Source organism: Micromonospora sp. CA-269861, assembly GCF_050948505.1.
In the GTDB taxonomy this organism is placed as follows: Bacteria; Actinomycetota; Actinomycetes; order Mycobacteriales; family Micromonosporaceae; genus Micromonospora.
In genome coordinates this window covers 3,932,818-4,048,160 of sequence record NZ_CP192014.1, presented here as the reverse complement: position 1 = coordinate 4,048,160, position 115,343 = coordinate 3,932,818, and the positions used below count along the sequence as shown (strand labels likewise).

General features: G+C 71.3%; 91 protein-coding genes and 2 pseudogenes (2 of these 93 only partly in view). 57 read left to right on the top strand and 36 right to left on the bottom strand.

Translation table 11 applies throughout. The features are described from left to right. Positions 1 to 2,365, bottom strand: partial view of a pectate lyase family protein gene (locus tag ACQP0U_RS18640; protein ID WP_433308733.1) — the 5' portion only. 152 nt of this gene lie to the left of the window's left edge; 2,365 of the gene's 2,517 nt are visible here — the first part of the coding sequence; the start codon lies at positions 2,363 to 2,365; the stop codon falls past the left edge of the window. Between the two features lie 124 nt (positions 2,366 to 2,489). Then, a complete protein-coding gene (locus tag ACQP0U_RS18635) occupies positions 2,490 to 4,106 on the bottom strand; it encodes a family 16 glycoside hydrolase (RefSeq protein ID WP_433308731.1) in 1,617 nt (538 codons plus the stop codon). Between the two features lie 834 nt (positions 4,107 to 4,940). Between ACQP0U_RS18635 and ACQP0U_RS18630 the strand changes: the two genes are divergently transcribed. Then, the gene (locus ACQP0U_RS18630; RefSeq protein WP_433308729.1) at positions 4,941 to 6,923 is read left to right on the top strand and encodes a pectate lyase family protein; all 1,983 of its coding nucleotides are present in this window, start codon (positions 4,941 to 4,943) and stop codon (positions 6,921 to 6,923) included. A 72-nt stretch (positions 6,924 to 6,995) separates the two neighbouring features. Here the strand turns inward: ACQP0U_RS18630 and ACQP0U_RS18625 are convergent, their stop codons facing one another. Continuing rightward, a complete protein-coding gene (locus tag ACQP0U_RS18625) occupies positions 6,996 to 7,949 on the bottom strand; it encodes an AraC family transcriptional regulator (protein WP_433308727.1) in 954 nt (317 codons plus the stop codon). A gap of 234 nt (positions 7,950 to 8,183) precedes the next feature. Here ACQP0U_RS18625 and ACQP0U_RS18620 point away from each other — a divergent pair, with 234 nt between their 5' ends. The 4 genes from ACQP0U_RS18620 (at position 8,184) to ACQP0U_RS18605 (ending at position 13,138) form a co-directional block, all read left to right on the top strand. After that, positions 8,184 to 9,725, top strand: a complete 1,542-nt coding sequence (locus ACQP0U_RS18620; RefSeq protein WP_433308725.1) for a flavin-containing monooxygenase — start codon at positions 8,184 to 8,186, stop codon at positions 9,723 to 9,725. Positions 9,726 to 9,840: 115 nt separating this feature from the next. After that, positions 9,841 to 11,040 carry a low temperature requirement protein A gene (locus ACQP0U_RS18615; RefSeq protein ID WP_433308723.1) on the top strand — a complete coding sequence of 400 codons (1,200 nt, stop codon included), beginning with the start codon at positions 9,841 to 9,843 and terminating at the stop codon, positions 11,038 to 11,040. Positions 11,041 to 11,446: 406 nt separating this feature from the next. Next, on the top strand, positions 11,447 to 12,094 hold the full coding sequence (locus ACQP0U_RS18610) for an acetyltransferase (protein ID WP_433308721.1): 648 nt from the start codon (positions 11,447 to 11,449) through the stop codon (positions 12,092 to 12,094). A 75-nt stretch (positions 12,095 to 12,169) separates the two neighbouring features. After that, a complete protein-coding gene (locus ACQP0U_RS18605; protein ID WP_433308720.1) occupies positions 12,170 to 13,138 on the top strand; it encodes an alpha/beta hydrolase in 969 nt (322 codons plus the stop codon). A gap of 180 nt (positions 13,139 to 13,318) precedes the next feature. On the opposite strand, the gene ACQP0U_RS18600 is transcribed toward ACQP0U_RS18605, so the two are convergent. After that, on the bottom strand, positions 13,319 to 14,413 hold the full coding sequence (locus tag ACQP0U_RS18600) for an aldo/keto reductase (RefSeq protein ID WP_433308718.1): 1,095 nt from the start codon (positions 14,411 to 14,413) through the stop codon (positions 13,319 to 13,321). 133 nt (positions 14,414 to 14,546) lie between these two features. Between ACQP0U_RS18600 and ACQP0U_RS18595 the strand changes: the two genes are divergently transcribed. From ACQP0U_RS18595 to ACQP0U_RS18535, 13 genes and pseudogenes are all read left to right on the top strand, one after another. Then, on the top strand, positions 14,547 to 15,152 hold the full coding sequence (locus ACQP0U_RS18595) for a TetR/AcrR family transcriptional regulator (RefSeq protein ID WP_433308716.1): 606 nt from the start codon (positions 14,547 to 14,549) through the stop codon (positions 15,150 to 15,152). Positions 15,153 to 15,413: 261 nt separating this feature from the next. After that, complete coding sequence (locus ACQP0U_RS18590; RefSeq protein ID WP_433308714.1) at positions 15,414 to 17,054, top strand: ABC-F family ATP-binding cassette domain-containing protein; 1,641 nt, start codon at positions 15,414 to 15,416, stop codon at positions 17,052 to 17,054. A gap of 77 nt (positions 17,055 to 17,131) precedes the next feature. Then, on the top strand, positions 17,132 to 18,235 hold the full coding sequence (locus ACQP0U_RS18585; protein ID WP_433308712.1) for a LacI family DNA-binding transcriptional regulator: 1,104 nt from the start codon (positions 17,132 to 17,134) through the stop codon (positions 18,233 to 18,235). After that, positions 18,232 to 19,167: a carbohydrate ABC transporter permease gene (locus tag ACQP0U_RS18580; protein ID WP_410817132.1), complete on the top strand. Its 936-nt coding sequence runs from the start codon at positions 18,232 to 18,234 to the stop codon at positions 19,165 to 19,167. Before ACQP0U_RS18585 ends, ACQP0U_RS18580 begins: the two co-directional genes overlap by 4 nt. 1 nt (position 19,168) lies before the next feature. Further along, the gene (locus ACQP0U_RS18575) at positions 19,169 to 20,008 is read left to right on the top strand and encodes a carbohydrate ABC transporter permease (RefSeq protein ID WP_433308709.1); all 840 of its coding nucleotides are present in this window, start codon (positions 19,169 to 19,171) and stop codon (positions 20,006 to 20,008) included. A gap of 39 nt (positions 20,009 to 20,047) precedes the next feature. Continuing rightward, positions 20,048 to 21,340: an ABC transporter substrate-binding protein gene (locus ACQP0U_RS18570; protein WP_433308707.1), complete on the top strand. Its 1,293-nt coding sequence runs from the start codon at positions 20,048 to 20,050 to the stop codon at positions 21,338 to 21,340. Between the two features lie 4 nt (positions 21,341 to 21,344). After that, positions 21,345 to 21,908: pseudogene (locus ACQP0U_RS18565) on the top strand (ADP-ribosylglycohydrolase family protein); the annotation flags it as partial. Between the two features lie 122 nt (positions 21,909 to 22,030). Next, positions 22,031 to 23,869, top strand: a complete 1,839-nt coding sequence (locus ACQP0U_RS18560) for an ADP-ribosylglycohydrolase family protein (RefSeq protein ID WP_433308705.1) — start codon at positions 22,031 to 22,033, stop codon at positions 23,867 to 23,869. Beyond that, positions 23,866 to 24,804, top strand: coding sequence for a ribokinase (locus tag ACQP0U_RS18555; protein ID WP_433308703.1), 939 nt, complete (start codon positions 23,866 to 23,868; stop codon positions 24,802 to 24,804). The genes ACQP0U_RS18560 and ACQP0U_RS18555 overlap by 4 nt, the downstream gene beginning before the upstream one ends. Further along, on the top strand, positions 24,801 to 26,750 hold the full coding sequence (locus ACQP0U_RS18550) for an SUMF1/EgtB/PvdO family nonheme iron enzyme (protein ID WP_433308701.1): 1,950 nt from the start codon (positions 24,801 to 24,803) through the stop codon (positions 26,748 to 26,750). Before ACQP0U_RS18555 ends, ACQP0U_RS18550 begins: the two co-directional genes overlap by 4 nt. Continuing rightward, positions 26,747 to 27,934, top strand: a complete 1,188-nt coding sequence (locus ACQP0U_RS18545; RefSeq protein ID WP_433308699.1) for a CaiB/BaiF CoA transferase family protein — start codon at positions 26,747 to 26,749, stop codon at positions 27,932 to 27,934. The genes ACQP0U_RS18550 and ACQP0U_RS18545 overlap by 4 nt, the downstream gene beginning before the upstream one ends. Continuing rightward, positions 27,934 to 28,755 carry an HpcH/HpaI aldolase/citrate lyase family protein gene (locus ACQP0U_RS18540; protein ID WP_433308697.1) on the top strand — a complete coding sequence of 274 codons (822 nt, stop codon included), beginning with the start codon at positions 27,934 to 27,936 and terminating at the stop codon, positions 28,753 to 28,755. The genes ACQP0U_RS18545 and ACQP0U_RS18540 overlap by 1 nt, the downstream gene beginning before the upstream one ends. 198 nt (positions 28,756 to 28,953) lie before the next feature. After that, the gene (locus ACQP0U_RS18535) at positions 28,954 to 29,637 is read left to right on the top strand and encodes an alpha/beta fold hydrolase (RefSeq protein WP_433308695.1); all 684 of its coding nucleotides are present in this window, start codon (positions 28,954 to 28,956) and stop codon (positions 29,635 to 29,637) included. Positions 29,638 to 29,646: 9 nt separating this feature from the next. On the opposite strand, the gene ACQP0U_RS18530 is transcribed toward ACQP0U_RS18535, so the two are convergent. From ACQP0U_RS18530 to ACQP0U_RS18510, 5 genes are all read right to left on the bottom strand, one after another. Beyond that, positions 29,647 to 30,252, bottom strand: a complete 606-nt coding sequence (locus ACQP0U_RS18530) for a DUF305 domain-containing protein (RefSeq protein ID WP_433308693.1) — start codon at positions 30,250 to 30,252, stop codon at positions 29,647 to 29,649. A 70-nt stretch (positions 30,253 to 30,322) separates the two neighbouring features. Then, positions 30,323 to 31,237 carry a DUF1996 domain-containing protein gene (locus ACQP0U_RS18525; RefSeq protein ID WP_433308691.1) on the bottom strand — a complete coding sequence of 305 codons (915 nt, stop codon included), beginning with the start codon at positions 31,235 to 31,237 and terminating at the stop codon, positions 30,323 to 30,325. A 243-nt stretch (positions 31,238 to 31,480) separates the two neighbouring features. Next, positions 31,481 to 32,143: a C39 family peptidase gene (locus ACQP0U_RS18520; protein WP_433308689.1), complete on the bottom strand. Its 663-nt coding sequence runs from the start codon at positions 32,141 to 32,143 to the stop codon at positions 31,481 to 31,483. Between the two features lie 657 nt (positions 32,144 to 32,800). Beyond that, positions 32,801 to 34,684 (bottom strand): Xaa-Pro dipeptidyl-peptidase, encoded by a 1,884-nt coding sequence (locus ACQP0U_RS18515; RefSeq protein WP_433308687.1) that lies wholly within the window; start codon positions 34,682 to 34,684, stop codon positions 32,801 to 32,803. A 127-nt stretch (positions 34,685 to 34,811) separates the two neighbouring features. Beyond that, the gene (locus tag ACQP0U_RS18510) at positions 34,812 to 35,348 is read right to left on the bottom strand and encodes a helix-turn-helix domain-containing protein (RefSeq protein WP_433308685.1); all 537 of its coding nucleotides are present in this window, start codon (positions 35,346 to 35,348) and stop codon (positions 34,812 to 34,814) included. A 291-nt stretch (positions 35,349 to 35,639) separates the two neighbouring features. Between ACQP0U_RS18510 and ACQP0U_RS18505 the strand changes: the two genes are divergently transcribed. The 13 genes from ACQP0U_RS18505 (at position 35,640) to ACQP0U_RS18445 (ending at position 50,502) form a co-directional block, all read left to right on the top strand. After that, positions 35,640 to 37,244 (top strand): ABC transporter substrate-binding protein, encoded by a 1,605-nt coding sequence (locus ACQP0U_RS18505; protein ID WP_433308683.1) that lies wholly within the window; start codon positions 35,640 to 35,642, stop codon positions 37,242 to 37,244. Positions 37,245 to 37,254: 10 nt separating this feature from the next. Continuing rightward, positions 37,255 to 38,340, top strand: a complete 1,086-nt coding sequence (locus tag ACQP0U_RS18500) for an ABC transporter permease (protein ID WP_433308681.1) — start codon at positions 37,255 to 37,257, stop codon at positions 38,338 to 38,340. After that, entirely contained in the window at positions 38,337 to 39,236 is a 900-nt protein-coding gene (locus tag ACQP0U_RS18495; protein WP_433308679.1) for an ABC transporter permease, read from the top strand. The genes ACQP0U_RS18500 and ACQP0U_RS18495 overlap by 4 nt, the downstream gene beginning before the upstream one ends. A gap of 1 nt (position 39,237) precedes the next feature. Beyond that, entirely contained in the window at positions 39,238 to 40,215 is a 978-nt protein-coding gene (locus ACQP0U_RS18490) for an ABC transporter ATP-binding protein (protein WP_433308677.1), read from the top strand. Next, positions 40,212 to 41,189, top strand: coding sequence for an ABC transporter ATP-binding protein (locus tag ACQP0U_RS18485; RefSeq protein WP_433308676.1), 978 nt, complete (start codon positions 40,212 to 40,214; stop codon positions 41,187 to 41,189). Before ACQP0U_RS18490 ends, ACQP0U_RS18485 begins: the two co-directional genes overlap by 4 nt. Before the next feature lie 9 nt (positions 41,190 to 41,198). Continuing rightward, positions 41,199 to 42,437: an amidohydrolase family protein gene (locus ACQP0U_RS18480; RefSeq protein ID WP_433308674.1), complete on the top strand. Its 1,239-nt coding sequence runs from the start codon at positions 41,199 to 41,201 to the stop codon at positions 42,435 to 42,437. Next, positions 42,434 to 44,077 (top strand): DUF885 domain-containing protein, encoded by a 1,644-nt coding sequence (locus tag ACQP0U_RS18475; protein ID WP_433308672.1) that lies wholly within the window; start codon positions 42,434 to 42,436, stop codon positions 44,075 to 44,077. Before ACQP0U_RS18480 ends, ACQP0U_RS18475 begins: the two co-directional genes overlap by 4 nt. A gap of 36 nt (positions 44,078 to 44,113) precedes the next feature. Continuing rightward, positions 44,114 to 44,485, top strand: coding sequence for a nuclear transport factor 2 family protein (locus ACQP0U_RS18470; RefSeq protein WP_433308670.1), 372 nt, complete (start codon positions 44,114 to 44,116; stop codon positions 44,483 to 44,485). Further along, entirely contained in the window at positions 44,482 to 44,808 is a 327-nt protein-coding gene (locus ACQP0U_RS18465) for a TIGR04076 family protein (protein WP_433308668.1), read from the top strand. Before ACQP0U_RS18470 ends, ACQP0U_RS18465 begins: the two co-directional genes overlap by 4 nt. Then, a complete protein-coding gene (locus ACQP0U_RS18460; RefSeq protein ID WP_433308666.1) occupies positions 44,805 to 45,797 on the top strand; it encodes an LLM class flavin-dependent oxidoreductase in 993 nt (330 codons plus the stop codon). Before ACQP0U_RS18465 ends, ACQP0U_RS18460 begins: the two co-directional genes overlap by 4 nt. Positions 45,798 to 45,898: 101 nt before the next feature. Next, entirely contained in the window at positions 45,899 to 49,240 is a 3,342-nt protein-coding gene (locus tag ACQP0U_RS18455; protein WP_433308664.1) for a S8 family peptidase, read from the top strand. Positions 49,241 to 49,367: 127 nt separating this feature from the next. After that, the gene (locus ACQP0U_RS18450) at positions 49,368 to 50,024 is read left to right on the top strand and encodes a DUF998 domain-containing protein (protein WP_433308662.1); all 657 of its coding nucleotides are present in this window, start codon (positions 49,368 to 49,370) and stop codon (positions 50,022 to 50,024) included. Between the two features lie 37 nt (positions 50,025 to 50,061). Next, positions 50,062 to 50,502 carry a DUF1801 domain-containing protein gene (locus tag ACQP0U_RS18445; protein ID WP_433308660.1) on the top strand — a complete coding sequence of 147 codons (441 nt, stop codon included), beginning with the start codon at positions 50,062 to 50,064 and terminating at the stop codon, positions 50,500 to 50,502. Between the two features lie 10 nt (positions 50,503 to 50,512). Here the strand turns inward: ACQP0U_RS18445 and ACQP0U_RS18440 are convergent, their stop codons facing one another. The 9 genes from ACQP0U_RS18440 to ACQP0U_RS18400 all read right to left on the bottom strand — a co-directional run bounded on the left by ACQP0U_RS18440 (position 50,513) and on the right by ACQP0U_RS18400 (position 61,419). Next, positions 50,513 to 51,007 (bottom strand): DUF2231 domain-containing protein, encoded by a 495-nt coding sequence (locus tag ACQP0U_RS18440; protein ID WP_433308658.1) that lies wholly within the window; start codon positions 51,005 to 51,007, stop codon positions 50,513 to 50,515. 92 nt (positions 51,008 to 51,099) lie between these two features. After that, positions 51,100 to 52,326 (bottom strand): SGNH/GDSL hydrolase family protein, encoded by a 1,227-nt coding sequence (locus ACQP0U_RS18435; protein WP_433308656.1) that lies wholly within the window; start codon positions 52,324 to 52,326, stop codon positions 51,100 to 51,102. Then, positions 52,326 to 54,740 (bottom strand): glycosyl hydrolase family 95 catalytic domain-containing protein, encoded by a 2,415-nt coding sequence (locus ACQP0U_RS18430; protein WP_433308654.1) that lies wholly within the window; start codon positions 54,738 to 54,740, stop codon positions 52,326 to 52,328. The genes ACQP0U_RS18435 and ACQP0U_RS18430 overlap by 1 nt, the downstream gene beginning before the upstream one ends. Positions 54,741 to 54,821: 81 nt before the next feature. After that, the gene (locus tag ACQP0U_RS18425; protein WP_433308652.1) at positions 54,822 to 56,642 is read right to left on the bottom strand and encodes an alpha-galactosidase D; all 1,821 of its coding nucleotides are present in this window, start codon (positions 56,640 to 56,642) and stop codon (positions 54,822 to 54,824) included. A gap of 71 nt (positions 56,643 to 56,713) precedes the next feature. Next, a complete protein-coding gene (locus tag ACQP0U_RS18420; protein WP_433308650.1) occupies positions 56,714 to 57,880 on the bottom strand; it encodes an ROK family protein in 1,167 nt (388 codons plus the stop codon). A 93-nt stretch (positions 57,881 to 57,973) separates the two neighbouring features. Beyond that, entirely contained in the window at positions 57,974 to 58,609 is a 636-nt protein-coding gene (locus tag ACQP0U_RS18415; RefSeq protein WP_433308648.1) for a LysE family translocator, read from the bottom strand. Positions 58,610 to 58,611: 2 nt separating this feature from the next. Then, positions 58,612 to 59,358, bottom strand: coding sequence for a metallophosphoesterase (locus ACQP0U_RS18410; RefSeq protein ID WP_433308646.1), 747 nt, complete (start codon positions 59,356 to 59,358; stop codon positions 58,612 to 58,614). A gap of 92 nt (positions 59,359 to 59,450) precedes the next feature. Continuing rightward, complete coding sequence (locus tag ACQP0U_RS18405) at positions 59,451 to 60,494, bottom strand: SEC-C domain-containing protein (protein WP_433308644.1); 1,044 nt, start codon at positions 60,492 to 60,494, stop codon at positions 59,451 to 59,453. Between the two features lie 94 nt (positions 60,495 to 60,588). Next, the gene (locus ACQP0U_RS18400) at positions 60,589 to 61,419 is read right to left on the bottom strand and encodes an NAD(P)H-binding protein (RefSeq protein ID WP_433308642.1); all 831 of its coding nucleotides are present in this window, start codon (positions 61,417 to 61,419) and stop codon (positions 60,589 to 60,591) included. A 103-nt stretch (positions 61,420 to 61,522) separates the two neighbouring features. On the opposite strand from ACQP0U_RS18400, the gene ACQP0U_RS18395 reads away from it, so the two are divergent. Continuing rightward, positions 61,523 to 62,470, top strand: coding sequence for an AraC family transcriptional regulator (locus tag ACQP0U_RS18395; protein ID WP_433308640.1), 948 nt, complete (start codon positions 61,523 to 61,525; stop codon positions 62,468 to 62,470). Between the two features lie 45 nt (positions 62,471 to 62,515). After that, positions 62,516 to 64,585, top strand: a complete 2,070-nt coding sequence (locus ACQP0U_RS18390) for a phosphocholine-specific phospholipase C (RefSeq protein WP_433308638.1) — start codon at positions 62,516 to 62,518, stop codon at positions 64,583 to 64,585. 92 nt (positions 64,586 to 64,677) lie between these two features. Here ACQP0U_RS18390 and ACQP0U_RS18385 read toward each other — a convergent pair whose 3' ends face one another. Then, positions 64,678 to 65,661 (bottom strand): helix-turn-helix transcriptional regulator, encoded by a 984-nt coding sequence (locus tag ACQP0U_RS18385; RefSeq protein ID WP_433308636.1) that lies wholly within the window; start codon positions 65,659 to 65,661, stop codon positions 64,678 to 64,680. A gap of 104 nt (positions 65,662 to 65,765) precedes the next feature. Here ACQP0U_RS18385 and ACQP0U_RS18380 point away from each other — a divergent pair, with 104 nt between their 5' ends. Continuing rightward, on the top strand, positions 65,766 to 66,239 hold the full coding sequence (locus ACQP0U_RS18380) for a VOC family protein (protein ID WP_433308634.1): 474 nt from the start codon (positions 65,766 to 65,768) through the stop codon (positions 66,237 to 66,239). A gap of 31 nt (positions 66,240 to 66,270) precedes the next feature. Here ACQP0U_RS18380 and ACQP0U_RS18375 read toward each other — a convergent pair whose 3' ends face one another. The 6 genes from ACQP0U_RS18375 to ACQP0U_RS18350 all read right to left on the bottom strand — a co-directional run bounded on the left by ACQP0U_RS18375 (position 66,271) and on the right by ACQP0U_RS18350 (position 72,692). Continuing rightward, positions 66,271 to 67,512 (bottom strand): hypothetical protein, encoded by a 1,242-nt coding sequence (locus ACQP0U_RS18375; protein ID WP_433308632.1) that lies wholly within the window; start codon positions 67,510 to 67,512, stop codon positions 66,271 to 66,273. A 45-nt stretch (positions 67,513 to 67,557) separates the two neighbouring features. After that, positions 67,558 to 68,394, bottom strand: coding sequence for an aldo/keto reductase (locus ACQP0U_RS18370; RefSeq protein ID WP_433308630.1), 837 nt, complete (start codon positions 68,392 to 68,394; stop codon positions 67,558 to 67,560). A 345-nt stretch (positions 68,395 to 68,739) separates the two neighbouring features. Then, complete coding sequence (locus tag ACQP0U_RS18365) at positions 68,740 to 69,243, bottom strand: hypothetical protein (protein WP_433308628.1); 504 nt, start codon at positions 69,241 to 69,243, stop codon at positions 68,740 to 68,742. Positions 69,244 to 69,444: 201 nt separating this feature from the next. Then, positions 69,445 to 70,215, bottom strand: a complete 771-nt coding sequence (locus ACQP0U_RS18360) for a hypothetical protein (protein WP_433308626.1) — start codon at positions 70,213 to 70,215, stop codon at positions 69,445 to 69,447. 36 nt (positions 70,216 to 70,251) lie between these two features. Continuing rightward, a complete protein-coding gene (locus ACQP0U_RS18355) occupies positions 70,252 to 71,580 on the bottom strand; it encodes an HEXXH motif domain-containing protein (protein ID WP_433308624.1) in 1,329 nt (442 codons plus the stop codon). Further along, positions 71,577 to 72,692: an FxsB family cyclophane-forming radical SAM/SPASM peptide maturase gene (locus ACQP0U_RS18350; RefSeq protein ID WP_433308622.1), complete on the bottom strand. Its 1,116-nt coding sequence runs from the start codon at positions 72,690 to 72,692 to the stop codon at positions 71,577 to 71,579. Before ACQP0U_RS18350 ends, ACQP0U_RS18355 begins: the two co-directional genes overlap by 4 nt. 362 nt (positions 72,693 to 73,054) lie before the next feature. Between ACQP0U_RS18350 and fxsA the strand changes: the two genes are divergently transcribed. From fxsA to ACQP0U_RS18330, 4 genes are all read left to right on the top strand, one after another. Continuing rightward, a complete protein-coding gene (fxsA, locus tag ACQP0U_RS18345) occupies positions 73,055 to 73,234 on the top strand; it encodes an FxSxx-COOH cyclophane-containing RiPP peptide (RefSeq protein WP_433308620.1) in 180 nt (59 codons plus the stop codon). A gap of 60 nt (positions 73,235 to 73,294) precedes the next feature. Continuing rightward, a complete protein-coding gene (fxsT, locus tag ACQP0U_RS18340; protein ID WP_433308618.1) occupies positions 73,295 to 77,122 on the top strand; it encodes an FxSxx-COOH system tetratricopeptide repeat protein in 3,828 nt (1,275 codons plus the stop codon). Between the two features lie 12 nt (positions 77,123 to 77,134). Then, positions 77,135 to 78,136: a hypothetical protein gene (locus tag ACQP0U_RS18335; protein WP_433308616.1), complete on the top strand. Its 1,002-nt coding sequence runs from the start codon at positions 77,135 to 77,137 to the stop codon at positions 78,134 to 78,136. A 94-nt stretch (positions 78,137 to 78,230) separates the two neighbouring features. Continuing rightward, positions 78,231 to 79,409, top strand: coding sequence for a hypothetical protein (locus tag ACQP0U_RS18330; protein WP_433308614.1), 1,179 nt, complete (start codon positions 78,231 to 78,233; stop codon positions 79,407 to 79,409). 15 nt (positions 79,410 to 79,424) lie between these two features. On the opposite strand, the gene ACQP0U_RS18325 is transcribed toward ACQP0U_RS18330, so the two are convergent. Continuing rightward, on the bottom strand, positions 79,425 to 81,581 hold the full coding sequence (locus ACQP0U_RS18325; RefSeq protein ID WP_433308612.1) for an AAA family ATPase: 2,157 nt from the start codon (positions 81,579 to 81,581) through the stop codon (positions 79,425 to 79,427). Between the two features lie 345 nt (positions 81,582 to 81,926). On the opposite strand from ACQP0U_RS18325, the gene ACQP0U_RS18320 reads away from it, so the two are divergent. The 3 genes from ACQP0U_RS18320 to ACQP0U_RS18310 all read left to right on the top strand — a co-directional run bounded on the left by ACQP0U_RS18320 (position 81,927) and on the right by ACQP0U_RS18310 (position 85,606). Next, positions 81,927 to 83,840 carry a RyR domain-containing protein gene (locus ACQP0U_RS18320; protein WP_433308610.1) on the top strand — a complete coding sequence of 638 codons (1,914 nt, stop codon included), beginning with the start codon at positions 81,927 to 81,929 and terminating at the stop codon, positions 83,838 to 83,840. Then, a complete protein-coding gene (locus ACQP0U_RS18315) occupies positions 83,837 to 84,349 on the top strand; it encodes a hypothetical protein (protein ID WP_433308608.1) in 513 nt (170 codons plus the stop codon). Before ACQP0U_RS18320 ends, ACQP0U_RS18315 begins: the two co-directional genes overlap by 4 nt. Before the next feature lie 312 nt (positions 84,350 to 84,661). Continuing rightward, positions 84,662 to 85,606, top strand: a complete 945-nt coding sequence (locus ACQP0U_RS18310; protein ID WP_433308606.1) for a TAXI family TRAP transporter solute-binding subunit — start codon at positions 84,662 to 84,664, stop codon at positions 85,604 to 85,606. 12 nt (positions 85,607 to 85,618) lie between these two features. On the opposite strand, the gene ACQP0U_RS18305 is transcribed toward ACQP0U_RS18310, so the two are convergent. Further along, a complete protein-coding gene (locus ACQP0U_RS18305) occupies positions 85,619 to 87,055 on the bottom strand; it encodes an ATP-binding protein (RefSeq protein ID WP_433308604.1) in 1,437 nt (478 codons plus the stop codon). A gap of 6 nt (positions 87,056 to 87,061) precedes the next feature. Next, entirely contained in the window at positions 87,062 to 87,745 is a 684-nt protein-coding gene (locus ACQP0U_RS18300; RefSeq protein WP_433308602.1) for a response regulator transcription factor, read from the bottom strand. 146 nt (positions 87,746 to 87,891) lie between these two features. Between ACQP0U_RS18300 and ACQP0U_RS18295 the strand changes: the two genes are divergently transcribed. From ACQP0U_RS18295 to ACQP0U_RS18275, 5 genes are all read left to right on the top strand, one after another. Continuing rightward, a complete protein-coding gene (locus ACQP0U_RS18295; protein WP_433308600.1) occupies positions 87,892 to 88,914 on the top strand; it encodes a tripartite tricarboxylate transporter substrate-binding protein in 1,023 nt (340 codons plus the stop codon). A gap of 1 nt (position 88,915) precedes the next feature. Beyond that, positions 88,916 to 89,377 carry a tripartite tricarboxylate transporter TctB family protein gene (locus ACQP0U_RS18290; RefSeq protein ID WP_433308598.1) on the top strand — a complete coding sequence of 154 codons (462 nt, stop codon included), beginning with the start codon at positions 88,916 to 88,918 and terminating at the stop codon, positions 89,375 to 89,377. A 20-nt stretch (positions 89,378 to 89,397) separates the two neighbouring features. After that, complete coding sequence (locus ACQP0U_RS18285) at positions 89,398 to 90,903, top strand: tripartite tricarboxylate transporter permease (RefSeq protein WP_433308596.1); 1,506 nt, start codon at positions 89,398 to 89,400, stop codon at positions 90,901 to 90,903. Positions 90,904 to 90,946: 43 nt separating this feature from the next. Further along, positions 90,947 to 92,881, top strand: a complete 1,935-nt coding sequence (locus ACQP0U_RS18280; RefSeq protein ID WP_433308594.1) for a Na+/H+ antiporter NhaA — start codon at positions 90,947 to 90,949, stop codon at positions 92,879 to 92,881. Between the two features lie 725 nt (positions 92,882 to 93,606). Next, complete coding sequence (locus tag ACQP0U_RS18275; protein WP_433308592.1) at positions 93,607 to 97,650, top strand: discoidin domain-containing protein; 4,044 nt, start codon at positions 93,607 to 93,609, stop codon at positions 97,648 to 97,650. On the opposite strand, the gene ACQP0U_RS18270 is transcribed toward ACQP0U_RS18275, so the two are convergent. Together ACQP0U_RS18270 and ACQP0U_RS18265 are read right to left on the bottom strand one after the other, a co-directional pair. Further along, positions 97,647 to 98,363, bottom strand: a complete 717-nt coding sequence (locus ACQP0U_RS18270; protein WP_433308590.1) for a hypothetical protein — start codon at positions 98,361 to 98,363, stop codon at positions 97,647 to 97,649. The genes ACQP0U_RS18275 and ACQP0U_RS18270 overlap by 4 nt on opposite strands. Positions 98,364 to 98,386: 23 nt before the next feature. Continuing rightward, entirely contained in the window at positions 98,387 to 99,067 is a 681-nt protein-coding gene (locus ACQP0U_RS18265; RefSeq protein WP_433308588.1) for a hypothetical protein, read from the bottom strand. A gap of 63 nt (positions 99,068 to 99,130) precedes the next feature. Between ACQP0U_RS18265 and ACQP0U_RS18260 the strand changes: the two genes are divergently transcribed. The 8 genes from ACQP0U_RS18260 to ACQP0U_RS18225 all read left to right on the top strand — a co-directional run bounded on the left by ACQP0U_RS18260 (position 99,131) and on the right by ACQP0U_RS18225 (position 108,449). Continuing rightward, positions 99,131 to 99,679 carry a MarR family winged helix-turn-helix transcriptional regulator gene (locus ACQP0U_RS18260; RefSeq protein ID WP_433308586.1) on the top strand — a complete coding sequence of 183 codons (549 nt, stop codon included), beginning with the start codon at positions 99,131 to 99,133 and terminating at the stop codon, positions 99,677 to 99,679. A gap of 119 nt (positions 99,680 to 99,798) precedes the next feature. Then, complete coding sequence (locus ACQP0U_RS18255; protein ID WP_433308584.1) at positions 99,799 to 101,010, top strand: MFS transporter; 1,212 nt, start codon at positions 99,799 to 99,801, stop codon at positions 101,008 to 101,010. Positions 101,011 to 101,127: 117 nt separating this feature from the next. Next, positions 101,128 to 102,804, top strand: coding sequence for an ABC transporter substrate-binding protein (locus ACQP0U_RS18250; RefSeq protein WP_433308582.1), 1,677 nt, complete (start codon positions 101,128 to 101,130; stop codon positions 102,802 to 102,804). 6 nt (positions 102,805 to 102,810) lie between these two features. Continuing rightward, positions 102,811 to 103,767 (top strand): ABC transporter permease, encoded by a 957-nt coding sequence (locus ACQP0U_RS18245; protein ID WP_433308580.1) that lies wholly within the window; start codon positions 102,811 to 102,813, stop codon positions 103,765 to 103,767. Continuing rightward, positions 103,764 to 104,651 (top strand): ABC transporter permease, encoded by an 888-nt coding sequence (locus ACQP0U_RS18240; RefSeq protein WP_357811366.1) that lies wholly within the window; start codon positions 103,764 to 103,766, stop codon positions 104,649 to 104,651. Before ACQP0U_RS18245 ends, ACQP0U_RS18240 begins: the two co-directional genes overlap by 4 nt. Next, positions 104,648 to 105,664 carry an ABC transporter ATP-binding protein gene (locus tag ACQP0U_RS18235; protein ID WP_433308578.1) on the top strand — a complete coding sequence of 339 codons (1,017 nt, stop codon included), beginning with the start codon at positions 104,648 to 104,650 and terminating at the stop codon, positions 105,662 to 105,664. The genes ACQP0U_RS18240 and ACQP0U_RS18235 overlap by 4 nt, the downstream gene beginning before the upstream one ends. Next, on the top strand, positions 105,661 to 106,662 hold the full coding sequence (locus ACQP0U_RS18230; RefSeq protein ID WP_433308576.1) for an ABC transporter ATP-binding protein: 1,002 nt from the start codon (positions 105,661 to 105,663) through the stop codon (positions 106,660 to 106,662). The genes ACQP0U_RS18235 and ACQP0U_RS18230 overlap by 4 nt, the downstream gene beginning before the upstream one ends. After that, positions 106,659 to 108,449: a gamma-glutamyltransferase family protein gene (locus tag ACQP0U_RS18225; protein WP_433308574.1), complete on the top strand. Its 1,791-nt coding sequence runs from the start codon at positions 106,659 to 106,661 to the stop codon at positions 108,447 to 108,449. Before ACQP0U_RS18230 ends, ACQP0U_RS18225 begins: the two co-directional genes overlap by 4 nt. Before the next feature lie 23 nt (positions 108,450 to 108,472). Here ACQP0U_RS18225 and ACQP0U_RS18220 read toward each other — a convergent pair whose 3' ends face one another. Continuing rightward, positions 108,473 to 109,153: a GntR family transcriptional regulator gene (locus tag ACQP0U_RS18220; RefSeq protein WP_433308572.1), complete on the bottom strand. Its 681-nt coding sequence runs from the start codon at positions 109,151 to 109,153 to the stop codon at positions 108,473 to 108,475. 70 nt (positions 109,154 to 109,223) lie between these two features. Between ACQP0U_RS18220 and ACQP0U_RS18215 the strand changes: the two genes are divergently transcribed. Next, positions 109,224 to 109,940, top strand: a complete 717-nt coding sequence (locus ACQP0U_RS18215; RefSeq protein ID WP_433308570.1) for a YoaK family protein — start codon at positions 109,224 to 109,226, stop codon at positions 109,938 to 109,940. A gap of 3 nt (positions 109,941 to 109,943) precedes the next feature. Here ACQP0U_RS18215 and ACQP0U_RS18210 read toward each other — a convergent pair. The 4 genes and pseudogenes from ACQP0U_RS18210 to ACQP0U_RS18195 all read right to left on the bottom strand — a co-directional run bounded on the left by ACQP0U_RS18210 (position 109,944) and on the right by ACQP0U_RS18195 (position 113,189). After that, positions 109,944 to 110,570, bottom strand: a pseudogene (locus tag ACQP0U_RS18210) (response regulator transcription factor). Further along, positions 110,567 to 111,808, bottom strand: a complete 1,242-nt coding sequence (locus tag ACQP0U_RS18205; protein ID WP_433308568.1) for a sensor histidine kinase — start codon at positions 111,806 to 111,808, stop codon at positions 110,567 to 110,569. The pseudogene ACQP0U_RS18210 and the gene ACQP0U_RS18205 overlap by 4 nt, the downstream one beginning before the upstream one ends. A 5-nt stretch (positions 111,809 to 111,813) precedes the next feature. Next, positions 111,814 to 112,266 (bottom strand): ABA4-like family protein, encoded by a 453-nt coding sequence (locus tag ACQP0U_RS18200; protein WP_433308566.1) that lies wholly within the window; start codon positions 112,264 to 112,266, stop codon positions 111,814 to 111,816. Continuing rightward, entirely contained in the window at positions 112,263 to 113,189 is a 927-nt protein-coding gene (locus ACQP0U_RS18195) for a hypothetical protein (RefSeq protein ID WP_433308564.1), read from the bottom strand. The genes ACQP0U_RS18200 and ACQP0U_RS18195 overlap by 4 nt, the downstream gene beginning before the upstream one ends. A 166-nt stretch (positions 113,190 to 113,355) precedes the next feature. On the opposite strand from ACQP0U_RS18195, the gene ACQP0U_RS18190 reads away from it, so the two are divergent. Next, positions 113,356 to 114,105, top strand: coding sequence for a glyoxalase (locus ACQP0U_RS18190; RefSeq protein ID WP_433308563.1), 750 nt, complete (start codon positions 113,356 to 113,358; stop codon positions 114,103 to 114,105). Between the two features lie 68 nt (positions 114,106 to 114,173). Here ACQP0U_RS18190 and ACQP0U_RS18185 read toward each other — a convergent pair whose 3' ends face one another. Beyond that, a complete protein-coding gene (locus ACQP0U_RS18185) occupies positions 114,174 to 114,569 on the bottom strand; it encodes a hypothetical protein (RefSeq protein ID WP_433308561.1) in 396 nt (131 codons plus the stop codon). A 186-nt stretch (positions 114,570 to 114,755) separates the two neighbouring features. On the opposite strand from ACQP0U_RS18185, the gene ACQP0U_RS18180 reads away from it, so the two are divergent. Next, positions 114,756 to 115,343: the 5' portion of a lactonase family protein gene (locus tag ACQP0U_RS18180; RefSeq protein ID WP_433308559.1), read on the top strand. The gene runs 585 nt beyond the window's last position; only the first 588 of its 1,173 coding nucleotides appear in the window; the start codon lies at positions 114,756 to 114,758; its stop codon lies off the right edge, out of view.

The window sequence follows — 115,343 nt, the reverse complement described above, 5'->3', positions numbered from 1 at the left end:
GGTCGCCCGGTTCCGATTCGGCGTAGCCGACCGCGGTCGGCCGGGTCACGTTTTCGAAGTAGTTGCTCTCGACGAGCACGCCGGCGCCCATGGTGGACGCGACGCCGTAGTCCGCGCCGAAGTAGTAGTTGTTGAACACGTGCACCGGGTCACCGAAACGGACCCGGGGGTGCCGTTCCTTGCTGCCGTCGAACCAGTTGTGGTGGTAGGTCACCCGCAGGTGCCCGATGTCGGCGGTGAAGCCGTCGTCGTGGCCGAGCAGCATGCTCTTGGTGTGGTTGGTGACCCGGTTCCAGGAGACGGTGACGAAGTCGGACTCGCGCTTGATGTCCAACGCGCCGTCGTAGCCGCCGTCGAAGGTGTTGTGGTCGATCCAGACGTTGCGCGAATTCTGCACGTTGACCGCGTCGTCGTCCCAGCCCCGGAAGGTGAGGTTACGGATGATGACGTTGGTGGCGCTGCTGACGTTCAGGCCGTTGTCCAGCGTGGAGTTGCCGACGCCGAGCACGGTCTTGTTGGAGCGGACGTCGTTCATCGTGTCCGGCATGGTGAGCGAACCCTGCACCCGGATGATCAGCGGTGATGCCGACTCCAGGGCGTCGGCGAGGGCCGGGCCGTCGGAGACGGTGACCGTCTGACCACCCGCGCCGCCGGTGGTGCCGCCGTTCTGGGTGGCCCAGCCGACCAGGCCGGTCTGCGGTGGGGTGGTCGGGGGAGGGGTGGTCGGTGGCGGGGTGGTCGGTGGCGGGCTGGTCGGCCCGCCCGGCAGACCGACCTTGCCGACCCCTGCCTGCGCGGTCACGACGGCCTTGATGTCGCAGGCGGTGGTGATGGTGTACGCGTACGGCGGGTTGGTCACGCTGCCGCCGGTCTCACCCGTGCCCGAGTTGATCAAGCAGTTGTTGCGGGCGACGAGCCGACCGGGGCCGGAGTCCGCCTCCGCCAGGTGGTACGGGTCGTCGACGTTCTCGAAGTAGTTGCCCTCGACGATCACGCCGGAGTTCTCGGTGGCCGCGACGCCGTAGTCACCGGTGTTGAGGTAGTAGTTGCTGTAGACGTGCACCTGGTCGCCGAAGCGGACCCGGGGGTTGCGCTGGCGGGTCTCGTCGAAGAAGTTGTGGTGGTAGGAGACCTTCAGCCGCCCGGTGTCCTGCGCGGCGTTGGCGTCGTCGTGCCCGAGCAGCATGTTCTTGTTGGTGCCGTCGGCGTGGTTGTAGGACACCGTCACGTACGACGAGCCGCGCTTGATGTCGAGGCCACCGTCCGAGCCGGTGGTCCAGGTGTTGTGGTCGATCCAGATGTGGTGGGAGAACATCTGGACGTTCATGGCGTCGTCCGCCCAGTTGCGGAAGTTCAGGTTCCGGATGATGACGTTGTGGACGGCGTTCGCGGGTGGGCTGGTGACCGCGTTGTCGATCGGTAGGCCGATGTTGAGGCCGCCGCCGGTGAAGCCCGAATTGGCGCCGAGCCCGACGATCGTCTTGTCCGAGGTGACCTCGTGCATCGGGCCGGGCAGCGAAATCAGCCCGCTGATCTGGATGATCTTCGGGCCGGTCGAGGCGGCCTCGGCGATGAACTGCGCCGCGGTGGTCACCGTGACGGTCGGGCCGCCGGCCCCGCCGGTGGTGCCGCTCTGCCCCCAGGCGTCGACCGAGGCCCAGCCGTCGGCCACGTTCGGGCCCGGGTTGCCGGGCGGCTCCGGCGTCGGGTCGGTCGGGTCCGGGCCGGGCGCAGCGCTGGTGACCTGGACGTTGTCGAAGTTTGCGCTGGCGTTGAAGGTGGCCACGCCGATCCGGCCGCTGGCGAACTGGCTGTCGGTGGCCTCGGTCAGCAGCGTGCCGTTGACGTAGCCCTTGAGTGAGCTGCCGGCGACGTCGATCCGCAGGGTGTACGTGGTGCCGACGGTCACCGTGACGGCCGCGCTGTCCAGCGTGGTGCTGGAGCCTCCGCTGAGCCGCTTGAGTTCGACGGTGTTGTTGCTGCGCAGAGCAAGGTAGTAGTAGCTCGTGCTGCTCTGCGCCCGGGCCAACAGGGCGACGAAGCGGTTGGAGCCGTTGAAGGCGGTCGGCTTGGCGGTGGCCTGGACCGAGTAGTCCGTCCAGCTCGCCGTGCCGGCCAACGAGCGGGCGTCACTGCTGGTGCCGGACTGCCGGTAGACCCGGGAGCCGTCGGTGGCGACCGACCAACTGCCGCCGGAGGCGGTCCAACCGGTGGCGTTGCCGTCCTCGAAGTCGTCGGTGAAGAGGGTGTCGGCGTAAGCGCCGGTGGCGCCCATGCCGAGAGCGAGGGCGACTGCGGTGAGCGCCGCGCCGATCGTGATCAGGAGACCTCGGCGATGCCTTCGCCGGGTGTCGGTGGTGTGCACGGAACCTCCTTGGTGGTGGTCTGCCCAGGAACGTGGGCATTCGATCGACAAGCGTCGATGTGTGGGCGTGGCGTCGTCCCTTGGTGCTGGGGCCGGTGCTGGTCGCCCGGCCCCGCCGCCACTGCTAGTAGCCGAGTTTTCCGGTGCCTGAGCCGGCCGAGACGACCGACTTGATCGTGCTCGGATCGGTGACGGTGTAGGGGTAATAGGTGCTCGGCTCCTGTACGGAGCCACCCGCGTCACCCGGCTCGCTGGTGCCGGCGAGCACGTTGTTCCGGGCGATCAGCCGACCCTTGGACCCGGCATAGCTGATCGACCACGGCACCTCGACGTCCTCGAAATAGTTGCCCTCGACCACGCAACCGGAGTTGAGCTGGCAGGCGACCCCGACGTCGGTGTTGTAAACGAAGTAGTTGTTGAACACGTGCACCGGCTCGCCGAAGCGGACCCGCGGGTTGCGCTGCGGCGTCCGGTCGAACCAGTTGTGGTGGTAGGTCACCTTGAGATAGCTGGTGTCCTGGGCGGCATTGCTGTCGTCGTGTCCGAGCAGCATGTTCTTCGTGTGGTGGTGGGTGTGGTTCCAGGAGACCGTGACGTAGCTGGCGCCGCGCTTGATGTCGATCAGCCCGTCGTAGCCGTACGCCAGGTCGTTGTGGTCGATCCAGATGTGGTGCGAGAACATCTGCACGTTGATCGCGTCGTCCACGGTGTTGCGGAAGTTCAGGTTGCGGACGATGACGTTGTGCACCGCGTTGGCGGGTGGGCTGGTCGCGGTGCTCACCGGCAGGCCGATGTTGAGGCCGCCGCCGGTGATGCCCGACCCGGCGCCCACGCCGACGATCGTCTTGTCCGAGGTGACGTCGTGCATCGGACCGGGTAGCGCGATCACACCGTTGACCCGGATGTTCAAAGCGCCAGCGGTGCCGATCGCGGCGAGGAATTCGGCGGCGGTGTCGACGGTGACGGTCGGACCACCCGCGCCGCCGGTGGTGCCGTTCTGGCCGAGCGCGTTCACCGACGCGAAGCCGATCGGCGGTGCGCCCGGGTCCAGTGGCGGCTCGGTGGGCGGCAGTGTCGGCTCGCCCGGCGGCTCCCCGGGCGCTCCGGTCTCGGTGTCCACCCGGACGTCGTCGAAGGAGGCGCTGGCGTACGACGTGGCGAGCCCCGCGCGGCCGGCGGCGAACGCGCTGTCGGTCGCCTCGACCACCAACGCGCCGTTGACGTAGCCCCGCAGTGTCGAGCCCACGGCCTCCAGGCGCAGCGTGGCCCAGCTGCCGGTGGTCACGCCACCGGCGGCCGAGTCGAGCGCCACCGGATCTCCACCGGCCCGCCGGAGCAGTTGGACGCCGCCGCTGGCGGTGACCGCCAACGCGTAGTAGCTGCTGCTGTTCTGTGCCCGGGCGATCACCCCGACGTGCCGGTTCGTGCCGCCGAACCCGGTGGGTCTGACCCGCGCCTGGACGCCGTAGTCCGCCCAGCCCGGGGCGGAGGCCAACGCCCGGGCGTCGCTGCTGGTGCCGGACTGCCGAAAGACCAGTGAACCGTCGGTCACCACCGACCAGCTGCCTCCCGACCGCGACCAGCCGGTCGAGTTTCCGTCGGAGAAGTCGTCGCTGAGCAGCGTGTCGGCGAAGGCGGGCGGGGTGGCGATGAGCACCGCTGTGGCGGCGAGAGCTCCGACGGAGAGCGCCGCCGCGATCAGCCGCGGCCTCGGCCGGCCCCGAGGTGTCATTGATGTCATCGTGAACCTCCCTGGTGGTGGCGGTCTCAGATTTCCGATGCCGTAACGGCTAAGAAATGAGCCATACACGAACGGTAGGGAGACGCACTGGCGAGAGTCAATGAATTGGATGTGCAGGTATGTTGCAGGCTATTTGGGCAACACTTATTGCTCGGCCGCTGGCGGTCGAGTCGGCAGGCATTCGGTCCGGTTTTCACCGAACGATCTTGCCCGTTCTGTGCGGTCGCCGGGTGCTATTCACGCGGCTACTGGTGTTCAGTTGTCGATGCCCAACGCTCTCTTTCCGAGATCGGTCGAGCTATCGGTGTCACAGGTCCAATCGTTGGCCTCGGCGGGTGTCGACGTGGCGCGGGCTCACCCGGTGGGCGGGTGGCCGGCGTGGGGCGAGGAGACCTCGACCGACGGGTCGGACCGGCACCGGTGCGCGCACCCTCCAGACCTGCAAAGGTTTGCAGCGAAGTAAGCACGGAACCGAGACCATCGTCAATGCCCAGTGGTGCACTTGCGGCATTTATCCGAGTTGGTGATGGAGGATGTCGCCGCGACAGCCCTCGGGGGCTACTAGATCAGAGACGTAGTCCATGATCGATGCGGCAATCGTTTGCAGTAAATCATGATCCGTCGATTGACATGAATTAACCGTGATGCCTAGCATGGGTGCCGGAAAGCGCTTTCCGACCCCGCACCCACCGCTACGGATCGCCGGCCGATCCGGCGCTCGCCCATGCCTCGTGTCGCCGACGTCCAGGCGTCGCGGACGGCTCGGCTCGCCGCCGCGGCCCGTCGGACCCCCCCCCGCCCGGGTCCGCGATCCGTCCCGCGAAAGGCAGTCAGATGCTCTCCACGCCCGCTCGCCGCATCCCGTCGCGCTGGTGGTCACTCGCCGCCGTCGGCCTCGCCACCGTCCTGCTCACTCCGCCTGGGCTGGCCAAAGCCACCCCTGCCGACGGGTCGGTGGACCCGGCCACAAATGCTGTGGCCGGGCCCGCTGACGGCTTTGCCAGCGTCGCCGCGCTCGGCCAGGCCGGCACCACCGGCGGGGCCGGTGGACCCACCGTCACGGCTACCACCACTGCCCAGTTCCTGGACTACATCGCGCGGCCGGGCCCCTATGTCATCCAGGTCGCCGGCACCATCAACCTGCCCGCCGGCAGTAGCGACGGAATGTACGACGTCGCCTCGGACAAGACCATCGTCGGCCTCGGTGCCACCGCCACGCTCTCCGGCGGCGGGTTGAACATCGGTGTGCCAGTCGACGACGACGTCGTCGCTCCGCCCGCGAACGCCGTACACAACATCATCATTCGCAACCTGCACCTGACCGGCGCGAGCGACGACCTGATCAACGTGCAGATGTTCTCCCACCATATCTGGATCGACCATAACGAGTTCTCGAATGGCGACGACGGTGCGGTTGACATCAAACGGGGATCCGATCTTGTGACCGTCTCCTGGAATCACTTCCACGATCACGACAAGACGTTGTTGCTGGGCCATGACGAGGACGCCGGACCGCAGGACACCGGCCGGCTGCGGGTCACCTACCACCACAATTTCTTCGACCGTTCCGACCAGCGCAACCCCCGGGTACGGTTCTCCGCGTTGGCGCACGTCTACAACAACTACTACTACGACAACAGCTACGGGGTCGCGTCCACCTACGACGCCGCCGTGCTCATGGAGAACAACTACTTCTACTCCGTGAACAACCCCGGCCGGGTGGACTTCAGTGGCGATCTGGGCCGGATCGTGGCGCGGGGGAACATCCTCGTGGCCTGCAACCACCCGATCGAGACCCGCGGCACCGTTCCCGACCCACGCGGTTACTACCCCTATCAGCTCACCCCCGCCGCCGACGTCCCGACCACGGTTCCGGCCGGCGCGGGGGTGGGCAAGTTGTCGTCGACACTCGCCGTCGCCTCGTCGAGCGCGGTGCCGTCCGGCCAACCGGACGGGTTCGCCAGTGTCGCCGCGCTCGGCCAGAACGGTACGACCGGCGGCGCCGGAGGGCCCGTGGTCACCGCGACCAACGCAGCGGACCTCCTCGACTACATCGACACCATCGGCCCGATGGTCATCCAGGTCAGCGGCGTGATCCGGATCAGCAGCAAGCAGGGGGTGCGGCCGCACAAGACAATCATCGGCGTCGGGAACGCCGAGATCACCGGGGGTGGGCTGGACTTCTACCGGTCCTACAACGTGATCGTCCGCAACATCAACTTCACCGAGGCCGAGGACGACGCGATAAACGTCGGCCAGAACTCCCACCACATCTGGATCGACCACAATCGCTTCGCTGGAGCAATCGACGGCTCGGTCGACATCGTGCGGGGTGCCGACTACGTGACGGTTTCCTGGAACCACTTCGATCACGCCGACAAGAGCATGCTCATCGGGCATTCCGACGGCGCGGCGTCCACCGACATCGGGCACTTGAAGGTGAGCATCCACCACAACTTCTTCGACCACAGCCGCCAACGCCATCCCCGGGTCCGGTTCGGCGATCCGGTGCACGTCTACAACAACTACTTCCTCGGCAACGCCCTGTACGGCGTGGCGTCGACCGAGAACGCTGGTGTCCTGGTGGAGGGCAACTACTTCCGGGACGTCCCGTACCCGCTGCACTCCGCGAGCGGGTACGCCGACAGCGGGCCCGGCCGTGCCGTGCAGCGCGGCAACGTCTTCGTCAACTCCGGCCAGCCCGAGACCGCCGGCACGGTTGTCGAGCCGCGTACCTACTACCCGTACCAGCTGGACCCGGCGGCGAATGTTCCGGCACTTGTCACCGCGGGTGCTGGGATCGGTCGGCTGACCTGACGCTCTCAGTGTCGTACCGTCTCGGCTGGTGCCCCGGCGCACGCCGGGACGGTATGACGCGGGACGGCCCGGTCAGCGACGCAGGGTCGCGGACGGTGGCTCCCCGAATCGCGTTCGATACTCGGTCGCGAACCGACCGAGGTGCACGAAACCGTGTTGCAGGGCAACAGTCGTCACGGACGCCCCCGGCGCGGCCGAGCGGAGCGTGCGGTGGGCCGCGTCGAGCCGGCAGGCCCGCAGGTACGCGGTCGGGGTGGTCTGCAACTCACGGCGGAAACAGTCCTGCAGCGTTCGTACGCTCACCCGCAGCGCCTCGGCGACGTCACCGACGGTCAGTGCCTCGCCGTGGTGTTCGGAGATCAGGGCGCAGGCCCGGCGGACCAGTCGACCGGGGTGGGCGTGGTGGCCCGGCTCGGCCAGCAGGTGGGAGTGGCTGTGCCGGTGGGCCAGCAGAAGCTTGCCGATGAGCCCCTGCTCGAAACGGGCGGCGACCTGCGGGTGGTCGAACAGGGACGCGTCCGCCGGCTGCGACAGCTCGTCGGCGAGGAACGCCACCCCGCGCGCCCACGCCTGCGCGGTCGGCGTGGTCATGAGCATGCCGACGTCGAGGCGGACCGGATCGTCCACCGGGTGGCCCAGCAGGCGGGCGAGTTCCCGGTCGACGGCGCGGCGGTCGGCGTAGAAGATCCGGTGCGGCGACCCCTCGGACCACCGCATGTCCGAGCTGTCGTACGGGGACAGGACCGAGGCGACGTCCGGGGTCGAGGTCACGGTCTGGCCGGCGTGCCGGACCAGCGTGCTGCCGGCGCTGGGGATCTGGACGAGGTAGAAGGTCTCCAGCGCGGGAGGTTGGATGCGGACCGCCTGCCCGTAGTCGAGGTCGATGACACCCACCCCGCCCGCCCGGCGAGCCGCCATCCGCAACCGCACGCTGTGCACACCCGCCTGCGGGGTGAGCCGGTGTGGACAGAAGACCCGACCCACCTCGGCGCGAGCCCGGTCGACGTCCTCGGTCCGGACCGTCACCGCATCCATCCGACACCTCCCGGGCGTCCCGTCGCGCTGACCGTAAGGCGTGCACGGACCGGAGCAGACCCGAAAGCCGTCGACCCGACAGGAAAACGGTCCGGCTGCGTACTGCGGATACCGCCCGCGTCGCGCGGATAGCGACAGTCCCGTCCTGCTCGCTAGCGTGCGAGCACCGCGGGCGGTCAGCGTCGGCGGTTTCTCGGCAGGAATTCACGGCCTACGGAGGAGACCATGAGGATTGCCGTCGTCGGTGCCGGATTCGCCGGTGTGAGCGCAGCGAAGGTGCTGCGGCAGAGCGGATTCGACGTCACAGTGTTCGAGCGGGCGCCCGACGTCGGTGGGGTGTGGAGTCGTACCAGGCGTTACCCCGGCCTGCACACCCAGAACGACAAGGGCACCTACCACCTCTCCGACCTGCCGATGCCCGCCCACTACCCGCAGTGGCCGTCCGGCGAGCAGGTCCAGCGGTACCTGGAGAGCTACGTGGAGAAGTTCGGGCTGGCCAACGCGCTGCGCCTGTCCACCGAGGTCGCCTCGGCCGAACTCGTCAACGACGAGACCGGGTGGCTGGTGACGTCGCGGCCGGCGGGCGCCCAGGACCCGCTGACCGTGGAACGGTACGACCATCTGATCGTCGCCAACGGCATCTTCTCCGACCCGCTCGTCCCGTCCTTCGACGGGCAGGCGAGCTTCGCCGCCGCCGGGGGGCGCGTACTGGCGACGGGGGAGTTCCACGACATCGAGGCGGCCCGAGGGAAGAACGTCCTCGTGGTCGGGTACGGCAAGTCGTCCTGCGACGTGGCGGTCCCGGTGAGCGAGGTCGCCGCCCAGACCCACGTGGTGGCTCGCGAACTGCTCTGGAAGATGCCCCGCAAGCTCGGCGGCGCGCTCAACTACAAGTATCTGCTGCTCACCCGGATGGGTGAGGCGCTGTTCCGCTACCTGCACCTGAAGGGCTTCGAGCGGTTCCTGCACGGCCCGGGGAACGGTCTGCGCCAGCGCATGGTCGACAGCGTCGGCTCGGTCGCGACCCGGCAGTTCAAGCTGCGCGAGCTGGGTCTCGTGCCCAACGGCAGCTTCGAGGACATCGCCCGCAGCACGGTCAGCCTGGCGACCGAGGGCTTCTTCGAGCGCGTCACCGACGGCCGCATCGCCGTGCACCGGGACCAGGTGATCACCGAATTGCTCGTCGACGACGGCCGGCCCGCCGCCCGACTGGCCGACGGCACGGTGCTCCCGGCCGACCTGGTGATCTGTGGCACCGGTTTCCGCCAGCACGTGCCGTTCCTCGACGACGCGTTGCACGCCCGGCTCCAGGACGATGCCGGCAACTTCATGCTCTACCGGCAGATCCTGCCGATCGGCGTACCACGGCTGACGTTCGCCGGCTACAACTCGTCTTTCTTCAGCCCGCTCAGCGCGGAGATGGCGGCGGTCTGGACGGCCGCGTACCTGCGGGGCGGCATCAACCTGCCGACCGAGGTGCGGATGCGCGACGAGGTGCGGGCCCGGCTGTTCTGGATGACGACGCGCACCAAGGGACGGCACGCTCGCGGCACGAACATCATCCCGTTCTCGATGCACAACATCGACGAGGTGCTCGACGACCTGGGGCTCAACGTCGGCTCGTTGACCCGCGCCCGGCAGTGGCTGTTCCCGGTCGACCCGGGCTCGTACCGCAGGGTGACGGCGCAGATGATCCGGCGTACCGCCGAGCCGGTATCCGCCATCAGCGACGGAGGCCCGATAAAGATGGATAAAGTACGTAGATAGCGGATCAGGCGGGACCGGTCGGCGAGGAGGCTCGGGGACGATGGCAGCGGAACAGGGCCACCACCGTGGTGTGCCCGTGCCGGCGGCCCTGGCCGGCTGAGCTGTCTCGCCGTCCGTGCTGACGCGCGCCGAGTTCTTCCGTGGGCTCGGGGACAGCAAGAGCCCCCGCTCGGCGACAGTCCTGGAACTGCTGTTCGACATCGTCTACGTCTTCGCGCTGGCCCGCCTCGCCGGGCGGGTCGCAGACGACCTGACCATCGTCCGGCACACGCTGCTCTCCGAGGCGGGCCAGACCGTCCTGTTCTTCACGGCGATGTGGATGATCTGGTCGCTCAACGCCCTGCTGGCGAGCACCTACGACCCTCGGCGCCCCGATCTGCAGGCCATCCTGCTGGCCACGATGTTCGGCACGCTGGTGCTGGCAGTCACGTTGCCGCAGGCCTTCGGCCAACGCGGCGTCGTCTTCGCCTGCACCTACGTCGTCATCCAGGTCGGCCGACCCCTCGTCCTGGCGTTCGCCCTGCGGGGTCACGCGGTTCACGTGTTCTCGCTGCGGGTGCTGACCTGGCACCTGGCGTCCGGAGTGCTCTGGATCAGTGGCGGCATCAGTGGTGGCCTCGGTCGAGGCATCTTCTGGACCATCGCTCTCGCCATCGAGATGATCGGCGCCGCCACCACCTACCCCCTTCCCCGGATGGGCGGGAGACAGCTCAACAGCCTGGGGGTCACCGTCTCGCAGGAGCATCTCGCCGAGCGGTACAACCAGTTTTTCATGATCGCTCTCGCCGAGGTGGTGCTCGAAGCCGGCGCGGCCGTCAGCTTCCCGGGCTTCTCGACCGCCGGAACCATCACCCTCGTCGCCTCGTTCGTGGCGGTGGTCTCGTTCTGGCGGATCTACTTCTACCACGTCAGGTCCGGCCATGCCTCGACGTCGAGCGGGGAGGGAATCCAGCTGTCGCGCTGGGCGAGCTACAGCCTGCTGCTGATCGTCGGCGGCATCATCTGCACCGCCGTCGGCTTCGGACAGGTCATCGAGGACCCACACCCGCCGATCGACTGGGCTCTGGTTGCCATCATCTTCGGCGGCCCGGTGCTGTTCCTGATCGGGCGGAGCTTCCTGGAGGAGGAGGGCCGGTCCGCGCCGCGTTGTCGGGCGCTGTACTTCGGCGCGGTGGCGCTGGTCGTGGCGGCCCCGGCGATGGTGCTGCTCCCGCCGGTCGCCGTGGCGGCCGTCGCGGCGGTGATCCTGGCCGGCATCACCGTCTTCGACCAGCAAGCCCACAAGCGTGGGTCGGAGACCAACCCGACGCTGTGACGATCCATTGCGGGCCGGCGACCACTCCGCGTATGGTCGGCGGGCACGCCGTCGAGCTGGAAGGAGGTCAGAACAATGTCCGATGTTCTGCGCCCCCTCCGCGCTCCGGCGTCCGCGCGGATCTGACCCGGGGCGCTCGCCACCCGGAGGACCACCCCATGACTGATCTGGCCATCCGTCCGCTCGTCGCGGGCGAGGAAAACCTGTTCGACTCCATGCCCGATCCGCTGCCCCAACTGCGCCAGGTCGCGTACGCCGACGGGGTCGCCGGCGGCGGCTACCGGCCCGAGACCACCTGGGTCGCGCTGCGCGCCGGCCGGGTGATCGGCCGGGCCGCCTGGCTCCTCCCACCGGGCGCCGTGGGTGCCCCTGGCTGGACCGGTTCGATCTGGACGCCGAGCCGGAGGTGGGCGCCGAGCTGCTGCGCGCCGCCCACGAGGCGCTGGGCGGTCCCGGTCGGTACTACGCCGCCCTGCCGGCGCACTGGCGGCGTCGGCCCGAGGTGCTGGGTGTGGTGCGGGCACCCATGGAGGCCGCCCGGCTCGCCGGGCTGGTCGAGCGGGGGGAGCGGCTGCGGTGCTCCTGGACGGGCACACCCCTGCCGGCGTCCTCCGGGCGGTACGACTTCCGTCCACCCGTCGACGTGGCGGAGATCAACGCCCTGGTGGCCAGGATCGCCGAGCCGGACGTGCTGACCGGCGTCGAGATCGCCCGCGCGGTCGGGGGCGTCGACCTCGCCACCGACCCGCTGGCCTGGCTGGGGGACGCCACCGCGAGATGGCGCATCGCGCTGGAGGGCGGGATGCCGGTCGGGTTGGTCGGCACGTTTGGGGACGCCTGCTACCCCCTGCTCGCCTATCTCGGCCTCCTCGACGAGGCGGCCCGGCCCGAGCTGCTGGCCGAGGCGGTCCGGGTGCTGGAGGCCGACGGTGCCCGCGAGGTCATCGCCGACGTGGACGCCCACCGGGTGACGGTCCTGGCGGAGCTGGAGCGGACCGGCTTCCGGCAGTTGCGCTCCCGGGTCGTCTTCGCGCCGCCGAACAGCCAGGAATAGCCGACCGGGTGCGCCCGGTCACCCGGGCGCACCCCCTCGGCCAGCGCCGACCCGGACCCCTGTCAGCATCTGACCATGCCGGAGATCATCGCGCTTCTCGGCGGCGGGTTGGCGCTGGTAGTGGCGGCGGTCGCCGGGCTCTACCTCTGGCCGGTGGGTCGCCGTGGGTTACGGGTCGCGCCGGCCCGGCCGCTCGACTTCGACACGGCCACCCGTGCCGCCGAGGCCGTCATCGCCGCCGAGGCGACCGATCCGGAGATCAGGCCGGAGTCGCGCAGCCGCCTGCTGAGCCATGGCTCCCGTACCGGCCGGGCCGTGCTGCTCCTGCACGGATACACCCTCGCGCCCGAGCAGTACGTGGGGCTGGCCGAGGAGTTCTTCGACAAGGGGTACAACGTCTGGATCCCCCGGGCTCCCCGGCACGGGACCGTCGATCGGCGGGCCCACCACCGGGTCGAGGCCGGTGAGCTGACGACGTACGCCGCGCAGGGGTGGGCCGTCGCGTCGGCCCTGGGCGACGAGGTCGGGGTCGTGGGGATCTCCGGCGGCGCGGTGCTGGCCGCCTGGCTGGCTCAGGTGCCCGGCAACGTCGTACGGCATCTGCTGTTGTTGTCGCCGTTCTTCGGCCCGGACCGTCGCCAGGCGCCGGCCTACGTGGTCAGGCCGCTCATCGTGTTGTACGGGCGCCGCATCCTCCGGGACCGCGTCACGTCGCGCGGATACTCCCTCGCCGCCGTCACCCAGTACCTGACGATCGCCCGTAGCCTCCCGAATCCGCCCCGGCGGGCCGGTCTGCGGACCGCGGCGGTCGCGATCAGCCCGCTCGACGGCGTGGTGGACCTCGGGGCGGCGGTCAACGTGCCGCGTCGGATCGCGGACGCGAACGCGATACCGCTGCGGGTGTGCACCCTGCCGGAGGGGTTGGGCGTCGGTCACAACACCCTCAACCTCGCCGCCCTCGGCGTCGAGGGCGACGAGTGGCGCCGGCGGTACGTCGCGCTCTACGAGGGTGCGACGGCGGGCGACGCGCCGATCCGCCAGTAGCCCCGCCGCCCCACCCCGCCCCGCCCCCGCCGATCTTGCACTTGTGGTTGTCGGTATGAGTGGTATGCCCCTTATGTCGGGACAGAAAGTGCAAGATCGCGGGGCGAGGGGCGCGGGGCGGGGAGGCAGGGAGGCGGGGGTGGGGGCGTGGTTGGGCGCGGTCTTGCCGCGCGTGCGGTCCTAGGCTGCGGCGGCGTTGAACACTGGCGGGGCGTAGCCGGCCGGCTTGTCGCCGATGCCGAGGCCGGGGCTCACCACCCAGGACTGGTACTGCGGGGTGAACATGGAGTAGAGCAGCGGGACCTTCGGGGCGCTTGCCTCGTCGAGCCGGCGGCGGGCGTCGGCCGGGATCTCAAAGTCGAGCGCACCGAAGTTGCTGGCGACCTGTTCGGGACTGCTCGCCCCGATGACCACCGAACCGACAGCGGGCTGGGTGGCCACCCAGTTGATCGCCACCTGGGCCATGCTGCGACCCAGGTCGGCGGCCACGCTCTCCAACGCCTCGATCACCTGCCAGTCGCCGGGGCTGATCTCCCGCCCTGCGGCGTCGGGGTTCGTCAGGCGGCCGGTCCCGCTCATGCCCTCGCCGGTCCGCCGGTACTTGCCGCTGAGCAGACCCCCGCCGATCGGGCTCCACGCGGTGAGCCCCATGCCCAGGGTCTGGGCCATCGTCACGTGCTCCGCCTCGATGTCCCGGGTGACCAGGGAGTACGGCAACTGCACGTTGATCATCGGGGCCAGCCCGTGCGCCTCGGCGTAGCTCTGCGCCCGGGCCGCGTACCAGGCCGGCACGTCGGAGAGCCCGGCGTACCGGATCTTGCCGGAGCGCACCAGGTCGTCGAAGGTGTGCACGACCTCCTCGATCGGGGTGATCCGGTCCCAGGTGTGCAGCAGGTACAGGTCGATGTAGTCGGTGCCGAGCCGGCGCAGCGACGCCTCCACGGCCCGCATGATGTGCTTGCGACCGTTGCCGCTGGCGTTCGGGTCGGACGGGTCGACGGTGTTGGTGGCCTTGCTGGTGAGCACCAGCCGCTCGCGTACGCCGGCCCTGTCGATCAGGCGGCCGAGGATCTTCTCGCTCTCCCCGGCGGTGTAGAAGTCCGCCGTGTCGATGAAGTTCCCGCCTGCCTCCAGGTACTGCCGGAAGATCGGCTCGGCCTCCTCCTCGGTCTTGCCGTAGGCGGCGTGGAAGCCGTCGACGCCGAAGTTCATAGTGCCCAGCGCCAGCCGGCTCACCCGCAGACCGGACCGCCCGAGCAGGTAGTAGTGGTTCATCGTGGTGCCCTCCCGATCGTGGTGTCGGCCCGCTGCGGACCGCCGCGTTCCAGACCTTTGCTCGGCAAAAATGGACCTGCAAGTCCAAAAGCGGGGATATGGTTGGGCCCACAGGTCCAGGCCAGGAGGTCTCATGACACGGGCGTTGACTCGCAAGGGCGAGGCGACCAGGGCGCGGATCGTCGCCGGCGCGGCCGCCGAGATCCGTGAGCGCGGCGTCGACGAGGTACGCCTCGAGGATGTGATGGCCCACACCGGCACCAGCAAGGGCCAGCTCTTCCACTACTTCCCGGACGGGAAGGAGGGACTGCTGCTCGCGGTGGCCCAGCACGAGGCGGACCAGGTGCTCATCGACCAGGAGCCGATGCTCAGCAACCTGACGTCCTGGCCGGCCTGGCTGGCGTGGCGTGACCGACTGATCGAGCGATACCTCGCGCAGGGGGTGAAGTGCCCCCTCAACGGTCTGCTCGGTCAGACGGGCCGGCGGGCGCCCGGCGCGCAGGCGATCGTGACCGGGCTCATGTGGCGCTGGCAGAAGGCGATCACCGAGGGCATCCGGCACATGCAGTCGACCGGCGACATCGCCCCGGGTCTCGACGCCGACCGCGCCGCCGCGGCACTGCTCGCCGGCATTCAAGGCGGTGTGCTGCTGCTGCTCTCCACCGGAAAGATCGATCACCTCGAAGCCGTCCTCGACCTCACCATCGACTCGCTACGGACGGGTGCCCGGACGGCCTGAGCGTGTCAGGAGCTGCTCGTCCGGCCGTACCGATCGCGGTCGGAGGGGGCGGTCGATGATGACGGCCGGGTTATCCTTGCGCCCGAGTTGCCGGAGATCGGAGCAGACGTGGCAGGTGACGACGACATCTCCGGGTGAGCACCCGGAACGGCCGCCGACGGGCGCGTGATCGCGCCGCCGTCGCCGCGGCCCCCGTCGTCATGCCCTGCTCGCGCCGGGGTGCCCCTGCGCGCCCCGGATCGTCGTTCTCCGAGGTTCCCCATGTCTGTTCGACCTGCTCTCATCGCCCATGACCTCGTGCGGGTCCGCGGCGACCGCCGGGTGCTCGACGGCGTTTCCCTGACCGCGACGCCCGGCCACCGGATCGGCCTGATCGGCGACAACGGCACCGGCAAGACGACCCTGCTGCGGGTCCTGGCCGGCGTCGACCTACCCGACTCCGGCGCCGTCACGCGCCCGCCGGACGTCGGCTTCCTGCACCAGGAACTGCCCTTCCGTCCATCCACGACAATCGCCGGGGTCCTCGACGACGCGCTGTGCGAAGCCCGCGCCGACCTCGCCGAGCTGGACCGGATCGGCGTCACGCTCGCCGATTCGCCGCAGGGCACCGAGCAACACGACCGGCTGCTGGCCGCGTACGGCGAGGTTCTGGAGCGGGCGCAGGACCGCGACGCCTGGGACGCCGACCGGCGTGCCCGGACGGTCCTCGACGGCCTCGGCCTCGGCGGGCTGCCCCACGACCGGGCGTTGGATGCCCTCTCCGGCGGGCAACGTGGCCGGCTCGCCCTCGCGGCGGTACTGATCCGCCGGCCGAGTGCGCTGCTGCTCGACGAGCCCACAAACCACCTCGACGACGCGGCGGCGGCGTTCTGCGAGGACCAGCTCCGTGCCATGCCCGGGGTGGTCGTGGTGGCCAGTCACGATCGGGCCTTCCTGGACGCCGTCTGCACCGATCTCCTCGATCTGGACCCGTCGGTCGACGGACCGGTCCGCTTCGGCGGCGGCTACACCGCGTACCTGACGGCGAAGCGTGCCGAGGCGCAACGGTGGCGTCGGCTCTACGACGACGAGCAGGCGCTCCTCGCCGACCTGCGCGAGGCCGCCGCAGTGACCGGGCATCAGGTCGCCCACGGCCGTGGCCCGCGCGACAGCGAGAAGATGGGGTACGGGCACACCGCCGGCCGCGTTCAGAACCAGATCTCGCGTCGCGTCCGCGATGCCACCCGTCGACTGGAGACGATCGAGCGCGACCCCGTTCCCGTGCCGTCGGAGCCGTTGCGCTTCCACGCGTCCGCGCTCGCCACCGGCGGCGGCGACGAGGTCATCGTCACGGCGGACCGGCTGGAGGTTGCGGGCCGACTGCGGGTGGCGCACCTGGAGATCAAGGGCCGCGACCGGCTCCTGGTGACCGGCCCCAACGGCGTGGGCAAGTCGACTCTGCTCGCCGTGCTCGCCGGCCACCTGGGCTGCGCCGGAGCGCTCTGGCGACGACCGGATTTGCGGGTCGGCCTGCTCGCGCAGGACAGCGTCTTCGGGGATGCGCGGCGGACGGCTCGGCGCATCTTCGACGCGGCCGTCGGGCTGGAGCGGGCCGAGGTCGTACCCCTGTCGTCCCTCGGGCTGCTCGCCCCGGCGGACCTCGACCGCCCGGTGGCTGACCTGTCGGTCGGACAGCGCCGTCGGCTCGCCCTCGCGGTGCTCGTCGCCGACCCGCCGGAGTTGCTCCTGCTCGACGAGCCCACCAATCACCTCTCGCCGACGCTCTGTGACGAGTTGGAGGACGCCCTCGGGGCCGGCCCGGGTGCCGTCGTCGTCGCCAGCCACGACCGCAGGCTCCGCTCCCGCTGGCCAGGCCGAGAGCTCCTGCTCTCACGAGGCCAGGGGTTGGAAACGTTTTCGTAACGAGGGCTTGACCTCTCGGACGCTTGCGGAGCAGACTCCCCGGAAACGTTTACAGCTATCGGGTGGAGGTGCCGGACGTGGGTCGTAAACGTTTACAGGAACCGGCGGACGGCCGGCCCACGGTGCACACCGTCGCCGCCCGCGCCGGCGTCTCCATCGCGTCCGCCTCGCGGGTGCTCAACGGCGTCGGCGGCAGCCCCGAGACGATCCGCAAGGTTCGCGAGGCGGCGGCCGAGGTGGGCTACGTGCCCAACGCCATCGCGCGGTCGCTGCAGTCCCAGCGCACCGGTCTCGTCGCGCTCGCGGTGGAGGACATCGGCAACCCGGTCTACGTCGAGATGATGCGGGCCATCGAGGCCGTGGTCGCGTCCTCCGGGCGGCAACTGCTGGTGCACGCCACCGGCGGGCGGATCGACAACGAGACCGCCCTGCTGCGGCGGCTGGCCAACCGCTACGTGGACGGGATGATCGTCTCGCCGATCCGGGTCACCGACGACCACCTGACCGCTCTGGTGGACAGTCCGGTGCCGGTGGTGGTCGTCGGCCAGCTCGGCGCGGACGCCCCGATCGACAACGTGCGTACCGACTCGCGGCACGGTGTGGCGCTGGCCGTGGACCACCTCGTCGCCACCGGCCGCCGACGGATCGGCTTCGTCAACGGTCCACTCGACACCGTCCCGGGCGCCGCCCGCGACGCCGGATTCCGGGCCGCCCTGGCCCAACACGGCATCCCGCTCGACGACGAGCTGATCGAGGTCGGCGACTTCCAGTACGCGGCCGGCCGTGCCGCCACCGAGCGCCTCCTCGCCCGCGCCGACCCGGACGCCCTGGTCTGCGCCAACGACCTCATCGCGGTCGGCGCACTGCACGCCCTGCTGGTCGCCGGTCGTCGGGTGCCACAGGACGTCGCCCTGGTCGGCATGGACGACACCGAGTTGGCCCGGATGATGTTTCCCCAGCTCTCCAGTGTCTCGCTCGGCTCAGCCGAGCGTGGTCGCCGGGCCGCCGAACTGCTCCTGCAACGCATTGCCGATGCCACCCTGCCGCCGCGACGCGAGCAGGTGCCCCCAAGCCTCGTCGTGCGCGCGTCCAGCGCCGCGACGCTGCCGGCCCCCCGCACCGCCACCGGACCGGCCAGCCCACCGACCACCCACCCGTCCAGCGAAGGGGTGACCGCATGACCACCCTGGCCGAGCGGCCGGACGTCGAGCGGGCCGAGTCGGCCCGTCGGCCGAACCGGTTCCGCTCCGACCGCACCACCATCTATCTCCTGCTGCTGCCGTCACTGCTGCCGATCCTGGTGCTGTCGGTGTTCCCGCTGCTGCGGGGCATCTACCTCGGCTTCACCGACGCCCGCGCCGGGCGCAACGTCGAAGTCAGCTTCACCGGCCTGGCGAACTACCGGGAACTCCTGGGCGACGAGCTGTTCTGGAACTCGTTCAAGATCGGCCTGCTCTGGGCGGTCGGGGTGACGGTGTTGCAGTTCCTGCTCGCCCTCGGCCTGGCGCTGCTGCTCAACCAGCAACTGCGCTTCCGAGGTGTGGCGCGGGTGCTGGCCGTCGTGCCGTGGGCGATGCCTCCGGTAGTGGTCGGCATCCTCTGGAAGCTCGTCTACCACCCCGACGCCGGCCTGATCAACGAGTTCTTCCACCGCATCGGCGCCGACGGGCTGCGGACGAACTGGCTCGGCGACTTCAGCACCGCCCTGCCCGCAGTGATCATCGTCGGGGTCTGGGCGGGCATGCCGCAGACCACAGTCGTCCTGCTCGCCGGTCTGCAGGGCGTGGGTCGCGAACTGCACGAGGCGGCGGCGGTGGACGGGGCCAGCACCTGGCACCGGTTCCGGCACGTCACGTTGCCCGCGCTGGCACCGGTGATCGTGGCGATCACCTCGCTGGACTTCATCTGGAACTTCAACTCGTTCGGCCTGGTCTACGTGCTGACCGCGGGTGGACCGGGCGGCAAGACGATGCTGCCGATGCTCTTCGCGTACGAGGAGGCGTTCCGCTACGGCAACTACGGCTACGCGGCGGCGCTCGGCAACGTCATGGTCGTGATCATCATCGCGCTGCTCGCGGTCTATCTCCGTCGCCGGCTCAGGGAGGCGAACTGACATGTTCGGAAAACCGAGCCGCACGAGCCGGACACTGCAGTACCTGGCGCTCGCCGGCTACCTGATCTTCCTCGGGTTCCCGCTGGTCTGGCTGCTCTCCACGGCGTTCAAACCGCCGCGCGAGCTGGTACGTCTGCACCCGACGTTGATCCCGGACAACCCGACACTGCAGAACTTCGTCCAGGCCTTCACCGAGCAGGAGCTGGGCCGCGCGGCGTTCAACAGCCTCCAGGTCTCGCTCGCCTCGGCGGTGCTGACCGTGCTGGTCGCCATGCCGGCGTCGTACGCGTTGGCCCGGTTCCGCTCCAAGCTCGGCACCGCCGCGCTGGGCTGGGTGCTGCTGTCCCAGCTCTTCCCGTTCGTCCTGCTGATCATCCCGATCTTCCTGGTGCTGCGGCAGGTCGGCCTGGCCAACACGCACGCCGGGCTGGTGCTGATCTACGTGGTCTGGGCGCTGCCGTTCGCGCTCTGGATGCTGCAGGGCTTCGTCCGCAACATTCCGAGGGAGCTGGAGGAGGCCGCCTCGGTCGACGGCGCGACCCGGATACAGGTCCTGCGGCGAGTGGTCTTCCCGCTGCTCGCCCCGGGCCTGGTCGCGACCGCGCTGTTCTCCTTCATCTCCGCCTGGAACGAGTTCTTCTTCGCACTGGTGCTGATCAAAACGCCGGAGCTGGCCACCCTGCCGGTGGCGCTGGCCCGGTTCGTCGGCATCGAGGGCACCGCCCGGCTGGGACCACTGGCCGCCGGCTCACTGCTGGCCACGCTGCCCAGCCTGATCTTCTTCGCGTTCATGCAGCGCCGGCTCTCGTCCGGGTCGCTCGCGGGCGCGGTCAAGGGCTGAACCGTCCCCCCAACCACCACCATCAAGGAGGTAACCCCCATGCTCCGTACCCGATTCCGTCGACTCGCGGCGGCCGCCGCGGTCGCGGTCATCGGCCTCGGCGCGCTCACCGCGTGCGGTGCCGGCGACGACGACGAGGCCACCTCCGGCCCGGCCAAGCTGCGCTTCCTCAGCCTCGCCTGGCAGAAGGAGTCGTTGCAGGTCAACAAGGACCTGGTCGCCAAGTGGAACGCCGAGCACCCGGACATCCAGGTCGAGTACGTCCAGGGTGACTGGAACTCGGTGCACGACCAGCTGCTCACCTCGTTCGAGGGCGGCGACGCGCCGGACATCGTGCACTACGAGGCGTCCTCGATCGGCGAGTTCAGCAAGCAGGGCTACCTGGCCGACCTCTCCGACCTCGTCTCCGACGACCTGAAGGGCCAGATCGACAAGGGCATCTGGGACACCGCCACCGTCGACGGCAAGGTCACCGGCGTGCCGTTCCTGCTGGAGTCGCAGGTCGTCATCGCCAACAAGAAGCTGCTCGACGCCGCCGGTGTCGCGGTGCCGCCGGCCGACGGCGGCTGGACCTGGGACGAGTTCCAGACCAACGCGCAGAAGCTCACCAAGCCCGGCCAGTACGGCGCGGCCTGGGCGCTGAAGTCGCCGACCAACCGGGTGCTGAACCTGGCGCTCAACTACGACGGCACGTTCTTCTACGGCGACGGTGGGCGCACCGAGGTCAAGGTCGGCGACGCGGAGAAGGAGATCCCGAAGCGGATCCACGACATGCTCTACACCGCCAAGTCCGCCTCCCCGGAGGCGCTCGGCATGAGCGGCGCGGACACCCTGCCCGGCTTCTTCGGCGGCAAGTACGCGATGCTGCCCGGCTCGGTGTCGCTGCGCCAGCAGATGGTCGAGCAGGCGCCGGCCGGCTTCGAGTGGGTCACCCTGCCCCCGATCAAGGGACTCTCCACCAAGCAGGCCGCCAACCCGCAGACGCTGTCGATCTCCGAGGACAGCAAGCACAAGAAGCAGGCCGCGCAGTTCCTGGAGTACTTCCTGAACCCGACCAACATGGCAGCCCTGGCCAAGGGCGACTGGCTCGTGCCGACCGGCAAGCAGGCCAACGAGGAACTGGTCAAGCTCACCGCCGGCAAGCAGGGCTGGGACGTCGCCGCGGACAGCGCCGCGGACCTGACCGTTGCCCCGTTCCAGCAGGCCGACGGCTACCCGGAGTGGAAGACCAAGTACGCCACCCCGGCCCTTCAGCAGTACTTCGCCAACAAGATCACCCTCGATCAGCTCGCCACGCAGCTGGTCGACGGTGGCAAGCAGGCTCTGAGGTAACGACATGTCACTCTTGCTCGACACATCTGTCGGTTGCCTGGTCGGCGCCGCTGTCGGAGACGCCCTCGGGGGCGCCACCGAGACGGCGCTGCCCGAGCAGATCCGTACGCGCTTCGGCGGCTGGGTCGAGGGCATCGTGCCCCCGTACCACGCCGACTGGGCCACCGCGCGACCCCTCGCGCCGTACCACAAGGGCGACGGGCACCTCACCGACGACACGTTGATGACCCACGCCCTGGTCCGTGCGTACGCGGCCAAACGGGACCACCTCGACGCGTACGACGTGGTGGAGCTGCTGGTTCCCGACCTGATCGAGCGGGTGGTGTACATCCCCGACCTGGAGCGCGACGGGGTGACCTTCCACCGGCTCGCGGCCGCCGAACGGTGGCTGGTCACCCGACTGCACCACGCCCACGCGGACCCGCGCGAGGCCGGGGTCGGCAACATCGTCAACTGTGGCGCGGCCATGTACATGGCCCCGGTCGGCATCGTCAACGCGGGCGACCCGGCCGGGGCGTACGCCGAGGCGGTGGAGATCGCCGGCGCGCACCAGCACAGCTACGGGCGGGAGGCGGCCGCCGTGTTCGCGGCCTCGGTCGCGGCGGCCGCGACCCCGGCGCTGGCGTCGAGGACGTCATCGCGGCGGCGCTGGACCTGGCCCGCGACGGCACCCACGCGGCCATCGACGCGGTGGTCAAGGAGGCCCGCGGCCACCACGACTGGAAGCAGGCCATTCCGGCGCTGCGTGCCGCGGTCGCCCCCTACGACACGGTGGGGGAGGAGTACCGCAGCCCCGGGCTCGGCGCGCGGCGGCCCAGTCGCCTGCACGCCATCGAGGAGCTGCCGGTGGCTCTGGGCATGCTCGTGGTGGCCGGCGGCGACTTCCGGGCCGCGGTTCTCGGCTCGGTCAACTACGGCCGGGACGCCGACTCCACCGCCACCATGGCCGCCGCCATCGCCGGGGCGCTGGGTGGCGCCGACGCGGTGCCGGCGGAGTGGTCCGACGTGGTGGCCACCGCCTCCAAGACCGACCTGGTGGAGCCGGCCCGGGTCCTCGCCGCGGTAGCGGGCGAGGTCTTCGAACGCGACCAGGCCCGGTTCGCCCGCCGCGCGGAGCGGTTCGCCGGGCTGGCCGCCGGTGCCACCCGGAGGGCTGGGGCGAGACCCGGTGAGGATCACCTGGGTCCAGCCGGAGGACCTGCTGCCGCACGAACTGGCGGCCAGCCGGGACGAGGGCGCGACGTCGCCGCGCTCGCCGCGCGCTGGACGGCGGCCGGCGGGGACCTGACCCCGCCGGTCAGCGGGGCGTCGGCCGTCCCGGCGTCGCCGGAACTGCGGGCTCTCGCGACGGAGCTGCTGGACGCCGCCGACGCGTTGCCCGCCGTTGACGCCGCCGACGAGGCCGACGACCTGGCCACGCTGCGTGCCGGATGGCCGGCCACCTGGTCGCTGCCGACCGAGGCGGCGTACGACAGGCTGCACGGCGCGTGGCTCGGCCGGGGGGTCGGCTGCCTGCTCGGCAAGCCGGTGGAGAAGATTCCCCGCGAGGGCATCCGGGAGATCCTCGCCGCGACCGACAGGTGGCCGCTGCGCGACTGGTTCACCGCGAAAGGGCTCCCGGCCGACGTCGCCGCCCGCTGGCCGTGGAACCGGCGCAGCGCGCCGACGAGCCTCGCCGAGAACATCGACGGGATGCCCGAGGACGACGACCTGAACTACGCGTTGCTGGCCCTGCGCGTGCTGGAGACGCACGGTCGGGGCTTCACCAGCGCCGACGTGGCGCAGGCGTGGCTGGACTGGCTGCCCGGCGGGCGGGTCTTCACCGCCGAGCGGGTGGCCTACCGCAACCTGCTGCTCGGGTACGCGCCGCCGCAGAGCGGCCGCCGGCACAACCCGTTCCGGGAGTGGATCGGCGCGCAGATCCGCACCGACGTGTACGGCTGGGTCAACCCCGGCCGACCGGACCGCGCCGCCGAGTTGGCGGTGCGGGACGCCACGGTGAGCCACGTCCGGGGTGGGGTGCACGGCGCGCTGTGGGCGGCGGCCCTCTCCGCCGCCGCGCCCGTGGCCGACAGCGTGGACGAGGTGCTGGACGCCGCCGAGGCGGTGCTGCCGACGCGCAGCCGGTTCGCCGCCACCGTCCGGGAGGCACGTGCCCTCGGCGCGGGGACCGACGACTGGGAGCGGGTGGTCGACGAGCTGTACGCACGGCACGGCCACCTGCACTGGGTGCACGTCCGCAACAACGCGGCGCTGGTGGCCGCGGCCCTGGCGTACGGCCGGGGGGACCTGGAACGGTCGATCACGGCGGTGGTCAGCGGCGGCTGGGACACCGACTCGACAGGCGCGACGGTCGGCGCGGTGACCGGGGCGCTCACCGGCGCGTCCGGGCTGCCGCAGCGCTGGGTCGCCCCGCTGCGCAACCGGCTGGCCAGCAGCATCGCCGGCTTCGACGGGATCGGCTTCGACGAGTTGGCCGAGCGGACCCTCGCCCTGGCGATGCCCGCGACGGAAGGGAGCGTGGCATGAGCGCGCGCGTGGCGGTGGTGGGCAGCAGCAACCTGGACCTGGTGGTCACGGCGTCGCGGCTGCCTCGCCCCGGTGAGACGGTGCTCGGCGAGAACTTCCGGACCGTGCCCGGCGGCAAGGGCGCCAACCAGGCCGTCGCCGCCGCCCGGGCCGGCGCGGCCTGCGACTTCGTGGGCGCGGTCGGCGACGACGGGTTCGGAACGCGGATGCGGGCGAGTCTCGTCGACGCCGGCGTGGACGTCCGGGGTCTGCGGACCGTCGCCGGCCCCTCCGGCGTCGCGCTGATCGCCGTCGACCGGGACGCGGAGAACTTCATAGTGGTCGCGCCCGGCGCCAACGGCACGCTTACCGAACTGGGCGCGGACGACCGGGCGACGATCGCGGCGGCGGACGTGCTGCTGCTGCAACTGGAGGTGCCGCTGGCCGCCGTGCTCCAGGCGGCGGACTGGGCCCGCGCCGACGGCACCACAGTGGTGCTGAACGCCGCGCCGGCCGCCGCGCTCCCCACCGAACTGCTCGACCTGGTCGACGTGCTGGTGGTCAACGAGCACGAGGCGGCGGTCGTCGCCGAGGTCGCCTCGGACGACCCCCCGGTGCTGCTCGACGCCCTGCTGAAGCTGGTGCCCCGGGTGGTGCTCACCCTCGGCGCGCGCGGCGCCGCGTACGCCGATCGGCACGGCCTGCGTCTCGCGGTCCCGGCGCCGCAGATCGACGCGGTGGACACCACCGCCGCCGGCGACGCGTTCACCGGCGCGCTCGCCGTGGGCTGGGCCGAGCGCGGTGGCGCCATCAGCGCGGACACCGTCACGGCCAGCCTGCGCTGGGCCTGCGCCGCCGGTGCCGCCTGCGCCCAGCGGCCCGGCGCGTCCACCGCCCTGCCCGACCGGCCGGCCATCGACGCCCTCTACGACGCGACCTACCGAGGTGCACCGTGAGCTTCAACCCGTACGTCCCGCGCCCGATCGACCGACCGACCGAGGTGCCGTTGGGCGGGCACGCCGACCTGAGCACCCTGGACGAGGCGAAGATCTTCGCCGCGCCGGCCGACCCGGCGGACTGGCCGGCCTGGCGGGAGCAGATCGCCAGGTGGCGCGTCGACGCCCGGACCCGGATCGGCTACGTCGGCGAGCACTACGACGAGATCGCCGGTGACTGCTTCAGCGTCTGCCTGGCCTGGCTCTGGGACGAGACGCTCTACGACCACGAGCGCGGAGTCTTCACCGTCGACGAGTTCCTCGACGCCGCCGGGCGGGACTTCGGCGGCTTCGACGGGGTGGTGCTCTGGCACGCGTACCCGGTGATCGGCCTCGACGACCGCAACCAGTTCGACTGGTACCGGGACGTGCCCGAGCTGCCCGAGGTGGTGCGCGCGTTCCAGCAGCGGGGGGTGCGGGTCTTCGTCGACTACAACCCGTGGGACACCGGCACCCGACGCGAGTCGGGCAGCGACGCCGAGGAGGTCGCCACGTTGGCCGGCAAGCTCGGCGTCGACGGGGTCTTCCTGGACACCCTCAAGGAGGGCGCCGGGGAGCTGCGCGCCGCGCTGGACGCGGTGCGCCCCGGCATGGTCCTGGAGGGTGAGAGCCGGGTGCCGCTGGCCCGCATCGCCGACCACGCGATGTCCTGGGCGCAGTGGTTCGCCGACTCCGAGGTGCCCGGCGTGCTGCGGGCGAAGTGGTTCGAGCGGCGGCACGTGCTGCACCACACCCGGCGCTGGCACCGCGACCACCTCGACGAGCTGCACTCCGCCTGGCTCAACGGCGTCGGCGTGCTGGTCTGGGAGAGCGTCTTCGGCGTCTGGGTCGGCTGGAACGAGCGGGACCGCGCGGTGCTACGGGCCATGCGCCGGGTGCAGACCAGCCACGCGGCGTGGTTGCGCGCCGAGGACTGGGTGCCGCTCGCCGACCATCCCGGCGACGGCCAGGTGTACGCGTCCCGCTGGACGCACGACGACGAGCCGCTGTGGACGGTGGTGAACCGGGGCGCGGACCACGACGGTCCGTGGCTGGTCACCGACCCGGGCGCCGGCCGCCACTTCGTCGACCTGGTCACCGGTGCCGAGCTGACCGTCACCGAGACCGCCGACGGTCGGCTGGCGGTGGGTGGCCCACTACCGGCCGGCGCGATCGCGGCCGTGACGCGTGGAGTCGCCGCCGCGCACCGGCACGAGCCGCCGACCGGCGACCCGTCCTTCCCTGCCCGCGCCGCGGTGCGCCTGCGCACGCCGTGGGCACCCCGGCCGCAGGTGCCGCCGGGCCTGGTCGCCGTCGAGGGTGGCCGGCACGAGCTGGTCGTCCGGCACCGGGTGCGGGAGACCGGGCTGTACGGCGAGGCGCCCTACGTCGACGAGTGGAAGCCGCTGCCGCCCCGGCTGCACCACCCCGGCACACTGCGGCGCAGTGTGCGGCTCGGCCGGTTCGCCATCGCCGTGCACGAGGTCACCCACGGCGAGTACGCCGAGTTCCTGCGCGCCACCGGCTACGCGCCGGTGCGCCCGGAGCGGTTCACCGCCGGCTCGGGTCCGGCCGACGCTCCGGCGACGGGAGTCGAGTTGGCCGACGCGCGGGCGTACGCGGCGTGGGCCGGGCTGCGCCTGCCCACCGAGGACGAGTGGCAGGTCGCCGCCGAGGCGGGGCTGCTCGTGCGGCGCGAACCGCTGGTGTGGAACCTGACCGAGAGCGAGCACTCCGACGGCCGTACCCGGTTCGCCATCCTCAAGGGCGGCGCCCAGTACCGGGCCGAGGGCTCCGACTGGTACCTCGACGGTGGCCCACAACCGGCGGACGTCTCGGTGAAGCTGCTGCTCACCGGCGCCGGCCTCGCCCGCTCCGAGCAGGTTGGCTTCCGCTGCGCGGCGGACCTGCCCGAGGTGACCCGGTGACCGCCCCACTGGACGGGGTCAAGGTCGTCGACCTGGCCACCCTTTTCGCCGGGCCGCTCGCGGCGGCGTTCCTCGGTGACTTCGGTGCCGACGTGATCAAGGTGGAGCATCCGGCGAAGCCGGACCCGTCGCGGGGGCACGGCCCGGCTCGCGACGGCATCGGGCTCTGGTGGAAGGTGCTCGGCCGCAACAAGCGGACTGTCACCCTCAACCTCTCCCACCCGGACGGCGCGGCGTTGCTGCGCCAACTACTCGCCGACGCCGACGTGCTGGTGGAGAACTTCCGCCCCGGCACCCTGGAGCGGTGGGGGCTCGGCCCGGCCGAGCTGCACGCGGTCAACCCCCGGCTGGTGATCACCCGGATCAGCGGGTTCGGGCAGCTCGGCCCGTACGCCCGCCGGCCCGGCTTCGGCACCCTCGCCGAGGCGATGAGCGGTTTCGCCGCGGCCACCGGGGAACCGGACGGGCCGCCCACGCTGCCCCCGTTCGGGCTGGCCGACTCGGTGAGCGCGCTCGCCGCCGCGTACGCGGTGATGCTCGCCCTGCGGGCACGCGACGTCACCGGCGCCGGGCAGGTTGTCGACCTCGCCATCATCGAGCCGATCATGGCGATGCTCGGGCCGCAGATCACCTGGTACGACCAGCTCGGCTACGTCCAGCCCCGGCTGGGCAACCGGTCCAACAACAACGCCCCGCGCAACACCTACAGGTGTGCCGACGGGCGCTGGGTGGCGGTCTCCACAAGCGCGCAGAGCATCGCCGAGCGGGTGCTGCGGCTGGTCGGCCGCCCCGAGCTGATCGACGAGCCGTGGTTTGCCACCGGCACCGGCCGGGCCGCCCACGCCGACGAGTTGGACGCGGCGGTGAGCACCTGGGTGGCCCAACGGGACCGTGACGAGGTGGTGGCCGCGTTCGAGGAGGCGCAGGCCGCCGTCGCGCCCGTCTACGACGTGCGCGACATCCTCGCCGACCCGCAGTACGCCGCGTTGGGCACCGTGCGCACCGTGCCCGACGAGGAGTTGGGCGAGGTACGGATGCAGAACGTGCCGTTCCGGCTCGCCGAGACGCCCGGCGAGATCCGGCACGCCGGCAGGCGACACGGCCAGGACACCGACGCGGTCTTCGGCGCGCTCGGTCTGAGCGCCGAGGAGTTGGCCGCGCTGCGCGAGCGGGGGGTGCTCTGATGTTGTTGAGCTGGCTCTACGTGCCCGGCGACCGCCCGGACCGGTTCGCAAAGGCGATCGCCTCGGGTGCCGACGCGGTCATCCTCGACCTGGAGGACGCCGTGGTCGCCGGGCGCAAGGCGTACGCCCGGGACGCTGTCGCCGAGTTCCTCGCCGAGTCGCACCCGGTGCCCGTGCAGGTCCGGGTCAACGAGCTGACCGGCCCGGACCTCGATGCCGATCTGGCGGCGGTGGCCGGCCGGCCCGGGCTGGCCGGGTTGCGGCTGCCGAAGGTCGAGTCGGCCGCGACGCTGGCGGCCCTCGCCGAGCGGGTCGACGTACCCCTGCACCCACTGATCGAGTCGGCGGTCGGGCTGGAGGCCGCGTACCCGATCGCCTCTGCTCACCCGGCGGTGGCCTCAATCGGGCTCGGTGAGGCCGACCTGCGCTCGGATCTGGGGGTGAGCGACGACGACGGGCTGCTCTGGGCGCGCGGCCGGGTGGTGGTCGCGGCCCGCGCGGCCGGTCTGGCCCCGCCGGCCATGTCGGTGTACGCCGACGTCGTCGACCTCACCGGTCTGGCCGCCTCCTGCTCGGTGGGTCGACGGCTCGGTTTCCTCGGCCGGGCGGCCATCCATCCGCGTCAGCTACCGGTCATCGTCGACGCGTTCCGGCCGGCCGATCGGGAGGTGGCCCGCGCTGCGGAGCTGCTGGCCGCCGTCGCGGACGCGCACCAGCGCGACTCGGGGACCGTGGTCCTGCCCGACGGCCGGTTCGCCGACCGGGCGATGGTGGCCGCCGCCCGTCGGGTCGTCGACCTCGCCGCCCGCTACGCCGCCTGAGCGTCGCCGCTCCGGTCGGGGCGTCGGTCGTCGGCGCGGTCACTCTTTCCAGGTGGCGGTCGTCGGTGTGGTCAGGTTGATCACGGCACCGACACCGGGAGTTCACCCGCCTCGGGGTGGTCAACGGGGCGGAGCCAGCTATCGTTTGCTAGCCGGACACACTGTCCGGCAGCGTGTCCGATCAGTGAGAGCGAGACCATGACCTCGACCCGCCCCACCCTGCTGCTCGTCCACGGCGCCTGGCACCAGCCGGCCGCCTGGGACCGGCTCCGGGCAGAGCTGGACGTCCTCGGCTATCAGACCCGGGCCGTCGACCTGCCCACCTCGGGGCCGGACGCCCGGGGCGGTATGCAGGACGACGCCGACGCCGTCCGCAAGGAGATCGCGGCGATCGGCGGACCGGTCGTCCTGGTCGCCCACTCGTACGGAGGCATCCCGGCCAGCGAGGCCGCCACCGGCCTCTCCCAGGTCGAGCACCTCGTCTACCTGACGGCGTACCAGCTGGACCGTGGCGAGTCGATGCTCAGCTTCCACGGCGTACCGGACCCGGTCGAGGTCGACGTGTTGATCCCGCTCACCGGTGACCCGCGAACGGCGTTCTACGGCGACCTGTCGGACGCCGAGGCCGAGGCGGCCATCAGCCAGCTCAGCGACCAGCGCCTGCAAGCATCCGCGGACCGGGTGACCGAGCCGGCCTGGCGCTCGATCCCGTCGACCTACATCGTCTGCACCAACGACCAGGCCATTCCGGTGTCGTTGCAGGAGAAGATGGCCGTTCGGGCCACCGACGTCCGGCGGATCGAATCCGGCCACTCCCCGTTCCTGTCCCGTCCAGCCGAGCTTGCCGCGCTGCTCGACGAGATCGTCACCGCTCGCGGCTGAGCGCGCGGTTCACCCCTGCGGCTGCGCGGGGTCGAGGTGATCGAGTCGGGCGAGGTCGGCGGTGCCGGACCGGACGACGGCCACCGCCAGCGCGACGGTCGCCGGCTGGACTCCGTTCTGCTGCTCCGCGGTGGCCACCCGCACCGACTGCGCGAGGTGCGCCCGCAGGTGCCCGGCGAGCAGGCGGTGGAACGGCTGCCCGCTGGCCGCCCGCAGCGCGCTCATCTCCTGCGTGGTGACCATGCCCGGCATGTCGTGCCCCTCGTGCGGATTCGTCGACGGCGCGGCGGCGTCGGCCAGTAACCGGCGGGCGCGGTCCAGATCGGCACGCCGGGTGGTCGCGACCTGGGAGGCCGCCTGCCGCCAGGCCCGGTCGGTGGTCCGCGCCGGCACCAGATCGAGTACGGGCAGCAGACGTTCGGTCATCGCGACCGTCAGTTGCAGCCAGGCGACGTCGGTGGGGTTGAACGCCGTACCCGTGGGTGTCGGCGCGGTCGTTGCCGGTGGCGCGGTCACGGGTGGTGTGGCGGTGCCGGCCGCGTCCTGTGGCCCGGCGCCGCAGCCGGCGACGAGCAGCACAGCGATGAGCACCGTGGACGCCGTGGGCTGGCGCATCCGACTCCCTTCGGCCCAGGGCGACGGGCCCGGCGTGACCGGGCCCGCCCCCATGGTGTGAACCTGTCGATCAGATCGGTCGGCCGTCGTGACCGCACTTGATGACGGGACGGATGCAGTCCTGGACCCGGCGGGCCAGCTCGGCCACCGGCCAGGCGTTGAAGAAGTCGCCGTGCATCGTGTAGCCAGGCCCGGAGGCCAGCCGGAACCGCGACGGGTCACCGGTGACCGGGTACCGCAGCACCTGGCGCAACTTCGGCACGTGCACCGGGTGGGTGCTCGGGCAGGCCTGGTTCACCGGGTACGCCAGGTGGCTCTTGTGGTCCGGCGAGTCGAGGTCCCGGCCGTTCCAGCACTGCGGGAAGTCCAGGTACGACTCCAGCATCGTGCCCGACGGGCAGTTGACGAAGTCCTTCGACGGCGGCACGTGCCCGGCGTGCAGGCAGGACCAGCGGGCGATGCTGTCGTTCGGCCCGGTGGCCTTCGCGTTGCCGGCGACGAGCCGCAGCCCCAGCGGGAACGGCTGGGTGTTCGCGACGACGTCGGCGCGTACGCCCTCGCCCAGGTAGTAGAACGTGGCGATCGCCGGCTCCACCGCGACGTTGTCCCGGTACAGCGTCGGCACCCAGTACGACGAGACGTCCACCCGGGGGTTGCAGGTGGTGGGCGAGTTGACCAGGTCGGGGAGGGTGGTTCTGGCGTTCGTCACCGTGCTGCCGAAGAAGCTGTGCATGTGCGAGGCCCCGGGCAGCCCGGGGAAGATGATCGGGTCGTCCGGCAGCCGGTGGCTGTAGGTGCAGTCGGCGGGGAACTCGGCGACCCGGATGACGTTGACGCCGAAGTCGGCGTCGGCTCGGCCGGGGGCGGCGTCGGCCCGGTTGGTGGTGGACACCAGGTACGTGCCGAGTAGCACCAGCAGCGCGCCGATCGCCGTGGCGAGGCGCAGTCGGCGGGGGATGCCGGAGAGGGGTGCGGCCCTGTCCATCTCGTGACTCCTGTCGGGGGAACGGGTCAGGGACAGCTCCGACGCCGCCGCCGAAGACATCGGAGTTGTGCCTGGCCAGACTTGGTGGTGGCCTGTTGAGCCGATGCGAGAGAGCGCTCTCACTGCCCCCAGCCTCACGTTGAAGTCGACAACTGTCAATACGTGCCGCAGTTGGTGGAAATCACGACGAAGGGCCGGGCCCCGTGGTGGGGTCCGGCCCTTCGGTGTGTGCTTGCGTGTGGCTTAGCTGGTGGCGTAGCCGCGGGTGGCGATCCAGTCGGCGAGGTGCTCGACGGTGATCCAGTAGGAGGCGGTGTTGGGGTCGGCGGAGTCGGCGATCTTGACGGTGTTGCCGTTGTCGCGGTAGCCGACGACGCTGATGTAGTGCCCGCCCTCGTAGGAGTGGCTCGCACCGTCGGTGTCGGTGCTGGTGCCGGCGATGTTGGCGACGACGGCCCGGCCGTCGTCGACGGTCGTGACGACGTCGGCGCGCAGCGTGTCCGTCTGCTTGGCGTCAGCGTTCGGGGTGCTGATTTCCACCGACCGGTAGGCGTCGTTCTTGCCGGTTTCCTTGTTCAGGACGGGGGTGATGTCGTTGATGGAGTTGGTGCCGGCCTCGGTGGTGCCCATCTCCTTGGCCATGTCGTCGACGTTGATGTTCTTGCCCTGCACGCTCAGGGCGTTTCGGGTGGCGGCGGGGCCGCAGTAGTAGAAGTTCGGCTGGGCTTCGTAGCGCACGCCGAGTTCGCGCTCACCGTGGCCGCCCTTGCGGTCGGTCTGGGTTTGGGTGGTGGGCTTGGCGTCGGACGCCGCGTAGGCGGTGGTGATGGGGCCGGCGATGGCGCCGCCGGTGAAGGCGAGGCCGGCGGCGGTCAGGGCGGTCTTACGGATCAGATCGGTACGCATGATGGCGTGCTCCTCTGCATCGGGGGTGCCCACGACGGCGCACACCGGGGGTGGGTGCGACCGTGCGGGGAAGTGCGAGAAACGCCGGCGATCCGGGGGACCTGCTCGGGCGTTCGGGGGGATGTAACCGGGGCGGCCGGCCGGATGTTCCCGGCGGTTGCCGTGCCCCCACGACTCTGACAGTCGCGGTGGTCTGCCAGGTATAACGACCCGGGCCGGCCCCCGATTCCAGGCTGAGGGTGGCCCCGACCACCTGACACCCGAGGTCAAACCCGACAATCCACCTGCCTGACGGGGTTGGCGAAACAGACACGGCGGCCACGGCGGCGTGATCCACTCGGTTTCCTGAACATCGCGGTGTCCGGGCGCCGGGGATACCCCGACATCATGAAAGCCGAGTGGATCACGCCGGTCTGCGCCGTCCGCGCGGGCTGGACCCGCGGTCGACCCGGGGCAGGAGCACCGTGCGGACTGGCCCTGCCAAGGGGAGCGCGTCGTATGGAACCTCGCGCCGCACATGATCGTGCTTGATCCAGGAAACAGGCCTCATCCCACGCCACGAGGCCACTACATCCTGGATCGAGGACGATCATGCGATGTGCGGGTGGGGCAGCCCGAACGTGTCGGACTGCCCCACCCGGGAGCGCAGGGGTGCGATCAGAACCCGAGGACGCTCCGCCCGCCGACAACCGGAAGTCGCAGCTCGCTGTCGTTCGGCGCGACCCGCAGTTGGGTGCCGCCCAACGGCAGCAGGGTGTACTCCTGGTCGCTGGAGAAGACGACAACGCCGATCCGGTGCCCCGCCGGGAAGATGTAGTCCTTCGGCTCCATGGTCCACCGGTAGTCGTACAGCTTGCCCTGCTTGACCGGCTCGGTGCGCGCGGCGCTCTTGCGGTTCTGCGGGTCCATCCAACCTCGCGTCACCACGGTCGGGGCGGCGGTCGACCCGGCCGGGCCGTAGTCGACCAGGTACGCGGTGAGGTTCGCGTCCGGCTTGTTGTCGATCGCCATCCGCAGCCGCATCTCCGGACGCCCGGAGATGCGTACGCTCTGCGTCAGCTCGGGGGAGCGGTAGGCGAGTCGATTGGCGCTCGCGGTGTCCGGGTTGGACACCAGGGTGTCCGGGTGGATGGTCCGGCCCTCGTCGACGAAGCTCTGCTCGACAGTGGCCTTCGGCGGCTTGCCGGTGGTGAGCGTGCCGGGCGCGGTGGCGTCGGTGGCCGCGAAGCGCACGCCGACCTCCCGCGCGGCCGGGTCGGGCCAGTTGGCGTACGTGGTGTACGCGCGGTCCTCGCGCTGGAGCACCGCCGTCGGCTCGTCCATGATGCCGTTGCGCACGTTCCACAGCCAGAAGTCGAACCAGCGGTTCTCGGTCTGCTTGTACGTCCACGTCTGGCCGCTGGGCAGGGTCACCGACGCGCTGCTGCCGGGGCCGCCGTGCCCGCCCTGGTGCAGCCAGATCTTGCGCGGCACGTCGCGCTTGGCGAGCTGGTCCCACCAGCCGGCGAAGTGCTCGGTCTTCACGTTCCAGTCGTTGAGGCCGTGCACGACGAAGACGCTGGCCTTGACGTCGCGGGCATCGAGGTAGTCGCGGTCGCGCCAGAACGTCGAGTAGTCGCCGGTGACCCGGTCCTGCTTGGCGGTGATATCCGCGAGCTCGTCGGCGCAGGGTCCTTCGGCGCGGGCCTGCCCGGCGGTGTACTGGGCCAGGATGTCGAGGTCCTCGCCCTGGAACGTCCCGGGCGCGACGACCAGACCGTTGGCCCGGTAGTAGTCGTACCAGCTGCTGATCGCGGAGACCGGCACGATGGTCTTGAGCCCCTTGACGCCGGTGGTGGCCACCTGGTTGGGCAGCGTCCCGTTGTAGGAGACACCGGTCATGCCCACCGCGCCGGTGGTCCACCCGGCGGTGACCGGAGCGCCGTTGGCGTCGTACCCCTTGGCCCGGCCGTTGAGCCAGTCGATGACCGCCCTGGTGCCGAGCGTCTCGGCCTGGTCCCCGCTGGTCGGGCAGCCGTCCGAGTCGCCGGTGCCGACGCTCTGGCCGAGCACCACCGCGTACCCGCGGGGTACGTAGTAGTCGTCGAGCGAGCCGGGCAGGTTGGCCTTCGCCTGGGCCCGCTGCGTGCCGGCGTCGAGTGCGCGACGCCCGTCGCGGTCGGTCAGGCCGTTCTGCGGCAGGTCGTCGACAAGCACGCTCGGGTACGGCACGTCACCCCAGGTGCCCTTGCGGTACGGGCTGTGCTCGAAGATGACCGGCACCTTGAAGCCCTGCGTGGCGGTCTCCCGGGGGCGGGAGATGTCGATCGCCACCCGGTCGGGTCGACCGTCGTGGTCGGTGTCCACCGGGGTCTGGACGAACACCCGCTCCTCGATCGCGTCGGCGAGCGAGAACACCGGTTGGGTCATGCCGTCGCTGACCACGATGCCGGTGGGCGTGGTGGGCGTGGGCGGAGCCGCAGCCGCTGGTGGGGCCGCGCTGAGGACCAGAGCGCCGGATACGCCGATGCTCAGGAGTGCCAGATGACGGGGTCGACGCATGCGCGTCTCCCTTCGGTTGGGCTGGTTTGCCGGGGGTCGGCAGGGGTCAATCTCGAAGATCCATTCGTGGTCATGCTAGGTCTGCGGCGGCGTCCCGTCGATCCCCTCGGATGTCCACCGTGGTCGGTCAGGGAGTCGGTGGTGTCACCGCGATGATCAGGTGGGCGGGCTGGTCGCTGGCGTTGCGGTAGAGGTGCGCCAGGCGCGAGTCGAAGGTGACCGACTCGCCGGCGGTGAGGGTGTACGACTCGCCGCCGATCTCGGCGACGACCTCACCGGTGATGACGATCGCGCACTCGGTCGACGGGTGTGCCCACGGCTCGGCGGAGCTGGCGTCGCCGGGTGCGAGGTGGGCCTGGAGCACCTCCAGGTCGCCGCGCCCGGGGGTGAGTCGTTCGTAGGTGATCTGGCCGGGTGGCGCGGCCAGCCTGGTCCGGGCGCCGACGCGGCTGACGTGCACCGGCGGCGCCTCGGGCTCGGAGAACAGCTCCGCGATCGAGGTGTCGAAGACCTGGGCGAGCTTTCGCAGGGTGGACAGGCTGGGGTCGGTCGCGCCGTTCTCGATCTGGCTGAGCAGGGCGGGGGACACGTCGGCGGCTGTGGCGAGCTGACGCAGCGTGAGGGAGTGCTGCTGACGCAGATCGCGGAGTCGGTCACCGAGCATGTGTCCTCGTTCCAAATACAGTGTGGCTGAATCTTGATTGACCAAACTATACGGCCATGTTTAGGATCACTAAACATCAGGCGGCAATGTTCGGCCCAAGTGAACAAGCCGCATCGAGGCGCGAACCGGACGCCTGGCCGTTCGGTCTACATCCAACCCCGAGACGACGCCCCCGAGAAGCCCGCGACGCCGTCATCCCATCGGCCCGGCCGATGCGTGGCGTCGCCCGCCGGGCGTCGACGCCCCGCGGATCCCGCTCAGCGGGCCGCGCGATACGAAGGTAGGAACAGCATGTCGGTGTCCCCTCGCCGGCTCCTCGCCGGAGCGTCCGCTCTGGCGACGCTGGCCGTCCTCTCCGTCAGCGCCTGTAGCGCCGGCGGCAGTGGTGGAAACGCGAACGGCACGGCCAAGACCCTCACCGTGAACACCTCGTTCGTGCTCAAGACCCTCGACCCCGGCCGGGTCTACGAGGCGACCGGTCTGACCGCCGTGCACGCCCTCTACGACACCCTGCTCACCTTCAAGGGCGCGGACGTGAGTAAGCCGGTCCCCGCGCTGGCCGAGTCGTACCAGGTGTCGCCGGACGCCACGACCTTCACCTTCAAGCTCCGGCAGGGCGTGACGTTCGCCGACGGCAGCCCGCTCACCGCCGACGACGTCGTCTTCTCCCTCAACCGCCTGAAGAACATCAAGGGCAGTCCCGCGGTCACCGTCAGCGGCCTGACCGTGACCAAGACCGACGACAGCACAGTGGTGGTCGCCTCGGCCACTCCCGACCCGAACATCCCGGTGGTGCTGTCGATGCCGTCGACCGCGGTGCTCAACTCCAAGGTCGCCAAGGAGCACGGCGCCCGCGACGGTGCCGACGCCGCCCAGGGCGACACCGCGCAGCAGTACCTGGACACCAACTCCGCCGGCAGCGGCCCGTACGTGCTGAAGTCCTACGACCCCTCGGCGCAGGTGGTGCTGGAGGCCAACCCGAAGTACTGGGGCACGAAGCCGCAGTTCTCCCGGGTGGTGCTGCGCAACATGGATGTGCAGACCCAGAAGCTGACCATGCAGCGCGCCGAGGCCGCCGAGATCTCCCTGGACATCTCCGGCAAGCTGCTCGACGGACTGCCCGGCAGCCTGCAGACCTCCGGCGTGCAGGACACCGTCTACTTCCTCTTCCTCAACGCCGACCCGGGCGTCTCGGCGGTCACCTCGAACCCGAAGTTCAACCAGGCCCTGCGCGCCGCCATCGACTACCAGGGGATCGCCGCCCTGTACGGCAAGGGCGCAGCCCCCGGCGCCGGGCTGGTCGCCCCCGCCTTCCCGGGCGCGCTGCCGGCCGGTGAGGAGTCCAAGCGGGACGTGGCCAAGGCCAAGGCGCTGCTCGCCGAGGCCGGCCTGAGCAACCCGACGGTGAAGTTCACCTACCCGGCCATCACCTACAAGGGCGTGGACCTCGGCACGGTGGCCACCAAGGTGCAGGGCGACGCCGCCGAGGCCGGTATCAAGCTGGAGCTCAACCCGCAGCCGCTGACCACCTTCCTCGACGAGATGCGCGGCGGGAAGTCGCCCCTCGGATTCACCCCGCAGAGCCTGAACTACCCGGTCGCCGACTCACTGATCAACAACATGGCGCCGGGGCAGGCAACCGCGTTGCGCTCCGGCTGGACGGTCGAGCGGGCCGACCCGGCTGTGGTGGCCGCCGGCAAGAAGGTCACCGCGACCCTCGATCTGGCCGGCCGGGCCACCGCCATGCAGGAGTGGCAGCGGCTGATGAACGCGTCATCGCCGTACCTCGTACTGGCCAGCAACTCCTCCATCGTCGTGGCGACCACGGACCTGACCGGGGCGGACTACACCGCCGCCGGTTGGCAGGTGGACGTCGCCGCGGTCGGCCGCAAGTAGTCCCGACGACATGACGACAGTCCACGACGGTGAGCCGGGCGCGGTCGCCACGACCGCGTCCCGGCCCCGGGGTGCCCACCCGCTGCTGACCTTCCTGGCCAAGCGGGTGGCGGTCACCGCCGGCCTGCTGCTGGGCGTCACGGTGGTGACGTTCGGCCTGGTCAACGTGGTCCCCGGTGACCCGGTGACCGCCAACCTCTCCGACCAGGCGCTCAACGACCCCGCCGCGGTGGCCGCCTTCCGCGAGAAGTGGGGTCTGGACCAGCCGCTCTGGGCCCAGTACCTGCACTACCTGGGCAACCTGGTGCACGGCGACCTGGGCCACTCCCAGCAGACCGGCCGGGCCGTCCTGGACGACCTGCTGCGCTATGTGCCGGCGACACTGGAGCTGGCCCTCCCGAGCATGGTGCTGGCGCTGCTCATCGGCACCGGGATCGGCATGCTCGCGGCGGTCCGCAACGGCCGGCTCACCGACCAGCTCGTCCGGGTCGGCGCCCTGCTCGGGCTCTCCACCCCGCCCTTCTGGCTGTCCCTCGTCGTGCTCTACGTCTTCTTCTACCAGCTCGGTCTGGCGCCCAGTGGCGGGCGGCTCTCCACCGACTTCAGCCCGCCGCCCACCGTCACCGGCATGTACACGGTCGACGGGGCGCTCGCCGGGCAGTGGGACGTCGCCTGGGACGCCGCCCAGCACCTGTCCCTGCCGGTGCTCGTGCTGACCTCGCTGACCGTGGCGATGCTGGTCCGCTTCGTCCGCTCCGCGATGCTGGAGGTGCTCCAGCAGGACTACATCCGGGCCGCGTACGCCAAGGGTCTGCCGACCCGGGTGGTGCTGCGCCGGCACCTGCTGCGCGCCGGCCTCGTCCCGGTGGTCACCGTCTCCGGTCTGGCGTTCGCCTCGCTGCTCTCCGGGACGGTGCTGGTCGAGAGCATCTTCGGCTGGCCCGGCGTCGGCCAGTACGCGTACCGCAGCGCCACGGCGCTGGACCTGCCCGCGATCCTCGGCGTCAGCCTGTTCGTGGCGCTGGTCTACACGCTTGTCAACCTGACCGTCGACCTGCTGTACGGACTCATCGATCCGAGGATCCGGTTGTCATGACGACACTTGCAGACCCGAAGGCGGAGCGGGCCATGGGCCGACGCCGCTGGCTCGGCCGGCTGCGCGGCGGCTCGACCAGTCGACCGGTCTGGCGTCAGCCGATCACCGTGGTGGCCCTGACCATCCTCGGTGGATGGTTGCTGCTGGCGCTGCTCGCCGACGTTCTCGCACCGTACGACCCGTTGGCGCAGAGCGCCGACGCGTACGCGTCGCCCTCCGGGGCGCACTGGTTCGGCACCGACTCGCTCGGCCGGGACATCCTCAGCCGGGTCATCCATGGTGCCCGCCTGTCCATCCCGTTGGCCCTGGCCATCGTCTCGCTGGCCCTGCTGGTCGGCGGGCTGCTCGGGCTGGTCGCCGGATACGTCGGCCGCTTCGTCGACGAGGCGCTGATGCGCCTGACCGACCTGGTGTTCGCGTTCCCGCAGATCATCCTCGCCATGGCGGTGACCGCGGCGTTCGGCCCCAACACCCGCAACGCCGTGCTGGCCCTGGTCATCGTCTCCTGGCCGGTCTACGCCCGGGTCATCCGCAGCGCCGTGCTGAGCATGCGCGGCGACGACTACCTCAACGCCGCCCGCCTGCTCGGCGTCGGCCCGATCCGTGCGCTGCGCCGTGACGTGCTGCCCAACAGCATCGGCCCGGCGATCGTGCTGGCCACCCTGGAGTTGGGCAATGCGGTGCTGCTGCTCGCCGCGCTGTCCTTCCTCGGCCTGGGCCCGCGCCCACCGGCCGCCGAGTGGGGCTCGATGGTGGCCCTCGGCGCGCAGGACCTGTCGATGTGGTGGGTCAGTGTGTTTCCCGGCCTCGCCATCCTGACCGTCGTGATGGCGTTCAACGTGCTCGGCGACGCGCTGCGCGACAGGCTCGACCCCCGCTACACGAAGGGACGCTGAGGTGGCACCGCTGCTCGACGTCGACTCCCTGGCCGTCACGCTGCCCTCGCCGCGCGGCCCGCTGCCGATCCTGCACGACGTGTCGTTGACCGTCGACGAGGGGGAACTCGTCGGCATCGCGGGGGAGAGCGGCTGCGGCAAGAGCCTCACCGCGCAGACCCTGCTCGGGCTGCTGCCTCCGGGCGCGGCGGTCACCGGTTCGGCCCGGTACGCCGGCACCGAACTGCTGGGCCTGGACCGGCGGGGCTGGCAGCGGGTCCGCGGCGCCGGGATCGCGATGGTCTTCCAGGACCCGAGCGCCGCCCTGCACCCGATGCTCACCGTCGGACGGCAGCTCACCGAACACATGCGGGTGCACCTGCGGATGGACCGCCGAGCTGCCGGCCGCCGCGCGGTGGAGCTGCTCGACCAGGTCCGCATCCCGGACCCGGAGCGGGCGCTGCGCGCCTACCCGCACCAGTTCTCCGGCGGGATGCGGCAGCGGGTGGCCATCGCCATCGCCCTGGCTGCCCGGCCCCGACTGCTGATCGCCGACGAACCGACGACCGCCCTCGACGTCACTGTGCAGGCCGGAATCCTCGCCCTGCTGGAACGGCTGCGCGCCGAGACCGGGCTGGCCGTCGCGTTCATCACCCACGACCTCGGGGTGCTCAGCGCCCTCACCACCCGTGGGTACATCTTCTACGCCGGGCGGGTCGTCGAGACCGGCCCGACGGGCGCGCTGCTCACCGCCCCCACCCACCCGTACACGGCCGCGCTGCTCGGCGCCCGACCGCACGGCACCCAGACCGGCGGGACGTTGCGGCCCATCCCGGGCGCTCCGCCGGCGCCCGGCGAGGCGCCGCCGGGCTGCCCGTTCCAACCCCGATGCGGGTACGCCGAACCGTCCTGCGCCACGGCCCCGCCCCCGCTCACCCCCGCCGGTGCCGACCGGTCGGTGGCCTGCGTGGTCCGTCCGCAGCTGGAGGTGGCCGCATGAACACCACCGCGCCCGCGCGACTGTCCTTCACCGACGTCGAGGTCGAGTACCGCTCCCGAGGGCGTGCTCGGGTGCGGGCGGTCGCCGGGGTCAGCCTGGAGGTGTCGCCCGGCCAGATCGTCGGGCTGGTCGGTGAGTCCGGGTGCGGCAAGTCCTCGTTGGCCCGCGTCGCGGTCGGGCTCAGCGCACCGAGCGCCGGCACCGTCCGGTACGCCGGCCGACCCGTCACCCCGCTGGGCTGGCGCCCCCGGTCCGGCGCCGAGGTCGGTCTCCAGATGGTCTTCCAGAACCCGTACGCCTCGCTGAACCCCCGACGTACCATCGGCTCCCAACTCCTCGACGGTGTGCCGGCGGCGGTCACCGGGGCGGCCCGCCGGGCCCGGGTGCACGAACTGCTCGAACGGGTGGCCATGCCGACGAGCGCCGCCCAGCGGTATCCGCACCAGTTCTCCGGTGGTCAGCGGCAGCGCCTGGCGATCGCCCGCGCGCTCGCCCCGGAACCCCGGATGATCATCGCGGACGAGCCGGTCACCGCACTGGACGCGTCGTCCCAGGCCCAGGTGGTCAACCTGCTCGTCGGGCTGGTCCGCGACCTCGACATGGGCATGCTGTTCATCTCCCACGACCTCGCGCTGGTGCACGAGATCGCCGACGTGACAGCCGTGATGTACCTGGGCCGGATCGTCGAGGCCGCACCCACCCGCGAGCTGTGGCGCGAGCCCCGACACCCGTACACCAGGGCGTTGATCGACGCGGTGCCGCAGATCGGGCCCGGTCCGCGCCTGCCCGCCATCCTCGCCGGGGAGGTGCCCGACCCGGCCAACGCGCCCACCGGGTGCCGTTTCCGGCCACGTTGCCCGCACGCGTTCGCGCCCTGCGGGGAGCAGCCGCCCACCGTCGACCTGGGCGGCCGCAGCGTCGCCTGCTGGCTCACCGACTCCGCCACGACGCCGACCGTCGCGCGCTCACTCTGAGGACGCCCCATGCGCATGCCCACCGAACAGGTCCTGGTCAACCTCGCCCTCTACGACGGGGTCCAGGACGCCCTCCAACCGGACCGCGGCATCTGGATCGACGCCGACGGGATGATCCGTGCCGTCGGTCAGGTCGACGACGTCCTCGCCGAGGCTGGTGCCGCCCGGGTGGTCGACCTCGGCGGCGAGCACGTCATGCCGGGTCTGACCAACATGCACGTACACCTCTCGCTGGGGCTACCCGGCCACCTCGCCGACACCGTGCACGGCTCCAATCTGGCCGAGCTGGTGCTGCTGATGGCCGACTCGGCCCGGCGCACCCTGCACTCCGGTGTCACCACCGCCCGTCTCGTCGGGGAGAGCCGGTACGCGGACTTCGCCCTGCGCAGGGGGATCGAGGCCGGCGCGGTCGACGGCCCCCGCATCTTCACCGCCGGGCACGCGCTCTGCTGCACCGGCGGGCACGGCTGGGACGCCGACGCCCTGGAGGCCGACGGCGCGGACGGCTTCCGTCGAGCCACCCGCGAACAGCTCCGCGCCGGCGCCGACCTGATCAAGGTCTGCATCTCCGGCGGGATCGCCGGCCAGCACGAGGCGATCGACACCCCCCAGCTGCTCGACGACGAGATGGCAGCGGTCATCCGCGTCGCGCACGACTGGGGGCGCAAGGTCACCGCGCACGCCGGCCCGGCCGACTCGGTCCGCCGGGCCGTGGAACTGGGGCTGGACTGCGTCGAGCACGGCTACGAGCTGACCGACGACGTCACGCGACTGATGGCCGAGCGCAATGTCTGGTACGTGCCGACGATCGTGGTGAGCCGTTGCGAGCAGTTCTTCCGCGACTCCGGGGTGCCGGGCTGGCTGATGGACCGGGCCCTCGCGGCCGGCCCCCGGCACTGGGAAAGCCTCCAGCACGCTATCCGCAACGGGGTGCCGATCGCCCTGGGCAGCGACATGCCGCCGCACGCCGGCTACGACGAAACCACCGCGACCGTCCGCGAACTGGAGTTCATGGTGGACGCGGGCATGCCCGTCGCGGACGCGCTGAAGGCCGCCACCACCCGCCCGGCGCAGTGGCTGGGCCGTGCCGACACCCTCGGCACCGTCGAGGCTGGTAGGCACGCCGACCTGCTGGTGCTGCGCGACGACCCGACCCGCTCGGTCTCCGCGCTGCGCACCCTGCACGCGGTGCTCAAGGGCGGGGTGGCGTACCGCGACGACCACGGCCGGCTCGGCGTACCGCGATGACAACCATCACGGAGGTCGCCGACGGCTACCTCGACGCGCTCGCCGAGCTGGACCCGCAGGCGGCCGAAGCGGTGGGGCGTACACCCGTGTCGCACGTCCCGGACCTCTCGCCGGACGGGTTCGACGCCCGCGCGGAGCTGGCCCGACGCACCGCGACGGCCGCCGCCACGGCGACCACGCACGACCCCGGCGAGCGGTCCCTGGCCGATGCCCTGCTCGACCGGCTGGCCAGTGAGGTCGACCTGTACGACGCGGGGTTCACCACCCGCCTGCTCGCGCCGCTGGCCACGCCGGTGCACCTGCTCCGGCAGATCTTCGACAACCTGCCCCGGCACACCGAGGACGACTGGGCGGTGGTCGCCGACCACCTGCACCAGGTGCCCGACGCCCTCGACAGGTACGCCGCGACGCTGCGCCGCTCGGCGCAGCGGGGACAACTGGTCGCCCGCCGCCAGGTGCTGGTGGTCGCCGACCAGTGCACGGCCTGGAGCACCGCCGACTTCTACGGGCGGTTGGTGGACGCCTGCCCCGACGGTCGGCTCGCTGCGCGGCTGCGCCGGGGCGCGCGGCTGGCGACCGCCGCCACCGTCGGCTTCGCCGCGTTCCTGCGGACCGAGCTGGCACCCGTCGCGTCCGCCGTCGACGGTGTCGGCGGCGACCTCTACCGGGTCACCGCCCGCAGCTTCCTCGGCGCCACCGTCGACCTCGACGAGGTGTACGCCTACGGCTGGGCGGAGTTGGGCCGTACCGCCACCGAGCTGCGTACCGTCGCGGGCGAGCTGGGCCACTCGCGGGTGGCTGCCGCGCGGGCGACCCTGGACGCCGACCCGGCCGGCCGGGTGCCGGCAGGACCCGACCTGGAGGAGTGGCTGCGCCAGCGCACCGAGCGGCTGACCGACGCGCTCGACGGCACCCACTTCGACATCCCGTCCGCCACCCGCCGGGTGGTGTGCCGGATCAGCCCCGCCACGTCCGGGGTCATGTACTACACGCCTCCCGACCCGTCGTTGACGCGTTCCGGCGCGATCTGGTGGTCGGTGCCCTCGGGCGAGTCGACGGTGCCGGTGTGGCGGCACGTCGGCACGCTCTGCCACGAAGGGCTGCCCGGCCACCACCTCCAGCACGCCGTCACCCTCACCACCGCGGATCTGCACCCCTGGCAGCGCACCCTCTGCCAGGTGCACGGGTACGCCGAGGGGTGGGCGCACTACGCCGAGCGCCTCGCCGACGAGATCGGCCTGTACGCCAACCCCGCCGAGCGGCTCGGCATGCTCGACGGTCAGATGTGGCGGGCCGCCCGCGTCGTCATCGACCTGGGTCTGCACCTCGGGCTGCCGATCCCGGCCGGCAACGGGTTCACCGAGGAACGCCACTGGACACCCGCGCTCGCGGTGGACGTCCTCACCCGCGTCGCCGGCCTGGACGCCGAGACCGCACGCTTCGAGGTCGACAGATATCTCGGCTGGCCGGCGCAGGCCCTGGCCTTCAAGGTCGGCGCGCGGCTGTGGCAGCAGGCCCGCCGGGACGCCGAACGGCGCGAGGGGACGGCGTTCGACCGCAAACGCTTCCACCACAGAGCGTTGGCGCTCGGACCCATGGGACTGGATCCGCTCCGCGCCCGCCTGGCCGACCTGCCCTGACCTCCCGCCGCCGTACCCGATCGGAAGTGACAGCCGATGAGCGATGAGCTCTCCACCACCATCACCGACCTGTACCGGTCCCTCGGCGACCGGCAGGCCTTCGACGCGCACCTGCACCCGGACCTGACGTTCTGGGAGTCCGACGCCGACGGTCTGCTGTGCGGCCTGCCCGCGCTGGACGACCTGCGGGACCGGCGGGCGACCCGGGCGACGGGGTCGGCGCCGATCTCGGTGGCGCCGGAACACCTGCGCAGCGACGCCTGGGGCGACACCGGTCTGGTCCGCTACGTGCTGCGGGCCCGCTTCGCCGACACCCGGCCGGACGAGTGTTTCCGGGTGACCGACGTCCTGCGCCGCGAGGACGGCTCCTGGCGCATCGTGCACCACCACGCGGAGGCCGTGCGATGAGCGCCGAGGAACCCACCACCGACCTGTACGACCTGCGGGTCGTGGTGGAGCGGATCGAGGGCCGCTCGGTGTGTGGCCTGAAGCCGGGCGACCACATCGACCTGACCGGCTCCAACCGGCTGACCATCCCCGCCGGTGGGCACTTCTGCCTCTACGCCCTGGCGGCGTGCCTGCCGCTGCTGCCGGCGAAGCAGCGGGAGTTGGCCGAGGGCGACTGGATGGCCCGGGACAGCCACGTCGCCTGTCCGGACCCGGACGAGCGGGTCATCATGCGCATCGAACGGACCAGCCTGCAGCGCATCCCCACCGAGGAGTTGACGTGAGCGCTGGGCTGGTCGGCATCGGCCTGCAGTCCGACAAGTCCGCCGACGAGTACGCGGAGTTGGCCGAACTGACCGAGCGACACGGGTTCGACGTGCTGTCGGTCTTCGGTGACCTGATGTACCAACCGCCGATCTTTCCGCTGCTGGTGGCGGCTCGGCACACCCGGCGGATCCGGCTGGGCGCGGCGTGCCTCAACCCGTTCACCATGCACCCGGTGGAGGTCGCCGGTCAGGTGGCCGCACTGGACCTGGCCTCGCGGGGCCGGGCGTACCTGGGCCTGGCCCGGGGCACCTGGCTCAACGAGATCGGGGTGCCGCAGGTCCGTCCGATCCGGCGCATCGTCGAGACGGTCGCCGTCGTGCGGCTGCTGCTCGCCGGCGACGACAGCGGTTTCCAGGGTGGGGAGTTCACAGTGGCGGCGGGCACGTCACTGCGGTACGCCCCGGCCCGCGCCGACGTACCGGTCCTCGTCGGCACCTGGGGGCGGCAGACGGCGCGGGCGGCGGCCGGTTTCGCCGGCGAGGTCAAGGTCGGCGGGTCGGCCAACCCGGCAATGGCCCGGATGATGCGCGCCTGGCTGGACGACGCGGCGCTCGCGCACCGGGAGCGCACCGGTGTCGTGCTCGGCGCGGTCACCGTCGTCGACGAGGACGGTGTGCTGGCACGTCGGGTGGCGCGCCGGGAGGTGGCCATGTATCTGGCGGTGGTCGCCGCCCTCGACCCGACGATCGAGGTGGACCCGGAGTTGCTGGCCCGGATCCAGCAGCACGTCGGCCGCCGGGAGGACGACCTCGCCGGCGCGCTGATCGGTGACGACCTGCTCGATCTGTTCGCCTTCTCCGGCACGCCCGAGCACGTCGCCGGGCAGGCCGCTGCGGTGTTCGACGCCGGGGCGAGCCGGGTGGAGTTCGGCACGCCGCACGGGTTGACCCCGCACGGCGGCATCGATCTGCTCGGCCGGCGGGTGCTCCCGCTGTTACGCGGGTGAAAACTCCTCATCAAGGGCTCTCAAAGATCACGCATTCGTGCATATGATCTTGCCGAAGTCGCCCGAAGAGGCGCTTTCGTCCACATTAGACGAGGAGCAGCATGCTCAGGAAAACGCGATGGCTGTTGGCCGTCGCCGTCACGGCCACGACGTTGACCGCCCTACCGGGCGGCGCGGCCACGGCCGGGACCAGCGACATTGGTCAGACCGGCGCACCCGCGGCCTCGGCCAATCCGAAGACGCACACCGTCACCCTGCTGACCGGGGACGTGGTGACCGTACGGGACACCGGATCGGGCTGCCCGCAGGCCACGGTTCGGCCGGCGGACGAGAACACGGTGATCCGCCAGAGCTGTGGCCCCGACGGCCACCTGCACGTCATCCCCGCCCGCGTCGCGTCCCAGATCGGCCCGGTCCTGGATCCCGACCTGTTCGACGTCACCACGCTGATCGCCGACGGCTACGACGACGACAACTCCACCGAGCTGCCGCTCATCGTGCAGCCCGCCACCGCCTCCGCCCGGGTGGCCGCGCTCGGTGACGTGCTGTCGCTGCCCAGCATCGGCGCGGTCGCCGGCCGCGTACCCAAGAAGAGCGCGGCCACCGCGAAGCTCGCGACCAACTCGCTGCTCGCCGGCGCGAAGAAAGTCTGGCTGGACCGCAAGGTCCGTGCCACCGCCCTGACCGGCGGCGGGCGACCCGCCGGCCTGGACCGCAACCTCGGCCAGATCGCCGCGCCGGACGCCTGGAAGGCCGGCTACACCGGCAAGGGCGTCCGGGTCGCGGTGCTCGACACCGGCGCCGACTTCACCCACCCGGACCTGGCCGGCCGGGTCGTCGACCGGGCCGACTTCACCGCCGAGGGCGGTGACGCCGTCGACCACAACGGCCACGGTACGCACGTCGCCTCGACCATCGCCGGCACCGGCGCGGCCGCGCACGGCCAGCGTCGCGGCGTGGCGCCGGACGCCAAGCTGGTGATCGGCAAGGTTCTCGACGACCACGGCTACGGCGAGGACTCCGGAATCATCGCCGCCATGGAGTGGGCCGCCACCCGTGCCGACGTCATCAACATGAGCCTCGGCGGCAGCGACGCGGACGACGGCACCGACCCGCTCTCGCTCGCCGTCGATGGTCTGAGCCGCTCCACCGGCACGCTCTTCGTCATCGCCGCCGGCAACAGCGGCGCCGCCATCTCCTCGCCCGGTTCGGCGGCCAGCGCGCTGACCGTCGGGGCGGTCGACCGGGACGACAAGATCGCCGACTTCTCCAGCCGCGGGCCACTGGTCACCAGCAACGTGGCCAAGCCGGAACTTGTCGCGCCGGGTGTCGACATCGTCGCCGCGCGGGCCGCCGGCACCAACCTCCAGGACCCGATCGACAGGTACTACGAGGCGATCAGCGGCACCTCGATGGCGAGCCCGCACGTGGCGGGCGCCGCCGCGCTGCTCGCCCAGCGACACCCGGACTGGTCGGGTGAGCGGCTCAAGGCCGCCCTCGTCGGTGCGGCCGACCCGCTCACCGGCATCGACCCGTACGCCGTCGGTGCCGGCCGACTCAACGCGGCCCGCGCTCTCGGCGGCCCGACCAGTGACCAACCTGTGGTCAACCTCGGCACCTTCGCCTACCCGCAGGCCGGGACCAGCGAGACGAAGCTGAGCTGGACCGGTGAGTCGTCGGCGGTTCTCGACCTCGACGTGTCGATCGTCAACCACGACGGCCAGCCGGTGCCGCGCGGGGCGGCGTCGCTCTCGACGAGCCGGCTGACGCTCAAGCACGGCACCACCGCGGCGGCGACCCTCCGGGTCAATCGCGCGGCGCTGGCCGCGCGGCCGGGCTTCTACCTGGCCACCGTCACCGCCCGTACCGGCCGCAAGCTGGTCGCGACGACCCCGGTGAGCTTCTACGTCGAGCAGCCCAGCTACGACCTGACCATCCAGACGAAGCCGCTGCCGGGCCTGAAGGACGGCGCGGAGAGCTGGATCAACCTGATGGTCACCAACCTCACCGACCCGGTGATCTACTACGGCGGCGCGGGCGGTACCCCCGGAGACACCTTCACGCTGCGGGTGCCGGCCGGCCGGTACGCGATCCTCGGCTCCTCCGTCGCCTACTACGTCGACAGCGACGTGCTGGAGACGACGCTCGCCGCCGAGGCCGACCTGGACGTGCGCGGCGCCCGGAGCGTGACGCTCGACCCGGCGCGGGCCAAGCCGGTGACGGCGACTGTCGACGGAGTGACCACCACACCCACCCGGACCGACGTCACCAACCTCCAGACCGCGGCGAACGGTCAGTCCTGGTGGCACCAGATCAGCGGGTACGGGACCGCGACCGCCGTCCGCACCACAGCGCTGCCGAAGCCCACCGTCGGCTCCCGGCGCACCTGGGCGGCCGTCAACCTGGACTCGCCGGCCGGCACCGCCGAGCCGTACCGCTACAACCTGGTGCACGAGTACGCGGGCGGCGTCCCGGCCGATCCCGCGTTCCGGGTGAGCAGGGCGGAGCAGGCCAGGCTGGCCCGGATCGACGAGCGGTTCCACCAGACGGATTCGCCGGAGATGTACACCCAGCTGGTCCGTACCGGCATGACCCGCGACGGGGTGGGGGTGACCCAGACCCACGAGGGGAACCTGCCGCCGTACCGGACCGACTACCTCTCGCCCGAGATCCTCTGGGCCGATCAGGGCAGCTACGGCGGGCTGGCCGCGGACGAGGCACCTCGCAGCTACCAGCCGGGGAGCCGGCAGACCAAGATCTGGGCCCGTCAGCCCCTGCACTCCGACTGGTACGACGACCCGGCCGGCGCCGACTGGAGCTGCGCCACCGCGCCGTCGCGGACCCGGGGCAACCTGCACCTCGACCTGGTGTCGCTGACCGACAAGCACCAGCGGGCCGACTGCCTGCAGGGTCAGGCGATCGGCGTGCAGCGCAAGCTGTCGCTGTACCGCAACGGCAAGCTGGTCGACGAGCGGTCCGGCCCGTTCGGCGATTTCACCGTCCCGCAGTCGATGGCCGACTACCGGGTGACCCTCGACGTCGACACGAGCCTGATCCTGCCGATCTCGACGAAGGTCAACACCTCGTGGACGTTCCGGTCCGCCGGCCCCGACGGCACCGGGAGCGTGCCGTTGCCGCTGCTCGCAGTCGACTACGCCCTGCCGATGGACCACAACAACCACCCGGTCGACGGCACGGCCGAGCTGGCCGTCCGGCAGGCGCACGGTGTGCGGACGCAGAAGGTGACGTCGTTCCAGGTGTGGACGTCGACGGACGACGGTGCCACCTGGAAGTCGGCCCGGGTCAGCGGCAGTGGTGACAGCTACCGGGTCGCGCTGCCGAAGGCCACCTCCGGGCAGGCGGTTTCGCTGCGGGTGAAGGCCACCGCCAACGGCGGCAGCGGAATCGACCAGACCATCATCCGGGCGTACCACGCCGGCTGACGGTCGACGCTGTGGTGCGGCCCGGCTCCGGCCGGGCCGCACCACAGTTCCGTGTCGGGGTGTCGATTCCGGGCCACCTCGTTCGTCGTGACGGTGAACCGTGACGCCGACAACGAGAGGCACACCCATGACGTCCGTCGTCGAGACACCGCTGCGCCGAACCCGTCTCCTGCTGGGCTGTGGCACGGTCGCCGGCCTGCTCTTCCCCGTTCTGTCGTTCGGGCAGGCGGTCACCCGATCCGGATTCGACCTGCGCCGGCACGCGGTCAGCTCACTCACCCTCGGTGATCTCGGCTGGTTGCAGGTCGTCGCGTTCGTGGGCACCGGCGTGCTGGCCGTCGCCTTCGCGGTGGGCCTGTGGCGGGCGCTGCGACCGGGTCGGGCCGGCACGGTGGTGCCGGTGCTGGTCGGCGTGTACGGGGTGGCGATGGTCGGCGGCGGGATTTTCGTTCCCGACCCGGCGCTCGGCTGGCCACCAGGCGCCCCGACGGGGCTGCCCGAGCAGGCCAGCACGGGCAGCGTCCTGCACACGGTGTGCGGTGCGGCGGCGTTCCTGTCGCTGATCGCGGCCGGCCTGCTGCTCGCCCGACGGTTCGCCGGCCAGGGAGACCGGGACTGGGCGCTCTACAGCGCCGCCAGCGGCGCCGTCGCGTTCGTGCTCACCGCCCTGCCGTGGAGCGAGGGGAGTGCGAGCATCCGCTTCGCCATCGGAGCGGTGCTCATCTCGGGGTGGCTCGTGGCGCTCTCCTGGTGGGCGCGCGACGAGTCGGCCCCTGACCGCTGAGGCGATTCTGGTCGTACGCGGGTGACAGCATCACCTCATGGCCACAGCGAAGAAGCCAGTAACCGTTCCGACCGTGATCAGCGTCGACGACTTCCTGGCCAGCAATCCCGACGACCGTAGGCGGGCCGACGCGGGGCGGCTCCGCGCGATCATGGGCGAGCTGACCGGGGAGCCGGCGCTGATGTGGGGCCCGAGCATCGTCGGCTTCGGCAGCTACCACTACACCTACGAGAGCGGGCGTGGTGGCGACGCGCCCCTGGTGGGGTTCTCGCCGCGCAAACAGCACCTCGTCCTCTACCTCACCGGCGGTTTCGAGGAGCGGGACGCCGCGCTCCTCGCCCAGCTCGGCTCGCACGGCGTCGGCAAGGGATGCCTCTACCTGAAGCGGCTCGACGATGCCGACGAGAGCGTGCTGCGCCAACTGATCGAGCGCACCGTCCGGGTGCACCGGGGCGTCGACCGGGCCAGCCGCCAGTGAGCCGCCGACGTCACTGGCCCTCCCAGACCGCCTTCGCCCCGGAGTCGCCCGTGCGGAACACGTAGTAGACGGCGACGCCGGCGGCCAGCACCGACAACACCTGCAACGCCAGGGTCACCGCCCGGCTGGGCTGCCCATCGGCGCTGGTCTCGGCGGCCCTCGGCGGCACGAACCAGACCAGTGCCAGCGCCACGACCGCCAACCCGATCGTCGCGTAGAGCGTGATGTCGCCGAAATCCTGGTGCGTTTGCAGCTTCGGGAGGAATTCGGGGGTGACCCGGTTGGCCGCCTGCATACGTTCGAGGAAGGCATCGCCGGAGAGCTTCGTCAGCAGGGCGGCGACCGGCGCGCCCACGGCGAGCAGCCCCAGCACCCACCGGGTGTGCGGCCGGATCGGCGGAACGAGCGCGTAACCGACAGTCAGCAGGGCCAGCAGCGGCACGAACACGACAGCGGCGTGCAGCAGCAGAGGGTGGGCCGGGATGCCCATGAACTCCTCGAACATCGGCGTCTCCTCCGGTTGCATCGCCCTGGACGTTGATCGTCCACAGAGGGACCGTATCGGTACCGCGCGGGCGTGTCATCCCCGTCGATCGCTCACCTGTCGCAACGCAGCGCGGCCAGGTCGACGGCGTCGGCCATCGCCTGCATGCCCTTGTCGTTCGGGTGGACGTGATCTCCGCTGTCGAAGAACGGCAGCAGCGTCTGCGGGTCGTACGGGCTGCGGGTGATCCGGTCGAAGTCGACAACGGCGTCGAACACCCCGCTGTGCCTGATCCAGTCGTTGACGCCCTGGCGCACTGCCTCACCGGCGGCGTCGTACTCCGGCCAGCCCTTGTACGCCATGACCGTGGCGCCGACGACGCACCTGCCGGCCGCGTGCGCCCGGTCGGCCAACTGCCGGTAGCCCGTGGTCAGGTCGTCCACTGTCACGCCGGTGTGGGCCTTGATGTCGTTGATGCCCTCGTACACGAACACCGTGCCGACCCCGGGCTGGGAGAGCACGTCGCGGTCGAAGCGGCGCAGCGCGGCCTCCCCGGCGCCGTCGGCGAGCACCTTGTTGCCGGAGATGCCGGCGTTGGCCACGCCCTTGATCGGGCTGTCCGGCGCGGCCTGGAGCCGCCGGGACAGGTAATCGGGCCAGCGCCGGTTCGCATCCGTGCTGGAGGCCCACCCGTCGGTGATGGAGTCACCGAGGGCCACCACCGAGCGGGTCGCCGTGGACGTCCGGACGCTGACGGCGTCCAGCCAGTACCAGGAGGTCATCGAGTCGGTCCAGTTGGTCGCCGCCTCCTCGGCAGCGTGGTCACCGGCTGTCGCGTACGACGTCTGCATGGCCATGCCGTGCCCGCTCGTCGGGCCCTGCGCGCCGGTGACGTGGAGGCTCACCACGAGGTTGCTCTGGGCGGCCAGCCGGCCGGGCAGCGGGTCGCTGAGGATCGTCTCCCCGGCCGCGACGGTGACCGACGGCTGGCCGCCGAACGTCAGTCGCCGGTTGCTGCCCCGGACCAGCTCGGCACCCTGCCGCTGCAACCCCGCGTACGCGCTGCTGAAAGTCACCGGGTGGTCGCCGAAGGCGTTGGTGAGGCGGATCCGCAGCGCGTCCCCGCCGACGCTGGTGCGCACGACCAGTCGGTAGCTGCGCTCGGCTGGCCCGGCGCCCTGCCGGTCGGCGCTGGCGGCCCAGGTGACCGCGAAGTGCCGGCCGTCACCGGCCCCCGGGTCGTGCCGCGTCCGCGCCTGCGCCGGCGACGCCACAAGGGGGAGGCAGAGAAGCGCGGCGACAGCGGCGGCCGCCCCACGCCGTACGAGCCCGGCCCGCATCAGAGGTTCCTCAGGGTGACCGACTCGCCGGGGCGAAGGGTGACCTGGTGGGAACGACCGTTGACCAGCACGGTCGTGCTGCGGCCACCCACGCTCGCCAGGCGCGCCTGGGTGACCCGCCCATCACGCCAGCTGAGGTCGGCGGTGAAGCCACCCCGTACGCCGACACCGGTCACCGAACCGGCGGACGCCCAGGCGGCGGGCAGCGCCGGCAGCAACTCGACGTGACCGGGCCGGGAGTAGAGCAGCATCTCGACGATCGCGGCGGGGGTGCCGAGGTTCGCGTCGATCTGGAAGATGCCCCGGCCGGGGTTCGTCTCGTAGATGTCGAAGAGGTTCATGGCGCTGCCGTTGCTGCCGTTCGTCGACGGTCGCAGGTTGTTGACCACGAGCTGGTACGCCTTCTCCGCGTCCTTCAGCCGCGCCCAGCACAGGCTGCGCCAGGCGTTGGCCCAGCCGAAGCTGTTCATGCCGCGCGCGGTGAGCAGGGCGGCGGCTCCGGCGACGATCTCGGCGGGGGTGGAGCCGTCCGGGCGGATCCGGTCGCCGGGGAAGAGACCGATCAGGGGGGAGAGGTGCCGGTGTGTGGTCTCACCGAGGTTGTCCGGTGACATCCACTCCTGCAACCAGCCCGAGGTGGGGCTGACCTCGGGCAGGTAGAGGCGCTTGCGGAGCCCGTCGATGGACCGGGCGTGCTCGGCGTCGCGGCCGAGCACCCGGGCGGCGGTGTGGTAGTTCTCGAACAGGTTCCACACCAGCTCCTGGGAGTAGGTGTTGCCCCGGGTGTCCTGCGGCCCGTGCTCGGCGGACCAGTCCCGGTCGGCGACCAGCACCTCCCGCGTAGCGCCGGACGCGTCGGTGACGGTCGCGGTGACGAGACGGGTCTCCCAGAACTCCACGGCACCCTTGACGACCGGGTAGATCTTCGCCAGGTAGACGCGGTCCTGGGTGTACTCGTAGTGCTCGAACAGGTTCTGACAGAGCCACGCGTTGCCGCTCGGGTGCCACCACCAGCCGCTGCCGCCGTACGGGTTGGTGGAGAAGGCGACGGCCCACCCGGCGATCCTGCCGCTGGTGTTGCGGAACCGGTTGGTCGGGGTGTTGAAGAGCCGCTGGGTGACAGCGGTCCAGACCGGCAACTGCGCCACGCAGTAGTCCGCGTACGCGTCGAAGGTGTCGCTGACGCCCGCGCGGTCGGCCGGCCAGTAGGTCATCTGGATGTTCACGTCGCTGTGGTAGTCGCCCATCCAGTCCGGGTCGTTGCCGTCCAGCCACGGGCCCTGCAGACCGATCGGCAGGCTGCCCCGCGACCCGGAGATCAGCAGGTACCTGCCGAACTGGAGGTACGCGGCCTCCAGTTCCGGGTCGGGGACGTTGTCCCGCCAGCGCGCCTGCACCCGCTCCCAGGTGTCCAACTCGCGTTGGCCGGCGGACGACGTGCCGAGGTCGACGGCGAACCGCTCGAACGTCGGGCGGACGTCGGCGACGTGGGTGTGCAGCAGCTCGCGGACCGACGCGCGCGCCGCGTCGAGGACCTTGTCCCGGGCCAGCCGTTCCGGCTGCACCGACTCGTCGCGGAAGCCGGTGGCGGCTGTCGGCGCGTAGTTGGTGCCGCCGCTGACGATGACGGTGAGGTCCCGGCAGTCGGTGAAGGAGATCGACGTTCCGGTCACCGCGACCGCCCCGGTGCCGCTGTACGCGGTGACGGCGGCGCCGTAGCGCAGCCCGTTGGCGAAGGTTGCGCCGAACGACGCGTACCTGCCGGTGGGGTCGACGGTGGTGGTCTCGCCGTGGGTGCCGGCCAGGGAGACGGCGCCGGTGTACGTGCCGCGACCCTGCGAGGTGAAGTGCAGGACGATGACGTCGTCCGGGCGGCTGGCGAAGACCTCTCGTCGGTAGCCGACCCCGCCGATGTCGTACGCGGTGCTGACCAGGCCCTGCGCAAGGTCGAGGGTGCGGCGGTAGTTGTCGACGGCGCCGAGGTCGTGCCCGGGGATGTCGACGGTGAGCGTGGCCAGCATGGTGAGCGAGCCGAAGTCCTCGCGTCCGTAGGGGAACTGGCCGTCGCCGTCGAGCGTGTCGTTGCGGCCGCCGGTCCAGAGCGTCGCGTCGGTGATCGTGAGGAATTCCCGGGACGGGTCGTTGCTCGCAAGCGCGCCGAGTCGGCCGTTCCCGACCGGCAGGCCCTGCTCGATCATCGAGGTGGCGGAGCCGGGTGCCCGCCACCAGAGCTGGTTCCTCGCGGCGACGTTCGGGGCGAGCATCGGCGATCCGGCGGGACGCCGGGGTGTCGGCGTCGCGGCGAAGGCGGGCAGGCCACCGAGTGCGCTGGCCGCGCCGGCGGCGGCGGCCAGCGCGAGGAAGCCGCGACGGCTGGGGTGGTTGTCGCGTGGTTCGGTGCTGCGGATATCCATGTCGGGTTCTCCAACCTGGGCGTTCGGCGGATGCGCGCGCCGGGCGCGGCCCGGCTGTCGCGCCGGGCCGCGCGGGGCACGTCAGAGGGTCTGCGGTACGGCGATCCGGTCGATGTCGGGGGAGTACCAGGTGCCGCTGTCGAAGGTGATGGTGTTGGTGCCCGCCTTCAGCGCCAGCTGGACGCTGACCGTCTCGACGGTGCCCCAGTCACCGGTGGAGGGGAACTTCAGGTAGCTGCCGTTGCCGCTGTTGGAGGAGACGTGCACCGAGCGCGCGTCGCCGCTGACGTAGGAGACGGCGACGGTGTAGATGCCGTCAGTGCGTACGGTGACGTCGTTGAACCGCACCGCGCCACCGACGTAGAGGTTGCCGACCTTCCTGCCTCCGGAGCAGGCGTCACAGCCGCCGACGGAGGCGTTGCCGGTCAGGGTGTTGGCCGGGGCCTCGGCCTCGTAGCTGGTCGTGGCGAGCGCGGCACCGGGCCGTACGGTGAACAGCCGCGAGCCGTGCGCGGGCAGCGCCGCGGTGATCGTGTTCTTCTTCGTCCCGAGGTCGCGGCGGTTCCACACGTCCCGGACCGAGGCGTTGCCGGTGAAGCCGAAGGACGCCCAGTGCGCGGTGACCGAGGCGGGCGCGTCGGCCAGGTTGAACAGGGCAACGGTGTAGCTGCCGTCCGGGTTCTTCGCGCCCCAGACCTGCTGGTCACCGGCCGGGGTGACCGGCCGGGCGGGTGCGCCCCCGTTCTGGTCGATGGCGATGACCTCGCGGTTGGTCAGCAACGACAGCCCGTAGTCGTCGAGGCGGGTGAGGTCGTCCCCGGTGTACAGCGGTGACTTCGAGATCGCCCAGAGCGTGGCGTACGACTGCCGCTCGGCGTTGGTGAGGCCGTCCATCTCGCCGTTGCCCACGTTGAGCGAGTCGAGGTCGTTCCACCCGCCGGGGCCGGCCTTGCGGCTCCAGGCCGGGGCGTCGTCGAACCGGTCGTCGACCGAGTTCTCCCAGCTGACCAGGGTGTTGCAGTAGCACTCGACGTCGGTGTCGATCCGCCACCCGTTGGAGTACCGCTTCCAGTCGGCGGCGTGGCCGATGTCGAGCGACCAGGACAGTTCGAGGTGGATCGGGCGGCCGGCGGTGGCGATGGCCTTCTGCCAGGCGGCCACGTCGGCCACGTTGTTGTAGTTGTCGCCGGACTTGAACGAGCCAGGGCCCACCCCGTCGAGCTTGAGGAAGTCGTAACCCCAGTCGGCGAACAGTTGCGCCTGCGAGTCGATGTACTTCTGTGCGCAGGGGTTGTCGAAGTTCAGCTTGTACGCGCTGTCCCACCCGTTGGTGGTGCGCAGGTCCGGGTAGACGATGTCCGCTGTGGTGCAGTCGGCGGCGTTCCAGATCGGCGCCGCGCCGTTGGCGTACGCCTCCTTCTCCAGCCCGACGGGCAGGTAGATGCCGGCCTTCAACCCCTTGCCGTGGATGTGCTCGGCGACCGCCTGCATCCCGCGCGGGAAACGCACCGGGTCGGGCGTCTGCCGGGCGTACCCGTCGAACCTCGGCACCCAGTCGTTGTTCCGCCACCAGCCCGCGTCGATGTTGACGTACTCGTAGCCGTACGGCTTCAGCCTGGTCGCGAGGGCGTCGGTCTGCTTCAGGACGTTGGCCTCGGTGAGGTAGCTGTAGTCGCCGTCGGGATTCAGGCCCGGGTACTTCGAGGACTGCATGGTCCAACTGGTCCACCCCATGAAGGGGCGCTGCGCGATCTCCGCGGCGGCCTGCGCCGGCGCGGCCTGAGACGTCGTCGGGGCGGCCTGGGCCGGGGCGGCGCCCGCGGCGAGGAGCACGCCCAGCGCCGCCGCGACGAGCGGCACTCGGGTGCGGGGCTGTCTGCGGGGGGTTGTCGGTGACGGCATGGTCAACCTCCTGGTGGCACTGTGGGTCGAGTCGAGCGCTATGGGCGGCCGGTGGCCGGGATGACGCCGGGTCAGGGGACGACGAGCGACTGGATGCTCACGGCTGCCGCTCCGCGGGCCCACTCCTCGAAGGGCAACGGGCGGATGGAGAGGGCGCACCGTGCGGCGGCACCGAAGGCCTGCCGTTCGAAGCTGGTGCGGATGTGGCTGTCGAACAGGTCGTACGCGGCCAGCCCCTCACCGGAGACGACGATGCGGGTGGGCCCGACCAGGTTCGCGACGGCCGCGATGGCGCACCCGATCGCGCCGCCGGCCCGGGCGAAGACGGCCCGCACCTGCTCGTGGCCGCCGCGGGCCAGGGTCACCGCCTCGTCGATGGTGAGGTCGGGGCGGCCGGTGCGGTCGCGGGCCTGGGCCACGATGGCGTCGGTGCCGGCGATCGACTCGACGCAGCCGCGACCGCCGCAGTGGCAGTCCGGGCCGGTGGCGTCGACGGTGAGGTGGCCGATCTCGCCGGCCACGCCGTACGAGCCGGAGACCAGGCGGCCGTTGACGACCAGGCCGCAGCCGATGCCCGTGCCCACGGTCACCAGGGCGAACGACTCCGCCCCCACCCCCTCGCCGAACCAGTGCTCGGCAGCGGTGAGCGCCTTGACGTCGTTCTCGACGGTGACGGTGAGACCGGTGCGCTGGGCGGCGAGTCGGCCCAGCGGCACGTCCCGCCAGTGCAGAAACGGCGAGTAGCGCACCAGGCCGATGCCGCGGTCGATGTCGCCGGAGAGGGCCAGCCCGAGCCGTCGGACGCGGGTCCGGTCGCCGGGGAACGCGCCGAACAGGTCGTCGGCGAGCCGGCCGACCTCGGTGAGGACCGCGTCGACGTCGGCGTCGTCCAACGGTCGGCGGGCGCTGGCATGGACCTGGGCGCGCAGGTCGCAGACCACGCCGATCACCTCGTCAGCGGTGATCTTCACGCCGAGGAAGAATTCACGTTCGGCGCGTACCGCGAGGGGGCTTGCGGGGCGTCCGGCGCCCGGCCCGGAGCGCTCGGTGGCGGCCAGTTCGTGCAGGTAACCCAGGTCGATGAGCGGCCGGGCGGCCTTGGTGACGGCGGCGGAGGAGAGCCCGAGCCGGCGCGCGAGCGCGACCCGACTCACCGGCCCCTCGGTCAACACCGTCGTGAAAACCGCCGTCGCCGCCGGTGGCCCGGCGAACGTACCGGTGTCGATCCCAGGAAACATGGACGAAATCTAAGGCGAATATTTAACTTCTTCAAGTATTGATTTGCCTCAGTGCTCCGTCCTAGAGTCGGCGACGCGCCGGCCGCGGCGGACTCAGGTCGCCGCCGCACGTACACCGAGGCCGACCAGGAGCGCGCCGGTCAGCCGATCGAGCAGTCGTCGCACCGATGCGGTGCGCAGCAACCGGGCGGCGGCACCGGAGAGGACGGTCCAGCCGGCGAGCCAACAGGTGGCCAGCGCGGCGTGCGCCGTGGCGAGGAGCACCATCGGCACCAGCACCGGTCGGCCCGGTTCGAGGAACTGCGGTGCCAACGTGAGGTAGACGGCGGCGGCCTTGGGATTCAGCACGTTGCCGAGTAACCCTTGCAGGTACGGGTGGTCCACCCGCCAGGGCAGCCTTCGGGCGGGAACCGTCGGTCGCCGGCCCGCCCCCGTGCGACGGCGCGACGCGGACCAGAGCATCCAGAGCCCGAGCCCGACCAGATAACCGGCTCCGACCAGCTTGACCACCCAGAACGCCTGCGACGAGCGGAGCACCAGCGCGGCCAGGCCGACAGCGGCCAGCGTGGCGTGCACGTAGAGCCCGGTCACCGTACCCAGGATCACCCACCAGCCCTGCCGCCGCCCGCCGCTGGCGACCCGCGAGACGACCAGGGTCAGGCTCGCGCCCGGCGTGGCGGTGATCGGCGCGACGGCGAGCAGGAAGCCGAGCACCGCGACCCCGCGCATGCTCAGACCACCACCCGGTAGTGGGTGGTGAGCAGTCCGGCGTCGTCGTACACGTGGAATGCGACGCCGGGCGGCTGAGTCTGGGTGGCCAACGGGCCCTCGCCCTCCCAGGGCATCCGCAGGGTGGAGACCACACCCGGCGCGATCCGCAGTGGACGGCCCGCGAAGGTGCTCGCGGCGGCGGTGTGGAAGTGCCCGGTCAGCACGGCGACGACCTGCGGGTGGGCGGCGACGAGGTCGGCCAGCGGGTCGGCCGGCAGTAGCCGCATCGGGTCGATGACCGGGTGGTGCAGCACCACCGGCGGGTGATGCAGGGCGATGAACGTCGGCGTTTCGGCAGGCACCGATCCCAACTCGTCGGCGAGCCAGGCCATCGTCTCCTCGTCCAGGTGACCCTCGTCCGCGCCGGGCACCGACGAGTCGGCGAGGAGGAAGACCGCTCCGGCCACGTCATGGCGGGCGTTGATCGGGCCGTCACCGCCGCGGTCGTCACCGAGCAGACCCTTGCGGTACGCGTCGCGCACGTCGTGGTTGCCGGGACAGACCATGACCGGCAACGGCGAAGCGAAAAGCTTCGCGGCCGTCTCGTACTCGGCCACCTCGCCGTGGTCGGCGACGTCCCCGGTGATCAGGATCGCGTCGACAGGTCGTGGCAGACCGTGCAGGTGGTCCATGACCCGGGCGGTCCGCTCGGCCGATCGGGGATGGCTGTCGAGGTGGGTGTCACTGAGATGCGCGATGACCAGCACGGGGTCTCTCCTAACGGCTACTGAGGTCAAGCCGTCAGGGACGCTACTCTCGGCCAGGCCGGCCGCCACCTCGGCGTGGGTGGCTGTGGCGCTCAGCTCCGGGAGCGCGGTAGGCAGTCCTTCTTGTACTTGAGGCCCGAGCCGCACCAGCAGGCGTCGTTGCGCTCCGGCGGCCAGGCGATCCGCGCGCTGGGTCGCGCCGACACCTCGGCCGCGTAGCCCGCCCGGACCGCCACGTCGGCCGGGTCACCGCCACGTCGACCGGCGAACGCGGTCAACCCGGCCACCGTCGCGCCGAACACGCCCAACCCGGCCTGACCGGCACCCCTCAGCCGCACCAACTCCGTCTCCAACCGGCCCCGGTGCGCATCCCAGTCCGGCCCGTACACCTCCGCGAGGGCTGGATACTCGGCGAGCAGGCGATCAAACTCGGCCCGCGGCCAGAAGAGCAGATCCGACTCGGCGTCCCGACGCTCCTCGGCCCGACGCACGAGCTGGGTCTCCAGCCGGTCCGCCAGGTCGTCCTGCCGGTCGTGCGGCAGGTTCAAATTCCGGCGTACCCGATGCCGTTGTTGCAACAGGAAGAAGGCGACACCCGGCGCATCCGGGGGACCGAGATCGACCACCGGGTCGATCGTGGTGCTGGCCGGCCCGGACGCGGCGGTCGCGCGCTCGTTGAGCACTGTGTCGACCGCCTCGCTCAGCCACGTCTCAGCGGTCGCCGAACGCCCACCGGCGTCCAGCGCGGCACTGACATAAGCCGGGGCGTCGGGCTGCACGAGCAGCAACGGGCGCAGCGCTGTCAGCTCCGACATCGCCTCGTCGTCGCGACCGCCGGCCCGGAACAGGACACGGGCCCGCAGCGCACGGGCGAACCCGGCCCGAGGATCATCCCCGGACGGGTACGCCGCCAGCGCCTGCTCCGCGTACCGCAACGCGGCCTCGGGCCTCGCTCGGATCTCCGCGATCTCGGCGGCCAGCGTCAGCGCGTCCCCGGCGTCGTCCGGATCCTCCAACCGGCCCTGCTCGGCGGCCTCCGCGACGTCGGCGGCGACACCGAGCGGATTGGCCGTCCCGAGCGCCGAGCGGCGAAGTTCGGCGAGGTCAGCCTTGGTGAGTGTCTCTCTCGTCGGCACGATCTCACGGTACGTCGGGGTGCTGGCGGTCTGCGGCCAGATCACCTGTTACCCCGCTCTCACACCGCCCGCAGCCGTGCTCACGCGCCGAGGACTACGACCACGCGCCGGCCGCCGCCGCCCGGGCGGCGTAGCTGTCGAAGTCGAGCGGGTCCCGTCCGAGAACCCGACGCACCCCGTCGGTCGGTTCGGCGAGATGACCCGCCCGCATCCCGGCGAACAGGGAGTTCAACGCCGTGGCCGCCTCCTCCGGATAGCCCTCGGCGAGCAGTTCGGCGTGGTACTGCTCCGGGGTCAGCTCCACGTAGCGGATCGAACGGTCGGTCGCCCTGGCGATCGTCGCCACCGCCACAGCGAAGGTGAGCGCACGAGGGCCGGACAGGTCGTACACCTGTTCGTGGTGCCCCGGCGACGTCAGCAGCGTCGCGGCCACGTCGGCGACGTCCTGGGCGTCGACGAACGGCTCCGGGGTGGCGCCCATCGGCAGGGCCAGCCGACCGTCGAGCAGCGGTTGGCGAAACAGGTCCTCGCTGAAGTTCTGACTGAAGTTGTTCGGCCGGATGATCGTCCACTCGACTCCGGATTTCCGCACCGCCTCCTCGGCGGCGACCATGCCGGGGGAGAAGTCACCGACCTGGTCGATCCCCCGGCCGGAGAGCGCCACTATCCGCCCGACACCTGACTCGACCGCGAGGGCCACGAAGTCGGCGGCCAGCGCGGGGTCCTGCGGAGCGAGCAGATAGACCGCCGAGGCTCCCGCCAGAGCCGGCTGCCACGTGTCCCGCCGGGACCAGTCGAACCGGACCTCGCCCGAGCGGGAGGCGGCCCGGACCCGCTGACCCGCCGTCCGCAGCGTCTGGACCAGCCGGCGACCGGTCTTGCCGGTCCCGGCCATCACGAGTGTCGAAGGTGCGTCCGTCGTCATGACCACGAGTCAACAGGCCCGGTGCGGGGCGGGACATGTGCTGTCGTACGCCAGGCATGTCTGATCGTCCGTGATCCATGCTCCGCGACCTATCGTCGGTGCCATGGACCCGTTCGACAATCTCCTGCGGGGCGTGCACGCCGACGGCGCGGCCTTCGGCCGGTCGGTGCTGACGCCGCCGTGGGCGCTGCGGTTCACCGACGGCGCCCCGCTGACGCTCTGCGTCCCGATGCGCGGCGAGGGCTGGATCTCCCATCCGGACAGCGACAAGCCCCGCCTGGTCCGGGTCGGAGAGGCCGCCGCCGTGCGCGGACCGGCACCGTTCGTCTTCTCCGCCGAGCCCCGGTCGAGCTTCGAGCCCGGGGAACTGCGGGACGTCCGGCGCGGCCAGACCGCGCTTGTCGACCCGGTGGACGCGGCCCACACCGAGCACCCGGCGCTGCTGGTCGGCGTGTACCACGTCCGGGGTCGGGTGCCCCAGCGGCTGCTGGGTGCGCTGCCGCCGGTGCTCGTCGTACCTGACGAGCACGACTGCGCCGCGCTGCGCGACTACCTGGACGCCCAGCTCGACGCGGGTCGGCCCGGACGGCAGGTCGTACTGGACCGCCTCCTGGACTGGTTGTTGGTGTGCACCGTGCGGGACTGGTTCGACCAGCCGGAGGCCGAGGCGCCCGGCTGGTACCGCGCGCTGAGCGACGACACTGTCGGCCCGGTGCTGCGCGCCATGCACGACGCGCCGGGACGACCGTGGACCCTGGCCAGCCTGGCCGCGCAGGCCGGAGTCTCCCGGTCCACACTGGCAAAACGGTTCACCGAGCTGGTGGGCGAACCGCCGCTCACCTACCTGACCGACTGGCGGATGACAGTGGCCGCCGACATGCTCGCCGAATCGACGGCGACGGTCGCCGCCGTGGCGCGGCACCTCGGGTACGCGGACGCCTTCGGCTTCAGCGCGGCCTTCAAACGCGTGCACGGCATGAGCCCGAGCAGGCATCGAATAGTCGCAAAACCCACAAACCACGGTCATCTGCCGTCAACCCGTCGTCGGTAGCGTCCGGTCGCCAGTTTCCCGACCAGGTCGCACAAAGGCGGAGTTATGGGCACTGTGGATCGCCGTACGTTCCTCAAGGCGATGGGAGTTCCCGCGATCGGCGCGGCGCTCCCGTTGGACCTCAGCAAGGCGCTCGCCATCCCGGCGAACAACCGGACCGGCTCGATCAAGGACGTCGAGCACGTCATCATCCTGATGCAGGAGAACCGTTCCTTCGACCACTACTTCGGCACCATGCGCGGCGTGCGCGGATTCGGTGACCCCCATCCGGCGACACTGCCGTCCGGCAAGGACGTGTGGCACCAGCCCAACGGGACCGACGAGCTGCTGCCCTTCCGCCCCGAGGTGAAGGACCTCGGCCAGACCTTCCTGCCGGACCCGCCGCACGGCTGGAACGACGGGCACGCCGCCTGGAACGACGGCCGGTTCGACAAGTGGGTGCCGAACAAGGGCGTCACGGCGATGACCTACCACACCCGCCAGGACCTGCCGTACCACTACGCGCTCGCCGACGCCTTCACCGTCTGCGACAGCTACCACTGCTCGCTGATGGGGCCGACCGACCCGAACCGCTACCACATGTGGAGCGGCTGGGTCGGCAACGACGGCAAGGACGGCGGCCCGGTCATCACCAACGCGGAGGCCGGCTACGACTGGTCCACGTACCCGGAGCGGCTGGAGCGCAACGGCATCTCCTGGAAGATCTACCAGGACGTCGGCACCGGCCTCAACGCCGCCGGGTCCTGGGGCTGGACCAACGACCCGTACATCGGCAACTACGGCGACAACTCGCTGCTCTACTTCCACAAGTACCAGAACGCGCAGCCCGGAACGCCGCTGGCCGACAGGGCCAAGACCGGCACGGAGATCAGGACCCAGGGCCGCGACCCGGAGGCGCTGCTTGCCGACTTCCGCGCCGACGTCGAGGCGGGACGCCTGCCGGAGGTCTCCTGGATCACCGCGCCGGAGGCGTACACCGAGCACCCGAACTGGGAGCCGGCCTACGGCTCCTGGTACATCTCCCAGGTCATCGACATCCTTGCCTCGAACCCCGAGGTGTGGAGCAAGATGGCGCTCTTCATCACGTACGACGAGGAGGGCGGCTTCTTCGACCACGTGGTCCCGCCGACGCCCCCGCAGACCCGTGCTCACGGGCAGTCGACAGTGCCGACCACCAACGAGATCTTCCCCGGCGACGCCGATCACCCGGCCGGGCCGTACGGCCTCGGCATCCGGGTGCCGATGATCATCGTCTCGCCGTGGACGCGCGGCGGTTACGTGAACTCGCAGGTCTTCGACCACACCTCACTGATCAAGTTCCTGGAGGCGCGGTTCGGGCACGGCCGGCCGGACCTGATCGAGAAGAACATCACCCCGTGGCGGCGGGCCGTCGTCGGCGACCTGACCACTGCCTTCGACTTCCGGCACCCGAACCGCTCACGCCAGGTCAGGTTGCCCGACACCGACGACTTCAAGCCCGAGGAGCTGGTCCGGCACCCCGACGAGGTGCCGGTCCCGCCGGCCGACCAGCGGCTGCCGAAGCAGGAGCACGGGGTACGCCCGGCGCGGCCGATCCCGTACACCCTGCACGCCGACGGGCGTCTCGGCGATGGCGCGTTCCGGATCGACTTCCGTAACTCCGGCGGGGTCGCCGCGGTCTTCCAGGTCCGCCAGGCCGGCAGCGCGGACGCCCCGCGCAGCTACACCGTCGAGCCGGGCAAGCACCTGAGCGACACCTGGCCGGTCACGTCCGGGTACGACCTGTCGGTGCACGGGCCGAACGGGTTCTTCCGCCGGTTCACCGGCGGCCGCTCCCACCTCGACGTCACCCCCTCGTACGAAGGCCGGAACGACAAGGTCGTCCTCACGCTCACCAACCGCGGATCGAAGCGGGTCGAGGTGACCGTCCGGGACGGGTACAACTCGCGTCCGGTCAAGCTGTCGCTGCGCCCCGGCGACACCGAGCGCGCGACGTGGGCGCTCGCCCGCACCCACGGCTGGTACGACCTCACGGTGCACGTCGCGGGTGACGCCGACTTCGCGTACCGCTGCGCCGGCCATGTCGAGAACGGCAGGGACAGCATCAGCGACCCGGCCCTCGGCGGGCTTGTCTAAGCACCCGGTCGACGGTCCGCGACGGACGTGGTGGTGAGCGTTATGACCCGGCGGTACAGCTTTGCCGCAGCGTCATAACGCTCATCACGGCATCAGCCCACGCCGACGTCCGTTGCCGGTGCGGCCACGGCGCGCGTGATGCGGCCGCCGAGCCGACGCACGTGGTCGACCAGCTCCGCCGGCCCGTGGACGGTGAAGTCGCACCCGAGCAGCGTGAGCCGGAAGGCGAGCCAGTCGACTGTGTCCTCCGGGCTGTGCCATCGGCACGACGCGCCGTCGAGCGGCTCCAACTCGCCGGCGTGGTCGCCCAGCCGGGCAGCCGCCTGCTCAGCCGACACCGCGAGCGTCGCCACCGCCCGGAACACCGGTGCCAGGCTGTAGAGCTGGTCGGTCACGAACGCGGACGCGTCGTCGGTCGGTAGCTCGCGGGGCGGCACCCGTACCCCGGTGGTGGTGGCATGTTCGATGCGGTCGACGCGGAACGTGCGCCAGTCCTCGCGCTCGTTGTCGTAGGAGACGACGTACCAACGGCGGCCCACCACGACGAGGCGGTGCGGTTCGACGAGCCGCCGGCTGAGGCCGCCGTCACCGTCGCGGTAGTCGAAGCGGACCCGCTCGTGCGCCGAGGCCGCCGCCGCGAGGACGATGAGCTGCGTCGGGTCGACAAGCGACACCGCCGCCGCGGTCGACGACACGGTGGCCGTGGTGAGGGTGCTGACGTGGCGGCGCAGCCGCGGCGGCAGCACCTGCTGCAGTTTGGCGAGGGCCCGCACCGAGGCCTCGGCGATGCCGGCGACCGGTTGCCGGGCGGCGGTGTGCAGGCCGACGGCGATCGCCACCGCCTCCTCGTCATCGAGCAGCAGCGGTGGCATCGCCTTGCCCGCGACCAGCCGGTAGCCGCCCAGTACGCCCAGGCTGGCGTGGACCGGGTAGCCGAGCTCCCGCAGCCGGTCGATGTCGCGGCGCACGGTCCGCGGGGTGACCGCGAGACGCTCGGCGAGTTCGCTGCCGGGCCATTCGCGGGGAGTCTGCAGCAGGGAGAGCAGGCGTAACAGGCGGGCCGGTGTGTCGCGCATGCTCCCATGATGGCCCTCGATCTAGGACAGGTACCAGCCTAGATCAGGTCTACCGTCGCCCATCTGAGTGCGCGGACGCCGCACTGGAATGAGGAGACGGACCGATGAAGGTTGTTCCCGACGGCTACCACACCGTGACGCCCTGGATCATCTCGCCGGGGAGCACGGGCGCGCTCATCGATTTCATCGTCGGCGTCTTCGACGCCACCGAACTGGCCCGCATGGAGGTGGACGGGGTGATCGGCCACGCCGAGGTTCGCATCGGCGACTCGGTCGTGATGATGTTCGACAAACCCCAGTGGCCGGCAACGCCCGCCTTCCTGCGTCTCTACGTCGCCGACGACGCCGAAGTGCTCCGCCGGGCCGTCGAACGCGGCGCGAGCGTCGTCACGGAGCCGACCGAGCTTTTCTGGGGCGACCGGGTCAGCCGTTTCCGCGACCCGCTCGGCAACCTGTGGTGGATCCATCAGCGCGTGGCGGAGCCCACCGAGGAGGAGATGGGTCGACGGCTCACCGACCCCGAGTTCACCAAGGCAATGGAGTACGTCCAGGGTGCGGACTTCTCGCCCCACAGCTGACCGCGCTCGGCCGCCCTTACGGCCCGGGTGACTACGGCACGCGTCCGAGGTACGCCAGCATCGCCTCGCGGCTCCTCGGCAGGCCGTACTCTCCGACGAGCATCGCCACGTTGCCGAACTCCTGCCCGTCGATGAGCCACGGCTCGGTCGACCGGCCCAGCACCTCGGCGAGCCGTCGCTGCCGGGGCGGCAACGCCGCGACCGGCGTCCCTGCCGCCGCCGGACCGTCCGGGAACGCGAGGCGCAACGCCACACCCAGCACCGTCAGCGACCGTTCGCCGCTGACCGTGGGCAGCCGGCCCAGCAGCGCGTCGAAGGCGGCGTCCTCGTGCTGCGGGCCGAGCTGCCGCACTGCGAGGCCCGCGTAACCGCCGCGATCACCGTCGAGGAACGGCACCCACTCGCCCTCGACCGGCCCGGTGCCGGCGTCGTCGGGTGGCGCCGACGCCCAACTCAACAGCTCCTCGACTGTCGCCGGGTCGACCGCCGCGCCGAGGACCCGGACCCGACCGATCGCGGCGGCCCAGCGGAGCACCGGGCGCGGATCGGCCAACCAACTGACGTCCGGCGCGGCACCCAGCAACCCCGACGCCACCAGCATGGTCGCCACCTCGCCGGGGGTCGACCCCGCGCCCGGCTCCTGAGCCGCGTCGATCGCGCCGGCCAGCGCGGACACGCTGGCGTCCGCTTCCTCCGGAAACCAGGCGAGGGCGTACGCCGCCACCGTCCGCACACCCGGATCGGAATGCTTCAGCAGGGTGCGAAACACGGGAACCCCGGCGCGGACCGCATCGTAGGTCGCCAACTCGACGTACGCCCACAGCCGACTCTGCTCCGGGGCGGACAGCGACTCGACGTACGTGTACTCGACGTACTCCTTCGTCGACTCGTCGGTGCCGGTCCACGGTGGCGGCTTGGCGGCGAGCAGCTCACGCCCGCCCTCGGCGGTCCGCCGGTACTCGGCCACCGGGAAGCCATCCGGCAGGAAACCCTCGTCGTACCCGACGGCCAGAACGCTCAGCAGCCCGAGCACCGCCGCCGGGTCCGGGGTGGCCGGATCGGCGAGCAGTTCCAGCAGGAACGGCACGGCGTACGCGCTCGCCTCGAACCGGCCGCCCTGGTGGAAGACGTTGGTGTAGAGGTCGCCCAGGGCCTCGTCCCGGGTGGCCGGGTCGGGGGAGCGCAGGGCGCGCAGCTGGCCGGGCACGTCGTCGGCCGCCCCGTAGGCGTGGCCCAGCCGCGCCCAGTCGATGTCGTCAAGTCCGTCGAGCACACTCCATGCTCTCCCGACCCGGTGACAGTCTGCGGCCCGGGGCGATCAGAACTCCTCGTACACCGCCGGGTCCTGGTCCGCGAGACGCCCGTCCGCGCGGCCCAGCGCGGTGATGGCCTCGACCTGCGCGTCGGTGAGCTTGATACCGAAGACGTCAAGGTTCTCGGCCTGCCGCTGCGGGGAGGCGGCCTTGGGCAGCGGAATCACCTGACGGGCCACGTGCCAGGCGAGGATCGTCTGCGCCGGGCTGACGCCGTGCGCGGTCGCGATCTCCACGACGACGGGGTGCTCCTGCAGGTCGTTGCCACGGCCGAGCGGGCTCCAACCCTGCACCAGGATGCCCTGCTCCCGGTGGTAGTCGATCGCCTCCTGCTGCGGGAAGTACGGGTGCACCTCGATCTGGTTGACCACCGGGGCGACCCCGGTCTCGGCCGCCAGCCGCTCGATGTGCTCGGGCAGGAAGTTGGAGAGCCCGATGTGCCGAACCAGCCCACGCTCGCGCGCCTCGATCAGCGCCCGCCAGGCCTGCACGTACAGGTCGACCTTCGGATTCGGCCAGTGGATCAGGTACAGGTCGACATGGTCGAGGCCGGTGCGGAACACACTCTCCTCGATGGTGGTCAGCGCCTCGTCGTAGCGGTGGTGCCGCCCCGGCAGCTTCGAGGTGACGACCAGTTCGTCCCGCACGTCGTCCGCCGCCCGGGCTGCCCGGCCGACCGCGCCCTCGTTCTCGTAGTTCACCGCCGAGTCGATCAACCGGTAGCCCGCCCGGATCGCCTGACCGATCGCGTCGACACCCGCCGAGCCGTTCAGCCGGTACGTGCCGAGCCCGATCGCCGGCAGGGTGGTGCCGTCGGCTGCCGTCAGCTGGGGAATAGCCATGGTTGATCTGCCTTTCGTCGACCGTGACTGGACCCTACCCGCACGGATTGGGCCGCCGAGACCAACCGGTCGATGAGCTCAGGTCGGCGTCGCTGACCGCCTTGCGGCTGCGGAACGCCATGTTGACGCTGCCCGCGGCTAACGCTTCGCCGCCGACCCGCGAGCCTGCCCAACGGGGGGCGGCGAGCCACGCGTACCCGGGTACTGACGCACCGCACGAGACCGGCACTCGGACGCTCAAGGAATCTGGAGTGTCAATCTTGCGCGAATGCGCCAGTTCAATGCGGGAAACCTAAAACGCTGAAAGACATCGCCGGACTGATGAATTGCTAGATGCAGCGTCGGTCACAACGAGATGACGACCGGCTGGACCTGTACGTTCTTGGCCAGTTGCTGCGGCGAGGGAACGGGTGTGCTGACCTTGACGGACGTGTTGTAGCCGTAGATGACGACCCCGTCGAGGTGGTTCGCGCCCGGCCAGTTCGACTCCAGCCGGACCGCCATCTGAGTAGGAAAGTTTGTCACCTCTTCGGCGCACGACCGGATCAGGACGACGCTCGGGGTGGCGGTGAGGTGGGTGGCCAGCATCCTGGCGAGCTTCTTGTAGGTCCAGCCCCAGTCCTTGGCGCCGGCCTCGGCGTCACCGATTTCCTCGTCGTTGCCGTGCGCACGGATGCACAGCGGCTCGCCCGCCTGCACCCCGGCGAGGTAGGTGGCCAACTGACGATCCGCCTCGGCCTGGGTGAGGCCGGCGTCGATGGGCAGGAGGGCGCCCCACGCGGCCGCACCCGAATCGGGTCCTTCAGACTGGCCGCGGGTATTCGGATCCTGTGTCGCCACGATGAACATGACATCCTCCATAGGGCTAACCGCTTCGTCGAGCGGACGAAAAGCAGGTTATCCCGGTAGTCGAAGAATGACCCTGTCGGTTATCTGGCTCAGATTACTTCCGTCGCCTGTCGGACAATTATCGACGGCCGTTAATAAGAGCCGGTTCACTTCGACGGCAGTTGTTCCCGTCTCTTCGCGCAGGCGGATAGGGGCACCTGCTCAGCTGGCGCCGTTGGAGCGCTTGACGAGGTGCTGCACCCACTTGTCGAACTTGCTGCTGGCCCCGCCGGCCAGACCGGCCAGGTCCTGCTCGGTCACCACGCCACGGTCGGTCAGCGACACGATGAGGCTGCGCAGCCGTCGGTAGTCGTCCGCCTCGGAGGGCTCGACGGGACCGCCGCCACCAACCTGCCGTTGCAGGTCCTGGAGGATGTCCATCATCTGCGGCAGTGTCTCGATGACCTGCGAGAGGCCGGTCTCGTGCGGGCTCGACGAGCCGCGGAGGTCCTGTAGGGTGAGCGCGACGGACATCGGGGTGACGATGTCGGCATCGGTCGTGATCGCGTCGATGGCACGGCCCAACTGCTCCATGGCCGAGTGCACGCTGTCCAGGTCGGTGTGGTCGACCAGGATCGTCCGCATGCCCTGCACGTCGAAGGGGAGCTGCTGGTCCTTCGCCATCAGTTGCACGAAGGGTTTGCGTAGCGCGTGCCGCACCGCCAGTTCGTAGAAGACGTTGGCGTTCTGATCGGTGAGGTCGGCGATGACCAGGTCATTCTGGATGATCCGGTCGAGCACCTGTGAGGTGATCAGGCCGGCGCGTTCGATCTCGTCACCCCGGATCGCCTGGTAACCCCGGGCCTCGACGACCGGGCGGATGACGTGTTTGAGGATCTGGTCGCTGCGGCGGCGGATCTCGGAGCCCTCCGGGCCGATCGGAGCGATGACGAAGCACTCACGTCGGCTGGGCTGCCCGTTAGCGTCCCCCATGCGGCACAGCGTAGAGGAGATCGTCAAGCCTCGCTGTCACCCCGGTCGCGCCTCGGCCCGCTCCCAGCGGGCGTGGTGCGCGGCGAGCAGTCGTCCGGCGTCGTCCACCGCGTGGGGAGTCACCCGTTCCGAGGCCCACCGGTCGAGGACCGGTGCCATGCCCTCGACCAGACGCCGGCCGACCGGGGTCAGGCGTGGCTGCGCGGCCAGCACCCGCACGGTTTGCCTGGCGGCCCGGGTCCAGCGGACGAACTCGACCTCGGCGTGGTGCCGGGCCGCCCGATCTTGCTCGATGAGCCGTTGCCGTCGCCAGAAGCCGGCCACCCCCAGGTGGGCGTACGCGCCGTGCAGCAGACCCTCCAGGGGGCGGGGGTCGGGCCGCCACGGCGCGTAGAAAGACTCGTTCGGACCAGGCTCCACCAGGGGGAAGAGGTCAGTCAGCGCGGCCAGCTTCAGGTGTTGGATCTCGTGGGCGAGAGTGACCGCGGCGGCGCGGGAATCCGGCGGCAGCGACATCGCCACCGCGCCGAACCCGTGATGGAACGTGCCGCTGCGGACCCCGGACCGCGGCGCTTCGAGCGGTACCAGCGCGCGCAGCGCCACCGACACCTCCTCGGCGACCGCCCGGTGCTCGTCGGTGAGCAGACGCCACGCCCCGCGTAGCCGGTGCTGCCACCTACCCGGGTCGCGCACGAAACCGGCGATCGGGTGGGCGCGGCCCTCGGCCCCCATCGGCACGTGCCGCCAGGTGCCGGTGTCCAGCAGCAGCCGCAGCGCCAACCCGCCGTGGGTGGCGCGCAGCTCGGGGACGGGCCGCCAGCGGTGGTCGGGCGGGTGGTCGTACCCGATCTCGGTCCGCTCCCCGGCGCAGCGCACCTCGGCCCGCCCGCCCACGCAGCGCACGCGGGCGCGGGTCGCCGCGGGGTCGACCCGCAGGGTGCCGAGGCCGGGCAGGTCCAGCCGGCCCGGCGTGGCCGGGTCGAGCGGCACGTCCAGGTCGGCGTCCGCCCGGGCCCGCACCACCGCGGCGGCGGCGACCGCCGCGAGCAGACCGGGGTACGCTGCCGCGCGGTCACCCCGATGCAGCAGCGCCGCGGTGCCGAAGGCCCAGGCGGCCACCGGCGGATGGCCCCACGCCGCCCGGCGCTGGCCCTGCTCCAGGCCGCCCACCACGCGGTACGCCGCCTCGACCGCCGCCCGGTCCGGATGGTCCACCCGGTGGGTGAGGACGACCAGCGACCGGACCAGCAGCAGGTTCTTGCTGTGCTGGGCGGCGCGCAGCAGCTCAAGGGCGGCTGGACCGCCTCCGCCCGTGGCGAGCCCGTCGACGACCCTCCCGGGCAGCCGGTGTCCGGCTGTCGTCACCGGTGCGCCTCCCGCACTGCTGCCACGTCCCGCCGCAGGGTGCGGCGGATGTGAGCGATGAGCCGGTACAGGTCCGCGCAGTAGACCGACGGGTTGTCGAAGCCGCGGCCGGCGTGCCACCGGTGCGTGTAGAGGCCGCCGCCGCAGACCTGGCGCAGGTCGCAGGCGCGGCACTGGGCGCAGAGCCCGGCCACCCCGGACTGCTGGGCACGGACGCCGGGCTGGTCCAGCGCGGCGTCGAAGGTGTCCCGGTCGACGTGCAGGCTGGTGCTGCCGGCACCGGCGTGGGCGGCACCGAGGGTGTCGTCCATCTCGATCGCCCCGTCGGTCTCCACCACCGCCACGGCAACCGGGCTGACCCCCACCCCGGCCAGCCGGGAGGAGCCGCCCAGCAGGAGCTGGATGATCTCGTCGAAGAGGCGGATCCGGGTCTGTCGACCGTCGTCGGCGTACCACTCGTCGAAGACGGCGGTCAGCCAGTCTGCGTACGGGGCCTGCCGTGGGTCGGCGGGGCGACCCGCGGGCGGCGACGACCAGGTGCCGTGTGGCAGCAGGAAGTCCACCACCGGCGGACGGTGGGCCAGCAGGCTGCGGTAGGTCCGGACCGGATCGTTGCGAAGGTCCACAGTGCACAGCAGTCCGTTGAACAACCGCCGGTATGACCCGGTCAACTGGTCCAGGGCGGCCTCGACCCGGTCGTGGCTGCCCCGACCGTCCGGACCTCGCCGATGCCGGTCGTGCGCCGCGCGGTCCCCGTCGAGGCTGACGCTGACCCCGACGTCGAGCCGGTCGAACAGGCGCAGGAAGGGGCCGTCCAGGCGGACGCCGTTGGTCTGCACCGCGATCCGCGCGGGCACTGGGGCGGCACCGCGCCGCAGCAGCTCGACGGCCCGTTCGACACCGGCGACCCCGGCCAGCAGCGGTTCCCCGCCGTGCAGCACGACGCTCACCCCATCCAGGCGGTGCTGGCGGGCGTGCTCGCCGATCCGCTCACCTGTGCGTGCGAGTGTCGCCGCTGACATCGTCCGGGGCCGGGACCGCCAGCGTTGGTCGGCCATCGTGTAGACGTAGCAGTAGTCGCAGGCCAGGTCGCAGCGGCTGTGAAGCTTCACCACGAACTGTCGGAAGGGGACCGGACGCCCCGGTGGCACGGAGCAGACCACCGTGCCGGGTGACGGCCGGCGGCCGCCAACGGGTCCGGGCATTAGACGCTCCGCCGTCCTGTCGGTCGCCGGTCGGGCCACCTACCAGGGTGGAGCATACATTGACAGGCGACGTTCCGGGTGCCGCAGCTGACCGGCCGGTGCCCGGACGAACCCGTCCTACCTGGTCCGTTCGCCATCCGGGTGTCCGTCGTCGGGGCGGCGCACGGTTATCATGAGCACACTCAGCGGATCTGGCCACCGGTCAATGTCTGGCCCGGCGGTGGGGGCGACCGGGCGCGGCACGACACGGAGACAGGCGGTGGTCGGAGATGGACACCGAAGAGGACGACCTCCGTTCCGACCTGATCGACCTGACCGACGTGGACCTCGCCGCGCTGGACGCGATTCCCGGTGGTGTGCTCGTCGCCGCACTGGCACGACTCGACCGCCGCGCCGCCGCCGGTGACCAGTACGCAGGCTTCGAAAGCGCCCTCGATGGCGACGACTGACCCCACGGGTGCCGCGGCGACGCAGGCTACCCGCACCATTGCCCGGTTCGGGGGAGACCGATGAACATCAGCAGGGATGAGACACCGGGTGTCGTCACGATCGTCTCGTTCGTGTCACCCTCCGACGACACCGGCCGCAGCAGCGCGGTGGCCAACGTCGCCTGGATCCTCGCCGGCAACGGCAAGAAGGTGCTCGCCGTCGACTGGTGTCCGAAGACCCCCCGGGTCTACGACTTCCTGCGCCCGGCGCAGGTGGATGCCGTCGCGGCGGCCCGGGAGCTGGGCGAGGACCTTGCCGCCGCGCTCACCCCCGCGTCGGACGCGTCGCCGGCGTCGCCCTCCACGGTGATCGCGCCGCCCGCGCCCGAGCAGGGCATCCTCTACCGGTACGCGGTGTCGGGCTCGACCGCGACGTTCAGCATGGTCGGCCTCGGTGCCACCACCGATGGGTTGCCCACCGGGGATGCCGCCCGCATCCGGCAGTTGCTCCAGCAGGCCGACTACGACTACGTCCTCATCGACGCCCCGGTGGACCTGAGCGCACCGGGGATCACGCACTGCGCGGTGCTCAGCGACGTCGCGGTGGTCTGCATGCCACCTCGTCGACTGTCCGTGCAACATGCCGCCGGGCTCGCCAAGGAGCTGCAGCAACGGGCCGTCGGCGGGATCCGGGTGCTCGCCGCGCCGACCCTGCACGAGGTTCCCGACCCCGGGCACGGCGGGTCCCGTGACTACGTCCGGCAAGCCTTCGGTTGGCTGTTGGAGAAGCCGCCGGGCGCCGCCTCCAACCCCGCCGCGGCCGGGATCGTGGAGGTGCCGGCGCACAACTACGACACCTTCGACGACGTGCTGTCCGTGCTCGCCGACGAGCCGAACGACGCGAACAGCCCGTTGACCGCGTACGAGCGGATCACGGAATGGATCAGCGGCGGTGACGTCACCCGGGCGGCGCCCGTCGCGGAGCGGATCCGCCGGCGTTACCGGCATGCGGTGCTGCTGGACCCGGCGGAGAATCTCGGCGACATGGTCGTGACGTACGACCCGGTCGACCGGCCCTGGGCGGACTGGATCGGCGGGCAACTGCGCCGGGCGGGCGTCCGGACCCACCTGAGGGCGACGGGCTCCGGCGCACAGCCCGACTTCGCGCAGCACACCACTGTGCTGGCGGTCCTCTCGCCCGATCTCGCCGGGACGGACCTGACCGGGCTTCGCCCGGCCGGCGCTGACCGGTCGACGGAGGTGCTCGGCGTGCTGGTGGCCGGCGACGCGTGGCGGGAGCCGTTCGACCCCGAACGGGTCGTCGACCTGCGTGCCGCCGACGCCGTCCGGGCGCAGTCGTTGCTGCTGAGCCAACTCGGTCTGATCGCCCCCGCGCAACCGTCCGGCGACCTGCGCAACGTGCCGCGTTACCCGGCGGACCCCGACCGCCGGGTGCGGTTCAACGTGCCACCCCGTAACCCGTCGTTCGTCGGGCGCGACGACTATCTTGAGCGGCTGCGCGACCACCTCACCAGCCAGGACGGCCCAGTGACCCTCACCGGCGGGGCGGGAGTCGGCAAGAGCGAGCTGGCGCGGGAGTTCGCCCACCGGTTCGCCTACGACTACGACGTGGTCTGGTGGATTCCCGCCCAGGACCGGGAGACCGTGCAGACCGGGCTCGGTGCGCTCGCCGACGAGATCAAGGCGGTGGACAGCACCGGGGCGGCAGAGGCTGCGCTGAAGGCACTTTCCGCGGCCGACGGCGCCTTCCAACGCTGGCTGCTGATCTACGACAACGCCGACGACGGGAACGTACTGACCGGCCTTCGACCGCGTGACGGTGTCGGCCACGTCCTGATCACCTCGCGGGACGACGGCTCCTCCGGGTTGCCGTCCCCGTTGGAGGTCGCCGCCCTGACCGGCGACGAGAGCGTCGCGATGCTGCGCCGGGTGCTCGGCATCAGTACTGAGGACGCCCGGTCGGTCGCGGTGGCGCTGGAGCACCTGCCGCTGGCCCTGCGTCTGGCGACCGCCTGGATGCGTCAACGTGCCCTGGGGCTGGAGCGCGCCGGGGTGCCCAGCCTGGAGGCGGTGGGCCAGGGCGTACGGGAGTTGCTGGTCGCGCTGGACGGGCAGTCCGACGAGGATCCCGGCGAACACATTCCCGGATCGCACACCTCCAGCGTCGCCCGGGTCCTGCGGGTGACATTGGAGGCGCTGCGGGCCACCTCCTTCGGCGACCTGGCCATCCGGTTGGCCGAGCTGAGCGCCTTCCTCTCCCCGGAGGGCGTCGGGCTGCCGCTGCTACGGTCCACGTCGATGCTGACCCAGCTCGCCGCGGCGTCCGGCAGCCCCACGGACGAGCTACTGCTCGACGCCGGTGAGGTGGACCTTGTCCTCACCGTCGGTGCCCGCTTCGCGCTGTACGACGTCGACTGGGGGCACGGGTCGGCGTTGCGGATGCACCGCGCCATCCAGGTGCTGCTTCGAGAGGCCATCCCCGAGCCGCAGCGGTGCGAGCGGCACCAGCAAGTCCTCCAGGGCCTTGCCGGCTACGCTCCGACCGATCCGGAGGCCGACGCTCGCCGCTACACCGACGTCTTTGACGAACTGCAACAGCACCTCGTCCCCGCCGGCGCGCTGGAGTCCGACGACCAGCAGGTCCGTCACTGGGTCGTCAAGCAGGTGCGTCACCTCTACCTGTCCAATGACAGTGACACCTGGCGATCCGCGCTGCTGCTGGCCTCGGCGGCGTGCGATCGGTGGGACGGCGGCGACGAACTCGACCAACTGACCATGCGGCTGTTCGTTCAGACCGCGAATCTGCAGCGGGCGCTGGGCAACTACCAGGAGGCGCTGCGTCTGGACGAGCGGGTGCTCAGCGAGCAGCGTCGCCGCTACGGGCTGCGCCACATCCACACTCTTGTCGCCGGTCGCGGTCGAGGCGGTGACCTGCGCGGCCTCGGCCGATTCGAGGACGCCCTGGTGGAGGACCAGGCCACCTTCAAGGGTTTCCGCGAGGTCGTCGGCGACGACCACCCGAGCACCCGGATGGCGGTGAACAACCTCGGTATCTCGTTCCTGCTCACCGGTGACGCCCCGGAGGCCCTGCGGTTGGCTCGCCAGGAACGCGACCGCCGGATGCTGCTGTTCGGCCCGGAAGACCCGCGGACCTGGCGGGCATCGTGCCAGGTCGGCACGTGCGAGCGGGAGGTCGGCGAGTATGAGCAGTCACTGGCCACCCTGCGGGAGGCTCTGGCCCGCATCCACGAGCTGCCCAGCGGCAGCCTTCTCGACGAGTTGCGGGTCCACCGCAGCCTCGCCGTCACCGAACGACGCCTCGGTCTGACCATACCGGCCAAGAAGCGCAGCGCCGAGACGTACAGCGGCTATGTCAAGAACCTCGGCGAGGATCACCCCCTCACCCGGGGCAGCCTGCTCAGTCTGGCAGCCGACTACTACCGGGCCGGCGACGCCGGGATCGCCGTGAAGAGCGCCATGCGCTGCCTGCGCGGCTACGAGCGGAAACTGGCGGCGGGGCACCCCTTCACCGCCGTCTGCTCGGTCAACCTGAGCCTGTTCCAGCGTGGCCTGGGGGAATTTGACCAGGCCGTCTGGTATGGCGAGCGCGGTCTGCGTTCGCTGCGCGCCAAGCTCGGCGACGCGCACCCGTGGACGTTGGCGGCGACCACCGCCCAGGCCGGTCACCTGGCCGCCGGCGGCGATCCGGGCGGCGCGCTGTCGGTGCAGGAGGAGGCGCACGCGACAGCCCTGAGCTACCTCGGCCGCGGCCATCCGGTGACCCGGGACGCTGCCGCGAATCGCACGGCGATCCGCGCGCTGTGCGACGGCACCCCCGGTGGTGCTGCCGCCCTGACCGACACCGACATCGATGTGCCGCAGAGCTGAGGGAGCGACCTGGTGACCGATCCGGAACTGCACGACGTCCTGATCGAGGAGTCGGCCGAGCAGGACGTCCCGGGTTTCCGTAAGAAGCGTGACCTCTGCCGAGGGTTGCTGCTCGGTGGTTACGGCGTCTACCACGTGGCCCACTACACCACTGGCGTGCTCGACTTCGCGCTGGACCTGCTCGACCATCCCTCCACCCCGGTACCCGACGCCGAGACGACCCCGGAGCAGCGCCGCGAGGGGTACCGCCGTGTCGGCGCCCAACTGGTCTACCGGGTCAGCGAGCTGAACCGCCGGTTGGGCGAGTTGCACACCGGGGCGCTGATCCGCACCGTTGTGCAGACCCACACGGGTCTCGTCTTCTGCAACTCCGTGGTGGGTAACGAGCACGTGGTCGGCTTCGCCGCCGTACCCGGAACGGACATCGAGCCGGTGGCCGACCTGGATCGGGTCAGCGTCGTCGACCAGGCCGCCGCGCAGGTCGCCACCGACCTGCGCCGGCTGCTGCGGCAGCGGTCGCAGAACCCGGGCGGTTGGGAAGGTGGAGTGGGCGATGAGCCGCGCGGGGGCACCGCGCCCGGCGAGGGCTTCCCGCCTCACCTGAGCGGGGCGTCCGCGCCGGACGGGGCGATCATGGCGGTGCTGCGCCCGGACCGACTGCACTATCTGAGCCACCACCGGGCGGGTGAGCAGGCGTGGGCCGTCGACATCCTCGGCCACCCCGACCTGGGCACGTTCTTCAACCGGGGTGTCACGGTGGCGGATCGGCGCGACCGCTACCAGCGCCTCGCCGGTGACCTGTCGTTGCTGGCACTGCAGGTGGGTCGGGACCTGCGCCGGGCCGTCGCCGGGGACGTCACCCGGCTGGTGCTCGACGTGGAGATGGGTGCCATCTACCACTACCGGCTGTCCGCGGACGACTACCTGGTCGGCGTCACGCTGGACCAGGACATGGTCGCCCTCGCCGACCAGGAGATGGCGGCCGTGGCCCGACGGCTCACCGCGCCGGCCTGAACTCTGCCGGCGGGTCACGTGGTTCGCGATTGAGGTGATTGCCCGGCGCCGATATCCTCACTTCGGATCAACGGGGGTTCGACGTGTCGGTTGGGTGGCCGTGACCGTACTGGCGAGATCAGTGGCCGTTGTCGCCGCCGCCGTGGCCGGGCTGGTCGTGGCCTGGGCCGGCGACGTGGACGGGCTCGAACGCGCCGATGCCTACCTCATGCTCGCCTCGGTCCTGCTGGCGGTGGGCCTGGTCGGCAGCACCCGGGACATCAGCCTCGCCGAGGTCCGCGCCCACCTGGGCACCGTGTTGCTGGCCGTCACCGTCGGTGTGGTCGCCAAGGCCGCGCTCATCGCCGCGGTGATGGTGCTGATCTTCCAGGACCCCGCGTTCCTGGTCCTCGGTGTCGCCGTCGCCCAGATCGATCCGCTCGCGGTAGCCGCGATGAGCCGGCCCGACCGCACCTCCGCGCGGGCGCGTTCCATCCTGTCCATCTGGGCGTCGTTCGACGACCCGATCACCGTGCTGCTCACCGTCTACGTCTCCGCGTTCGCCCTTGACCTCAGCGGAGGTGACGGCGGCGCGCTCGCCGGCGCGATCAGCGACCGGCCCCTGGATCTGCTGCTCGACCTGCTCGCCAACGTGGCCTTCGCTGCGGGCGCCTGGCTGCTGTGGCGGCTGCTCCATGCCGCTGGCCTCCGTGACGACGCCCCCCGCCCCCGGGTCCGTAGGGCGCTCAACTGGCTTGCCGTGGCGCTGCTGATCGCGCTGGTCCTCTTCGGCGCGTGGCAGTTCCTCATGCTCGGCCTGGCGCTGGCCGGGCTCTTCTTCCGACCCCGACTCGGCCCCGTCGTCGGCCGGTCCACCCAGGCGGCGTACCTGGTCGCCACGTTCCTGCTCGGGCTGTTGCTCGTGCACGGTGTCGACATCGTCCCGGGCGTGGTGCTCGGTCTCGCCGCCGTGACGGCGCACCTGGTGGTGTCGCTGCCGATCACCCGTGGCCTGCCCACGACCGACCGGCGTTATCTCGCCTGGGGGCAGCAGAACGGCATCACCGCGGTGATCCTCGCCCTCGTCCTCGAACGGGACTTCCCCGGAACGGTGGGGATCGTGGCGACGGCCATCGTGGTCATCAACATCACCCACGCCGTGGCCACGGCTGTGCTGGACCGGCGTCTGCCCGGCAACCCTGGCAACGTCCCACCCCGGCCGGACGCCGACCCGACCGGGCCGCCCCGAATGCGCGACGGCTCACCGGAGCGCGCCCTGAAACCGGAACGCTGAACCCGACCGACGCGCTCAGCCAGCCAGCAACAACTGACGGACCCGACCGCCCAAACCGTCGAAGACCGATCGGGCCTGTGACCAGGTACGCGACCGTTCGACCGGATCGCCCCCGTCCTCGGCGCCCGTGCCGGAGGCGGCCAACCCACTGAGCGTGTCCAACTGGAACAGCGGCAGATACTCGGCGATCCCGTCGTATGTCTCGCAGAGCAGGTCCAACCGCTCCAGGTCCGTCGGTTGGGGATTCGCGCGGTGGCCGTCGTACCACTGCTCGACCCCCTCCCGGAACGCCTCGATGAGGCGGCGGAGGACCACCGACGTGCCGACCGCACGTTGTACGTCCCGGGAACGCAGCAGCGACCGTAGCGCCTGCCCGCCGTCGGCGCCGCCGACGGTCGCGACCCGGTGCGGCGCGAACGCGTCGCGTAACCGGCGCTCGAACCCGGCGATCTGATCCAGTGCCGCGATGGCCTCGACGAACACCCGTGCCACCCGCCCCGGCAGCGGCAGCGTCGCCCCCGGATGCCGCTCCGGGACGACGCTCAGCCGCCCCGCCGGGCCGGTGAGATCCTGACGCAGCTCCCCCCGCATCTCGTCGAGCTGGTACGACAGGTGTTCGATGGACCGTTGGGTGTTGCTCTGTTGGCGGTGGATCCGTTCGACGCGTTGGCGCACCGAGGTGAGCGCGTCCGCCCCGATCGCCTGCTCCAGCCGTCGCATCAGGGCCTTGACGCTGCCCGACAGGTCCTCGGCGAACGACTGCGGGTCGTGGACGATCGGCTCGACGCTGAACGTGCCGGCGAGTTCCGCGGCGAACTCCGCGGGCAGGTGACCGACAACCACGAGGATCACCTCGCTGTCCGCGACCGCCGCCCGGATCGCGACGACCCGCCGGTTGAGGTCGTCGACCTCCTCGGCCTTGAGGACCGACTCCGTGAGCAGCACGCAGCAGCCGGCGTTGCGCTCCTCCACGGGTATCCAGAAGTCGACCGGCAGGTCGCGCATCGACCCGACCAGGTGATCCCGCTGGTACGACCAGCCGTCCTGGGTGAGCACCCGCCGTACGTCGGCGGCGACGTCCTGCCGGTTGGCCAGGTCGAACTGGACCCGGACCACCTCACGGACCATGACGTGGGTGACGGGTGTGCCGGCCTGGGCGGCGCGCTGGAAGAGGTGGTAGCAGAGCCGGATCACCCGCCGGGGCACCCCGTCGGCGAGATTGGCCAGGTATTCGGTGGTCTCCACGGTGAACGGCGCGAGTTGGGCCGTGCCGGACGCACGCAGCTGCGTCTGCCGGATGAACGTGCGGACGTCCTCGCCGGTCAGCGCCGACATCCGCACGATCGGCCCGATCCGCTGCCGCACGTCGGTGCTCAGGAGATGCAGCATGTCGGGTAGCCCGGCGATCACCAGGAAGGCTCCGGCGGAGGTGAACACCCCGAGCAGCCGTTGCAGGCGGGCCATCGTCTCCGGGTCGGGTCGCCCGCCCGCAGTGAGGATCTTGTCCAACTCGTCGAGGACCAGCACGAAACGGTCGTGCCGTCGGCTGTGCAGCAGCGCCAGCACGCCCATCGCCTCGACGGCGGTGGCCTCGACGTCCGCACTGGGAGTCACACCGGCGGCGAGCAGCGCGGGGCCCGGTGGGTGACCCGACAGCCAGTCCCAGGCGACCGCCTCGGTGCTCGGGTCGAGCAACATCGCCAGAGCGGTGCCGAAGGCCGGATTGGTGGTGACGTCCGCGAGGCTCGCACGCAGCCGTCCGACGAGACCGTCAACGGGGCGGGTGGTGCCCGTGGGGTCGGGCAGGTACGCGGTGAGCAGCTCGCGCACCTCGTCGCGGGACAGCCGGGACAGGAACCGCCGGTGCAGTGACAGGAAGGTGTCACCCGGCGCGTCCAGGTAGATCGCCTGCCCCGCCGCTCCGGTGACGCTGCGGGCGTGGGCCAGCAGCTCGACCGCGAGATGGGTCTTGCCGGTGCCGTAGTCACCGACGAGGGCGACCACGGCGCCGACACCGGTGCGCAGGTAGTCGTCGAGTTGGTCGGTCGCATCGCGGACGGCGGCGGTGACCACAGTGTTCGCGCCGACGCCCTGCTCGGTCACCCTGGCCACGGCCGTCGGCGAGAAAGGATTGACCGGGCCTACTGCCGGTGGACCTCCGGTTGCGTCCATCTCCGTGATCCTCCGGTAGGTCCGGCCTGGGCGCCAGGTGTCGGGGGACCGGAGGCCGACCCGCTCGTGCGCCCCCTCCGGCCCGTCTTGCAATCGTAGCCCGCGGAGGCCACCCGGGGGGACCGGTACGCGGCTGCGGGCTGCGGCGCTCACCTGCAAAAAGAGCCGATCAGCCGGGGTGCCGATGGTCCGGTCGGATCGACTGCGTCGAATACGCTGTTGCGGTGGACTGCTCCGGCCAGATCGCGGGTCGGTCCGCATGTCGCGCGCGTGGACGGAGGGCATCGGGCCGTCCGTCCGGCGACACTGGTGCGACGACGGTCCCGTAGACGAGGGAGTTGGTCGATGACGGGTCCGGTTCCCGGCGCGTACCGCCCGGCCGGGAGGGCACTGCGGATGGTCTTCGCGGTGATCGGCCTGGTCGCGCTGGTGCTTGGCTACGTCGGCTTCGACCGGCTGCTGCGGGCCGAGCCGGGCGCAGGATACGACGTGTACGACGTCGTCTACTACGACATCCAGCTCTTCGTGCTGGGCGCGGAGCCCTTGCAGGATCCCGGCCCGTACCCGTGGCAGTTGCAGGTCGCCCGGTTCGCGGCCCCGCTGTTCACCCTGCTCGCGGTGGTGGAGGCCAGCCGACTGCTGCTGGCCGCCGAGATCCGGCGGCTGCGTGCGCGCCGGGCGCGGGGGCACTCCGTGGTCTGCGGAGACTCCCAGTTCGCCCAGATGCTCGCCGACCGGCTGTTCAGCGAGGGTGAGCGCGTCGTCGTCGTCCGCGCCGAGCCGTTCGGGCCACTCGAGTACCGTCGGCGCCGCTACCTAGGCGTCACCGGGGACCCGACGAGTCCCGAGGTGCTGCGCGGCGCCGGCCTGCCGCGCGCCCGCACCGTGTACGCCTGCACCGATGACGACGACCGCAACCACGACATCGCCAACGCGGCAAGCCGGCTGATCCAGGACCGGCGGCAGCCAGCCCGGGTCTACGTGCAGGTCCACGACCCGGAGATGTGCCTGTCGTTGCAGGCCCGCCGGCTGGGGGCCGCCGGTTCGAGCCGGCTGCGACTGGACTACTTCCACGTCGACGACGTCGCGGCCCGGGCCCTGCACCGGCACCACCCCCTGCCCGCCACGACTCGACGACCGGTGCGGATCCTCATCGCCGGTCGGGGCAGCTTCCGTCGCGCCGCGCTCGTGGCCAGCGCGCGGCACTGGCAACTGCGCCAGACCGAGGCGCCGGCCGGTCGGCCCCTGCCGCCGCTGCACGTCGACCTGGTTGCCCCGGACGCCGCCGCCGAACTCGAACTGGCGAGCGCCCGGCACCCCTTCCTGCCCCACGCGTGCCAGGTGCGGGCGTACGACCTGGACCTGGACGGTCTGGTCGAGTCGGGAATGCTGCGCCACGGCTACGACCGGCTCTACGTCTGCGCGGAGGACGAGCGCACCGGGCTCCAGTTGGCGTTGGACACGCCCGCCCTCTGGCAACGGGCGGAGAGCATCGTGTTCGTACCCGTGTACCGGCAGGCGGCCCTCGCTGCCGCGTTCCACGGCGACCGGCGGCACGACCTGCTCGACGAGGTGCACGGGCGGCTTCAGCTCTACCCGGTGCTGACCCGGGCCTGCGACGCCCAGTTGATCGCCGAGGACCTCACCGAACGGCTGGCCCGGCAGATCCACGAAAAGTATCTCCAGTCGCGGCTGACTGCCGGGGTGCGCCTGGGCGCGTCCCCGGCCATGGTGGAGTGGTCCCGGCTTCCCGAGTCGCTGCGCCGCGCCAACCGCGCCCACGTGCAGGACATCGCGGCGAAGCTGTTGAGCCTCGGCTGTGTGGTGGCGCCCCGCCACGGCCCCACGGCCGGTACGGCGGACCCGGGCGCCAGCCGGGCCATCGACGACCGGATCGACGAGCTGGCCCGGTTGGAGCACGAGCGGTGGTGCCGGGAACGACGGGGGGAGGGCTGGCTGTACGGCGAGCCGCGCGACGACGCCCGCCGCCGGCACCCCACGCTGCGGCCGTGGGACGAGCTGACGCCGGACGTGCAGGAGATGAACCGGAACGAGATCCGGGCGCTGCCGGAGGTGTTGTCCGACGCCGGCTTCGAGATGATCCGGCTGGCCGCTGATCCCGCTGATCCCGCTGATCCCGTCGATCCCGCTGATCCCGCTGATCCCGCCGAAACGCCGTCGCCGCCCCGGCAGGCAGGCGGCCCCGGTGAGGCCCCGCGAGCGCCAGGTGATGCGTCAGGCGAGAGGATCGGTGGATGACGCTGGACCATCGACCGGTCCGGGTGGGAGTCACCGGGCACATCAACCTGACCCCCGCCACCGAACGGCTCGTGTACGACGCTCTGCGTACCGAGCTTCGCCGGATCAGCGGGGAGCCGGTGCGGGGTGTCACCTGCCTGGCCGCCGGCGCCGACCAGGCATTCGCGCGGGCGGTGCTGGCCAGCGGCGGCGCGTACGAGGTGGTGCTGCCGGCGCCCGACTATCGGGAGCGAATAATCCACCCGGCCAACCGCGCGGCCTTCGACGACCTGCTCGGCCGGGCGGTCGAGGTCGTCCACACCGGGTTTGAGCAGTCCGGCACGGCGGCGTACGTGGCCGCCAACCGAGAGCTGCTGCGCCGGGTGCACCGGTTGGTGGCCGTCTGGGACGGGGAACCCGGCTGTCACGCGGCGGCGCCCGACCGGACCGTGAGCTGGGCGCGGCAGCGCGACATCCCGACCAGCATCGTGTGGCCGCCCGGCGCCCAGCGGACCACCCCCGCGGGCTGAGCGCTGCGATCCTTGGTTTCGGTGCAGCATCCGTGTCGTGCCTGCACGCCATTGGTGAGGCAGAGCTCAGCTGGCGCGTCCATCACGTTCGGTAGCGCGGTTCATGTCTGAACCAGGCCCGACCCCCAATCTGTCGTCACGTCACGAGTCGGTAGTGGGGAACGCGAGGGCTGCGTTCCTCCACCTCCCCGCGATCTTGCACTTTCTGTCGCGACAAATAACGCAGACTTCCGCGTACCGGCGACCAAAACTGCAAGATCGGCGCAGTGCGGCGGGGCCGGGCGAGGGGCGGGGCGTCCGTATCATCTCGGCATGACACGGTTCAGTCGGCGGGCGGTGTTGCTGGCCGGCAGCGGGCTGCTACTTGGTTGTTCGCGGCGGGCTGAGGCGGGTGAGGTTCACCTGCGACTGGCTACCGGGCCGGCGGGGGCGGTTTACCGGCGGATCGGTGGTGCGCTGGCCGAGCACATCTCCGAGCAGGTGCCGGGTGCGACGGTGACGACTGTGCCGAGCGGGGCGTCCACCGACAACATCCGGATGCTGCGGGCCGGCGAGGTGCACCTGGGGTTGACCAGCCTGGATGCGCTGATCACCAGCGACGGCAGCGCCCCCGGAGGGCTCTCGGCGATCTGCCGGCTCTACGACAGCCATCTGCACCTTGTGGTCATGGCCGGTTCGGCGATCGACGAGTTTCGGGACCTTGCGGGCAAGCGCGTGTCGCTCGGCGCGCACGACTCTGGCACCGAGTTCACGTCGCGGCGGGTGCTGCAGCTCGGCCCGGTGCGCGCCGACGGGCGGAACCTCAGCCAGGCCGAGTCGGCGGCGGCGCTGCGCGACGGCACGATCGACGCGATGTTCTCCCTGACCGGCGTCCCCACACCTGCCATCACCGAGTTGGCGCAGCGGCACCCGATCCGGCTGATCCCGCTGGACGCGCAGGCCGCCGGGCTCTTCGCCGCGTACCCGGGTCCCTACGCCCCGGCCATGATCCACGCTGCTGCGTACGCCGGCGTCCCGGCCACCCGCACCGTCGCCGTACCGAACGTGCTGCTCGCGCGCGACGACCTGCCTGACGATCTGGTCTACGCCATCACCGACACGGTCTTCCGGCACACCGGCGCGCTCACCTCCGCTGGCCGCGACGGCGCCGAAGCCCTTCCGGAGGCGTGGCAGATCAACGTGCGTACCGGAATCTCCACCGCGTCGGTCCCGCTCCATCCGGGCGCGGCGGCCTGGTTCCGCGACCGCAAGCGCTGACCCGAAACCACGTCAGACCGAGGCGGGAGCGGCCGGCGACGCCGCCTGAGGAACGACAGGCAACACCACCACCGCGGCGAGCCCGTGCCCGGACCCGTCCGGACGCGGCAGGCCCTCCTCCAGCCGCAGCTCACCCCCGGCCGCCCCGACCAGGTCGGCGCAGATTGCCAGGCCCAGGCCGGTCCCGGACACGTTCTGGTGCCGCGGTGAGCGCCAGAACCGTTGCAACGCCTGGGCCCGCTCGGACACGTCGATGCCCTGGCCGTCGTCCCGGACGGCGACGGTGACCACCGCAGCAGCGGGAGCAATCTGGGCAACCACCTCCACGACCTGCGCGTCGGACAGCCGCAGCGCGTTGCTGATCAGCTCGTCGAGGATGCTTCCCAGGCCGCCCGGCGGCTCCAGCAACCGCAAACCCGGGGGTACGTGGACAGTCAGGGTCTGCCCGGCCGTGGCCGTCAGCGCCCGCCACCTGTCGACCCGGGTCGCCAGCACCTCGTCGAGGTCGACCGGTGACGCCGTCCGCATGCTCTCCATCCGCGCGCTGGCCTGGAGCGAGTTCAGCATCCGCTGCATGGCCTTGAGCTCGTCGACGGCGACGTCGTACACCTGCTGCCCGTCGCCCTCGGCCCGCAGGTGTGGTGCGAGGCTCTCCACGGCGAGCCGGAGGCTGGTCAACGGGTTGCGCAACTGGTGTGATGCGTCGGAGACGAAGGCGCGCTGTCGCTGCGCGGCGTTCTCGACGGCGTCCATCATGGTGTTGAACGACTGCGCCAGCCGCCGCAGCTCGATGGGGCCGGCCTCGGCGTCGGCGCGGATGGTCAGGTCGCCCGCGGAGATCCGCGAGGTCGCGGCGTCCAGTTTCCGCACCGGCCGTAGCACCCACGCCGACACCGGCCAGGCGACGGCCGTCAGCGCGAGCAACGGCAGCAGCCCGAGCCCGGCCAGCCGGGCCCAGCGTACGAGGATCAGCTCGCGCGTCCTGGACAGGTCGGAGATCGTCACGACGGCGCCGACGACCTCACTGTCCCGGCCGACCGGCTCCGCCACGACGAGTGCGGAGTCGTCCCACGGCGCCCACTCCCAGGACGGTTCGGACCGCGCACCGGCGAGCGCCGCGGTCACGATCCGGGGCAACGCCGCCTCGGCGCGCGCCGCCTCCTCGTACGCGTCGGTTGGTCCGAGCAGCACCGCGCCCGACGTGTCGATCAGCGCGACCGGGATGCCGTAGAGCTCGTGGTACCGCGTCAGCTCCTGCTGTAACGCCTCGGTGCGGCCGGTCGCCAGCGCGGTCTCGGCCAGTGAGGCGAACCGGCCGACGTCGTTGAGCCGGTTGACGTACGTCTCCTGCATCTCCCGTTCGGCCACTGTCACGCTGAGCGGCACCCCGAGCGCCGCGACGAGCAGCACCGCGAGAGGGACCAGGACCACGAGCAGCCGGCGGTGCACGGCGCGTCAGCCGATCAGCTCCGGCTGGTCGGCCAGCAGCCGATAGCCGACGCCGTGGACCGTCCGGATGACCACATCCGGCCCCAGCTTGTGCCGGAGCGCCGCGATGTGGGTGTCCAGGGTGCGGCTGGACGACTCCCAGGTCGCGCCCCAGATCTGGTCGAGGATGACGTCGCGACTGACCACGTTGGGCGCCCGCCGGGCCAGGAGCAGGAGCAGTTCGAACTCCTTGCGGGTCAACGGCACCAGGGTTCCGTCGACGGTGACCTCGCGGGTGCCGACGCCGATCCGCATCGGGCCGAGGACGAGCGGCTCGTCCGTCTGGCCGGGGGCACGGGCGGCCCGGGTGCGCCGTAGGACGGCGTCGATCCGGGCGAGCAACTCCGGTACGCCGAACGGTTTGACGATGTAGTCGTCGGCGCCGGCGCGCAGGCCACGGACCCGTTCGTGCTCCTCGGATCGCGCGGTCACCGCGATGACGGCGGTCTGCGGGTGGTCGCGCAGCCTGCGGATCACGTCGAGCCCGTCGCCGTCGGGGAGACCCAGGTCGACGAGGACCACGTCGGACGGCGCGGCGCGCACGGCCTCCGCGGCGGTGGCGACGCGGTGGACCTCGAAGCCCGCCTGGGTCAGGACGGTCACCAGACCCCGCGCCACGCGGTCGTCATCCTCGATGACCGTTATCCGCATACCGGCGGATTGTACGGGCCGGATCGGCGCTCGTGCCGGCCCGTGGTTCTTGGGATTTTTCTGACACCATCCGGGTCCCGACCAGCCGAGACTGGGGGCCACTGACACGCCGAGGAATGTCCATGCGTTGATGGGGAGGTCGCCGTATGCGAACGACCAGCAGGTACCGGGCCACCGCGCGGATGATCGCCGCGATCGGTGTCGTCTCGCTCGTCGCCGCCTGTTCCGGTAACGGGGGTGCCACCGGCGGAGGGGACGCCGCGAATTACCCGGACGACAACATCACGATCGTCGTGCCGTTCAGCGCGGGCGGCCCGACGGACACGGTCACCCGGATGATCGCGGAGCCGATGGCCGCGAAGCTCGGTGGCAAGATCGTCGTCCAGAATGTCGAGGGTGCCGGCGGCACGGTCGGCGCCGGCGACGTCGCGCGGGCCAAGCCGGACGGCTACACGGTGCTCATGCACCACATCGGCATGTCGACGGCGCCCGCCCTGTACAAGAGCCTGGGCTACAAGCCGCTGGAGGACTTCGAGACGGTCGGGCTGGTCACCGAGGTGCCGATGACGATCGTCGCCCGTAAGGACTTCCCGCCCGCGACCCTCCAGGACCTCGTGACCCACGTGAAGGCGAACGCCAACAAGGTCACGCTTGCCAACGCCGGCATCGGCGCCGCCTCTCACCTGTGCGGTCTGCTGTTCCAGAGCACCACCGGTGTGAAGCTCCAGGAGGTCCCGTACCAGGGCACCGGGCCCGCGCTGACCGACCTCGTCGGCGGCCAGGTCGACTTCATGTGCGACCAGACGACCAACACCAGCGGGCAGATCGCCGCGGGGAAGGTGAAGGCGTACGCGGTCACCACGCCCGAGCGGGTGAAGAGTCTCCCCGACCTGCCGACCACCACCGAGGCCGGGCTGCCGCAGCTGAAGGTCAGCGTGTGGCACGGCCTCTACGTCCCGGCCGACACGCCCTCCGAGATCGTTCAGAAGCTGTCCGAGGCGCTGAAGGTGGCGCTGGCCGACCAGAAGGTCATCGACCAGATGGCCAAGCTCGGCACCGCTCCGGTCCCGGCCCAGGACGCCACCCCGGAGGCGCACCGGGCGAAGCTCGACGAGCAGCTCGGCACATGGGCGAAGATCATCGCCGACTCCGGGGTCAAGGTCTCCTGAGGTGGAGCGCCGTCGGTCGTTCCCGGACGTCCTCGCCGGGGCAATCTTCGTCCTGATCGGTGGCGCGTTCGTGGTGGGGGCGCTCGGCTACGAGCTGGGCACCCCCACGCGGATGGGCCCGGGCGCCTTCCCGTTGCTGGTCGGCGCGGCCGTGGTCGCCCTGGGTCTGGCGATCGTCGGCAAGGGGCTCATCGCCGGCGAGGTGATCTCGTTCGGGCCGATCCCGTGGCGGGCGGTAGCCGTCATCGTGCTCGCGGTCCTGTTCTTCGGGTTCACCATCCGGCGCCTCGGGTTCGTGCCGACGACGGCGGTGACCGCACTGCTCACCACACTGGCCAGCAACCGCGTACGGCTGCTCACGGCGGTGGCCGTCGCCGCCGGCCTGACCGTTGCCAGCACGCTCATCTTCGTCGTCGGACTTCAGCTGCGGATCCCGCTGTGGGGCCCGTGGCTCGGGTTCTGACGCGGCATCCGGATTGAGGCATGGAACTCCTCGACAACCTCGCGCTGGGCTTCTCGACGGCCCTCCTGGTCCAGAACGTCCTCTACTGCTTCGTGGGAGTGCTGCTCGGGACCGCGGTCGGCGTACTGCCCGGCATCGGCCCCACGGCGACGGTGGCGATGCTGCTGCCGATCACGTTCAGCTTCGAGCCGGTCACGGCGCTGATCATGCTGGCCGGCATCTACTACGGGGCACAGTACGGCGGCTCGACGACCGCCATCCTGATCAACCTGCCCGGTGAGTCGTCCGCGGCGGTCACTGCGCTGGACGGGCACGAGATGGCCCGCCAGGGCCGGGCCGGCCCGGCCCTGGCGGCCGCGGCGATCGGGTCCTTCGTCGCGGGCACGGTCGCGACAGTGGTACTGGCCGCCGCGGCCCCGCCGCTGGCCAGCGGCGCGTTGAAGTTCGGCCCGGCCGACTACTTCTCGCTCGTGCTGTTCGGCCTGATCGTGTCGATCGCGTTGGCGCGGGGCACCGCGCTCAAGGCACTGGCGATGATCGCGCTCGGCGTGCTGCTCGGCACGGTCGGCCAGGACATCTACACCGGAACGCCCCGCTTCGTGTTCGAACAGCGCGAGCTGTACGGGGGCATCGACTTCGTGTCGGTCGCCGTGGGCCTGTTCGGGGTGGCCGAGATCCTGCGCAACCTGGAGAACGAGCAGACCCGCACGGCGATCGTCAGCCGGGTGACCAACCTCTGGCCGACCCGCGAGGACCGGCGTCGGATCGTCGCCCCGATCCTGCGGGGCACCGGTCTCGGCGCGGCGCTCGGTGTCCTGCCCGGCGGCGGCCACGTGCTGGCCTCGTTCACCTCGTACGCCGTCGAGAAGCGGATCTCGAAGCGACCGCAGGAGTTCGGGCGGGGCGCGATCGAGGGTGTCGCCGGCCCCGAGTCGGCGAACAACGCGGCCGCGCAGACATCGTTCATCCCGCTGCTCACCCTGGGTCTGCCCGCCCACCCGGTCATGGCACTGATGATCGGCGCGTTCATCGTCCACGGCATCACCCCGGGCCCGAACGTCATCAACGACGAGCCGGCGCTGTTCTGGGGCCTGATCGCGTCGATGTGGATCGGCAACGTGCTCCTGCTGCTGCTGAACCTGCCGCTGATCGGCCTCTGGGTGCGGATGCTGCGCATCCCCTACCAGGTGCTCTTCCCGATGATCATCCTGTTCGCCGCGATCGGCACCTACTCACTGAACTCCAACGCGTACGACGTCTACGCCATCGCGTTCTTCGGGATCCTGGGCTACATCCTGATCAAGTGCGGGTGCGAGCCGGCGCCCCTGCTGCTCGGCTTCGTCCTCGGCCCGCTGCTGGAGGAGAACCTGCGCCGCGCGCTCATCATCTCCCGCGGCGACCCGTCGGTCTTCCTGACCCGACCGATCTCGGCAGCGCTCCTGGTCCTTGCCGTCGTCGCGCTCGTCGTCGCAGTCCTCCCGACGATTCGCCAGCGCCGCGCGGCCGTCTTCACCGAGGAGGAGTAGCAATCCGAACCACGTGACGGTCAGGTCGACGAAGATTGTCCCCGTGACGAGCGACAACACGCATCGGGGCTGGACCAGCCGGACCGTCTGGGACCGGCGGTTGAACGCCCCGTTGCGCTCGTTCCTGCGTACCGAGACCGGCGGCGCGCGGGTGGTGCTGATCGCCGCGGTGGCGGCGCTCGTCTGGGCGAACCTCAGCGCTTCGTCGTACGAGTCGGTCTGGAGCACCTCCTTCTCGGTCCAACTCGGCGACTGGCACGTGTCGCATGACGTGCGTACCTGGGTCAACAGCGGCCTCATGACGTTCTTCTTCCTGGTCGCGGGGCTGGAGTTGCGCCGCGAGTTCGACATCGGCGAGTTGCGGGAGCGCCGTCGCCTGGCGTTGCCGATGCTCGCCGGGGTCGGCGGCATGCTCGTGCCGATCGCGATCTACCTCGCCATCAACGCCGGGCACACCACCGCGGCGGGTTGGGGTGCCGTGATGGCCACCGACACGGCGCTCGCGCTCGGCGCGCTGGCCGTCTTCGGGCCGCGCTTCTCGGAACGGTTGCGGGGTTTCCTGCTGACCGTCTCCGTCGTCGACGATGTGGTGGCGATCGCGGTGCTGGCCATCGCGTACCCGCATCACCCCTCGCTGACGGCGCTGATCGTCGCGGCGGCGATCTTCGGCGTTGTTCTGCTCGTCCGGGGCTGCGGGGTGCGGTTCGGGCCGGTCTACGCGCTGCTGGGGGTGGCGGCCTGGCTGGCCGTCTCGATGTCCGGCGTCGATCCGGTCGCGGTGGGCCTCGTGATGGGGTTGCTGACCTACGCCTACGCTCCCGGCCGCGGCGACCTGCAGCGGGCCAGCGACCAGTTCCGTCTCTTCCGGGAACAGCCCACCCCGCAGCTCGCCCGGATGGCCCGGGCCGGGCTCACCTCGGCGCTGTCGCCGAACGAGCGGTTGCAGACGCTCTACCACCCGTGGGCGAGCTATGTGGTGGTGCCACTGTTCGCGCTGGCCAATGTCGGCATCGTGATCGACGGCGACCTGCTGGCCAGAGCCGTGACCTCCCCGGTCACGCTCGGTGTCGTGGTCGCGTACGTCGTCGGTAAGCCGGTCGGGATCCTGGCCACCGCGTGGCTGGTGACCCGGCTCAGCGGCAACCGGTTCCGGCCACCCGTCGGCTGGGTTGCCGTCGCGGGGGTCGGCACGGTCTCCGGTATCGGGTTCACCGTCGCGCTCCTCATCGCCACTCACGCGCTGGACGGCCCCGCCCTGGACGAGGCGAAGTTCGGCATCATCGTGGCGACGCTCGGCGCGTCCCTCGTCACCTGGCTGCTGTTCCGCTCTGTCGGGCGACTCTCGCCGGCCCGGCGTGCGCGGGCGCTGCTGGGCGTCACCGAGGGCATCGTCGACCTGATGCTGCCGGTCGACCCGGAACGCGACCACATGCGCGGTCCGGCCGAGGCGCCGGTGACGGTGGTGGAGTACGGCGACTTCGAGTGCCCCTACTGCGGGCAGGCCGAGCCGGCGGTCCGGGAGTTGTTGGCCGACTTCGCCAACATCCGGTACGTCTGGCGGCACCTGCCGCTGACCGATGTCCACCCGCACGCCCAACTTGCCGCCGAGGCCGCCGAGGCGGCGAGCGAGCAGGGCGCGTTCTGGGAGATGCATGACCTGCTGCTCGCCCACCAGGACGCTCTCAACCCCGCCGACGTGCTCGGTTACGCCGAACAGCTCGGCCTGGACCTGGACGGGTTCCGGGAGCACATGGTGAAGCGGATGGGCGTGGACCGGATCGCCGAGGACGTCGACTCCGCCGACCTCAGCGGCGTCACCGGCACCCCGACCTTCTTCATCAACGGCCGGCGACACCACGGCGCGTACGACATCACCGCGCTCTCGGCAGCGGTGAAGGCGGCGTTCGCGAGCGCGAAGCTCCGCCCCGAGTACCACCCACGCGATCCCGGGCGCCGCGAGGCCGGCCCGGCGAGCTGACCGTCCAGCCGCGCGGCCGTCGACGGTGCCGTCACGATCACGGGTACGGGTGGACGGCCCGCTCACCTTCGCGCAGTCGCGGTGCTGATCACCGGGTCTGCCGCCGTGTGACCCCCGGTCCGATCCGCGTCCGCGCGGCGCGGGGTGGGGAGGTATTGGTCGGCGCCTTTGGAGCTGAATCGTTTGCGACATCACCGACCAGGTCGCGCGCTGCGGCGTCGTGGTCTCCGAGTTGCGGGCTTCGGGCGTGTGAGGCTGCGGGCGTGTGGGGCTGCGGGCGTGTGGGGCTGCGGGCGTGTGGGGCTTCGGGCGTGTGGGGCTGCGGGCGTGTGGGGCTTCGGGCGTGTGGGGCTTCGGGCGGACCGCCCGAGGCGGCATGCAGCGGGTCTGAATCGTTTGCGACATCAGCTCCAAAGGCAGCGAGCCAACCCATACAGCCGCGGAGCCGCGGAGCCCCGGAGCCCGGAGCCCCGGAGCCCGGAGCCCCGGAGCCCGGAGCCCCGGAGCCCCGGAGCCCGGAGTTCCCACGCGCCCCAGCTTCGCCCCGCCCGGAACCCTGCATCCCCGCATCAGCCCGTCGATGTCCGAGGTGGAACAGACGCGGAACGTGTTCGTGGAATCACGATGGACGTGAGCCCTTGACTCCCGGGAAACATCGGGCCACCATCTGACAACGTTGTCACTGACCCCCGCCATCTGACAACGTTGTCATGTCTGGAGGCAAGATGTCCGAGCCATCGCCGATTTCGCGGCGTACCTTCCTCTCCGCCGGCGCGACGCTGCTGGCGTCGGTCGGGGTGACCGCGGCCCTGCCGGACGCCCTCGCGTCCGCCGCCGTGCCGGCGCCGACCGCCACCCCGGCGACCACCGACCTCGCCCGGTACCGCCCGGTGACGGTCTCCTCGACCGACTACGCGCCGACGCCCGCCACCTTTGCCGTGGACGGCCTGCCGCAGGTCGGCGTCCGGGGGAGTGGGTGGCGCGCCGCCAACGGCGATCCACAGTGGATCTCGGTGGACCTCCAGGCGCTGTGCCGGGTCGAGGCCGTCTCCCTGGTCTTCGAGGCCACGCTCACCGACGGGCCGTTCGACGGCAACTACACCGACACCGACGGTGACGAGATTCTCTCCAGCGCCGCGACGGCGTACCGGATCGAGGTCTCCACCGACGGCCGTGCCTGGCGGTCGGTGTACGAGACCAGTGAGGGCCAGGGCGGCGTGCAGGCCATCAAACTGCCCGAGCCGGTGACCGCCCGGTGGATCCGGATGACCGTCACGAAGCGCTCGAACAGCAACCCGGTGGGCCTCAACGGCTTCCAGGTCTACGGCGTGCCGCTGGCCGGCCGGCCGAAGGCCGAGGGCTGGACCAGTTGGGAGGGCGGCAACACCGGGCCGGCCCCCGAGCTGCGGGTTGCCGCCGACGGCACGGTGCCACTGGAGTCGGGCTGGTCGTTGACGATGGACGACTTCGCCGGCACCGCCGACGGCGCCGAACTATCCCGCGCCGGTGTCGACGTCCGGTCCTGGCTGCCGGCGACGGTGCCCGGCACCGTGCTGGGCACCCTGGTCGAGCAGGGCCACCTGCCCGACCCGGTGGCCGGCTTCAACAACATGCGCATCCCGGAGGCGCTGTCCCGGCACACGTGGTGGTACCGGCGCGCGCTGCGGCTGCCGCGCGACCTGGACACCTCGGCCGGCCGACGGATCTGGCTGGAGTTCGACGGGATCAACCACGAGGCGACCGCCTGGGTCAACGGCGTGCAGGTCGGCAGCGTCAAGCACCCGTTCGCGCGGGCGGCCTTCGACATCACCGAGGCGCTGGCCGGTCACCGTGGCGAGCACGTCCTGGCCGTCCGGGTTACCCCGATGCCGCACCCGGGCACCCCCGGCGACAAGGGCACCGATGGTCGTACCTTCCTCCAGTCGGCCCACCACTACCTTGACGCACCGACCTACCTGGCGGTGTCCGGGTGGGACTGGATGCCCGCCGTCCGCGACCGCGTCACCGGCCTCTGGGACCACGTCCGCCTGCGCAGCACCGGCGCCGTGGTCATCGGCGACCCGCACGTGCAGACCACGCTGCCCGACCTGCCCGACACCGGCACCGCCGAGGTCACCATCCGGGTGCCGGTCCGCAACGCGGCGAGCCGCGCCACCACGGTCACCGTCCGCGCGGAGTTCGACAAGGTACGCGTCGAGTCCACAGTGACAGTGCCCGCCGGCGAAAGCACCACCGTCACCTTCGCGCCGGAGCGCTTCCGCGCGCTGCGTCTGCGCAACCCACGGCTGTGGTGGCCCAACGGCTACGGAGACCCCCACCTGTACGACCTCACGCTCACCGCCACCGCCGAGCGCTCGGTCAGCGACAGGCGTGCGCTCCGCTTCGGCGTCCGCGAGTTCGCCTACGACTGGCACCAGCCGATCGTCATCTCGCCGCCCGGCAAGCCGGCGCTGGAGTTCGTCGACGGCGCGGCGACCCAGACCGTCACGTTCGCCCGGCAGCACGCCCGGCACGTGCGCATCCAGGCCGGTCAGCGTGCCACCGGTTGGGGCATCTCGATGTTCTCGCTGTCGGTGGCCGACGGCTCCGGCCCGGATCTCGCCCTGCGCCACGACGCGACCGCGTCGTCCTCGGAGAACGACAGCAACGGGCCCGGCAGGGCCGTCGACGGCGACGTGGCCACCCGCTGGGCGTCGCAGGCCGAGGACAACCAGTGGATCCAGGTCGACCTCGGTGCGGCTGTCGACTTCGACCGGGTCACCATCGTGTGGGAGCAGGCGTACGCGCTGGACTACCGCGTCCAGGTCTCCGCCGACGGGGACGCCTGGAGTGACGTGACGTCGGTCAGCAACGACACCCCGCTGGGCAGCCGCGCCACGCAGGTCGAGACGTTCGCCAGCCAGACCGCACAGCACCTGCGGATCCAGACCGGTGCGCGGGTGACCTCGTGGGGCGTGTCCATGTGGGCGCTCTCGGTGCAGCGACAGGCCGAGCCGGACGTCGACCTGGCCCTGCGCAGGACCGCCACCGCGTCGTCGTCCGACAGCGACTCGAACGGCCCGGACCGGGCCGTCGACGGCAACCCCCGGACCCGCTGGTCGTCGAAGTTCGAGGACAACCAGTGGATCCAGGTCGACCTCGGCGCTCCGGTCAGCTTCGACCAGGTCACCATCGTCTGGGAGCAGGCGTACGCCCGTGACTTCGTCATCCAGGTCTCGCAGGACGGGCAGCGGTGGACCGACGTCAAGTCGGTGAGCAACGCCGTCACCCAACTCAAGATCAGCGTGAACGGTGTGCCGGTGTTCGCCCGCGGCGGCAACTGGGGCTGGGACGAGTTGCTGCGTCGGGTGCTGCCCGACCGGCTGGCCGACACGGTCGAGATGCACCGGGACATGAACTTCACGATGATCCGCAACTGGCTGGGCAGCAGCAACCGCGAGGAGCTGTACCAGGCCTGCGACGAGCAGGGCATCCTGGTGTGGAACGACTTCTGGCAGGCGGGCGCGTTCCTGCCCAACCCGCCCGGCTACGTCGACATCGCCGCCGACACGATCCGGCGGTTCCGCCACCACCCGAGCATCGTGGTGTGGTGCGGCGCGAACGAGGGTGACCCGCCGCCGATCGTGGACGCCGGGCTCAAGCAGGCCGCCGCCACCGAGCACCCGGAGATCCTCTACATCCCCAACTCGGCCGGCGGCATCGTCAGCGGCCACGGCCCGTACCACTGGGTGGAGCCGGCGACGTACAACAACAAGAACACGTACGACACGGGAGCGTTCGGTTTCCACACCGAGATCGGCATGCCCGTGGTGTCGGTGGTCGAGAGCATGCGCAACCTCGTCGGTGACGCGCCGGAGTGGCCGATCGGTGAGGTGTGGAACTACCACGACTGGTCGACCATCGGTAACCAGCGCGTCGGCACGTACCAGGCGGCGATCGACGCGCGGCTCGGTGAGTCCGACTCGCTCGACGAGTTCGCCACCCGGGCGCAGTTCGTCAACTACGAGAGCCACCGCGCCATGTTCGAGGCGTGGAACGCCAACCTGTGGCAGGACGCCACCGGTCTGCTGCTGTGGATGTCGCACCCGGCGTGGCACAGCACGGTCTGGCAGACCTACGACTACGACCTCGACGTCAACGGCGCCTACTACGGGGCCCGTAAGGGGTGCGAGCCGGTGCACGTCCAGGCCGACCCGGGCACCTGGCAGGTCCGGGTGGTCAACCACACCGCCGCGCCGTTGAGCGGTGTCACAGTGAGCGCCCGACGGTACGACCTGAGTGGCCGGTCGTTGGGTTCGCCCCAGCGTCAGCGGGTGGACGTGGCCCGCTCGGCCACGACGGCGGTCTTCCCGCTCGCCCTGCCGGACGGCGGCGGGCTGCACCTGGTGCGGCTGGAGCTACGGGACAGCCGCGACCGGCTGCTGGCCGAGAACACCTACTGGCGTTACGACAAGGCCGAGCAGTTGCGGGCGCTCAACGACGTCCCGAGCACCCGGCTGTCGACCTCGTCGAGCACCGTACGCGTCGTGGACGGGCGCAACACCGTCACCACGACGGTCCGCAACCAGGGCCGTACGGTCGCCGCGTTGGTGCGGCTCGCCGCGCGCGACCAGCGCGGTGAGCGGGTCCTGCCGGCCCGCTACGACGACAACTACTTCTGGCTCCTGCCGGGGGAGAGCCGCGAGGTGCGGGTCTCCTGGCCGGCGCGCCCGGGCCTCGCCCGCCAGGTCACGGTGACCGCGCAGGCGTACAACTCGGCCAGCAGCTAGACGTTCGCGGTGGGAAGCGGCATCCCGTGCCGCTTCCCACCGCGACCGGGCTCATCGGACCCCTTTCGGATCAGGATGAGGCTGTACGCCACGATCCACGCCAGCCAGAGCAGCCAGCCGACGAGGCCGAGCAGGGCGAGCGGGTTGACACCGTCGATGCCGTACGGACTCGTCGTCGCGGTGATGAACAACAGCGTTGCGGCGAGGAGACCGATGCCGGCATGCCATCGGGCTATGGCACCGGTACGGATGCCGAACATCGACAACCCGACGAGTGCGGTCGCCAGGAACACCTGGTTGAAGCCGAACAGGGCGTTGTACAAGCCCCAGAGGCCGGTAACGCTGCCGCCGCCCTGCTGGGCGGTGGACATCAGCGCGAGCCGGGTTGCCTCGACGGCGGTGAACACCACCGACTGCATGAGCACGCCGGCGAGACCGACAAGGGACCACGGGTCCGTCCGGGACCGTTGGTCGCGTTGAAGGCAGACGCCCACCCCGACGGCGAAGATCGTGGCCAGCAACCAGGCTGTCGGCAGGAGCGCCGAGGCCAGGCGCAGTGCCCCGGATTCGGCGGCGAAGACAGTGGTGATCCCGTCGGCGGATGTGGCTTCGGAGGGGGTCGGGAAGCCCGCTGCGGTCAGAAGCAGGTTGGCCGCGATCAGGATGATGACGAAGCCGATGCCGGCGATGCCGGCAAGCCTGTGGAAGCGCATGGAGGTTCCCTTCGATCGGGGGCCTATGCCGACGCGTGGATCGAACGGTGAAAGGCAGGTAGGGCGTGTATCCCGTGGGTGTCGAGCGTGGCTCGCACGAAGCGGTGGAAGCTCGGCCGCGTGAGTTGCCCGGACAGGAATCGGATCGCCCCGGCGGGTATTCGCGCGTAGTTGATGAGCGCGAACGACGATGGTCCGGTGGGGCGCAGCGCTGTGGAGTTGTCGACTCCGGTCTTGGCGGTGTACCAGCCGGTGAGGGAACGCCAAACGGCTTCGGCGTCAGTGCCTGGGGTCGCGGTGAAATGGTTGAACAGGAAAGTGCCGTCGGTTCGAGCGTCGGTGTCGCCGATCCGCGCCACGTTGACACCGGCGAGGATCTGCTCGCCGTCGAGGGCTGAGACCTCGTCGCAGGTACGTACGGTCTCCAGGTGGCCCACGCTCACGGTCCTGATGAGCATCGCGAGGTCGTAGCGGGGTACGCCCGGCAGCGGCGGAATGAGCACCGCCCGGAAGACCCTGACGGACACAACGTCAGGGCGGTGTACGAGTGCGGGAACGGCCTGCACGAGCCGCGCCGCCGCGCTGCGCCGGCGTGAGGTGTAGGTGTACACGGGCAGCCGTTGCGCGGGTGCAGCCTGGAAGCCCAGATAGAGAAATCCGTACGGTTCCGGTTCGGCGAAGCGGGGCAGCGGATAGGACATCATGCATCCTCCGGTATCGACGGACGCAGCGATACGGCGTCGCGGTGATTGTTACCGTAGCGGACAATGTCGTCGGCGTACAATACCGAGGTGTCTGACGACTCTTCGCCACGTCCGGACCGGCCGCTTGCCGACCGGGCCAACTTCCTGCTGTCGCAACTCGGGTTCCACGTCGCGCAGACGTTCGCCGCGCGGCTCGCGCCGCTGGACATCGCACCGAACCACTTCGGACTGCTCATGCACGTGGAGCGTGGCGAGGGGCGTTCCCAGCAGCAGCTCGCCGACGCGCTGGGCATCCACCGCAAAGTCATGGTCGGCCTGCTCGACGACCTCGAACGGCGGGGCCTGGTGGAACGCCGACGGCACCCAGGCGACCGCCGAGCGCATGCCATTCACCTGACCGGCGCCGCGCGACAGCTACTCCCTCGCGCGCGCGAGGTCGCCGACCAGCACGAGGACGAGATCCTCGCCGCGCTTGACGCGGGCGAGCGTGTCGCGCTCATCGCCGCCCTGCAACGAATCGCCGGCGATATCGGGAGCCCGCCGGGAGTTCATCCCGGCCTGGAAACGGCCGTCCGACCCGGCCGCCCCGTCGCCTCAGGCGAGGGCCTTTAGCGCGGTTACCGCACATCGCCGTGGTGCCTCAGCCCATGCTGTACGCGGGCCAGGTGCCGCGATGAGAAGGGTGCGGTGGCGACGGCCCGTAACAGGGGCCGAGCCCGGAGGGACTGATCATGTCCGACGCCAGCCGCGCCGAGGGCGCGACGACGTGGTCCACCTCCGGCGCGGTACGTGTCGCGTTCGCCTTCTGGATCACGCTCGTGGGCACCACCGTGCCGACCCCGCTCTATCCGCTCTACGAGATGGAGTTCGGCTTCTCGTCGTTGACCGTGACGGTGGTCTACGCGTTGTACGCGCTGGGAGTCGTCGTCGGGCTGCTGGTCTTCGGTCGGCTCTCCGACCAGATCGGGCGACGCCCGGTGATCCTCATCGCGCTGCTGCTCTCCGTCGCCGCCGACGCCGTGTTCCTGCTCGCCGTGGACCTGGCGATGATCATCGTGGGGCGGATCCTCGCGGGTCTGTCGGCCGCGCTGATCATCGGTGCGGCGACGGCGGCGCTGGCGGAGTTGATCAGCCCTCGGCACCCCAAGCGTGCCGCCACTGTGTCGATCTTCGCGAACCTGGGCGGCCTCGCCACCGGCACCCTGCTGTCCGGGATCGTGTCGGACGTGGCGCCCGAACCGCTCCGGCTGCCCTGGGCCATCGTGCTGATCCTGGCGGTGATCGCGATCATCGCACTGCGCGGGGTGCCGGAGACGGTCCGGGGCCGTTCGCCGGTGACCCTGCGGGTGCAGCGGTTGCACGTGCCGGCGACCATCCGCGGCGCCTTCGTCCGCTCGGCGATCACCGCTGGTGCGGGTTTCGCCGCTCTCGGGGTGCTCACGTCGGTGAGCGGGTTGTTTCTCGGCATGGTCCTGCACGAGACCTCACACACCCTGGCGGCGTTGGTGGTCTTCGTGGCGTTCACCGGCGCGGCGTTCGGTCAGCTGCTGACCCGCGTCCTGTCCTCGCGCGCCGCGTTGGCCAGCGCCTGCGTCGGCCTGGTCGTCGGGGCGGGCCTGCTCGCGTTCAGCATGTGGATGGCGTTGCTGGCGACGCTGGTCATCAGCGCGGCGCTCATCGGGGTGGCGTCCGGGGTGGCGGTCGGCGACGGCGTCGCGACGATCACGACGAAGACCGAACCGCAGCACCGGGCCGAGGCGGTGTCGACCTACTTCGCCATCCTTTTCGCCATGCTCGGTGTGCCAGCGGTCGGGGTCGGTCTGCTGATCCAGACGATCGGTCTGCGCCCTGCCGGCGAGATCTTCAGTGCGGTGGTGGCGGTGCTCGCCCTGGTCGTCCTGCTCAGCCTGGTGCGGGGCGGCCGGACCCGGCCCGCGAGCTGACCGCCGGCTGGACCCGTCGAGGGCACCCGGGATGCGTGGCGAGCCATTCACGGAGGTCTTGCGGCGGTCATCGTATACAACATACGCTCCCCGAATCGCCCACTTGAGGAGCTCTCCATGACGAACCTCTCCGTCCGGGAAACGAGCCTGCCCCGCCGCCGTGTGCTCCGCGTCGCCGTCGCGGCTGCCGCTGTCGTCTGTACGGTCGTCGCCTGCTCACCGGTGTCGAACAACGAAGGCGGCGGCCCGTCCGGCGGCGACCAGTCGGCCGGCCAGGATTCCTTCGGTACGCCCGCGGACCCCGCCGCCGTGAAGCAGGGCGGCAAGCTGGTCATCGCCCTCTCCGCCGAGCCCGACGCGCTGGACCCGACGCTGTCGAGAAGCCTCTACTCCCGCTACGTCTTCCAGGCCATGTGCCAGAAGCTCTACGACGTCAACGAGCAGGCGCAGGTCGTACCGCAGCTCGCGACGGCCCTGCCCACCACGAGCGGCGACGGCCGGACGGTGACCATTCCGCTGCGACCCGGCGTGCGCTTCGCGGACGGGACGGCGTTCGACTCGGCCGCGGTGAAGGCCACCCTGCAACGCCACCTCACCAACGCCCGGTCGGCGCGCAAGAGCGAACTCGGTCCCATCGACGGCGTCGACACCCCGGACGCGCAGACCGTCGTCCTGCGGCTGAAGCAGCCGTTCGCGCCGCTGCTCGGCGCCCTCGCCGACCGGGCCGGCATGATCATGAGCGCGCAGGCGCTGCGGACCAAGGGTGACGACTTCGCCTCGGCGCCGGTCTGCGTCGGCCCCTTCAAGTTCGCGAAGCGGGTGCCGCAGAACTCGATCGAGGTCGTGCGGGACCCGAACTACTACGACGCGAGCAAGGTGCACCTGGATGCCATCTCGTGGCGGATCCTCACCGACGCGAGCATCCGCGCCGCCAACCTGCGCTCCGGTGACGCGCAGGTGGCCGACTCCGTCTCCACCCAGGACGTCGCCTCGCTCCGACAGGACGCGGCGGTCTCCGTCCTCCAGTCGCAGTCCCTCGGCTACCAGGGCCTGACCATCAACATCGGCAACGTCGACGGCGTCGGCACCGCCCCCAAGCCCATCAACCGTCCCCTCGCGCAGAACGCCAAGGTGCGGCAGGCCTTCGAGCACGCCATCGACCGCAAGGCCCTGGTCGACGCGGTCTTCAACGGTGAGCACGCAGTGGCCTGCTCTCCGATCTCGCCGGCGAGCACGTTCTCGTCCCCCGAAGCGCAGAACTGCCCGGCGCACGACCCGGCCAAGGCCAAGCAGTTGCTGACCGAGGCCGGCGTGCAGACGCCGTACGCGGTGACGATGCTCGCCTCGAACACCCCCGACACGCTGCGCCTCGCGCAGGCGTTGCAGTCCATGGTCAAGGACGGCGGATTCGACCTGAAGATCAACCCGGTGGAGTACTCGTCGCTCCTCGACGAGCAGGACCGCGGCAACTTCGAGCTGCTCCAACTGGGCTGGAGCGGACGGATCGACCCGGATGCCAACATCACCAACTTCGTCGGCACCGGCGCCAGCCAGAACGTCGCCGGCTACAGCAACCCACAACTCGACACCCTGCTGACCCAGGCCCGGCAGGCCGGTGACGTCGAGGAGCGCAGGAAGCTGTACGGGCAGGCGGTCACGCTGCTCCAGCAGGACGACGCCCTGATCTACCTCTACCGGCAGCGCAACCTGACCGCCGTTAGTAAGCAGATCCAGGGCCTGCAGGTCTACCCGGACGGCGTGATCCGGGCGGCCTTCGCCGGCTTCGGCAAGTAGGTCGTCGTGGCCCGGTATCTGCTCACCCGCGCCTGGCAGTCGGCGCTGACCCTGCTGTTGTCGACGATCGTGGTCTTCGTCGGCGTACGGGCGCTCCCCGGCGACCCGGCGCTCGCGCTGGCCGGGGAGGACCGGTCGCCGGAGGCGCTGGAGGCCATCCGTCAGCACTACGGGTTGGACCAGCCGCTGCCGGTGCAGTTCGCCCAGTACGTGGAGCGCATGGCGCAGGGCGACTTCGGGGTGTCGATCCGCACCGGTACGCCGGTCTCGTCGATGCTCACGACCGCCCTGCCGGTGACCGTCGAGCTGTCCGTCCTGGCGATCCTCATCGCGGCGGCGCTCGGGGTCGGCGCCGGGGTGCTCGCGGCGGTTCGTCGTGGACGTCCGGCGGAGTGGCTCGCCAACGGCCTGGCCCTGATCGGTCTGTCGGTGCCGCACTTCTGGCTCGGGCTGCTCGCGATCCTCTACCTGTCCGTGGCGACCGGGCTGTTCCCCGCCTCCGGCTTCGTGCCGATCCTGGAGGACCCCGTGGACAACCTGCACCACATCGTCCTGCCGGCCGTCATCCTCGGCACCGGCCTCGCCGCCATCATCATGCGGCAGACCCGGTCGGCGATGCTGGACTCGCTCTCCTCCGACTACGTGCGAACGGCGAAGGCGAAGGGCCTGCGACCGCGCGCCGTCATCACCCGGCACGCCCTGCGGAACAGCCTCATCGTGGTGGTGACCGTCGTGGGTCTCCAACTCGGCGGGCTGATCTCCGGCGCGGTCGTCACCGAACAGATCTTCGGGCTGCCGGGCTTCGGCAAGATGACCATCGACGCGGTGTTCCAACGGGACTACCCGGTGATCCAGGCCGTCGTCCTGCTCACCGCCGCGGCCTACATCGTGATCAACCTCTTCGTGGACCTGCTCTACTCGGTCATCGATCCACGCATCCGGGTGACGGGAGATCCGGCATGACCGTCCTCACCGTACCGATGGCGGAGACCGGCACCGCCAGCGTCACCCGGCGTACCCGGGTGCTGCGGCGGCTGCGTCGCAACCCGCTCGCCGTGGTGAGCTTCGTCGTGCTCGCGCTGGCGGGCGTCATCGCGCTGCTCTCGCCCTGGCTCGCGCCCTACTCGGTCGACCAGACCGACTTCGCCCGTACGTTCGCACCTCCCGGCACCGCCGGGCATCTGCTCGGCACCGACGACCTCGGCCGGGACGTCCTCTCCCGCATCATGCTCGGCGCACGGGCGTCGTTGCAGGTGGGGCTCCTGGCGGTGGCCACGTCGCTGGTCATCGGGGTGCCGCTAGGGCTGGCGGCCGGTTACTTCCGGGCCTGGGACGCGGTGATCTCACGCTTCACCGACCTGCTGCTGGCGTTCCCGTTCCTGATCATGGCGGTGGGGTTGGCGGCCATCCGGGGCGCCAGCCTCGGCAACGCCGCGGTGGCCATCGGCATCGCCCAGATCCCCGGGGTGATCCGGGTCGTCCGTTCGGACACGCTGCGCCTCAAGTCGCTGGACTTCGTCGCGGCGGCAGTCGTGGACGGCGCGAGCGACCTGTGGGTGCTGGCCCGGCACATCCTGCCGAACGCGACCTCGGTGATCCTGGTGCAGGCCACTGTCGCCATCCCGGCGGCGATCCTCGGCGAGGCGGTGCTGTCCTTCCTCGGCCTCGGCATCCAGCCCCCGGCGCCGAGTCTCGGCACCATGCTGGCCACCGCCCAGCAGTTCGCCGCCCGCGCACCGTGGGCAGCCGTCTTTCCCGGCGTCGTGATCATGGGTCTGGCACTGGCGTTCAACGTCTTCGGTGACGCCCTGCGCGACGCCCTCGACCCGAAGGGAGACCGGCGATGACCACTGCCTCCGCGCCCGTGCTGGAGATCCGCGACCTGTCGGTGTCGTTCCCGACCGAGACCGGCACCGTCTCGGCGGTCGACGGTGTCAGCCTGGACCTCGCAGCCGGCGAGATCGTCGGGATGGTGGGCGAGTCGGGGTGCGGAAAGAGCGTCACCGCGATGAGCATCGCCGGTCTGCTACCGGGCAGCGCCCGGGTCACCGGTTCGGTACGCCTGGACGGCACGCAGCTGGTCGGCGCCCGTGAGTCGGCCCTGCGTCGGGTCCGGGGCCGGGAGATCGCCTACATCTTCCAGGAGCCGATGACGTCGTTGAACCCGGTGCTCACCGTCGGGCGGCAGATCGGGGAGGTGCTCCAGGTCCACGAGCGGATGTCCCGACGGGCGGCGCGGGCCCGGGCCGTCGAGTTGTTGACGCTCGTCGGGATCCCGTCCGCCGCCCAGCGGGTCGACAGCTACCCGCACCAGCTCTCCGGCGGGATGCGCCAGCGCGTGATGATCGCGATGGCGGTGGCGTGCGGCCCGAAGGTGCTGGTGGCCGACGAGCCGACCACCGCGCTGGACGTCACCGTCCAGGCCGGCATCCTCCAGGTGCTGCGGGACCTGCGCGACCGGCTCGGCACGAGCGTCCTCATCATCACCCACGACCTCGGCGTGATCGCCGACATCGCGGACCGCGTCGTCGTCATGTACGCGGGCCGGGTGGTGGAACGGGCGCCGGTGGACGACCTGTTCGCCGATCCACGGCACCGGTACACGGCCGGGCTACTGTCGGCGTCACCGCAGCCGGGTCGGCACGCCGGCACGGACCGGTTGACCGAGATCCCCGGGCTGGTGCCCGTCCTGTCGAGCCAACCCGACGCCTGCACCTTCGCGGATCGATGCCCGGCCGCCGACCAGCAGTGCCGGGCGGCCGCCCCGCCGCTGGAGGGCACCGGTGGCACCGGCCACGTGGCGGCCTGTTGGCACCCCTGCACAACGGCACCGACGGCAGCTCAGGAGGCGAACCGATGACGGCGCAGCCGAACGCCCTGGAGATCGCGGACCTGGTGATGCACTTCGGCCAGGTGCGTGCGGTGGACGGGGTGTCCCTGACGATCCCGCGCGGCCGGGTCACGGCCCTGGTGGGGGAGAGCGGTTCCGGAAAGTCGACAGTGGGCCGATGCGTGGTGCGGCTCGTCGAGCCGACCGCGGGAACGGTCCGGATCGCCGGCACCGACGTCACCCACCTGTCCCGACGGCGGCTGCGCCCCCATCGCGGCGCGGTGTCGATCGTCTTCCAGGACCCGGCCGCGTCACTGGACCCGCGCATGCTGGTGGGCGAGATCGTGGCCGAGCCGCTGCGGCTGGCCGGCAAGCGGATCTCCCGGCGGGACCGGGACGCCCGCGTCGCTCCCCAGCTCGAACGGGTGGGACTGCGCGCCGAGGTGGCCCGTCGCTATCCCCACGAACTGTCCGGCGGGCAACGTCAGCGGGTCAGCATCGCGCGGGCACTGATCTCCGAGCCCATGCTGCTCATCGCGGACGAACCCACCAGCGCGCTCGACGTCTCGGTGCAGGCGTCGGTGCTCAACCTCCTCGCCGACCTGCAACGCGACATCGGGTTCGCCTGCCTCTTCATCACCCACGACCTGTCCGCGGTCGAGTACCTGGCCGACGACATCGCGGTCATGTACCTGGGTCAACTCGTCGAGACGGGCAGCCGCGAGCGGATCTTCGCCCGGCCGGCCCACCCGTACACGCAGGCTCTGCTGTCCGCCGCGCCGGTGGCCGATCCGGTGCGCCAACGCCACCGTCAGCCGGTGCTGCTCGGCGACGACCTGCCGTCCGCGCTCGATCCGCCGTCCGGCTGCCGGTTCCGGACCCGGTGTCCGCTCGCCTTCGACAGGTGCGCGACGGAGGTGCCGGCGCAGACCGCGATCGGCGACGGCATGGCCGCGTGCCACCTGGTGCGGCCGGACGGCACCGGACCTGACGTTCGCTCCGCAGATCCCAGTGAGGTGTTGTCATGACGTTCACCACCCGACCCACGTTGCAGGGCACCTTCGGCATGGTGTCCTCGACGCACTGGCTTGCCAGCCAGGCGGCGATGGGCATCCTGGAACGCGGCGGCAACGCCTTCGACGCCGCGGTCACCGCCGGGTTCGTCCTGCACGTCGTCGAGCCGCACCTGAACGGGCCGGGTGGCGAGGTGCCGGCCATCGTGGCCACCGCAGCCGACCCCCGGCCGAAGGTGCTGTGCGGGCAGGGGCCGGCCCCTGCCGGTGCCACCATCGCGCACTTCCGGTCCCTCGGGATGGATCTCATCCCGGGTGCCGGGCCGCTCGCGGCGGCCGTACCCGGCGCCGTGGACGCCTGGCTCCTGCTGCTGCGCGAGCACGGCACGCTCACCCTCGCCGAGGTGCTGGAGCCGGCGATCGGCTACGCCGGCGCCGGCCACCCGCTGGTGGGCCGGGTCGGTGACACCGTGACGGCGGTCCGGTCGCTGTTCGAGGAACACTGGCCCACGTCCGCCGCGCTCTGGCTGCGCGGCGGCCGACCCCCGGCCGCGGGGGAGATGGTCACCAACCCGGCGTACGCGGACACCCTGCGCCGGCTCGTCGAGGCCGGGCAGGCGGCCGGCGTCGACCGGGAGGCCCAGATCGAGGCCGCGCGTCGGGCCTGGAGCACGGGTTTCGTCGCCGAGGCGATCGACGCGTTCAGCCGGCGACCGTTCCAGGACTCCAGCGGACGCCCGCACGCCGGGCTGGTCACCGGCGACGACCTGGCCGCGTACTCGGCGAGCTGGGAGTCGCCCGCCACCCTCGACTGGCACGGCTACTCGGTGGCGAAGACCGGGTTCTGGGGGCAGGGCCCGGTGCTCCTGGAGTCGCTGGCGACCCTGGAAGCGCTCGACGACCCGGCTGTGTACGACCCGGGAACCGCGGCGGGCGTACACGCCCAGGTCGAGGCGCTCAAGCTTGCCTTCGCCGATCGGGAGGCCTGGTACGGCGACGGCGTCGACGTGCCGGCCAAGGCGCTGCTCTCTCCGCAGTACGCGCGGGAGCGGGCCGCCCTGATCGGCCATCGCGCGTCAGCGGAGTTGCGGCCGGGACGCCCGGACGGGGCGCAGCCGCTCCTGCCCGCCCACGTGCTACCCGGCGCCGCGCGGCGTACCGGCCCGGCGGATGCCACGACGGGTGAGCCGACGGTGCAGTCGGACGGGGTGACCCGGGGCGACACCTGTCACGTGGACGTGGTCGACCGCTGGGGCAACATGATCTCCGCGACGCCCAGCGGTGGCTGGTTGCAGAGTTCCCCGACGATTCCGGAGCTGGGCTTCCCGCTGGGCAGCAGGTTGCAGATGTTCTGGTTGGAGGAGGGGCTCGCCTCGTCGCTGGCGCCGGGCCGCCGGCCCCGTACGACGTTGAGCCCGACGATGGTGCACCGCGACGGCGAGCCGGTGCTGGCGTGCGGCACCCCCGGTGGCGACCAGCAGGACCAGTGGCAGTTGCCGTTCCTGCTGCGGCATCTCGTCGGTGGTCAGAGCCTCCAGGAGGCCATCGACGCGCCCGCGTGGCACACGCTCAGCCTGCCGGGGTCGTTCTATCCACGCGACATGGAGCCCGGTGTCCTGGTGGTGGAGGACCGGCTCGACGAGGGCGTGCTGGCGGCGCTGCGGGCGTACGGGCACGAGGTGCGGGTCACCGACGGGTGGAGCCTCGGTCGGCTCTGCGCGGTGACCCGGGACCCGGCGTCGGGCGTGCTGGCTGCCGGCGCGAACCCCCGGGGGATGCAGGGTTACGCGTGCGGCCGTTAGCGGGCGCCCCGGCCAGGCACCCGTCAGCGTGCGCCGTAGCCGCCTTCGGCGTTCTCGTACGCCGCGGCGGATGCCGCGTCGAGATGGTCGAGTGCGGCCCGCTCGGCGCGGTCACCGTCGCCTGACTCGATGGCGTCGACGAGCTGGATGTGCTCGGCCCACGAGTGGGGCGCGCGCTCGGCCGCCCCGAGCCGGAAGACCCACTGGACATGGAGGTAGAGCGACTTGGCGATCGACGACAGCCAGGGGTTTCCGCTGATCTGGAGGATGCGCAGGTGCAGCGTGCTGTTCAGCTCGGCGACCCGGGCCAGGTCCTGCCGCTGCGTCGCCTCGCGACCCTGGTCGAGCAGGGCACGGAGGGACGCCACGTCGGCCGCCGTCGCCCGCTCGGCGGCCAGCCGGGCGGCCAGCGCCTCCAGGCGCTCGCGCACCGCGAACATGTCGGTGATGGTTCCGCTGCTCGGTGAGGCGACGACAGCTCCCCGGCGGGGGAGGATCACGACGAACCCCTCCGCCTCGGCGACGCGTAGCGCCTCCCGGACGGGGTTGCGGGAGACGCCGAAGTCCTCGGCGAGCCGGTCCTCGGTCAGCCGTTCCCCGGGAAGGTAGTCGCCGTCGATGATGGCGGTCCGCAGCGCGGTGAGGACCTGATCGCGGAGCGGCAGGTGTTGCGCGCCGAGCTTGTCCCGTAGGTCTTCAGCCACCTGGTCGCCTCTCCGTGAACGTGTCCGGACAAAGTGTATACGAAGAACAATTACTGGAAGGTGGCCGACAGTGTCGAGCACAGCGCCCCGCGTCACCCGCCCCCGCGTCGCCGCGCACCCGGACGAGCGTCTGCTGCGGCGACGGCAGGCGCTCGTCGTCGTCCTCACCTTCCTCACCGGGAGCGCCGACGCCCTCGGTTTCCTCGCCCTCGGCGGCGCCTTCGCCAGCGTGATGACCGGCAACATGGTCCTGCTCGGGCTCTCGGCGGGCCGGGGGGAGGCCGACCTGGCCCTGACGTCGGGCTGCGCCATCGTCAGCTTCATCGTCGGTGTCCTCGCGGGCGCACGCGTCGTCGGCTCGGCACAGCCGGACGATCCGGTCTGGCCACGGCGGGTCACCTGGGCGCTGGTCCTGGAGCTGTCGGTGTTCGTGGTGTTCGCCGTCGTCTGGGAGGTCACGCTCCACACCTCCGAGGCACGCGTGCACCTGGCGCTGCTCATGCTGTCCGCGGTCGCGCTGGGCGTGCAGAGCAGCGCGATCCAACGTTTCGGCGTGTCCGGCCTGTCCTCCACGTACCTGACCGGCACACTCACCAGCCTGATCGCCGGGGTCGCCGCGCGTAGCCCGTGGGCCAGCCTGCGCCCCAAGGCTCAGGTGTTGCTGGCCCTCATGGTCGGCGCGGCGGTCGGCGCCCTGGTCGCTCTGCACCTGCCGGTCGTCGCCCCGGCCCTGCTGATCGTGCCGCTGGTGCTCGTCATCGCCGTGTCCGCGCGGATGCGGGCCTGAGCGTCAGACGCCCCGAGCGAACAGGGCAAGACGTACCCGGTTGGGGCTGTCGGTCTTGGTCATCAGGCTGGTGATGTGGGTCTTGACCGTGGTCACCCCGATGTGGAGCTGGTCGGCGATCTCGGTGTTGGACAGGCCCTCGGCGACCAGGTTGAGCACGTCGCGTTCCCGGACGGTCAGGCCCGGCATGGCCGGTGGTGACCCGGGGCGGGCGTGCACCGCGCGCTGTACGAGGCGGCGCAGCACCTCCGGGCTGAACGGGCTGTCACCGACGGCGGCCCGGCGGATGCCGTCCAGCAGCTCGGTCGGAGGCGCGTCCTTGAGCAGGAACCCGCACGCTCCAGCGGTCAGCGCCGGGTAGAGGTGATCGTCGTCGCCGAAGGTGGTCAGCACCAGGACGCGGGTGGTGGGGCGTTAGGCGAGGATCCGGCTGGTCGCGGTGATCCCGTCGACACCGGGCATGCGCAGGTCCATGACGACGACGTCGGGGAGGAGCCGCCCGGCCAGCGGAATCGCCTCGCGGCCGTTGTCGGCCTCCCCGACGACCTCGATGTCGGGTTGGGCGTCGCAGAGCATGCGCAGCCCGGCCCGGATGAGGTGCTGGTCGTCGACCAGCAGCACCCGGATCACGCCGCCTCCGGCGCGGGTGCCCCGGCGGAGGCCGCGCGGTCCCGGGGCAGGGGCCGGGCGGACGGCTCGGCGGCGGAGGCCGGGAGCACGGTACGCACCCGCCAACCGGTGTCGGTCGGCCCCGCCTCCAGCCGGCCGCCGAGGACCTCGACGCGTTCGCGCATGCCGGTGATGCCGTGCCCGCCGCCGGCCGGCACGCCCGCCGGCACCCCGCCGCGCCCGTTGTCGTTGACCTCCCAGTGCACGGAGCCGTCCCGGACGGCGACCACGAGATGCGCGACCGCAGACGTGCCCGCGTGTTTGGCCACGTTGGTCAGCGCCTCCTGGGTCAGACGCAGCACCGCCATGCCGCGCACCGCGTCGAGAGAGCCGATCGCCAGGTCGAGATCGGCCTCCACCGTGACACCGGCCTGCCGGGCCCGGTCGATCGCCGCGCCGAGCGCCGCTGGCAGCGCGGAGGGCTCGATCGCGGTCAGCGCCGCGTCGCCGCGTACCCCGTCGGGGTTGCGCAGTACCGCGACCAGCCGGCGCAGCTCCCCGAGGGCCGCGGTGCCGGTGCCGTGCACGTCGTCGAAGACCTCGCTCACCCGGGGGTCCAGGTCGGTGAGCACGTGCCGCGCCACACCGATGCGCAGGACCATCGACGCCACGTGGTGCGCGACGACGTCGTGCAGCTCGCGGGCGATGGCGCTGCGTTCGTCGGCGCGGGCCGCGCGGCTCTCCGACTCGTGCTGGCGTTGCTCGGCGACCGCCCGCTCCACGGCCTGCCGACCCAGCTCCCGGTTGGCGCGGATGACGAGGCCGAGCAGCACCGGCACGCCGACCTCCAGGGCCAGGCCGACGACGCCGGAGCCGACCTGGCGCAGCGGGTCGCCGATCGAGTCGGTCAGGTCGACCATGGCCAGCAGCGTGGCGGCCAACCAGATGGCCCGTGCGCGACCCGCTCGCATGGTGACCTCGAGCAGCGCCCAACTGGCGCCGACCTGGTTGATCGTGAAGTCGTCGACCAGGGCGATCGCGACCGCCAGCAGGGCGACCTGCGTCACCAGGTTGAGCACCGGCAACCGGTGTGCCGCCAGCGCCACGGCGAACGCGAGCACCGCGAGAATCCACTGTGTCGTCGTGGGAGTGCTGGCCGAGTGCGGGACGAAGAGCAGGTAACACAGCCCGGCGAGATCGAGCAGCACCATCCGCACGAGGGTGTCCCGCATGTCGAACACCCGCCCCGGCCAGCTCACGGTGGTCAGCCTAGGTGCTGCGGGCCGGTGGCGGCGTCCGCCGGCCGCCGCCACCGGGGCCGGACCGCGAGGTATGCGGCCAGGCCGAGCGGTCCGAGCAGGATGGTCAGCAGCAGCACCGGAGCCATGACCAGCGCCGGCACCCCCCGATCCCGGCTGTCCAACCACGCCCACCGCCCCACGAACAGATCGAACGCGATCATGTGCGCCCAACCCGCCGCCGCCCCGTCGGAGGTGCCGAGCAGGTCGCGCACCCCGGCCAGGGTCGGCGACGCCACCGCCGGCAGCACGTCGCCGAACGCCGGCAGCACCAGCAGGGCGTAGATCACCACGACCGGCAGCACGATCAACGGCGAGGCGATGATCCGGGTGGTCCACGACCAGCGCGGCAGCAGGATCATCAGCGCCCAGAACGGCGCGGCCACCGCGAACGTCAGTGAGAACAGCGTCGCGGTCACGCGGCCAGCGCCAGTTCCGGGCGACGTGGGCGGGCCACGACCAGGCCGGCAGCGGCCGCCGTCGCGACCACCAGGGCGGCGACCGCGGCGAGCGTGACGGCGTCCGGCCGCAGCAGCGGCTGCCCGCGCAGGGCCTGCCAGGTCAACAGCACGGTGAGTACGCCGTACGCGCCACCGGCGACGACAAGCAGCCGGGCGCGGGTGCGCTCGTCCAACCGCGCCGCGAACCGGCTCAGCAGGATCGCCATGATCGGCAGCGCCTGGAGGGCGTGCAGCCCCACGAAGTGCCCGATCCGTAGGTCACCGCCGCTGGTGCTCCAGCCGACCACCGGCAACCCCGGCCCACCGTCGGGCACGCCGACGCTGTGCGCCCCACCGATCCCCTCGATCCCCGGGTCCTGCATCGGCAGCGCCATCGGCACCGCCGCGAGCATGCCCAGCAGGGACAGGCCGAGCCCCCACCTGACAGCGGTCGCGGCGACCCGATCGGGGATCCGCTGGATCAGGACCACGATCCCGATGACCAGGTGCGCGAAGAACAGCACCATGATCGCCGCGCCCATCGCCGCGAACAGCGCGGTGTTCAGGGGAGTGGTGTCGTTGAAGTGACTGGTCTGCCCGCGTAGCACCTGACCGATGATCCACGCGTTCTCGACGACCGCCACCGCGACGATGACGACGACCGCCCACTCGACGGCCCGGCTGCGGCGCGGCAGCAGGGAGAGCATCCAGGCGAGCGTCGCGCCGTACAGCACGAAGGACACCGCGAACTTGAACGGCTTGAGCCAGATCGGCGCCCCGGTGAGGACGCGTGAGTCGACGAGGATGCCGACCACGGCGACGACGCCGCACACCGCCATCACGGATACCAGGAACATCAGGGGGCGGTTCCAACGCGTCGCCCGGCGCACATCGGTAGTCATGCCTGTAGATGCTCGTGGCCGCGCCGGCCGATCGCGTCCGACCGCGAGCCCCGGTTGCGGCCGGTGGTCGGAGCCGGCCTCCTCCCCGGGTAGGAGACGAAACCCGTCGAAGCCGCGCGGTGGTGCTGGCACAATGGCCGGCCTGCCGATCGGACGGGGATCGATCATGACGACCAATGCGGACCGTGTCCAACCGAACGAGACCACCGTGCCGCTGCTGCACTGCGCGGCCCCCGAGGAGACCCTGGCGTTCTGGCGGGCGCTCGGGTTCGAGGTGACCTACCAGCAGCTCAAGCCGTACGTGTACTTGGCTTTCACGTGGAGTGGTTTCCACCTGCACTACGGTCCGGCGCCGAGGGACCTGGACCCGACGAGGGAGACGTCCGGCGGCTGTCTGGTGCTGGTCGACGCGGTCGCGCCGTACCACGCGGCGTTCACCGAGGCGATGCGCCGCGCCTACGGCAAGGTGCTGGTCAAGGGCCTGCCCCGAATCACCCGCTACCGTGCCGGCGCGTCGCGGTTCAGCATCGTCGACCCGTCCGGCAACAGCATCGTCTTCGTCGTTCGGGAGGAGCCGGCAGAACTGGAGTACGGCGGGTCGTCAGAGCTGGAGGGTCTGGCCCGGGTGCTCGACAACGCGCGGATCCTGCGCGAGTTCAAGATGGACGACCGGGCCGCCTACCGGGCGCTCGACTCGGGCCTGCGCCGCCGCGCCGAGGACGCGCCGGCCGTCGAGCAGGCGATGGCGCTGGCCGGCCTGGTCGAGCTGGCGACCGCGTTGGACAAGGCCGATCGGGTGCCCGAGTGGGGCGCCCGCCTCCAGGCGCTGGCCCTGACCCCGGAGCAGCGGACGCGGGTGGAGCAGTACGTCGCCGACCCTGCCATCCTCGAACCGTGGTGGCCCGACGCGACCTGACCGTGGTCCTTCCCGCGCCTCGCCGACGATTCGCGCGGTGTCAGCGATGTCGTTGTCGCACGAATTCGTCAGGGCCGCAGCTTGGTCTCATCGTCGAGGACAGCTTCGGCCAGCCGCTCCGGGAACATGCGACGCACGCTCGGGGCGTACGCGCTGCCGTCGCCGGGTTGCGTGACGCGATCGCCGTCCACCCGCACCGGTAGCGAGAGCCCGGAGACGACCCCGTGCCCCGGTGCTGCTTCGCAGTGCGCCCAGGCAAACGACGAGGAGCCGTCCCGCCCGAGCAGTCTGACCTTGCAGGTGCCTGGCCCGCCCAGCAACTCGCCGGGGAGGAGCGTCGCGAGACGCTCCTCCTCGGCCTGCACGTCAGCCGCGTTCCGGTCAGGTAGTGGGTACGGCGGCTCGGAGCAGCCGGTGAGCAGCCCAACGGCCAGGCCGAGCCAGACGACACGTCGGCGAATCACCCGTCGAGGATCCCATCCGGCGGTCCTGACCCGCCATCACTGTGAGGCTGTACGTCTGGTCATTCCACAGAACGGCACGAAATTACCGCTTTAGGGTAAGTGCCACCAACCCTCCTAGCTGCTCCGATAGCTTTCGAAGGAGAGGAAAACTCGTATTCCTCCCTTCGGGTGCATAAGGAGTCAGTGATGAAGCGCAGCGTCGCGTTCGCGGCAGCCCTGCTGGCAGGTCTGACCAGCATCGGGTCGATCCCCGGGACGGCCTTCGCCGATGGCGGTGGCCCCGGATACCACGACGACCGCAAGGGGGGTGATCACCACCACGGCGACGAGGGCGCGGTCTTCGTCCAGACCAACAAGGCCGAGGGCAACACCATCAAGGTGTACGACCGCGACGAGGACGGCCGTCTCTCCAAGGCGGGTGAGTACGAGACCGGCGGGCTGGGCGGCTTCACCATCGGCGCGCCGCTCGACGCGCTGGCCTCACAGGGGTCCCTGACCTACCACCACGGTCTGCTGTTCGCGGTGAACGCCGGCAGCAACACCGTGACGGTCTTCCGCGTCGAGGGCACCAGGCTGCACAAGCTCCAGGTCATCTGGTCCGGCGGTCTGCTGCCGGTCAGCGTCGCGGCCCGTGGTGACCTCGTCTACGTCCTCAACGCCGGCGGCGAGGGCTCGGTGCAGGGCTTCGAGCTGCACAAGGGGCGCCTGTCGCGGATCGAGGACGCCAACCGGTCGCTCGGGCTGCACAACGGCAACCCGCCCGCGTTCGGGACC

Bases quoted from the DNA above. Each gene is read 5' to 3' on its own strand.
- ACQP0U_RS18635 (WP_433308731.1), bottom strand. From the start codon at position 4,106: ATGACATCAATGACACCTCGGGGCCGGCCGAGGCCGCGGCTGATCGCG.
- ACQP0U_RS18630 (WP_433308729.1), top strand. From the start codon at position 4,941: ATGCTCTCCACGCCCGCTCGCCGCATCCCGTCGCGCTGGTGGTCACTC.
- ACQP0U_RS18620 (WP_433308725.1), top strand. From the start codon at position 8,184: ATGAGGATTGCCGTCGTCGGTGCCGGATTCGCCGGTGTGAGCGCAGCG.
- ACQP0U_RS18605 (WP_433308720.1), top strand. From the start codon at position 12,170: ATGCCGGAGATCATCGCGCTTCTCGGCGGCGGGTTGGCGCTGGTAGTG.
- ACQP0U_RS18600 (WP_433308718.1), bottom strand. From the start codon at position 14,413: ATGAACCACTACTACCTGCTCGGGCGGTCCGGTCTGCGGGTGAGCCGG.
- ACQP0U_RS18595 (WP_433308716.1), top strand. From the start codon at position 14,547: ATGACACGGGCGTTGACTCGCAAGGGCGAGGCGACCAGGGCGCGGATC.
- ACQP0U_RS18590 (WP_433308714.1), top strand. From the start codon at position 15,414: ATGTCTGTTCGACCTGCTCTCATCGCCCATGACCTCGTGCGGGTCCGC.
- ACQP0U_RS18580 (WP_410817132.1), top strand. From the start codon at position 18,232: ATGACCACCCTGGCCGAGCGGCCGGACGTCGAGCGGGCCGAGTCGGCC.
- ACQP0U_RS18575 (WP_433308709.1), top strand. From the start codon at position 19,169: ATGTTCGGAAAACCGAGCCGCACGAGCCGGACACTGCAGTACCTGGCG.
- ACQP0U_RS18570 (WP_433308707.1), top strand. From the start codon at position 20,048: ATGCTCCGTACCCGATTCCGTCGACTCGCGGCGGCCGCCGCGGTCGCG.
- ACQP0U_RS18555 (WP_433308703.1), top strand. From the start codon at position 23,866: ATGAGCGCGCGCGTGGCGGTGGTGGGCAGCAGCAACCTGGACCTGGTG.
- ACQP0U_RS18540 (WP_433308697.1), top strand. From the start codon at position 27,934: ATGTTGTTGAGCTGGCTCTACGTGCCCGGCGACCGCCCGGACCGGTTC.
- ACQP0U_RS18535 (WP_433308695.1), top strand. From the start codon at position 28,954: ATGACCTCGACCCGCCCCACCCTGCTGCTCGTCCACGGCGCCTGGCAC.
- ACQP0U_RS18530 (WP_433308693.1), bottom strand. From the start codon at position 30,252: ATGCGCCAGCCCACGGCGTCCACGGTGCTCATCGCTGTGCTGCTCGTC.
- ACQP0U_RS18525 (WP_433308691.1), bottom strand. From the start codon at position 31,237: ATGGACAGGGCCGCACCCCTCTCCGGCATCCCCCGCCGACTGCGCCTC.
- ACQP0U_RS18520 (WP_433308689.1), bottom strand. From the start codon at position 32,143: ATGCGTACCGATCTGATCCGTAAGACCGCCCTGACCGCCGCCGGCCTC.
- ACQP0U_RS18515 (WP_433308687.1), bottom strand. From the start codon at position 34,684: ATGCGTCGACCCCGTCATCTGGCACTCCTGAGCATCGGCGTATCCGGC.
- ACQP0U_RS18510 (WP_433308685.1), bottom strand. From the start codon at position 35,348: ATGCTCGGTGACCGACTCCGCGATCTGCGTCAGCAGCACTCCCTCACG.
- ACQP0U_RS18505 (WP_433308683.1), top strand. From the start codon at position 35,640: ATGTCGGTGTCCCCTCGCCGGCTCCTCGCCGGAGCGTCCGCTCTGGCG.
- ACQP0U_RS18500 (WP_433308681.1), top strand. From the start codon at position 37,255: ATGACGACAGTCCACGACGGTGAGCCGGGCGCGGTCGCCACGACCGCG.
- ACQP0U_RS18495 (WP_433308679.1), top strand. From the start codon at position 38,337: ATGACGACACTTGCAGACCCGAAGGCGGAGCGGGCCATGGGCCGACGC.
- ACQP0U_RS18485 (WP_433308676.1), top strand. From the start codon at position 40,212: ATGAACACCACCGCGCCCGCGCGACTGTCCTTCACCGACGTCGAGGTC.
- ACQP0U_RS18480 (WP_433308674.1), top strand. From the start codon at position 41,199: ATGCGCATGCCCACCGAACAGGTCCTGGTCAACCTCGCCCTCTACGAC.
- ACQP0U_RS18475 (WP_433308672.1), top strand. From the start codon at position 42,434: ATGACAACCATCACGGAGGTCGCCGACGGCTACCTCGACGCGCTCGCC.
- ACQP0U_RS18470 (WP_433308670.1), top strand. From the start codon at position 44,114: ATGAGCGATGAGCTCTCCACCACCATCACCGACCTGTACCGGTCCCTC.
- ACQP0U_RS18465 (WP_433308668.1), top strand. From the start codon at position 44,482: ATGAGCGCCGAGGAACCCACCACCGACCTGTACGACCTGCGGGTCGTG.
- ACQP0U_RS18455 (WP_433308664.1), top strand. From the start codon at position 45,899: ATGCTCAGGAAAACGCGATGGCTGTTGGCCGTCGCCGTCACGGCCACG.
- ACQP0U_RS18450 (WP_433308662.1), top strand. From the start codon at position 49,368: ATGACGTCCGTCGTCGAGACACCGCTGCGCCGAACCCGTCTCCTGCTG.
- ACQP0U_RS18445 (WP_433308660.1), top strand. From the start codon at position 50,062: ATGGCCACAGCGAAGAAGCCAGTAACCGTTCCGACCGTGATCAGCGTC.
- ACQP0U_RS18440 (WP_433308658.1), bottom strand. From the start codon at position 51,007: ATGTTCGAGGAGTTCATGGGCATCCCGGCCCACCCTCTGCTGCTGCAC.
- ACQP0U_RS18435 (WP_433308656.1), bottom strand. From the start codon at position 52,326: ATGCGGGCCGGGCTCGTACGGCGTGGGGCGGCCGCCGCTGTCGCCGCG.
- ACQP0U_RS18430 (WP_433308654.1), bottom strand. From the start codon at position 54,740: ATGGATATCCGCAGCACCGAACCACGCGACAACCACCCCAGCCGTCGC.
- ACQP0U_RS18425 (WP_433308652.1), bottom strand. From the start codon at position 56,642: ATGCCGTCACCGACAACCCCCCGCAGACAGCCCCGCACCCGAGTGCCG.
- ACQP0U_RS18420 (WP_433308650.1), bottom strand. From the start codon at position 57,880: ATGTTTCCTGGGATCGACACCGGTACGTTCGCCGGGCCACCGGCGGCG.
- ACQP0U_RS18415 (WP_433308648.1), bottom strand. From the start codon at position 58,609: ATGCGCGGGGTCGCGGTGCTCGGCTTCCTGCTCGCCGTCGCGCCGATC.
- ACQP0U_RS18400 (WP_433308642.1), bottom strand. From the start codon at position 61,419: ATGACGACGGACGCACCTTCGACACTCGTGATGGCCGGGACCGGCAAG.
- ACQP0U_RS18395 (WP_433308640.1), top strand. From the start codon at position 61,523: ATGGACCCGTTCGACAATCTCCTGCGGGGCGTGCACGCCGACGGCGCG.
- ACQP0U_RS18390 (WP_433308638.1), top strand. From the start codon at position 62,516: ATGGGCACTGTGGATCGCCGTACGTTCCTCAAGGCGATGGGAGTTCCC.
- ACQP0U_RS18385 (WP_433308636.1), bottom strand. From the start codon at position 65,661: ATGCGCGACACACCGGCCCGCCTGTTACGCCTGCTCTCCCTGCTGCAG.
- ACQP0U_RS18380 (WP_433308634.1), top strand. From the start codon at position 65,766: ATGAAGGTTGTTCCCGACGGCTACCACACCGTGACGCCCTGGATCATC.
- ACQP0U_RS18370 (WP_433308630.1), bottom strand. From the start codon at position 68,394: ATGGCTATTCCCCAGCTGACGGCAGCCGACGGCACCACCCTGCCGGCG.
- ACQP0U_RS18365 (WP_433308628.1), bottom strand. From the start codon at position 69,243: ATGTTCATCGTGGCGACACAGGATCCGAATACCCGCGGCCAGTCTGAA.
- ACQP0U_RS18360 (WP_433308626.1), bottom strand. From the start codon at position 70,215: ATGGGGGACGCTAACGGGCAGCCCAGCCGACGTGAGTGCTTCGTCATC.
- fxsA (WP_433308620.1), top strand. From the start codon at position 73,055: ATGGACACCGAAGAGGACGACCTCCGTTCCGACCTGATCGACCTGACC.
- fxsT (WP_433308618.1), top strand. From the start codon at position 73,295: ATGAACATCAGCAGGGATGAGACACCGGGTGTCGTCACGATCGTCTCG.
- ACQP0U_RS18325 (WP_433308612.1), bottom strand. From the start codon at position 81,581: ATGGACGCAACCGGAGGTCCACCGGCAGTAGGCCCGGTCAATCCTTTC.
- ACQP0U_RS18320 (WP_433308610.1), top strand. From the start codon at position 81,927: ATGACGGGTCCGGTTCCCGGCGCGTACCGCCCGGCCGGGAGGGCACTG.
- ACQP0U_RS18315 (WP_433308608.1), top strand. From the start codon at position 83,837: ATGACGCTGGACCATCGACCGGTCCGGGTGGGAGTCACCGGGCACATC.
- ACQP0U_RS18310 (WP_433308606.1), top strand. From the start codon at position 84,662: ATGACACGGTTCAGTCGGCGGGCGGTGTTGCTGGCCGGCAGCGGGCTG.
- ACQP0U_RS18300 (WP_433308602.1), bottom strand. From the start codon at position 87,745: ATGCGGATAACGGTCATCGAGGATGACGACCGCGTGGCGCGGGGTCTG.
- ACQP0U_RS18295 (WP_433308600.1), top strand. From the start codon at position 87,892: ATGCGAACGACCAGCAGGTACCGGGCCACCGCGCGGATGATCGCCGCG.
- ACQP0U_RS18285 (WP_433308596.1), top strand. From the start codon at position 89,398: ATGGAACTCCTCGACAACCTCGCGCTGGGCTTCTCGACGGCCCTCCTG.
- ACQP0U_RS18275 (WP_433308592.1), top strand. From the start codon at position 93,607: ATGTCCGAGCCATCGCCGATTTCGCGGCGTACCTTCCTCTCCGCCGGC.
- ACQP0U_RS18270 (WP_433308590.1), bottom strand. From the start codon at position 98,363: ATGCGCTTCCACAGGCTTGCCGGCATCGCCGGCATCGGCTTCGTCATC.
- ACQP0U_RS18265 (WP_433308588.1), bottom strand. From the start codon at position 99,067: ATGATGTCCTATCCGCTGCCCCGCTTCGCCGAACCGGAACCGTACGGA.
- ACQP0U_RS18260 (WP_433308586.1), top strand. From the start codon at position 99,131: ATGTCGTCGGCGTACAATACCGAGGTGTCTGACGACTCTTCGCCACGT.
- ACQP0U_RS18255 (WP_433308584.1), top strand. From the start codon at position 99,799: ATGTCCGACGCCAGCCGCGCCGAGGGCGCGACGACGTGGTCCACCTCC.
- ACQP0U_RS18250 (WP_433308582.1), top strand. From the start codon at position 101,128: ATGACGAACCTCTCCGTCCGGGAAACGAGCCTGCCCCGCCGCCGTGTG.
- ACQP0U_RS18240 (WP_357811366.1), top strand. From the start codon at position 103,764: ATGACCGTCCTCACCGTACCGATGGCGGAGACCGGCACCGCCAGCGTC.
- ACQP0U_RS18235 (WP_433308578.1), top strand. From the start codon at position 104,648: ATGACCACTGCCTCCGCGCCCGTGCTGGAGATCCGCGACCTGTCGGTG.
- ACQP0U_RS18230 (WP_433308576.1), top strand. From the start codon at position 105,661: ATGACGGCGCAGCCGAACGCCCTGGAGATCGCGGACCTGGTGATGCAC.
- ACQP0U_RS18225 (WP_433308574.1), top strand. From the start codon at position 106,659: ATGACGTTCACCACCCGACCCACGTTGCAGGGCACCTTCGGCATGGTG.
- ACQP0U_RS18195 (WP_433308564.1), bottom strand. From the start codon at position 113,189: ATGACTACCGATGTGCGCCGGGCGACGCGTTGGAACCGCCCCCTGATG.
- ACQP0U_RS18190 (WP_433308563.1), top strand. From the start codon at position 113,356: ATGACGACCAATGCGGACCGTGTCCAACCGAACGAGACCACCGTGCCG.